The following is a 93,005-nucleotide window of genomic DNA, read 5'->3' as shown; positions in this document are numbered from 1 at the left end:
GAGTCTGAAGATTCAACCAAAGTCATAGGTATAATTTGTCCGGGAAATTAGGGTGGTCTCCGAATTAGTCATGAGAAGCATTCTAGAACAAGTATTGAAATTTATCGCATCGATAGAGCCGATTTCTCTGCTAATCTAGTACGTAATCCAAATCATAAATTTTATATAGCAAAACGTTACCGGCCAAGACGCCGTCAGTTTATGGGTTAGAGAAAAGTTCTCCTTTTGAAGCTCATTCCAGAATTGTTTATCGGTATTCTAAAGAAGAGATCATGAACACTCGGTGTCTTCGTCTCAAAAACCGATACAACCAGTTCACAAACAAATTATAATATAATAAAAGAATCATAAGAAAAACACCCGACATTCGGTGAGCGAACACCGAGACTATGTCTTCATCTTGACAGAATTCAGATCAGTGTGCCGCTCCTTCAGCAGAATATGTCACCTAACCAAACATGGTCTTGAGATCGTCACTGACAATTAGACTAGCTTCAGTCATCTCCAGAATCTCGTCTACACTTACTTCATTTGACTTCTCTCGCAGAAGAAGACCACGTCTTGTAGGCTGAATTACTGCTAGTTCTGTGACTACTAAATCGACTGGCCTGTTAGAAGTAACAGGAAGAGTGCACTCTTTGACAATCTTCGGCAGTCCCTTAGATGTATGTGTCATTGCAACTATAACTCGCTTAGCTCCGGTTACCAGATCCATTGCACCACCCATTCCGGGAACCATCTTCCCGGGAACCATCCAGTTGGCAAGAATTCCGCGTTCATCGACCTGCAGCCCTCCAAGTACCGTAATGTCAAGATGCCCTCCTCTAATAATCGAAAAAGACATCGCGCTGTCAAAGGTAGCTGAACCCGGTAAAGCCGTTATATACTGGCCTCCCGCATTTGTTAGATCTCTGTTCGCCATACCAGCTTCCGGAACGGGCCCCATTCCTATTATTCCGTTCTCTGACTGAAAATAGACTCTAATACCCTCCGGAATGAAGTTCGAAACTAGAGTTGGAATACCAATTCCTAGGTTTACTAGATCCCCATCACGCAGCTCCATTCCAATCCTTCTCGCGATTATCTCTCTTGCATCTATCATTGAGCTGCCCCCCCGACTACAATATAGTCAACCAGAACTCCCGGAATATGTATTTCATCAGGCGTTAGCGCACCAACAGGTACTATCTCTTCCACTTCTGCGATTACTGTGTCACACGCTAGAACAATTAGCGGGTTGAAGTTTCTTGCGGTTAAAGAAAAGACGAGATTGCCATAGTAATCGGCCTTCTTTGCCTTCACTAGTGCGTAATCAGCTCTAAGCGGCAACTCAAGAAGATACTCCCGTCCCTCTACAGCAACCACTCTCTTCCCTTCTTGAATGACAGTACCAACGCCTGTTGGAGTTAGAATTCCTCCAAGCCCTACTCCTCCTACTCTTATTCTCTCAGCCAGAGTCCCTTGAGGAATCAGTTCCACTTTAAGCTCACCCTCCATCATTTGACGTTGTGTTTCTGGATTAGTGCCGATATGAGATACAATCACTTTACATGCGCACTTGTTCACAATAAGCTTACCTATACCCTTATCGGGAAAAGCGGTGTCATTTGCAATCACCGTCAACCCTCTGATCTTCTTGGTAATGATCTCATTAATAAGATTGTCGGGGGACCCGCATCCCAAGAATCCTCCTACCATCACGGAAGAATCTTCACTAACAGTTGAAACTGCCTCACTGATATCCACAATCCTCAAGGGAACTCCTCCTTTAAAGCATAGTCTGGTCGGTAGCAAAAAGGACGCCAAGCATAAGACAATCTTACCAAAAGCGCCTCAAAAGAGCAAAGTGATTCTCTCGCTCCGGAAACTCCTGTGTGCTAGTAATCTTGATTGTTATTTGCACTGGCTGATTGTGATGCAAAGGAATACTAGCAATGAGCGTTAGCCGGACCTTGCCTGAATGGAATCTGCTTTCATCTCCCATTTTCCAGAATAGAATCTGACGAACTTAAGCGTAGTTCTTAGGACCATGTCTGCCATCATCCCTATCCAGGCTCCGAAGAGACCCATACCAAAGTACCTGACAAGCACATAACCAAGTGGAAGCCTGATTAACCACATTGCCACTAGCGACGATTTCATCGGGAACGAAGTGTCTCCCATACCTCTAAGCGCTCCGGTTACGGCATAATCAGTTCCCATTACAACCTGGAACAAACCGATGATTCTCACAGGAAGTCTTCCCTCTTCGATGAGCGATGTTTCATTCGTGAAGATTGATATGAAAAGATCAGGGAATAGAGTTATAGCTATTCCAATTATCGAGGAAATCGTGAGTGCAATGAACCAACCTTGCCTGACTACCCCTATTGACAGCCTTCGTTGCCTACTTCCGTTATAGATACCTACTAGTGCAGTTATCGCTACTCCCATCCCCCATGCCGGCATGAAAGAGAGAGACTCTACTTGAATTCCTATTCTGTGAGCTGCGTAGGCCTGTGGACCGGCTATGAAAAGAATGTTAGCGAAGACCAGAACCCCCAGCGAGAAACCGAAGTTCTCTATTGAAGCAGGGAGTCCTAGAACAAATACCTCCCTTAGCATCCACTTGGAAAGCCTCTGTGGTCTCTTGGTCATAGATATTCCCCGGTTTCTGAATAGAAGTACAATTATGATTACCGAACCTACAACCCTTGATAATACAGTCGCGAGTGCTGCTCCAAAAGCACCCATCTCAGGAAAACCGAACTTCCCGAAGATCATTGAGTAATCTAGAAAGACATTCAACCCATTTGCAATCGCAGCTGCTATCAAAGGAGACCTGGTATCACCTGCACCTCTTAGTGTAGCACCGAGAACAACCATTATGCTCATTGCCGGAAAACCGAGCATTATAGTTTGAAGATACTTTGCACCGTTCATCTGCATAAATGCGTCGCTTGAAGGGAACAGAAGCGAGAGCAGATTCCCGGAGAATAGAGAACCGACTGAGAGAATCAAACCGACAACTATGCTTAGATAAATAGCATGCCAGGCGATAAGATTCACTCTGTGCTGATTTCTGGCACCATAGCTGTTTGAGATTAGAACCATCGAACCAGTGGATATCGCGACCAATACTGCTTGAAAAATAAACACTACTTGGTTAGCTGTACCCACCGCAGTCATAACTCTCCAGTCGTAGTGACCGAGAAATGCTGTATCCGAAATTCCGAGCAGCATCTGAAGTACATTTTCGCCAATTGCGGGAAGAGCCATTACTAGAAGCGATCTTCTTATTTCTTTAGCTTCGCCGGCATCAAGATACGACTTAAGAAGACTATAAGCCATTTTCGCCTCCACAGTAAGGAATCCGTACTATGAAGTTTAGCACGTACCTCCTTGGTTTGGAAGTGCATTAAGGAATAGAATATCAAACACAATCTTATGAATCTAGCACAAAATAATTACTGGCATGAATCAATAATTGAGAATATAGTTGAATGTTTAGAGATGTGGATTAAAGTGGTACGTTGCATCCCTCTTTTTTCAGTTTATATCTTACTCGATGGCTCATGATAGAATAATGATCGAGGATATTCTTGTGGAGGACTTTTCTAAGCAAAGGAGTCAAACGTGAGACCATTAGAGCTTGAAGGCTTTCTGAATTCTGTTCTTGAACCGGAGAAGTTCGATGACTATTGCCACAATGGTATTCAAATCGAAGGAGATAGAGATATAAAGAAACTCGTTACAGGGGTCTCCTTCAGCAACGCCTTCGTAGAAAAGGCCCTAAACTCAAGTGCTGATGCAATACTAGTACACCATGGAATCTTCGGAAAGACCTTCTTCAGACTCACAGGCCACCTGAAAAGAAGAGTCGAAAGCGTATTGTTAAATGGTGTCACGCTTCTTGGTTACCACCTGCCATTGGACGCAAATATACCATATGGAAACAACTACGCGATTGCTCAGAAGCTAGGTCTTGAGAGCCTCGAGAAATTTGACGTAGGCTTAATAGGCAGAACTCCTATAGAAACTACTGTGTCCGAGTTCACATTCTCTCTTTCTCAGCTTTTTCCTAATCAGAAGATATTCCTTCACAAGAACTCTGAAATCGTTCAGAAAGTATGTGTAATATCTGGTGGCTCCTCGTCAATGCTGGACAAACTTGAGGGCATCGCTGACACGTTTATATCAGGCGAAGTACGAGAACCTACCAGGGAACTCTCTAGAGAGATGGGTATCAATTACTTCTGCGTGGGCCATTATGCCAGCGAGCGGTTTGGTGTAATGAACCTCGGGCAACTAATAAAAGAAAGATTCTCGCTTGATGTAGAATTCATCGAGTACTATAACGAGGTCTAGTATTCCCTAATAAGCTCCGACCTAAGAATCCCCATGACGATTTCATCGTGGAATGCTCCGTCTCTGAAAATCTCCTGCCTCAACGTTCCCTCTATCTGAAAGCCGCACTTCGTATATGACTTGATTGCACGTTTGTTGAACGAATATACGTTGAGTTTCGCCTTGTTTATATTCATTTGGTCAAACACAAATGCCAGAAGCACTCTCATTGCATCGGTTCCATAACCTGCATTCCAGAACTGCTTCCCCAAAAAGATACCGACGGCTGCCACGCTGTTCTTCCAGTCGACCTCGTTTATTCCGCAGCCTCCTAAGTACTCATCGTCCTCAATCCTTGCAATGGCGAAGTTGTAGATATCCTTGAATGCGCTCTGAGAATCGTACCACTTCTCTTCCTCCTCAAGTCTTAGCGGAAACGGAATCCCCGGCACGAGCATCCTTTTCACTTCGTAGTCATTGATATACTTGTGAGCAGTCTCAACATCAGATTTTCTATACTCTCTAAGATACACCAAACGACCCATTAACACAGATACCACCCCCGTTAAAATAGTATACCAAAAGAGGTGCCACCCAGGGCACCTCTTGTTCTATGAAAGTTCTGAAATCTATTCTTCGGGAGCTTTAGTTGCCACGAATATCCCGTTCAGGATAAGGCCGACAAGCGCGGCCAGACCTATCCCCTCGAACCTGACAGGCCCAATTCCTATGGCAGCACCACCGATACCCACCACAAGCATTACTGAGATGATAATCAGGTTCTTGCCGTCTACCTTCACTCGGTTCTCTATCAGTGTCTTCATCCCTACAGCAGCAATCATTCCAAAGAGCAAGATCTCAATGCCACCCATCACGGCTGTAGGAATCGACTGAATGACCGCTCCCACTTTTGGTACAAACGAAAGTATAATCGCAAATACAGCGGCGATCCTCATTACCGTGGGGTTAAAGACCTTTGTGATCGCCAAAACGCCTGTGTTTTCACTGTAAGTTGTGTTTGCTGGGCCTCCAAAAAACCCAGCTACAGCTGTCGCGATTCCGTCTCCGGCCAGAGTTCTGTGTATACCGGGGTCATCATAGAATTTCTTTCCAACTATTGAAGACACTGCAAATATATCCCCGAAGTGCTCGATCGTTGGGGCAAGGGCCACAGGGACGAGAACGGTCAAAGAGTATACCGAAAACTTAGGAAGTACAAAGGAAGGTATTCCTATCCAGCTAGCCTGGTTAACCGCATCGAAAGAGACGTTGCCGGTAATTGCAGCAACGATATAGCCTACGATTATACCGCACATAACTGGAATGAGTCTTGTAAAACCCTTAACATATAGTCTTACAATTACTGCCGTTCCCAAAGATACTATCGCTATCCACCAATTTGAACTTGCCATGCTTATTGCTGTGGGTGCTAGGTTCAAACCGATCACAGCGATTATTGTTCCGGCAACAGCTGGTGGGAAGATCTTCTCGAATTTGCTAATCCCGAGAACCTTAATCAGGATAGCAATTGCAACTTGAACAAACCCTGCGATCATGATTCCGCCCGTTGCGTAGGCTATCATGTCGGGTGTGATAGCGAACCCTGCGGAAATCGCCTCTGGTACAGATCCGAAAGCTTCAGGGGCGTTAGCATGATAGAGTATCACGGCATTGATTGGGGCAATGTAAGCGAAGCTCGATCCAAGGAAGACTGGCACTTTCCATTTTGTTAGTAGATGAAAAAGGAGTGTACCAATGCCTGCAGTAAACAACGCAACATTCACTGGAACGCCGGTCAGATATGGAACAAGTACCGTTGCCCCAAACATCGTGAATGCATGCTGCAGTCCCAGTACCAGAAGACCTCCTTTACCCAAATTCTTGCTCCTGTCTTCCTGTTCTTTTACCTCCTGGTAAGCCGACTTCTCATTGCTCACAAGATCCCTCCTCCGTTTTAAAGTAGTGTCGCAATCAAAGAAAAGACCTCACGAATTCGCGTGAGGTTTTTTTCTTTGATCTTATATCATCTGCAATCTTGATTATTACCATCTCGATTGCACAAAGCGCATAAGAGATAAACACCGTGATACATAAGCGGTGACAATGACTCTTGTATCGGCTAGTGAACAGAGCTTCTACTTGTTCAAACAATGCTTCCGACATAAAAGTCACTCTCCAAGAAAAATCTTCCAAGGGTTATTCTATCATATGGATGGCCGATATTGACCACGGCGATATGCATCACAAATAATCTACTTGAAAAGGGTAACGTTGCATCAAAAATGAAACTACTCGAAAGGTAAGGATGAAGGGGATAATCTTCGCGAATGCCAAGTTGAAAGAGGTAGGGGCGAAGATGAAGAGAATAGACATGACTGGATTGATTGAGAAATACTCAGAGAAGTACAGGAAGGCTGGAAAGAAGGAGAAGAGTAGAATCCTTGACGAATTTATTGAATTAACTGAGTACAACCGGAGCTATGCATCACTAAAACTTAGGAGAGGTTATTCTAAGAAGAACAAGAGAAGCAAATTCACAAGGAGTCGCGGAAGAAAGAAGAAATATGATTGACTACACAAAAAAAGATGAGCTTCGCAAGGTTCACGAAGCCCTAGATTTATATACTCAAGAATAATATAGCACATTCTCAGGAATTACTCGTTGATATACAGATAATGAAGTCTAAATCTAACTCAAAGGGAGGTGTTCTTAATCTCCTTCAATTCGATTTTGAATAGATTCTATTTTGATGCATTGCGACGGGTCAATCAAATACTTTCTCTTGATGTCCTTCACAAAGATACTTAACTGCGGAAACCACATTCAGTCACCCATTATAGAGACCACTCTTAGAGATCCTTGGCACTTTCGCCGTTTGGGAGCCCATTCCCTTAACAGTCTCTATAATGAACCGTAAAGCTTCACTAGATCATGGAGATGCCTTCGCTCTTCCTCAATTATCTCTTTGAGCTCCTTACTGTTGGGTATAAAGGAAGCGAGATCTGAATAGAATATAATGCTGTCCTTTTCCACTTCCATTGCACCACTGATAGCTTTGCTCATATTCTGAGGGACCTCTGACGATTCAATTCGAGGGAAAATGGATATCTCGGCGTAAGACTTCAAATAACCCACATTGTCGTCCCAATCCTGGGCTGTTGGTTCGTTTTCCACATTCTTCAGAATATCTCTGAATATTTCTGCATGCTCCCTTTCCTGCACCGAAAGTCTTGAGAAAAGATCTCTTACTTCCCCAGAAGTTCTCTCACTAAGCTTCTGATAGTATGAATAACCTGCACTTTCGATCTTGAGGGCTATACCCAACATATCACTTACTGTAAGCATCTAATACCTCCTCATTTAGCTAACCAGCAACTATCTCGTAGTCTTCCAACAAAAAAGGAAGAGATCAACGACCTCCCCCCGACTTATGAGATTACAGAACCCTCATTACTTTTCTTCGTCTTTCTCCGAAATAATCTTCATGGTGATCCCCGTGCGCATCTCTTCGCCAATCTGAATCTCCACAAATCCAGGGACCATGAACACCTTAGTGCCCTGTTCTCTGAGGAATCTAGAAGCGATGGCTACTGCCTTCACAGCTTGATTCACAGCACCAGCGCCAATGGCCTGAAGTTCTACTTGCTCGTTCTTTGAGATGACCCCGGCTATGGCACCTGCAACCTTGTTAGGATTAGATTTAGAACTGACCTTCAGGATTTCCATTGAGATTTCCTCCTTTTGCAGGTAATTTCGCTGTAATTCTACCACAGAGGCCGCTGAATTAGCAAAAGTTTTAACATACTGTTCGCAAAAAGAAGAAAGAATCGACAAAGACGTTCATTCTACAGATCCATTATTTCCGACTTAACCCTTGATATAGCATCAAGGACTTCTTGCGGAGTGATAAGCTCTCCATCAACTTTGCTTAAGTGCTCAATCTTTGCACCGCGCTTGTTCAATCTAGACACTTCATAAAGAATTTGTCCAAGGTTCATCTCTGCAACAATGACGGCACTTACTCTCTTTAGAAGCTGCCTCAGTCTTGTACTCGGGAATGGCCAAATAGTCACTGGTTTAAAGAGACCTACATTGATCTTATCCTCCCTAGCCATCTTAACAGCATTTATTGCACTTCTGGCAACTGAACCGTAAGCGAGTAGAAGTATCTCTGCATCCTCAGTCATGTATTCGTCGTACATAACTATCTCATCGCTATGCAATCTTATCTTATTGTCTAACCTCCTCAGGAGTCGGGAAGAATCGGATGGCGAACCTATAGGAAAACCAGACTCGTCGTGCACTAGACCGGAAACATGAAACCTTGACTTCCCCATCTTAACTAGTGGAGTTGCCATCATCTGGTCATCGCCTTCGAAGGGGTGGAATATATCATCGTCAGCCATTTCCATTTCACCGACCCTCTGTACTTCCATGATTTCAGAATCGTGTGGCAAATATACACTCTCACGCATATGACCTAGGATTTCGTCCATCAAGAAAATCACAGGTGTTCTGTATAACTCAGCATAGTTGAAAGCCGTAATTATATATTTGTATACTTCTTCAACATTTGAAGGATATATTGCGATGATCTGGTGGTCGCCGTGAGTGCCCCATCTCGCCTGCATTATATCTCCTTGTGCCGTCTTCGTCGGCATGCCGGTAGACGGGCCACCCCGCTGAACGTTGACTATGACTGTAGGTGTCTCAGTCATGGCTGCATACCCAATCGCTTCTTGCATTAGGGAGAAGCCCGGACCACTCGTTGCAGTCATTGATTTCTCGCCGGCAAGTGACGCCCCTATTATCGCAGCGGCGCTTGCTATCTCATCCTCCATCTGAATGAACGTTCCTCCAATCTTCGGAAGCTCCCTAGCCATAGTCTCCGCAATTTCGGTCGCGGGCGTAATAGGATAACCTGCAAAGAATTTGCACCCAGCTTTTATAGCCCCAAGCGCACATGCTTCATCTCCTTGAAGCAGAACGAACTCACGCATCCTCTTTCACCGCCTCCAATTCTTTAACATCAATCGCAAAATCCGGACAGGCGTTTTCGCACATTATACAACCAATGCAGGTTTTTTGGTCAATGATCTGCGGCCTGCCAAGCTCTCCCTTTGTGATTGTCTTGGTGGGACATATCCAATAACAAATCCCACATCGCTTGCACAGAGTATGATTGATATTCACCTGATATTGCTTCTTCACAGCCATGACATCCTCCCGCACCAAATCATATTATTGAAAGGAATACACCCGCAGCAACCGCCGATCCGATGACTCCTGCGATATTCGGACCCATAGCGTGCATCAGGACGAAGTTCGTCGGATCCTCCTCCGAAGCAACCTTCTGAGCTACTCTTGCAGCAGTTGGAACTGCCGAGACCCCGGCGGCACCGATTAAAGGATTTACCTTGCTCTTAGAGAACAGATTCATAAGCTTCGCGAAGAGAATCCCCGAAGCAGTTGCAACAACGAAGGCTGCACAGCCCAGCCCCAAAATCATTATACTATCCAGTGTTAGAAATATCTTGCCATCAGCCTTTGCTCCTACTGAAACACAAAGCAAAATGATCACAGTATCGGAGATATATTTGCCCGAAGCTTCAACCAGTCTCTTTGTTCTTCCGTTTTCCCTAAGAAGATTACCGAGCATCAACATTCCTACCAGAGGGAGCGCCTGAGGAACAATAAGAGAGATCCCAATAGTCGCGACTACCGGGAAGACAATTCTCTCTAGCTTCGAAACCTTTCTAAGCTCCTTTCCCATTGTTATTGCCCGTTCTTTACGAGTAGTAAATAGTCTCATTATCGGTGGCTGAAGAACTGGTATAAGAGCTATATAAGAGTAGGAAGCGATCGCGATTATTGGAAGAAACTGCGATTCCATAATGCTTGCAACATAGATTGAGGTTGGTCCGTCGGCACCACCAATTATCGCTATGGATGCCGCATCCGAAAGGGAAAAACCCAGAAAATTAGCTGCAAGAAAAGTTAGAAAAATCCCTATCTGTGCAGCAGCCCCCAAAAAGAGAGTCTTAGGGTTTGCCAGCACGAAAGAGAAATCGGTAACAGCGCCAATGCCAAGAAATATCAAAGGCGGATAGATCCCCAGCATCAATCCCTGCTGCAAAATCCACATGATCCCGGTACCGGGAGTGAAGACACCGGTTACTTCCGGAGGGATGTTTGCAATAACCATGCCAAAGGCAATTGGAACAAGAAGAAGTGGTTCGGCATCCTTTGCAACCGCCAGATAGATTAGAATTCCCGCAATTACAAACATAACCCAGTTTTCCCAGCTTACCGTAGCGAATCCTGTCTGTGATAGATATCCCGAGATTAACGCCGCCATGATAGGCAAACCTCCAAAATTGTAAAGGCCGTGCCCTCAGGCACGGCCTGAATAATCCCTAACGATTCTTTACTGCTGCCTGAGCTGCTGCAAGTCGAGCAACTGGAACTCTGTAAGGTGAACAGCTAACATAGTTAAGACCTACAATATGACAGAATTCAATAGATGAAGGCTCTCCACCGTGTTCACCGCATATTCCGACCTTCAAATCCGGCCTAACTGAGCGCCCTCTCTCCGTTCCCATCTTCACAAGCTGACCTACTCCAACTCTGTCGAGCTTCTGAAATGGATCGTTCTCCAGAATCCCCTTTTCCATGTAATGTCCAACGTATTTGCCGTAATCGTCTCTACTGAATCCGTATGTCATCTGAGTTAGATCATTGGTTCCGAAGCTAAAGAACTCTGCTTCCTTGGCAATTTCGTCTGCAGTCAATGCCGCTCTCGGAACCTCAATCATTGTACCCACTTTGTATTCAAGATTCAGCCCTGACTTGGAAATGATCTCATCAGCAGCATTCACAATGATCGATTTCACGTACTTAAGCTCTTCCAGCTCAACGATCAGAGGAATCATTATCTCGGGAATCACTGATTTTCCTTCTTCAACCAACCTCAATGCAGCTCCAATTATTGCTTTGGTCTGCATTTCAGCAATCTCGGGATAAACTACAGCCAACCTGCATCCCCTGAATCCCATCATCGGATTGAACTCATGAAGATCTTCGATTGTCTCCTTTAGTTCCTGATATGTCATACCCATCTCTTCGGCTAACTCTTTTATATCCTCTTCTTCTTTTGGAAGGAATTCGTGAAGTGGTGGATCAAGAAGTCTGATCGTAACGGGGAGTCCTTCCATGGCCATGAAAATACCGTAGAAATCATCTTCCTGCATAGGGAGAAGCTTTGCAAGGGACTTCTCTCTCTGCTCTTTGGTATTTGATGTAATCATCTGTCTCACAGCAAAAATCCTATCCTCCTGGAAGAACATGTGTTCCGTCCTTGTGAGTCCAATTCCTTCAGCTCCGAATTCCCTGGCTACCTGTGAATCCTTGGGAGTATCTGCATTAGTTCTAATTCCGAGCTTCCTGATCTCATCGGCCCATCCAAGAAGCTTTGCTAGCGGACCTTCCAAACCCTGAGGCTTAATTGAATCCAGCTTTCCCATGAAAACCTCTCCAGTGGTCCCATCAATGCTTATCCATTCGCCTTCTCTTATAGTCTTCCCGTTAACTTTCATTACTCTGGTTTTCTGATCTACTTCAACGGCTTCACAGCCCACAATGCAGGTCTTTCCCATTCCTCTGGCTACAACCGCAGCATGTGAAGTCTTTCCACCAGTCGAGGTGAGGATTCCTTGAGCAGCAGCCATTCCGGCTATGTCTTCCGGAGAAGTCTCTGGCCTCACAAGGATCACAGTCTTACCCTCTTCTCTCACAAGTCTTTCAGCAGTATCGGGATCGAATGCAACTATACCTGCTGCCGCTCCGGGCGATGCCGCGATACCTTTGGCTAGAACTTCTGCGCTCTCCATAGTCTCCTTCGTGAAATACGGGTGGAGGAGCGTCTCGATATGCTCAGGTGTAACTCTCATGATCGCTTCTTCCTTTGAAATCCTTTTCTCTTCAGCCAGATCAACTGCGATCTTCACGCTCGCATATGGTGTCCGTTTCCCATTTCTGGTCTGAAGCAGATAAAGAGTTCCGTGCTCAACGGTGAACTCGATATCTTGCATGTCTCTATAGTGGTTCTCCAGTTTAGTAAATATTTCCAGGAGCTGGTCATAAACTTCAGGATTAATTTCTTGAAGCTTTGTAAGCGAGAATGGAGTTCTTGTTCCTGCAACTACATCTTCTCCCTGTGCATTTGGAAGATACTCGCCATAGAACTGCTTCTCACCGGTATTTGGGTCCCTCGTAAATGCGACTCCGGTTCCACTGTCCTCTCCGGTGTTCCCGAAAACCATAGCAACGATGTTAACCGCAGTTCCAAGGAGTTCTCCCTCTTTCACGCCATTGAGGGCCCGGTACTTTATTGCTCTCTCGTTCATCCAACTTCCAAATACTGCATCAATCGCCATCCATAGCTGCTTCCATGGATCCTGAGGGAACTCTTTGCCGGCCCTCTTGTAGACCTCAAGATACCTCTCTACAACGTCTTTCATGTTTTCTGCATCCAAGTCTGTATCAAGCTTAACTCTCTTTTCCCTTTTCACAGAAGCCAGCGCATTTTCGAACTCGGAGTGCTCTATCTTCAGCACAACATCGCCAAACATCTGAAGGAATCTCCTGTAAGCGTCATAACAGAACCGGGGATTGCCGGATTCCTTGATCATGCCGTTAACCGTTTCGTCGTTAAGACCAAGATTGAGGATAGTATCCATCATGCCGGGCATTGAAATCGCTGCGCCAGACCTTACAGAGACAAGTAAAGGTCTCTCTGCAGATCCGAATCCTTTTCCTGTTTCCTCCTCCAGTAGCTTTACGGCTTCCTGGACATCCTTTTCCAAAGTAACCGGATATGTCTTCCCGTGATCGTAGTAATACTTGCATACCTCGGTAGAAATAGTGAAACCCGGGGGAACAGGTATCCCTATCTTAACCATCTCAGATAGATTGGCTCCTTTTCCGCCGAGAAGGTTTTTCATTTTCGCGTCGCCTTCGGCTTTCAACTTTCCAAAATAGTACACATACTTCTCTGACACTTTGTTTCCTCCCTTCCTGAAAGCATATTCGAATGATTATATCATAGCCAGTGAATCGGGGTGTTTAGCTACCTTTCTAATGTTGAAGGTCTCTTTCCACTGCGACTTATGTTCAGAAAAGTTGAGAATAATAGTGACTTCAATTCTGAGGATGTTGGAAAAACAGCAGAGCCGCCATGAGGCGGCCCCAAAACTTAACATTAGCTAACTTAATCTATTAAGCCTAATCCCTTTAGGAACCCTTCGGCAACCTCATCAGGCTCGTAACCTCCTGCATCCACCAGGTAATTCAGCCTGATCATTATCGGTTCTGTAAGATACACAGATATCGGCCTTAAGATCTCCTCAATCTCAGGATGGCTTTCAAGAACTTCCTTACGTACGGTTACGGCAAGATTATATGACGGGAAGAAATTCTTAGTGTCTTCAAGTACAAGCAAGTTGTACTTTTCCAACTTTCCGTCAGTAGAGAAGACCATGGCGATGTCGATCTGCTTTTTATCAAGTGCCTCATAAGTCAGCCCGATCTCCATTGTCTTAACCTGCCTCTTCTCGACAGAAAACTCGTAAGTCTCACTCATAGGCCAGAACCCATCATCTCTTTCAAGAAATTCGTACACGATTCCAAAGAGAAGATCAGGGTCATCGTGAGTTAGTTCAGCGAGATCTTCAAGAGTCTGCAGTCCATGCTCAGCAGCGAAATCTCTTCTCACAGCTAACGCATATGTATTATTGAAATCAGCCATGTCAAGCCATACGATTCCATTTTCGAGATCTTCCGCCTTCACGGCTTCGTACAGAGCCAAAGGATCTCTAATCATCTTTTCATGCCCTAGATATGTCGGCCAGGCTGTTCCAGTGTAGTCAGCATAAAGATCGATCTGCCCGGTTTCGAGTGCGCTTCTTGCAACGAACGAACTCATTCCAAAACTCTCAGTCACCCTGAACCCAGCATCTCTAAGAAGCTGTGATATCATGCTACTGACGATGTACTGTTCTGTGAAGTTCTTTGCTCCAACATTCAGTCTTGTCTGACCAAACGATAGAGTTGTCACGACAACAACCAATAGTGCTACTAGTAGTAGTCTTTTCAATTTAGACACCTCCGTGTTCATCATGTTCTGAGGCCTTTCGAAGTCAGTGCTTTTTCCGAAAAGCCAAGGATTATATCAACAGCCACAGCCAGTAAGGTTACTGGTATGGCTCCGGCAATTATCATTGGGCCTCTTGTCATGCGAAGTCCCGTGAAGATGATCTCCCCAAGGCCACCTGCGCCAATTGACGCGGCAATAGCAGCAGTACCGATATTTATCGTTGCAGAACTTCTAATCCCTGAGAGCATCGTTGGAACTGTCACCGGCATTTCCACCTTCCACAATATCTGCCTGTTAGTCATTCCCATTCCTTTAGCTGCCTCTTTCATCTTCATTGAGACATTCATTAGGCCAGATGCCGTATTGAAGACTACCGGCACCAGACTGTAAAGAAAAAGAGCAACCACAGCAGGTGCAGCTCCAATTCCCATAAAAAGGAAGACAAGAGCTATTACTGCTATACTGGGAACGGCCTGAGTTGCTCCAGTGATAGAAAGAACAATTCTCCCGATCCTTCTATTCCCTGGTCTGGTAACGAAAATCGCAATTGCGACACCAGCTACTACTGCCATACTCCAAGAAGTAAGGAAGATAAAAATATGTTCGATAAACCTGTCCATAATGTAATCAGAGTTCTCGACCATATATTCGAAGACTTCCATAGCCTCACTCCTCGTCAGATGATTCATAAGAGCCTACAAGGTTTACAAGATCCCTGAACCTTAGGATCCCAAGTAGTCTCTCTTTATCGTCTACGACCGGCAATGAGGAAAGCCCGGTATTCATGATCAATGACATTGCCTCCATTAAATTCGAAAGAGGTTGTATAGTCTCAATTGATCTTAAGTACTTCTTCAGCGGCTCTTGATCAGATGCCTTGTTTAGCTGCCGCAACATAACGTAGCCCTGGAGCCTCTTGTTTTTGTCTACAACATATGCGAATTTCTTTCCCTCATTGTTTAGAAAATCCTTTGCCTTTTTCACCTTGCTGTCACCTGCATCTTCGATCCACTTTCCACCGGGAACGTAAGTCTCCCTTACCCGTACAAGTTCAAGACCCTTCAGTGCTCTATCCGCTCCAAGAAGATCCTCAACAAACTCGTTAGCGGGTTCCTGAACCACCTTCATGGTATCGGCATACTGCACGAGTCTTCCATTATCCAGAATTGCAATCTTGTCTCCTAGTTTGATTGCCTCTCTGATGTCGTGAGTTACGAAGATAATTGTCTTCTCAATCTTCGATTGGATCTCGAGGAAACCATCCTGAAGCTTCTCTCTGTTGATTGGATCAATAGCACCAAAGGGCTCATCCATCAGAACAATCTTTGGATCCGATGCGAGACCTCTTGCTACTCCTACTCTCTGACGTTGCCCGCCTGAAAGCTGCGCCGGATATTTCTCTGCAAAATCTGAAGGCTCGAGATTAACTAGATCAAGTAATTCGTAGACGTGCTTCTTTGTCCTTGATTCATCCCACTTCATAAGCCTCGGAGCTACTGCAATATTATCGAATACGGTCATGTGAGGAAAGAGCCCAATCTCCTGAATCACATAGCCGATACTTCTTCTCAATCTAATGGGATCAATTTCGTCAAGAGAAGTTCCGTCGATAATAATATCTCCGCTAGTCTTCTCAATTAATCTGTTAATCATTTTGAGAGTTGTTGTCTTTCCGCAACCAGAAGGACCGATAAGTATCGTTAGTTTCTTGTCTTCAAATGAAATGTTCAGATTGTCCACGGCTCTGAACCCAACTTCATATTCTTTAACTACGTGCCTAAATTCTATCGACATCAGTCTCCTCCTCACTTGTCCCGTTCAATCTTCAGACCTTTAGGAGTAATGGCCTCTTCCAGGGCAAGTAGACCGTAGTTCATTCCTATTCCCAAGGCTGAAACAATTATCGCTCCAAGAAGAACCATGTTGAAATTCGATCTTCCAAGTCCGGAGAAGATAAAATATCCCAGACCTCTCGCTCCTACGAGATAGGCGATAGTCGCTACACTTACACCCATTACCGCAGCATTTCTCACGCCAGCCATGATGATCGGAATAGTAAGTGGAAGTCTTACTCTCAAAAGTATTTGGCTATTAGTCATCCCCATTCCTTTGGCCGCCTCTATCATTCGAGGATCAACTGAATTCACAGCTACTACTGTATTCCTTATAACAGGCAGGAAAGAATAGATCACAAGGGCAATAACCGCCGGTGTGACACCAATACCTGCTTTCAGCGGAGCAAGCAAAACGACCATATAGCCGAAGAGAGCTAGACTGGGAATCGTCATTAGGATACCCGCTCCATAGAGAGCTATCGACGAGACCTTCTTATTTCGTGAGACGATTATCCCAATGGGTACTCCAATTCCAATTGCAATAGGTACCGCTATCGCGATGATCTTTATGTGATTCAGCAGCTCTATCAAAACGAGGTCGTAGTTTCTTCCCAGATACTCAAAAAAACCCATATGCTTCTCCTTCCAGAAGTTCCGACAAAGAGCCGGAGAAAACTTTGTGGTCAAGACCTTCCCCCAAGAAACCGCTATTCACTTTCAGCATCAAGATTATCTTAATGATCCGAATAAAATGGATAATGCTAGTTTGGACAGGATCTTAACCAGAATAATTTAATCAATAGACTAGCATTGCATACCTACTATATCACATCTAGCGAGTGCATTTCAAAGAATATGGCATGAATAAATGAAGAGTAACTAAATTTGTGAGGTTTATTTTAAGAGAATTATGCGCTAGAAGTAACTGTTATCTAAGTTAATTATCGCTTAATACTGATTCTCTTTATAAAGGTCATTTGACTTACGATAATCACCGCCATAAGGACTGTGGCCATGATTCCCATACTCTTGAGACTCGTCCACACTTGAAGAAAATATCCCCCTAGAAGCGGACCAACACCAAAGATCACACCAACCATCGACTCGTGAAATCCTCCCTGCTTTCCTTGATCATCGTCCTGTGAATTGAGGCCATAGAAAATCGCAAACGTATAGGGAACAGCATATGTGGCACCAGAAAACAGAGTCGACAGAAAGAACGTGAGTGCCGTTTCGGGCATAAAAAAGGTTGTAATTGCTGCGACAAATACTGCCGTCATAATAAATAGAGATACTCGTGGACTACCAACCCAGAAGCGAAAGAAACTCATGAATATGAATGACAGAAAGACCCCAATGTTAGCACCTACAGTTAGGAAGCCAACACTCTCCAGCGGGATCCCCGTTGAAGATATTAGCTTGGGAAATAGAGCCATTCCACTTGTATAGATAACACCGGCAAGCAGAAAAGTGATCCTATAGACCCTTCTGTAGTCTCGTATATTGGGCAAGTCGATTTTACCAAAGGACTCTTTCAGTCTAGAATCATAAGGACCGGGAAGCAACTCACCGTACCTCTTCATATGGTATCTTATGTGAATAGCGCCGAATAGACTGAGAAGTATGCCGTAAGCGAAGACCGCTATTGGATATCTTTGAATAAGGAAAGGGCCGAGCGCCATTCCTAACATGTTTCCGGCACTCCAGGAAAGAACGAAACGAATAACGGTTGCAGCGGGATCGACTCCTTCTGCTCTTTCTGACTTTGAAAGCAATCCCTCAACTGATGGAAAGAAAAAGCCGAAGAATATGTTCATTCCTATCGCAGATACGACCAAATCAATCGGATGTGCCCAGAAGAACCCGAATACGAGTGAGATCGCCATAATAATCATTCCAGAAGAGAGATTCCTCTTGAAGCCAGTCTTGTCACCCATCCTTCCAAACACCAGAGCAGAGAAAACATAGAAGAAGCAGCCCAGGAAATTTATCAGACCTATCGCTAGGTACGACAAACCCCACTCTGCGGCCTTTGTATTTATCGATGAAGTAAGCAAGTAGAGTAGTATCGAAAAGGAGAATGCATAGAAGTTGAATGCGTGGAAAAAGCTCTTCATCACTTTACCGCCTCTCTTAAAGGTTTAATAAGGAAGATCTAACAGAGTATTGGACTGTAAGTATTCTACCCTATCAGATATCACGCGTCACGGTTGCGAAGTCAGCACTCTCTAGCATCTACGGAACTCTTGCCCTCTTTGAGCATCGAAACCATTTTTCTCCTTGTTTTCCTGGACATAATCCAATTGAAAAAGGAGGCCGAAGGCCTCCTTTTTCGATAGTGCATTTATCTACTGTTCAGCCACTTTTCGCAGGATTTCTTGTTCAGCCCACGCAAGACCTTCTTCGACAGTCCTCTTCTGGTTTATCACATCTCCTACCATAGTTCCAAGAACAGTCCTTACATCGTCCCACAGTGCAACATTAGGATCAACCGAGCCAAACGGGATCTGGCTGATTGGAACAAGTACAGTTGGGTTCTGTTCTTCATATGCCTTCCACTGGGGAGTTGTCAGAGCGATCTCCGTTACTGGCATGTATCCTGTTTTTACGGACCAATATGCCTGGATTTCCGGGCTAACGAGATACTTCATGAACTTCCAAGCAGCTGCTTTTTGCTCCGGTGTGATGCCGGTGAACATAACAACGTCCGTTCCAGCGAACGGTGGTGCCTGAACCTTCCACATAGGAACTGGAGCCCATGCCCAGCCATGCTTTCCTCTGGAACCGGAGTCAACATAAGAAGCGGATGCGATCGTCTCAACGAACATAGCTATTTGGCCATCTCCAAACGGGGCGTCCAGGTATCCGCCCTGAAAAAGCGCAACCTTGTAGGTGTGAGCCATATCGTACATTAATTGAAGCGCCTCTTTAGCTTCAGGCGAGTTAATTATGACATCAACCGAACCGTCTGGCTTAATTTCAATTGCTTCCCCGCCATTGGCCCTCAAGAAAATCATGAAGTGATCGATCGTCGTTCTGAACCCGAAGCCATATTGGTCAATCTGTCCGTCGTTGTTCTTGTCTTCAGTAAGCATCATCGCGGCAAAGAGAAGATCATCCATGGTCTTTGGTACTTCCAATCCGTATTCTTCAAAGAGATCTGTGTTATAGTACAGCACATATGTACTCTTGTTGAAGGGAAGCCCGTAGACAGTATCTCCCCATGTGACCATTCTCTTAAACGGGTCCCAGATTGCGGTCCATTCCTCATCGGTTAATCCAACTTCTGGATCGGAAATTAGCGAATTCAACTCCTGAACAGCACCTCGTGGTATTAACCTCGCGGTCCAATTACCGTATGCCTGTGAAAGAGCGGGGAGGGTTCTACTTTCTGCGCTTACTAGCAGCTTCTGCTGCAAAGCACTGTAATTTCCCACGTAGATCGCTTTCACCTCAATGTCGGGGTTGGCTTCGTTGAAAGAATCTACAATTTCGTTGACCGTCGTTCCCTGAGCACCACCCATCGCATGCCAAAACTCAATCTCAGTCGCAGCAAGGGCGAACACCGAAAAAGACGCAATTATCAGAGCTAGAATAAGTTTCTTGCGCATTTCCCTACCTCCTTATAAGAAATGTCTAAGTAAACCAATTATACCACTATGCCCCATTCAAAAAGAACCTCCATAGTTGTTCTGAAAGTCTCTTCAATGGAGCCAGACGTTGAAACAACAACATTTGCTAACTCTTTATTGCGATCGAGATATGATTGCGAAGAAAGTATTGATTTGGCTTGAGATTCACTTATTCCTCTATTCACAAGTCTTTTAACAGCTTCTTCATCTGCGCACTCAAACCAGATAATCTTGTCACAATAGCTAGATAGCCCGATTTCATGAATCAGCGCACCATCAATTAAAAGGAGATCGGAATCGCTTCTCTCAACAATTTCCAGTGCCTTCTTCTTAATAATCGGGTGTACTATCTGATTGAGTCTGTCCAGCAAGCTTCCATCTCGGAATACAATCCTAGAAAGCTTCTTTCTGTCTACTTCGTCACAGGTAAGAATCCTTTTTCCAAATGAGCAAACTATCTCTTGTTTCGCTTCGATCAAAGAACTGTGACCAATTTCGTCAAGGGAGATCCGTTCGATACCAAGTTTTTCAAGACGCTCAGCTATCGTGGATTTGCCACTTCCGGCTTTGCCAGCAAGCCCTATAACGGTCAAAGAAGCTTCTCTCCTGATTCGATAACACTCATCACCACTCTTGACATATCACTGTCTGCACTCTCGAGCTTCTTTCTCTCGTCGGGACTGATAACGATAATATCAGCCTCAATCTCTTCCATCTCTCCGATTTTCTGCAAGAGATTCTCAGGTTCCATTGAAACTATAACAAAAGTGGGTATTGCCTCTCCGGCAGCATAATACGCTTCCTCTACCGAAAAATCGTCGAGAACTTTCATAAGCTCTGATTTCATAACTCGAACCTCCAGGAGGTCTTCTCCTCATATCTATCCCTTACTTCTTCGTATCCCTTTCTTCCCATGAAAGCGTAAGTCAGTTTCTTCCCAAGCTCAACTCCCGGCTGATCATATGGATTCACTCTGAGAAGAAAACCCATAATTGCCGTCTGTATCTCATATGAGACGATAAATTCGCCAACATGTACCTCGTCAATCTGCGGGAATGTGACCGAGATATTTGGGACGCCGTTTGCCGCAAGAGCGATCGCCGTTCCCTTGAGTTCCGCATTAAGCAATTCTCCTACTTCTACTCCATTCAGATAGGACAAAGCCTCGATATCGGAATGAATGAATGGTATTGTAAGCTGATTACCGAAGTCCTCTACCTTGATTAGAGTAACTATCTTATCCCTTGGTCCTTCACTGTAAAGCTGTACTTGAGAATGTTGATCAATTGCCCCCAGAGACTTCACGGGAGTCTGCCCACAGTGGACAATCCTTCCTGAGACATCGAACTTCTTTCCTAGAGATTCGGCCCACAATTGTCTGTACCAATCAGCAAGTGTATAGAGCCTGTTTGAGTACGGCATCATCACCGATATATTGTGTCCCTTCTTCAGGTAGGCGTAGTGAATCAGCGCACTTACGGCAGCGGGATTCGATTTCACATCCTCTCTTAAATACCTCTCTTTTCCGAATCTAGCGCCCTCGTATAAGAGATCGATATCTATTCCTTCTGCAGCGGCCGAAAGCAAACCAACTGGAGTCAAAACACTGAAGCGACCTCCAACATCCTCTGGAATCGTCAAGGTTCTAATTCCCTCACTGTCGGCAATTTGTCTCAAGACTCCGTTTTCCTTGTCCGTCGTGAATATGAAGTGGTCTTTCACAGGAAGATCGAGCTTCTCAAGCAGGCCCCTGACGACCAGATAGTTTGCCATACTCTCCGCAGTTGTTCCAGACTTGGAGATAACATTGAAAACGGTTTTTCCTAAATCCAGTTCTCCGAGAATCGCCGTGATCATATCGGGATCTACATTATCAAGCAAGAATACCCTGGCCTTTCCAGCTCGCTTGTCTCTTTCATAGAGATTCCAGTTGATGGGTTTTAGTGCAAAATGCAAAGCCTGGTTTCCCAACGCAGAGCCTCCAATCCCTATGACAACGAAATTGTCGAACTTCTCAATCCATGATCTCAATGCCTTTACTTCATCAATGATCTCATCATCTTCAAGTATTCTGAGAAAACCAGGAAGGGGGCGGAAGATCTTCTCGAAATTCGCCGATAACGTCTTCCCAATCTCGGTCATCTCATCAAAGGCCAGGCCGCTTTCAAGTGTTTCCCTGAACGCAAACGAGAAGTCATATTTGAGCATTTCAAACCTCCGTCAATAAGTGATTATTGTCTCTACATCGTACCCAGACAGTTTCTTTCTGGGCTCCAGGAATCCTAACTCCGCAAGGCAAAGAATTCCGACGACTTCTCCTCCACTGTCTTCAATGATGCGGGCGATAGCTTCCATAGTCCCCCCCGTGGCAAGAATATCGTCGACGATTAGCACCTTATCTCCATCACTAATCGCATCCACATGCATCTGAAGGGTTTCTCTGCCGTACTCCAATTCGTACTCGATTTCCCTGGTTTTGTAAGGAAGCTTTCCGGGTTTCCTGACTGGAACCAGTGCCTTCGCCATTTCAAAAGCAAGAGGAGCGGCAAAAATAAAACCCCTTGCTTCGGGTGCAACCATTATATTGAAATCGAACTTTCTTGCTTTTTCTGACAACTGCAGAATGCACTCTCTAAAAGCAAGGGGATCCTTTAACAATGGAGTGACATCCTTGAAAACTACGCCTTCCTTTGGAAAGTCTGGAACGTCACGCACAAAGGCTTCTAGATCCATCTAATCTCCTCCTTATAGAGCTCCTTTGACATGGGTTATTTTAACACAGGAATCAGCCCATTTCTCTAGGTGCATGTTATAATGCATGTGTGAAATAAATAACATTCTTTCCTCAAAGGAGGTGCAAGATTTGTCTCTCGTAAATTGCCCGGATTGTCAGAAGCTCTACGATGAACTTGATGAGTATATTGCTTCAGTAAAAGGCAACACGGGCGTTCTCATCAATGTACTTCACAAGGCGCAGGAAGTCTTCGGTTATCTATCTGAAGAATTACAGCAACACGTATCCGAAAAGTTGGATATTCCGTTGAGTCAGGTATATGGAGTTGTAACTTTCTATAATTTCTTCAACATGAAGCCAAAAGGAAAGAACCAGATAAAGGTCTGTCTAGGAACTGCCTGCTATGTTAAGGGCGCAGATAAGATACTTGAGAGGCTCCACGATGAGCTGAAAGTCGAGATGAATGAACCGACCTCCGACGGACTCTTTTCAATTCATGCCGTAAGATGTCTCGGCGCCTGTAGCATGGCTCCGGTAGTTCTGGTCGGTGAAGACGACTATTATGGAAGAGTCACCCCTGATGAAGTATCAAAGATTCTAGACAAATATAGGAGGGCCGAGTGATGGCAAAGATTAAGAGCCTTGAAGAGCTCATGAAAATCAAAGAGAACGCGATGAAGGGTCTTAAGATGCGTGACTCAGGCAAGAGAGGCAAAGTGATAGTTGCTATGGGTACCTGTGGAATTGCAGCAGGCGCAAAGGATACACTTAGGGCCATCGTAGATTCACTCGATGAGAAGGGGGTCGACGATGTTTCTGTCGTGCAGTCCGGTTGCTTCGGCCTTTGCGATGTCGAACCGACTATTGAGGTTCACTTGGAAGGAGCTGAGCCGATAATCTACGGGCATGTTACCCCTGCTCAGGCAAAGAGAATCGTTGAGCAACACATTGTCGGTGGTAAAGTTGTCGGAGATCTCATAGTGAAAAGAGGAGAACTTTAACGAAGAGGTGATTAAGGGTGCCCGTTGTTGAAAACACGGTACTTATTTGTGCCGGAGGGGCTTGCATTTCTGCAGGCGAGAAGAGCGTTAAGAGTGTATTTGAAGAAACCCTGAAGAAGTATTCATTAGATGGTGTAGTTAGGGTTGTGGAGACTGGATGCATGGGTGCTTGTGACCTAGGGCCGATCCTCGTAATCTATCCTGAAGGGGTGTTTTATCAGAAGATTACGGCAGAGAGTGCAGCCCGAATAGTCGAAGAACATATTCTAAAGGGAAGAGTAGTCGAAGAGCTTTTATATAAAGGCGACTCTGGAGAAATGAAGGAAAAGCCTCAGGAAGAGCTTCCTTTCTTCACTGAACAGGTAAAGATCGCAACAAGAAATCTGGGTGTAATTGATCCTCTTTCAATAGATGAGTATATTGCAAGGGACGGTTACTTTGCACTACATAAAGTTCTTTTTGAGATAGGTCCCGATGATGTTGTTGAAATACTGAAGAAGAGTGAATTGAAGGGACGAGGAGGAGCAGGCTTCCCCACTTGGATGAAGTGGGACCTGACTAAGAAGGCAAAGGGAGAAACAAAATACATCATATGTAACGCAGATGAAGGCGATCCTGGTGCATTCATGGACAGAGCCGTTCTTGAAGGTGACCCCCATACAATTGTTGAAGCTATGACCATCGCTGCCAGGGTTGTTGGGGCCCAGAAGGGTTTTGTTTATGTTAGAGCCGAATATCCACTTGCAATTGAAAGGTTGACCCACGCCATGAAGACAGCAAGGGAATACGGATTCTTGGGCGAAAGCATCCTCGGAACTGACTTCTCATTCGATCTAGAAATCAGAATCGGTGCTGGTGCGTTCGTCTGTGGAGAAGAGACGGCTCTTATAAACTCAATAGAAGGCAGAAGAGGTATACCGAGAGTCAAGCCTCCCTTCCCTGCCAGCAAAGGATTGTGGGAAAAACCAACCCTTTTGAACAATGTCGAGACATATGCAAACATCCCCCCGATAATCATAAATGGCGGCGAATGGTTTAGCCAGTATGGTGTTGAGGGATCAAGAGGGACCAAAGTCTTCGCTCTGGCCGGAAATGTGAAGAACACAGGACTGGTGGAAGTACCGATGGGAATTACTTTAAGGAAATTGATCTATGAGATTGGCGGAGGTGTTCCCGGAGGAAAGAAGCTTAAGGCGATCCAGACAGGTGGTCCTAGTGGAGGATGCATTCCATTAGAATTGATAGATACGCCAATAACATATGACAATATGAAGAAACTCGGCACGATTATTGGATCGGGCGGGATGATAGTTATGGACGAGGACAGCTGCATGGTAGATGTTGCTAAGTACTTCCTCGAGTTCACCGTTGAGGAGTCTTGCGGTCAGTGCACACCTTGTCGGGACGGAACGAGAAGGATGCTTGAAATTCTCGAAAAGATAACAGAAGGAGAAGGATCCATGAACGATCTACAGCTGTTAAAAGATCTTGGCGAGAATATCATGGCGACTTCACTTTGTGGGCTTGGCCAAACCGCTCCACAACCTGTGATTTCAACGATGCGGTATTTCTGGGACGAATACGAGGCTCATGTCAATCAAGGAAAATGTCCTGCAAAGAAGTGCAAGACTTTGATGAGGGTTGTAATCGACAAAGAGAAATGTGTAGGTTGTACAGCCTGTGCGAGAGTCTGTCCGGTTGACGCAATAAGCGGTTCGGTACGGAAACCTCACGAAATAGATCCGGAAATCTGTACGCGATGCGGAAGTTGTCTCGCAGTTTGTAGATTCGGTGCAATTAGCAAGGTATCACCATAAAAGGTTTACAAGAACCCCCTTGAGCGGGGGTTCTTTTGCTACTTCGAAGAGGGTTGAAGGGAGGAACTTGTATGTCTGTTGAGAACGTTCATGAGATAGTATCGAGAATCTACGAAGACGTAAGCAGCCAGAGTCTTGAAAGAGGCGATGTGCTTATTAACACTCTTCATGCGATTCAGGATCACTACGGCAATTTTATACCAATAGAGGCAGCCGAAGCACTGAAAGAAGTGACAGGAACACCTCTTTCAAGGATTTATGAAGTACTGACTTTCTACACAATGTTTGCTACTCATAAGAGAGGGAAACATGTAATAAGAGTTTGCAAGAGCCTTCCATGCCATGTTACAGGCGGTCAGGCAGTGATTGACTCTTTAAAATATAGACTGGAAATAGATTTCGGCGAGACTACAGAAGACGGCCTTTTTACCCTTGAGGAAACGAGTTGCCTGGGACTATGCGGAGTCTCCCCTGTAATGATGATAAATGATGAAGCTTATGGCAATCTCACTCCTGAAAGAGTCTCGGAAATCATAGATGAAATAGTGTCAAGAGAAGGGAGCGAGTCATTGTGAACAAACCGATAACCGTCCTCGTATCGATTGATTCGAACAGTTTGCTACTAGGTGCAAGACACTTCAAGAACTACCTAAGCACCCTGACCGAGAACTACAATCTCACTTCTTTGGTAGAGGTGCTTGAAACAGGCTCTTTTGGAGATTATGGAAGAGGGGTTCTCTTCTTGATCCTGCCTGACAATGTTATGTACTCTATCAAGACTGAAGCTGACATAGAAAAGATGGTTACCGAGCACCTTCTGAAGGGTCGAAGAGTCAGAGAATTGATTGTTACAGACTTCGAAGGTAGCGGACATGTGCACGCTGGCAAGGCATCTGAAGAAGAACGTATTGTCCTCAGAAACGCAGGTTCGATCGATCCAAAGAATCTCGAAGAATATATTGCTCGTGATGGCTATCAAGGTCTTGCCAAAGCCCTACGAATGACTCCAGAAGCCGTTATTGAAGAACTAAAGAAGAGCAACCTAAGAGGAAGAGGTGGAGCCGGTTTTCCTACAGGACTTAAGTGGGAATTCACCCAGAAGGTTCATTCAGAGGAGAAATTCGTGATCTGCAATGCAGATGAAGGTGAGCCAGGAACGTTCAAAGACAGACTGATAATGGAAGGCGATCCACATTCCGTAATAGAGGGCATGACAATTGCAGGTTATGCAGTGGGCGCCAGCAAGGGTTACATATACATCAGAGGAGAATATTTCGAATCCGTTGCAAGCCTTAGAGATGCAATCAGTAAAGTCTATGAGTATGGCCTTCTCGGTCAATCAATACTCGGAACTGAATTCTCATTTGATCTATCTGTGAGACTGGGAGCAGGCGCCTATGTCTGTGGAGAAGAGACTGCTTTGATAGAGTCTATCGAAGGTAAATCCGGAAGGCCAAGACTTAAACCGCCTTATCCGCCGGTAAGCGGACTATATGATAAGCCGACAGTTGTTAATAATGTGGAGACATTTGCGTGTGTTCCTCCGATAGTCGACAAAGGAGCAAGCTGGTTCAAATCTATTGGGACCCAGTCATCACCTGGAACAAAGGTCTTCTCTCTGTGTGGTAATTTGGTGAAAAGAGGAATAGTTGAAGTCCCCATGGGCACTACTGTTCGAGATCTTGTTCACAAGTTCGGTGGAGGAATACCGAACGGAAGAGCTTTGAAAATGGTACAGACCGGCGGTGCTGCAGGCACTTTTATCAGATCCGAAGAGATGGATGCAGAACTTGATTTCGACTCGTTCAAAAAGTATGGTGCATCTCTAGGTTCGGGTGTTATTCTTGCAATTGATGAGACCCACTGTGCAGTAGATACAGCAAAGAATCTCATGGAGTTCTTCGCCCATGAATCTTGCGGAAAGTGCTCGCCATGCAGAGAAGGAACTCATGTAATTGTCCATATTCTGAATGAGTTCTCGAAAGGAAGAGGAACCACAGAGATGCTCAGTCAGCTATATGACATATCTGAAACTATGGAAGACTCTTCTTTCTGTGGTCTAGGACAATCGGTACCTGTACCCTTGAGATCTATCCTGGATAGATTCAAGGAGGAATTCCTTGCCCACGTAGATGCTCCGCAGTGTCCTGTTGGTGTCTGCAAGTTCGAAAAACCAAAGAAGAGGTAAATACGTTGAAATCTTTGGCCGGGGCGACCCGGCCTTTTCTCTGTTATAATTGCCGAGAGGTGGACTATGGACAAAGGTAAGAAGACTGATCTAATTGTGCTAATGATTCTGCTTGCCTCGATAATCACTATTGCACTAATACTCACTTCTCTAGGCGAAAAGAACAAGCTTGAGAAAGTTGCAGCTCTGTCTGTCCTCTACAATGCAGGCCTGGGCGCTGATTACAAGACTTTTCTCAATAGCCCCACCTACTTGTATGATGATCGAGTACTTGATGCCTACAGCTACTTCACCGACAAGAACCCTTCAAATGAACTAATGTTAAACAGTTCGATTAGAATGCATAATCTGCCTGAAGAGAGGATTTTCGAATATAACTCCGCCCTTACAAAGCTTACACAGGCCAGAACGAAAAAGGAGTATCCTGATCTAGAAAGAAAAGTTGCTTCGTTGATTGAATCCAGCAAATTGCTTTCCGATAGATCGGATCTCTTTAGAAGACGCCTTTCAGAGGAGATCTACGATTCGCTTGTCGAGTTCGGCGGTACGAAGGTAGAGATTATTATCGGTGGAAGAGTTCGTACTCTAGATCTCTCCAAGCTCGATCCGGCGGTGGTACTGTCTATTATGACAGTTGAGTCATCATTGAATCCATTTGCTTTGATGGAAGAGAGAAGCATCGACGAATCCTTTTCATCATACGTCTATTCGAGAGGACTCATGCAAATCTACGAGATGACTCTCTGGACTCTGAATTCATGGTTAAGGCAATCTCAAATAAACATCAAGCCTGAAGAACTCTGGTCTGTAAGAAACAATATCTTTCTTGGAATGGTATACCTCGCGTATGCCAATGAGCTGCTAGAGGAGAGAAGATGAGAGACTGGAAGAAGGATGCAATTGTATATCAGGTGCTCCCCGATAGATTCAATTTGGGCAATGGAAAGACTGTCTTTCAGAAGAAAGAGGAAGGGTACTATTCGCTCCCCAAACAAAAGGTCAAAAGTTGGGAAGAAAGACCTCTCGCTTCAATTGACGGAAGTCACCAGTATGATTTTTGGGGAGGAGACTTGATCGGCATAGTCGAAAAACTTGATTACATCAAGGAGCTTGGAGCAAACACCGTTTACTTGAATCCGGTATTCTGGGCTCACACAAATCATAAGTACGACACAATTGATTACTTCGCTATCGACCCCGATCTTGGCACTGAAGAAGACTTTGTTGCCCTAATTGAGAGTGCCCACGCAATGGGAATTAGAGTTGTACTTGACGGAGTGTTTAATCATGCTGGCATTGCTGGAAGGTGGTTCAATGGGCTGGAGATCTTCGATGAACCAGGGGCTTTTCAAGGCAACGAAAGACTGATGGAGTACTTCATAAGGGGAGAGAAGGGATTCAGGGGTTGGATGAATTCCGGTAATCTTGTCGAACTGAACCTGGAGAACCCCGATCTTGCGGAAATCATTTTCAAGGGAGAGGAATCAGTGTTGCGTCATTGGCTCAACATGGGAATCGATGGCTGGAGGCTAGACGTTGCATATGATCTGGGTCCTGAAATTCTGAAGGAAATAGTCGAAAGAACAAGATTTGCTAGACCTGATTCGTGCGTGATTGGTGAGATATGGAATTACCCAGGGAGCTGGCCGGAGCGATCGGGTCTTGATGGGCTTATGAACTACTACTTCAGGTTGATAATATGGGAAGCTTTGAACGGTTTTGTTTCAGGGAAAGATGCAGTTAACATTATTAATGATGCAGTTAGAGATGCAGGCCTGGAATTCCTGTCGAAGTCCTGGACTGTCCTTTCTTCACACGATGTACCGAGACTGAAGAACGAGCTTGGATCCATAGACAGAATCAAAGCAGCGTTGATTCTCCAGTATTGCCTTCCGGGCGTCCCTTTGATCTACTATGGGGAAGAGTTAGGTATGGAAGGAGGCAACGATCCGGAGAATAGGGCACCGATGAAGTGGGAGCACACGAGCCAGGAGATTGAGACCTTGAACTTATACAAGACTCTGAACACCATTCGTTCAAGCAAACCATCTCTCCGGTCGGGCGACTTCAAACCCCTAGTCAGCTCTGATCATTCTCTAATCTCATTCAAGAGAACAACTGGAATTGTTGATGATCTTTTAGTCTGCATCGTAAATCCTACAGAAAAGAATGTAAGGTCAAGAGTATTTCTGCAAGAGGGCTTTCTCATGAATGGAACGGAGATGAAGGACACTATTGCAGGAAAGGCCTTTAGTGCATCCTTTGGGACGATAAGTATTGACCTTCACCCATACGAGGCTCTAATACTTGAACCTGTGATCTCTAGATCCAACTCAGATTACTCCCCATATAAGAGAGTATGAGAAGAACAAAAGAAAGATCCTTCGGTCTCGTAATTCTTGCAGCGACAGCTATGATCTGGGGAGGATCATATATATTTACGAAGGTGGCCGTTGAATCACTGCCACCAATGCTACTAGCGTATATAAGATTCTCCATAGCGGTCGGTATACTCTTTCCGTTGTCTACACGGAAAAGAGGTTCGTTTAGGACCGTCGATCACAAGAATGCTGCTTTGGCTGGATTATTCGGAATCACGTTCTATTTCCTGTTTGAAAACTACGGACTGACTTTGACGAACGCTTCTGATGCTTCTCTCATCGTCTCCACCGCACCGATTCTGACAATAATTCTCTACGATGTTGTTACGAAGCGATTCGATTTCTTGGAGTATTTTGGGGGTTTAGTAGCTTTTGCCGGACTCTTTGTAATCATCTTCTCAGGGAGATTCTCCGAAGGCTCTAGTACAGTTGGAAATCTCCTCTCCTTTGGCGCTGCAGTTTCATGGGCTGCCTACACCTTTTTCTACGAGAAGATACACAACAGCTCAATATGGACTACTCTGGAAATAATGCTTTGGGGTCTTCTCTTTTCATCACCTCTCGTGGTAACTGAGGTGTTCATTCTAAACAAGCCCGTTGAGTTTTCTCAAGGTGCAGTAAGAGGGATTCTCTTTCTTAGTGTATTCGCCTCCGCTCTTGGGTACATAATGTGGAACAAAGGCATAAATCTTTGGGGCGGGAAGGCAGCAACTCTCTGGGTCTACACCATTCCTGTGTTCACAATCATTGCAGATATACTCTTTCTAAAGAACTCCCCTTCTCTTATGTTCTTCTCGGGATCAGCACTCATTGGTATTGGAATGCTTGTAGTTATTTCAAGGGAGTCTAGTCATTTGACTTCTACAAACGGAAAAGATTAACCGATTACAGTCTCAACCGATTTAAGCTCTACTGGAATAACTCTTGAGAGACCATCTGTCATCGTAACTCCGTGAAGAACGTTGGCAACTTCCATAACAAGCTTGTTGTGGGTGACAACAAGAAACTGAGTATCGGTAGCATGCTTTCTCAACAGCACCCTGAACCTCTCCGCATTGAAGTCATCAAGAGGAGCATCTACCTCGTCTAAAACGTAGAAGGGGCTGGGCTTTATACTCAATAAGGAGAACACTAGTGCAATACCGACAAGTGCTTTCTCTCCTCCAGAGAGAAGTTGCAGCTTCTGAACTTTCCTTCCAGGCCTCCTTACAGTTATTTCCAAACCGGTCTCAAGAAGATCTTCACCCGGGATGATTTTGATTTCTCCTTCCCCACCGTCAAAAATCTCCTGAATGTAATGGCTGAAGTTACTGTTCACGTTGTTGAACGTCTCCATGAAAATGTTCTTGGCCTTCGCATCAGTTTTATCAATCAGCTCTATCAACTTCACCTTGGCTTCTTCCAGATCTCGCTTCTGCTCATCGAGTTCCTGATACTCTTTGTCCACAACTCCATACTCGTCTATTGCCTCAAGATCAACACTGCCAAGAAACTTCAGCTTGTTTTCGTAATCATCAAGCTCCACTTTTACATCTTTAAGGTTCTCTTCTGACAGGATCTGAATCTCGCTCGCATCTTCTTCAAACTCTTCTCTTACCCTTGAGAGCTTCATTTCACTTTCTTGAATATGCATTTCGATTTGATGAGATTGCTCACGAAGCTTCTCTCTTTCATCCTTCAACCTGTTAATCTCTTCTTCAACCTCCTGAAGGGCTGATAGTCTTTGCTCCTTTCCCTCTCTTTGATATCTAATGCTAGAGAAGAGATTCTCTGTTTCCTTCTTGACCGATGAAAGCTCCCGTTCCTGATCGGCTACTTGCTTTCTTAGGCGTTCTGTCTCCGACTCAAGCTCAGTTACCTCCCTAGACAGGAGCTCAATACTTTCCTGATCGTTCTTCTTCTTCTGAATTAGAGATGCGTGTTCCTTCGTATACTGTTCATGTTTCTCATATAGAGTTGAAAGCCTTAATCTAGTGTCTACTATTGTCTCTTGGAGCTGTTCAAGAGCCTTTTTCTGTTTCTTCAACTCTTCGGATTCGGCCTCGACTTTCCTTTCCAAATCCAATCGTTCTTCTCTCAGAGAAGTCTGCTCTCCAACAAGAATCTCCTTCTTTCTCGAATTCTCCTCCAACCTTCTTGTATACTCATTTTCGAGCTTAGTTAGTTCCGATATCTCCTCTTCAACTTCCTGTGCAGATTTAAGGAGCTCACTAATCATTCTGTTTATCGCGGCCCCTTTGGAGGCAAGTTCGTTCAGCTCTTCCTGCAATGTCTTAAGGTAGCCGCGAACTTCAATAGTTTCATCTTTCAGTCTACCTATCTGCTTACCACCGAGCTGGATCTCTTTCTCGAGTTTCGTTTCTCTCTCTAGAAGCTCTTGAATTCTTCGTTTTCTCGAAAGCAAATCGGTTCTCGTCTCTTCCCCAATGAAGCCACCAGTAATCGAACCGCCAGCACTCAACAATTGACCGTCAACAGAGACTATTCTTCCCGAGAAGCCTGCTTCCTTCCTCATCTCGATTGCATCATCCAAACTTCTGGCGACAACTGAATTCGCAAAGAGATACACCGGGAGCTTCTCGAAGCCAAAGGGAATATCAACCAATCTGGCTGCGTAGTTTATGAATCCAGGATGCGACTCCACTCTGGTGAAGTTCCTGAAGTTCCCTTCAATCATATCCATAGGAAGCAGTGTGACACGGCCGATCTTATATGTCTTGAGAAACTCGATGACTCTCTTTGCGGTTATGGAATCATCAACCACGATATCTTGCATTCTATAACCGAGAAGAATAGTTATCGCAGTTTCGTATGATTCTGGTACCTGGATAAGATTCGCAACCACATCTCTCAGGCCTGCAAAACTATCCTTTCTCGAGAATACCTCTCTCACAGCCTTGGAAAAACCCTGATACTCTTCCTGTTGTCTTTCAAGTAGGGATCTTTCCATTTGAGAACGCCTTAACTCATTTTCATCTTTAGAGAGTTTCTCTCTTGCTTTCTCAAGCTCCGTATCTAGTTCATTCAGGCGTTCTCTTGACGCACCAATATCTCTCTCAACTTTGCGCTGCTTCTCGGTGCTTTCCTTACCTTGTTTGGCGAGTGATTCAGTCTCATCTTTGAGAGTCTCAAACCTCGCGCTCTTAGCTTCAAGCTGACTCTCGATTAACCTTAGCCTCTTGCCCGTATCCTCACGGTTGTTATCGAGTCTCTCAAGCTCATTCTCTATCTTGGAAAGCCTTTTCGAGATTGACTCAAAACTCTCCTGGTGTTTCAGCCATTCTCGTTCACGCGCACTGTAATTCTTCACCAGCGAGTCTCTCTCCTCTTCGGAAGAGGAAAGGGCGGCTTCTTCATCAGAGATCTGCTGCTCAAGACTATCAATAATCAGTTTGATCTCATCCTTTCTCTTATCGAGATCATCGATTTCCGATCTGAAATTATCTATCCTAGTGGAGACTTCAATTAGTCGGTTCTCTTTCTCACTCAATCTTCGAGTGTACATTTCTTTAAGCTCGAGCAAGTCATTCTGACGTTTTTTATATTCTTCAAGAAGTTTCGTAAAACCCTCAATCTCCTTGTCGACCTCAGAAAACTCCGCCCTCAGGGCCGACCAGTTCGATTCACCTTCAATTAGCTTTTTCTGAAGATCCTTCAGTTCATCTCGTGCTTTGTCAAATCTTTCTCTCAGACTAGTAAGCTTCTCTTCTTCCAGTCTTGCGATATTGCCAAAGTAAAGGTTCTTGAGTTCCTTTTGTTTCGCAGAATACTCAACAAACTTTTCTGCCCTCTTCGCTTTCAGATATAGCGACTTCCTTTGCTTGCCAAGCTCAAAGATAATGTCTTCAAGCCTGCTCAGATTCTCTTCGGTTGCCGCCAGTTTCCCGAGTGCTTCCTTTTTCCTCTCCTTGTAAACAGCCGTGCCTGCGGCCTCTTCAATGAGAGCCCTTAACTCGTAAGGTGAGGCTGTCACGACCTTATCAACCTGTCCCTGACCAACAATCGAGTAGATATCCATCCCTACTCCTGTCCCCTGGAACAACTCTCTGATATCTCTCAGCCTAGACTGCTTGTCGTTAACTTTATACATCGACTGCCCGTCCCTGGAAATCTCTCTTGCTATTGAGAAGGTCCCTTCCTCCGACTCGAACACCAGTCTTACTTCAGCAGAGTTTGATGGCGGAAACCTCTCCGAACCGTTGAAGATCACATCCTCTCTACTGTCAGCACGGATGTTCTTCATCGACTGTTCTCCGAACATCCATCTTATTGCATCCACAACGTTCGACTTGCCGCTTCCATTCGGACCGACCACAGCTGTAATTCCCGATGATACATCAAATTTCGTCGGCATGGCAAAGCTCTTGAACCCCTTGATATAAACTGAATCAAGCTTGAGCATAGACTCCCCCCAGAATCCTTTCCCCGATAGACTTCATGTAGAAAGGCAAATCGACATCCTCTCCATTCTCGACAAAGGAGATTGAAATCCCCTCTCTAAATGCTCTTGCGAGAATTCCCTTCTTATGGCCTGTGAACCATTTGCTGTTCGATCTATCAAGGCAAAGAGAGCGACGATTATTCTGCACGCAGAACTCTCTTAAGATCTCAAACATCAGCCTATCTCTGACAAGTTCCCCAAGAGCAGGGTGAAAAGGACCTGCAACTACATTTGCCACCTGTCTTCCGTAAAGACAGATCCCTACTCTACTAACTTTCACTTCAGACAGCAAAAGCAAAAGGTACATCTTCCATAGAATCTCAAGTGACTCTTCAATTCCTTTCGGCGTGAATGCTCCAAGATGATACTCTTCTTCGAGAATCGATCCTTTCAGTACAACGACTGGATGAAGCCTCACACAAGATGCACCGACTCTGATTGCTTCCTTTGTCGAGAACATGTCCTTCGCCTCGCAATCTCCAGATAATCCTGTCATCAAATGGATCCCGTAATCAATTCCATTCTTTCTCAATAATCGAGCGGCTTCGTAAATCTCGTTTGCGCCATGATCTCTGTGACACCCTCTCAGAACATCGTCGTCGAATGACTGAACTCCTAATTCCACAAAGGTTATTGGGTAAGATCTCATACGATTAATCGTCTCTTCAGTAAGCAGTCCCGGCGACGTGGAGAATCTTATACCTCCAATGATTCCTTTCTTGAATAATCTGTCTGCAATTTCAAGGTACATTTGCTGACGGCCTTCACCTGAAAAGGTGCCGCCATAGAAAGCCAGTTCTGCCTTATGGGGATCCCTGAAAAACGAAAGGTATCTCTCGACAGTTTCATGGACCTCGGCTTCATCGGGAAGTCTACTTACTCCCGTAGCCGAATGTTCATTACAGAAAGTACACCGCGTTCTGCAACCCTCATGTGGAACGAAAATCGGAATGATATTCATGCTAATATTATAAACCGATCGAGCGCTATTTAACAAAGATACTTCAACAAATCTTAAACAGCGTGCTTTTCGTGTTACTTTTCAGGTGGTACAATCAAACAATCAGGAGGAATGATTATGGTTCATAATGAGTCTTTATATGGGAATAGAGTAGTCGATAATAATTCCTGGCCGGGATCGGTCAGTTAATCTTTGCTTTTGTAGCTTTTAGAAGATTAAAAGGCCGATGGATAACCATCGGCCTTCTTTTTTTATAAGGGGTGAGAGAATGGAAAGCACAGGGAGACTAAGCACAAGGATACTGGAACACCTGAGCGACCCACTAGTAAAATCGGCAGTTAGAGTTAAGTCCGCACTGCTGGGAGAAGCAAACAACTTCCTTCGGGGAAAAGGCTTTGTGGAACTTCTTCCCACCGTTGTATCTCCGATAACCGATCCACTGAACCATGAAGTTCATAACGCGAAGTTTCATTATTACGATCAGGAGTATCGTCTAACGCAGTCTATGATTTTCCACAAGCAGTTGGCATGCAAGTCATTTGACAGGATTTTCATAGTATCTCCTAACGTGAGACTAGAGACTTCTGAGAAGGCGCTGTCGGGAAAACATCTTTTCGAATTCAGTCAGATCGATCTGGAAATCAAGAACGCGTCCAGAGATGACGTGATGTTACTTGTTGAAGATCTGCTGGCCAGCGTAATTACAACAATTAAAGAGAGCTGTAGAAGGGAACTGGAGTATCTGTCTTCAGACCCTTTAGTACCCTCCCGACCATTCGCAAAAGTGAAGTTCATGGATGCTTACGAACAGTATGGAAAAGACTTCGAAACCGTTCTGTCCTCCAGCTTCACTGAACCCTTCTGGTTGATAGACTTCCCAATTTGGGAGAGGGAGTTCTACGACCTCCTGTCTGATGATGGAAAGACACTCAAAGACATGGACTTGATTCTTCCAAAAGGATTCGGAGAGACCTTGTCTGGTGGAGAGAGAGAGTGGGAACACCCAAGGATTATTAACAGAATGGAATTCAAAGGTACTGACCCCGAAGAACTTGCCTGGTACATGGAGATAGCAGAAATGAGAGAACTCATTCCAACAGCGGGTTGTGGAATTGGAGTCGAAAGACTTGCCAGATATGTATGCTCTCTTGACAACGTCCTGAAAACCAGGCTATTCCCGAAAGTTCCAGGGCAGAGCTGGATATAACGAAAACTCCCCCTTACGGGGGAGTTCTGGCTCCAGCGGAGGGACTCGAACCCCCAACCGTCCGGTTAACAGCCGGATGCTCTGCCATTGAGCCACGCTGGAACACATTGATTATTGTAACTCGAATCTAAAGTTATTTCAAGTAGCCAAAGCTACTGATTGGAGGTTTCGATTCTTCCGACTGGTCGAGTAGCGACAAGTGAAGTTCCCTCACCGTCGATGTCATCTATCAAAACGTCCCCTATCTTCACCGGCGCCTCAACGGCTATTCTTCTGATTAAGCTCATCTTTTCGAGTATTAGGGCTCTGTCAATTGGGCCTGTGGTCTTCGCTGAAGCAAGAGGGAGTTCTCCGTTCAAAACTCTCACGCTGGTCGTAAGTATTCGTTTCGGCATTACGAGTTCATTGAGTGCGTATTCCTGACCTCTTGGGCATTTGTTACCAGTTACTTCGTATTTCTCATCCTTCTTTCTTACAGATATCTTGCAACCTACGGGGCAGATCACACAGGTAATATGTCGTTTCATGTTAACACCTCTACAGTCAGTTGTCCTGCATCCAGGAGAGGAGCCAGCTTATCCTTGTTTATGACCACTTGGATCATCTCACTTGGAACTCCGTAAGAAAAACCCTTTTCGTAGTTCAACTCCTTTAGTACTACTCTTCCCTCATCCATGGGCTTCCTCAGTCTTATGTACAATCTCAAGTGTTCTTCCATATCGACAATGCTTGGAACCAGTACTCCCACGTTTTCTCCTCTTATGACCGGAACTCGGTCACCTGACGTGTTCTCGCCAAGTGAGAAAAGAGCAGCATGTCGGCCAGCTATCCAACCCTCAGCTGCCACATAATCAACCAGGTCAAACACAGCCACATTGTTTCCTGCAGCGAAGACACCTTCTATGCTACTTTCACCGGTATTGGAAACGATGAAACCTCGATTAACAGGATCTATCATCAAATCATTATCGAAATCCTCAACCTGTGGCAACAATCCTGCCGATAGAATCAGCGTGTCTGTCTTCAATTTCTTCGAGGTGCCAGGAACAGGCGTGAATTTCTCATCGACTCTTGAGATCTCAACTTCCTCAAGCCTTCCGTTGCCATAAATGCCAGTAACCGTTGTCGACAGAAGAAGCGGGATACCATAGTCCTCTAGACACTGAACAATGTTTCGCGTAAGCCCACCTGGATACGGCATTCGCTCAACTACTGCCACAACCTCGACACCCTCAAGGGTTAGTCTTCTGGCCATTATCAACCCAATATCCCCCGAACCAAGTACAACTGCACGTCTTGACGGCAGATAGTTCTCCAGATTGACAAATCTCTGTGCCAGTCCAGCTGGCAGAACCCCAGAAGGTCTATCTCCTTGTATCAGCAATGACCCAAATGGTCTCTCTCTTGCACCGGTCGAAATCACGAGAGCCCTTGACTCTATTTTGAAGGCACCTTGTGGTGACAACACCAAAGCTTCCTTCCTCCGGACATCAATTTCCCGAACATATGATTCACCTATCACATCTACCCTTTCCTGACTCATCTCACTCTGTAGTCGAGCTGCAAACTCCGGACCAGTAAGTTCTTCATGATAAAACTGAAGTCCAAAACCATTGTGAATGCACTGATTCAAGACGCCGCCAACTACTGCCTCTCTTTCGAGCAGGGTTACTTTGACACCCTGTTTCGCTGCGCTGAAGGCACCGGCCATTCCTGCGGCTCCCCCGCCAATTACAAGTACGTCTGTGATGAGTCTCTTCATTGTCTCACCTTCTCGCTTACTATCCAGCTTCTTTCATTGTTCTGTCTAATCTCCGACAGGTCTTTTTTCAGCTCTCTGGCCAGAATTCTGGCAATACTTGAACTGCAAAATCCGCCTTGACATCTACCAAAACCAGCTCTTGTTCTAAACTTAATTCCATCCACAGTCCTCGCTCCATCTCTTATTGCCTGAATCACCTCTGTCTCAGATACCTCGTTGCACTGGCATACAATCCTTCCATAGGCGGGATCCTTGTCAATGAGTTGTGATGCTCGCTCAAACGAAAGCTCTTTTATTCTCTCTCTCTCTTTGATGCTAGAAACGAAATCATCTCTTTCGACCAGGCGAATTCCTGTTTCGGGGACTATTCTAGTCACAACATATTCTGCAATCGCCGGTGCTGCAGTTAATCCGGGAGACCTGATGGCTCCAACCGTGATGAAGTTCTCTAGTTCTTCTGCCTTTCTTATGTAGAAATCCTTCTGATCTGTCTCCGGTCTTAGTCCGGCAAAGGACTTGACATACCAGCCTGGATTGTCTATTCCGGGAATCAGATACTCCCCGGAATTTCTAACAGAGACCAGCCCCTCATAAGTAGTACTTACATCTTCAGGAGTAAATCCCGGCAACTCGACAGAAGTGGGACCAAGTAGAACACCTCCATCAACCGTTGGAACAACGAGTCTTCCTTTCCCTTCGGCAGTTGGGAGTGGAAAGATAATCCTTTTTACAAGCGAACTTGCTTTCTTATCCAAAAGAATGTACTCTCCCTTTCTCAATTTAACGGAAGGCACATCAACTCCGAAGCTTGATGCAACTCTCTCGAAGAATACCCCCGCAGCGTTTATCACTAAATCAGCCCTTAGCTTTCTTCCCGATCTTAGAAGAACCTTCTCAATCCTCCCATTTCTCATAGTACCGCCCACTACCTCATCGCTTGTGATTATTTTGCCTCCGTTTTCAGAGACGTTTATCGATGAAGAGATAGCTACCATCCATGGCTCGGTAATACCGGCACTGCTGCAAAGAAGTGCAAAGTTGAACTCATCAGAAATGTATGGTTCTAGACTCTTCAGTTCACTCTTCTCAACAATTCTGAGTCCTTCCACACCATTTCTGATGCCGTTTTCAAGGAGCTCCTCAAGTCTTGGCAGTTCGTCTCTGCCTCTGGCGACCACAAGTGACCCTGTCCTCTTAACAGGAAACTTTAGCTCTTCAGAAAGCCTGGTAAACATCGAATTCCCGGCGGCACAAAGTTTCGCTCTTAGAGTATCTGGCGGATCATCGTAACCACCATGCAAAATCGCCGAATTCGCCTTGGTAACGCCTTGACCTATATCCTCGGACTTCTCAACCAGAACGACTTCAATTTTGTATCTTGTGAGTTCTCGGGCAATTAGCGAACCGACAACTCCACCACCAATAACCACCGCCTGCATTCCGGCACCTCCAATAAGAAAACCACGCCATCAACTTATGGCGTGGTTTTCTCATAAACTCTACCACGTTTACTCGAATTATATCACAAATGTTTTTTCAGATTACGGATACCTGAAAAGCAAAGAGCACATAAGCGATCTACAGAACATGGTGTATCATCGATTAAGGGAGGTTTACTATGCTTAAGGGAATCATTGCAGCTTTATGGGATAGAAAAGAGAGGCCGGAAGCCGTTATACCGGAGACGGTTTTTTTTCTCAATGGAGGTTTGTTTGAAGTTCAAGAGAGAATAGACCAGTTCAAATCTGCTGGCAAAAGGGTATTTGTTGATATCGATTTCGTGTCTGGACTTTCTGGAGATGAAGACAGCGTTATCTACCTTAAGAAGAGCGGGGTAGATGGGATAATCACGGCTAAACTAAGGATTTTTAAGCAAGCCGTTAACGTTGGTTTGAATCAGAGCTTGTTGAGGTTCTTCGTTCTTGACTCGAGGGCCGTTGACAAAGGAATACAGCAAATCGTATCTAATGGTATAAGAAATATTGAGATACTCCCTGGAATTGTTGCGGCGAAAATCGCCCCAAAGATCAGAGCACACGCACCCGACATAACGATTGTCGCCGCTGGACTCATAGATACCGCTGAAGAGATTGAGACTCTCAAAAAACACGTGGATGCCGTTTCCACAAGTTCCACGACCCTATGGTCCTACAGATGGTAATTATCTGCTGATTCTTGGATCAAGCGCATCCCTAAGACCATCTCCGAGAATATTCAGGCTCAGTACGATTATGGCGATCATAAGACCGGGAAAGAGGACGATCCATGGTGCGCTAAGTAGATAAGATGTGCCTTGACCTACCATACCTCCCAAAGTAGGTTCTGGTGGAGGTAAACCAAGACCAAGAAACCCAAGAGATGCTTCTGTAAGAAGGGCAGTTGATACGTTTGTTGTGAAAGTGACTATGAGTATAGAGGAGATGTTTGGAAGGATGTCGGTCAACATTATTGAAATACCCTTCTTTCCCAACGCCTTTGATGCCTTTACATACAGACTGTCCTTCAGAGACAAAGTGGCTCCCCTAACAGTCCTTGCAAAAATCGGGACGTAGACCAACCCTATTGCGAATATCAGATTGGCCATGCTTGAACCAAATAGTGCAATAATGAAGAGAGCCAGTATTAACGAAGGGAAGGCAAAAAAACTGTCCATGATCCTCATGATTATCAGATCAGTCCAGCCGCCTATGTAGCCGGAAAGGAGTCCCAACAAGGTCCCTATAATAGCAGATAGTGCTATTGCGCTGGACGCAATGATCACACTCTTCTGAACTCCATATATTGATCTTGAGAACACGTCTCTTCCAAACTGGTCTCCACCAAACAGATGACTCCAGGTGGGTTTGCTCATGAAAGAATCCATATTCATCTTATACGGATCGTACGGAGCAAACAAACCAGGAAGCAGAGTCACCATGATTATAACTATGATAATCGCCATACTCACTATGTAAATTGGATTATTGATAAGTCTTCTGAATACATTAAGCAATCTCTCTCACCTACCGAAGTTCAACACGAGGATCGATGAGTGTGTATATTATGTCTACCGCTATGTTCAACATAACTATCAGAATACCTATAAAAAGAACAATTCCCTGAACAACTGGGTAGTCTCTTTCATTCACTACATTGAGAAGAAGTCTTCCCATTCCCGGAAGCGCAAACATATTCTCAATAACGATTGTCCCGCCAAGAAGATATCCAAGCTGAATGCCGGAAAGCGTTACCACAGGAACCAGAGCGTTTCTCAGTGAATGCTTAAAAATAACATTTCGCACACTTACCCCCTTTGCTCTTGCCGTCCTAACATAATCCTGATTCAGCACGTCCAGCATCGAGGTTCTCGTAATCCTTAAGATCTGGGCAGCAACCATCAAACCCAATGTGAGCGAAGGAAGAAACATCACTTGAAGATTGGAAATTAGATCTACTCCCGGTCTTACATAGCCAAAGAGATTGAAGCCGTGAAAGGTACCTGAGAAGAGAACTATGAAGATCGCCCCCACCCAAAAGGATGGGGACGAAAGACCGATGAGGCCGATTATCCTTACGAAATTGTCAATGAAACCATTTCTTTTGATTGCAGATATGATTCCCATTGGAATACCAAACAACATAGCGAATCCAAGAGAGAATAATGACAGTTCAAGAGTAACGGGAAATCTCTCTCTTATTAGTTCGGTTACGGTTCTTCCCGTTCTAAGTGAAGTTCCTAGATTGAAAGAAAGGAGGTTTCTCACCCATATTCCATACTGAACGACTAAAGGCTTATCTAGACCATATTCAGTATAGAGCTGCTCTATTTGGCTTTCACTAAGATAGTTCTGAGTTCCTAGCATCATGTCCACCACATCGCCGGGAACTATGTGGATTGCAATGAAAACCAAAAATGTTACTAAGAGAACAGTGGGGATTGCCGAAAGCAACCTCCTGACAATGTATCCGAACTCCATTCTCTACCTGCTTATTACTCTTTGCGAGTTTCTCTCAAGAAAACAAGACTCTCGTTAGCCAGAGATCTGAACCCTTGAACAGCGTTATTCGAAGCGAATATCGTGTTTGCCGAATACAGGAACAGAATCGGTGAGTCTTCCACAAGCTTTTTCTGGAGCTCTCCATAGATCTTCTGTCTTGCAACAATATCCGACTCGCTTCTTCCTCTGTCAAGGAGTTCATCGACCTCGGGATTGCTGTAAAGGAATACATTGGTTGATCCACCGGTTCTGAAGGTCCTGTTGAACTGAATATCCGGATCAATAGAACCACTGTTCATGGAAATGAAAGAATCGAAATCGCTTTCTCTCCATTTGCTAATGAAGATACCCCATTCCACAATGTTTATCTTTGCTGTGACGCCAACTTCCGCAAGCTGAGCTTGAATAACTTGGGCAACCTTGTCGAAGTTATATCTCTGGGCAGCAACTATCTCAAACTCAAAACCATTTGGATAGCCTGCCTCCGTTAGCAGCTGTTTCGCCTTTGCTGGGTTGTAAGTGTACTCCTCAAACTCATTTGGCTGGAGCGCCCAAAAATCAAGTTCCGGGTTTAGAGGACCTGTTATAGTTGCTTCGTCGAATGCAACCGCCTTGACGATCATCTCTCTGTTTACTGCATAATTCAGAGCATTCCTAACCTCTGGCTTACTTAGAGGACCTCTGGTTGTGTTGAACCCCAACAAGTAATAGCTTAGAACAGGTGTTCTATATATCTTGAATCTATCTGAGGGCAGTTGTCTCAAACTAAGCGGCTCGCTAATCTTTGCCAGATCGACATCTCCGTTTCTTAGCGCGGAGACCCGTGTTACCTCCTCAGGCATGATCATCATCTTTATTTCGCTTAGATAAGGAAGTCCCTCCACAAAGTACTCGGTGTTCTTTCTCAGCGTTATGTAGTTACCTGCTACAAATTCGGCCATAAAGAACGGGCCTGTTCCATTCGTCACGAGCTGAAGATTTGCTCCTGACTCTACAAAACTCTTCGAAAGTATTGCGCTATTGACACCTGCAAAGTTAGGTAAGAGAGAAGAGGCCATTGGAATCTTTAACTTGAACTCGACTTTGTTGCCTTCTATGGCCTTTATAGATTCGACTTCACCATAGTAAGTGGCTGCGGGAGCTTTCACTTCCGGGTCTCTAATCCTTTCAAATGTGAACAAAACATCTTCAACAGTTAGGGATTCTCCGTTGTGGAATTTGACTCCTTCTCTGATCTCGAACACGATGGTATAAGGATCGACAACTTCGAAGTCTACAGCAAGGTTAGGTATTAGGTTCATGTTCTCATCGTACTTCAGGAGACCGTCATAGACGTTTTCAAGAACTCTGTGCGAAGCAAAAGCAGTCACAAGAGTCGGATCGAATCCTACAGGTTCGGTTTCGATAGCCATCACCAATACGCCGCTTACTGCGAACAGCGCTACAGACAATACAGTTATTAGAAGCAATGCCAGATACTTTCTCACACTAACACCTCCCAAGTTTAGATGCTATTGATTTCTACTTTCCAACAAAATAGGATCATTTGGTCTTTCTACGTCGTATATTAACATCCTGTTTCCCGATTTCACTATCATAAGCCTCCCCGAGACTGAGATTTCATCGACCTGCGTAAGCTCCAGATCTCTTAGCACAACTGGTGATGCCGGAGTGCTTATGTCAACAATCGCTACTCCTTTGTCGGTTGAAGCGTAGAGAATATCGTCTGAGACTTCGATCTTCAAGACAATGTAGTACCTTCCAACGGTGCTCTTCAGCGATCTCAAAGTATCTATAAGTTTCAGTCCACCGTTTATGCCCGCTTCCCCGGAAAAGACAATGCCGTTCTTCTCGGCAACGGCTCTAGAATAACCTTCGAGAGAAAGATCGAAGCTTGAAGTGCGATCGACGTATCCCGTCCCTTCTCTCTGAAGAATCTTTATTCCTGAGAGAGCATCGGCCAAATAGATTCTTGAAAGGTCCTCAGTAACGAACAAATCTACCGGCGTTGTCCAATCTCTGTAAACAACATCCATCCCTTCGGGAATTCCGCTGCTATTAAGGGAGACTCTGACAACGACTCCAGCGCTCTTATTGTCTAGAATCCAAAGGTAACCTCCCTCAAGCACTATTTTGACCGGAGAGGTATTTGTTGCGATCGTTCCAATAACCTGTGCCTCACCCGAACTATAATCAATGGTTGTTAGTCTTCCCGTCCCTTCTATCACGTAGACAAGATTCCCTTTAACCACAACAGGCACTTCACCATCATAGTTATAACGAACCTCCATGATATCGAGGCCCGAAGTATCCAAAGAAACTATATTCAATGCCTCTCCGAAGTAGATCGCTGTTACACTTCTTTGATCATGAAGTTCCGGTTCTCCAGAAGACTGCGTTCTGAACTGAACTGTTGAAGTTGATGCAAGCAGACTCCCGTCCCTCCACAGTTCAACTTTCCAGTAATACGTACTGTCTTCCTTCAGTCGGTCCTGATACTGAAATGAGTTACCCGCTGTCGTAGCTACTAGAGACATCTGATCTTGATACTCGCCCAGATAAATTCTGAACTCTCCCGCCTGCGCTCCCGTAACCTTCCATGAGAAGACAGGTCTGATATCGGCAACTGAATCTGCAGCTGGAGCTTCTACCTGCAGATCGACTTGACTCGTTACCACATAAAGGGTCCTCGTCTCTGAGGTAACTGTGTTTTCGCCGTCCGTTGCCACAACGTACCATCTATAGATTCGATTCATGATTAGACCGGATATTCTGATTTGATTTGTCTGCATTGACTCTCTATAAAGCTCAAGATCAGATCCCGAACCAAAATACACCGAATACCTGAGCTGATCTCCGTCAGGATCATAGCCTGACCATGTCAAATCAACATAGGTTTCACCGATCGCCCTTCCATCGACGGGACTGATTAAAGACAGTTCTGGAGGTCTGTTTTCAACTGAGAATCGGAAAGTCTCGCTTCTTATTGTGGCTCCACTATTGTCTGTCAACTGAACGAACCATTCATATGTTCGTCCCGGAAGAAGCCTTCCTGTTTGATAACTGTCGCTCGAAACCGTGTAACGTGAAAGGCTACCCAGTTCTCCAAAATAGACTTCCTTCTGCCTTATCATTTCTGTATCACCGTCTAAAACCCATTTCAATGTTACTCCCGAAGCCGACACTTTTTCTCCGTTCCTCGGCGCTTCAAGCAACACTCCAAACGGCTGTCCGGAAATGAAACTGACCGGCTCGCCTGCATACTCGACGTTGTCTCTCAAGACAGATACAGCCCAGAAGTACTGTCTACCGTCCTCAAAAGATAGTTCGGGTCTGTATTTGTTGTCCTGAACAACTCTTCTGACAATGGGGTTATGATCTGAATCATAAAGTCGGAAGACGTATCCCGAACTCTGTTGTGAATATGACCAAGAGAACTCTCTGTCGTTCTCGAATACTCCACCGGAAGGATAAATGTAGTCTAGTCCCGAAACACGGCTTTTTATAGGTATTTCGAGAATCCCTTTTTCACCTCCGGGATCCTCTGCCACGATTGTCAACAAGTAATCCCTTCCGGAAATGAGATTGGTTATGACATATCTCTCAAGGTTATTTCCGATAGCTACCGGGCGCCCCAACGACTCTTCGGCAAGGTCGACATATACTCCCACCTCAAGGTCTTCTCCTTCAGGATCGTCCAGCTCCCATTCAACAACAAGAGGCGTCGTTGCCCCCTCCAGGAACATGCGAGAAGGTTGAAGAAGCTTAATGACTGGCTTCTGGTTGCCTGTAACAAACGATGAGTACCTGCTCTTGGAGCTCTTCCCACCATCATCAATAATCTCCACGGCCCACTCATATCTTCGCCCAGGTTCAAGCTCACCGATAGTGAAAGAACTCTCTGAGGCAGAATACACTTTCTCAACGAATTCGGTTCCGCGCAAGTAGATCTTTGTTGAAACGATTACCCCGTCCGGGTCGTTACCTTCCCATCTCAGGGTCAGATCCCTTGTAGAGACTTCCGAAGCACCGTCCATTGGGAATATGAGGCGCGGAACCTCGGGTGGGAGGTTTTCGGTCTCAAAAGACCAGATTTCTCCTGCAATCTCGGAACCGTCCTTGATCAAATCTACCCGCCAGAAGTACCTGGTGTTGCTCAATATATCCTGAGTAAGCTCAATATCCGGTCTATCGAGGACGCGTTCGATGACTGTGTTGTTCATCTCGATGTCATTTGCAAGAACAAACCTGTAAGAAAGGCCCTCTCTCTCTCCATCGATTTCCCAAATGAAACGGGTGTGCGAACGGGGTACTTCTTCTTCTCCAGGTCTGGGCGATACCGGTAGAACTACTGCCAGCGACTTATCTCCCGTTCTGAAGACCGCTTCTTCGCTTCTGACAAATGCGCCCCTAGAGTCAGTCGCAACAACATACCAACTGTACTCTTCGTTTTCTCCAAGATCTCGTACTACACGTTCTTGAGAATCTATAGGTCCAATTACTCTAGAATCATCTAGCGACTTCAGATGAAGCTCATAGCTTATCGAGTCGCCATCTTGATCCTCGCCGACCCACCTGAAAGAGACAGCCGATGGCTCTACCCCTTCCCGAGAAACCGGGTTAACAACGGCTACACTAGGAGCTCGGTTTCCCGGTACTATTTGCATCTCTTTGCTTGCCTCGCCACCATGATTGTCACTGGCTTTTATGACTAAACTGTAACTAGTCCCCTCGTCCAGAGCTGAAAGAAAAACGGATGTCATTCTGCCCGAAGCAATCCTGACAGGTTCTTCATCTTCAGCCCCGAAGAAGACCTCGGTTGTAACACTATCCCCATCGGGATCCACTACGCTCCAAGTTACCGGTATTGAGGACTGCCCGGGAGGCGCAAAGGGATACTTCATATCAATTACAGGAGCTCTGTTTGAAGTCCGGAAGATCCACTCTTCGCTCTTCTTCTCCTTACCTGATGCGTCCCTCACTACAACATACCAGCTGTAAGTTGTGTGTCCTTTAAGAGAAGGAATAACTATATCCGTTGAATTCGTGGTTCCGATGAGGGAATGCCTCGACTGACCTTCCGCAAGATAGACATCGAAATAAAGTGGTTCGGGATAGTACTCGAGAGGAAGTGAGGTCTTCCATGAGAGGCTCCTCCTTCCAGCATCGAAATCGCTAGCTCCGCTTCTTGGGTTTTCCGGCGTAACTGCAGGAAGATCTGCCCTCATCTGTGTTGTGAAACTCTCAGTATAAGAAGTAGATTCACCTCCATACGAGTCCTTCGCAACGACTTTCCAGTAATACTTCGTCGAGTAATCAAGTCTCTTTAGTAACGAAACGTCAACCATCGTTTCGTGCGTTCCTCTAATGAGAAGGTCCTTCTCATCTAATCTTGGCTCTCTGCCAAAATACACGTCGTATACTAACTCATCTCCATCAGGATCATTGGAACTCCAGTTAAGTGTAAGATCTTTTAGGGGGACATTTCCCAGGTTTCTGCTGGGTGGAATTAGCTCTGGTCTTCTAGGATAAGTATTCATGAGTACGAACGTCCAGATTTCACTTTCTGCAGATTTTCCGCCTTCTGTGTAAACCCTTACTTTCCACCAATACTGAGAATGAGGGTCAACCTCAAACTCATGAGAGAAGGAAAATATCCCCTCAGTAGGGGAGGTCAGATCACCCTGAAGGTCAAGTGCCAATCTGGTCAAACTATTTCTGTCCTTGCCAGCGAAGACTTCTGCTAAGAGGCCATGCCTTGGACGTTCATATACAGCTTCCCATCTTAATTCTACCTTTTCAGCATATTGGATTCTCTCTGCATTTTTCGGAATTGGCGAGACATTCGAGATAAGTATTTTCGGTTCTGGAACGGGCCAGAGGAAAAATGCTGCAACTACGGCAGCTACAATTACCAGGAGCAAAGTAATGATAATCGGCACTATCGTGGAACCTCTGTAATAGTGCAACGTGAATCCCTCCTCAGACTCTTAGTCCAATCTCGTGCGAAATAGAATTGTCGGCATTCCGCTCTATTGTATCCTCGGATAACCGCAGGCCACTAAGTTTCTTGATATGGTTCGACTGAACAAGAAACTCGTTAGAAATCATCTCTATAGTGATGTACCCCAGCTCAACTCTTCTTGCAAAACCGTTTTTAGGATTATCATCAATCATCTCTACGACGGGCTTCCATGTCCCGGCATTAGCGTAGAATTTCTCTTCTCCGTTGCTCGAAATCATCCGCAATACGTGGCGGTGATTATGACCCATCACAACACCTTTCAGTTCACCTGGAACGATAGGCGGGGCTTTGTCACCATACATCAGAAAGAACTCACTGTTCATGGCCTTTTGAAAGCCTTTCTTTCCCTCCGCACCAAGCAGTCTTCTCCCTTGCCTATATAGATTGTCAGTCTTCTTCAACTTTCTGACTGCCATCACGATTCTCACCATCAGACTTCCGAGTTTCATACCGCCGTGCCTGTTCACAAACAACCCCTCAACGACCTTCAAAACCGGCCAGTTAGCATCTATCCAACGTTGTGCATCATGGCTCTTCAAAAGAATAAGAAATTGCCTTGACCACTCCGCCTGTAAGTCCGAGTCGACCTCATACACTCTCCTTAAGTATTCAAGCCACTGAAATACATCGAGAGTAGGGTGCACATTCTGATAATCCCTTACCACCTGCTCGGGAAGCTCGGTTCTCATGAGACATTTGTCAAAGTTCTCCATCATGAACCGGGCCATATAGTCACCAAAAGGCTGCATAAGATTGCCGTTCTTCCTATCTCTGAAGAATCTGTTCACAATGTCGTACTGATTGCCGTGAATGGCCAAAGTCTTGAACTCTCTGTCAAGATAATAAGGCAGGATTTCAACCTTCTCTTCGTCTCCCAGTAACTCCTTCAACTTGTGACGGAGTCTCTCACTGAAAAGCAAAAGGGAATCATGGTTTCCAACAACGTATTTCACTCTTCCACTCTCGGCGAACTCTCTGAATGCTCTGAACACTTCCTGATGTTTGCTCTCAATAGCATCGACAATCGATACATCGATCTCTTTCAGCAATCTGTCAAAAGGCAACATCCGTCTGCTTCTAATAAACTCTGACATCAGCAACTCAAGACCATCACCAACAATTACGATCTCGCCGAAACCTTTGTCCTTGGAGCTGAGTATCAGCTCGATGAGATCCGAATCGAACTTGAAGTCATCCTTTAACGTTCCGTCACCTATGTGAAGATCACTCAGATATAGTTTTTTCACCATGGACCTCCTAATTTACATGATACCGCAAATCCTCTTTCAAGATTCAATATTTCGCGAAATTGCTGGTTCCAATATCGTTGTAAAGATGAGACAATATAACGATGGACAGGCTATGGTATTTGCTGGATCTTTCTCTAGCTTTGCCGCTCTTATTGAACGGTTTTGATGCGTTTATCGCAGCTCTTGGTGTATGTGTCTTTATTAGCTTTTCTATGCGCGGTTACGAGGGAATCACTTTTTCCGATCCAGATAAGCAGAAGGCTTCTTCCCTTGGATCCGTTGTTTTGTCTTGCTTATTCGGGGCTTTGTTGATTCGTTTATCACCATGGATAGCCCTACCTACTCTGACACTTACCGCTCTGAGATACTTCTTTCTATACAGGCTTTCTCACGAGAGCTTCAATGAAGAGAAGTTGATGCTTATTGAAAGAGAACCAATAGAAACCAAGAAAACCTACGACAGAATCAAGAGAGTACTTGACATAGTCCTCGGAGTCGCGATGCTCGTCCTGTTCGGCCCTGTCATCGGAGTAATTGTGCTGACCTCAGTTATCTCTAGCGGAAGACCTGTATTTATTTGCCAGAAGAGGATCGGAAAGGACTGCAGGGAATTCGAAATGTATAAGTTTAGAACTTTTGAAACAAAGGCGGGTAAAGATAGGATTACTCGCCTAGGCAGATTCTTGAGACCTCTAAGATTGGATGAACTTCCTCAGATAATCAACATCATAAAGGGAGACATGAGCTTAGTCGGGCCAAGGCCAGAGCTCCCATCATTTCACAGCCTCGGAATGGAGAACATACCCGATTACCCACTAAGACTCTTAGTCAAACCCGGACTCACAGGTTGGGCGCAGATCAATTACAAGTACACAACAACACTTGAAGAGTACAAAGTAAAAACTGCTTACGACCTCTATTATGTCAAGAACAGGTCGTTGATGCTAGACTTCAGGTGTCTCTTGAAAACACCCTTTGCAGTGTTTCTGGCTCTGCTGAGAAGCGATGGCTGAATAGAAACGAGGGGCACCTGGCCCCTCGGATTACCTTCTTCATCATAGCTACCCTTTGGCGATTTCCTCAAGCTCCTTCTTTCTCTCAATTACGCTCTTGCTGTTGTTCTTGTAATGAGTATGGAGTAGTTCGTGTGAGAGGTGTCCTAGGGGCTTCTCCAAATACTCTTCGTAAAGCTTTAGAATTCCCGGATTTTCATGAGATTTCCTGATTTTGGAAGACTTGTCAATACTATATATTGCTTCCATTCTCTTTTCCAAATAACCAGGAACACTCGATTTCGGTTGACCGCCGCCACCTATACAGCCACCTGGACATGCCATTATCTCGACAAAATGGTAGAAGGCTTCACCTGAACGTATCTTGTCCATCAACTTGACAACATTGCTTCCACCATGAGCAATCGCAACTTTTACTTTAGTGCCCTTCATTTCTATTTCAGCTTCCTTCACACCTTCGAATCCGCGAGCAAAGTCGAAGTCAAGTCTGGGCAACTCTTCCCCGGTGTATACCTCGTACGCGGTTCTCAAAGCCGCTTCCATGACGCCTCCAGTTGCTCCGAAGATAGCTGCAGCTCCTGTTGAGATCCCAAGAGGATTGTCGTATTCTTCCTCTTCAAGCGACTCGAAGGGTATCTTATGCATTTTGATAAGTTTCCCGAGCTCCCTGGTTACCAGAACTGCATCCGTCGATTGGGCACCTCTTACTTGAAGTGTATCTCTCCCCTTCTCATCTTTCTTAGCAGTACAAGGCATGATGGAGACCAGGTAAATGTCTTCCGGCCTTTTACCAATCTTCTCCGCGAAGAAAGTCTTGACAAGAGCACTCATCATTTCTTGAGGAGACTTGGCAGTTGAAAGGTTCTCGGTGTACTCCGGGTATAGTTTCTCCATCATGTTAACCCATCCAGGGCAACAAGAGGTGAACATCGGGAACTTTCCACCTTCCTTAACTCTTTCGAGTAGTTCAGAGCCTTCCTCCAGAATTGTCAGGTCAGCAGAGAAATTCGTATCGAACACATAGTCGAACCCTAGCTTTCTGAGTGCAGCAACCATCTTGCCGGTGCTAACGGTTCCGGGAAGTTCTCCAAACTCTTCAGCCAACGCAACGCGCACTGAAGGAGCCGTCTGCGCAATGAGAACTTTATCATGTCTCTTCAGTTCGGCAACAACATCTCTGAACTCCATCCTTTCGGTAATAGCTCCAACCGGGCATACCGCTGAACACTGACCACAATTTATACAGTCAGTAGCTGCAATAGGGGCTCCGAGAGCGGGTAAAGGCAGAACATGATATCCCCTATTTACAGGTGATAGAATTGATAGGCCCTGGAGTTCATCACATGCTCTAACGCATCTTCCACAATCAATACACTTGTTCATGTCTCTGAACAGCGATGGACTGGAAGTGTCATAAGAAACATTTCTGAGGGTCTTCGGGAACATGTCTTTAACATCGTATTGATATATCAGATCCTGAAACTCGCATCTACCATTCACATCACAGGTCATACAGTCATTGGGGTGATTTGAAAGCAGAAGACCAAGGTTGAATCTTACGGCCTTGTTCACTCTTTCAGAATTCGTCTTAATCTTCATTCCATCAGCGACCTGAGTTGCGCATGCGGGCGAGAGACTACGAGCTCCCTCAACCTCGACGACACAGACCCTGCATGATCCAACAACAGAGAGGGCAGGGTGATAACAGAGCGTTGGAATATCCATTCCAACTTCACGGCAAGCCTCAAGAATACTCTGATCCTCTTTCACGGAATAGTCCTTGCCGTTAATGGTAATTGTCACGGGCACCGAACAGCACCTCCATTCGAAATCTTCAGTTATTGAGAGAGAAGAAACTAGATTGTGATTTTTCTATCAAATAGATTCTAGCATATTGATCGCCCCTTATGCCAGGTATTAGGTTAAAATTTACCCACAGGGAAACAAATGAAAGGCAACATGGTTAGACGTGTTAAACAGTATGCGAGTCTCCGACTAACGATTGGGAGGAGTTCTCACTAAAGGTATTCAGAACCCATTCCATTTGGGCATGGAACAGGAATAAGACTATAATAGACTTGATTACTATTATGGTCTCTATGGAGGTTATGCGGTATGAGAAAATGGTTCTTCTGGGCGTTGTTGATGGTCGTGGTAGCAGTCGTATTTGCCATCAGATTGCTTCCTGATGTGCTTAACAAACCCCCTGTGATGAGCATTCCAGACATGATAATCAACGAGGGTGATATTCTTTCTATAGATCTACACGATTACTCAAGCGACGAAAAGATGGCGTCTCTCACCTACAGAAAGTTAGCGGGCCCTGGAGAAATCAGGGACACATTCTATACATTCTCGCCGAGTTATCAGCAGTCTGGAAAACACACAGTTACGATTTCGGTTGCTGACCAGAAAGAGCAAACTGCCGAATCCACATTTGTCATTACCGTTAGGGAAGTGAATCGTCCACCAGTGCTATCAGTGCCGGATCAGGTAATTGCGCACAACGAAACCGTTTCCATAGATCTTGATGAGTTCGCAGAAGATCCAGATTTGGATCCTCTTACGTACAGAATCTCTTCTGGCAACGGTCAGATAATTGGCAGCAGTTACACATACAAACCGGACTTTGCAACAAGAACAGAGGAAAGTATAACCATAACAGTTCTTGACGGTCGCGGAGGAAATGATGATTCAACATTCTTGATATTGAATAAGGCGTTCATTACAACTCCATCAACACCATCAGCTGACTCCACAACAATCGAGTCAGCAACAGCAGTCACCATTACTCCCGAAGGAACAGACGCTTCTTCGCGATTAGTAACAGCTGAAACAAGAAATCTTCCACCGGTGTCGAGCATCCCTGATCAGACTCTGGACCAGGGCAATACACTCGTTCTGGATCTCCGAACCTTCATAAGGGATCCGGAAAATGATCCAGTTTCGATAAGAATTAGTTCGGGCCCTGGTGAGGTAGAGAGATCACTCTATTCATACACAAGTACCGAGAATGACTCAGGCATAAAGACCGTTGTTCTACAGATTTCGGACGGTTTAAATACTGTTGAAGATAGCTTTCAAATCAGTATCGCCACTAAAAACAGAGTACCGGTAGCTTCGAACATTCCCGAGAGAACGATTGAAGTTAATGAACAACTTACGCTTAACCTCGGCAATTACTTCTCAGATCCTGACGGAGACATACTTTCATACCAGCTTGTCAGCGGTTCCGGAAGAATCGCCGGTAGTCAGTATACTTTTCAATCATCTGATCCAGGAAGATACTCAGCAACTATCAGAGCCTCCGATGGAAAGGGCGGATCGGTAGACAGAACAGTGACATTCAATGTAAGTCAAACAAATAACCCGCCTGTGATCTCAATTCTTCCGAGGAGGATTTCTGAGGGAGAAAGGCTGACGATTAACCTTTCAGATCACGCTTCCGATCCAGATAATGACCCGCTTAACTACTCACTAGTTTCAGGTCCGGGAACAATTCAGGGAAGAACTTACACTTTTGACGCAGACTATGGCAGCGCGGGAAGCTACGAAGCGGTTGTTTCAGTGAGCGATGGAAAGGGCGGATCGGCAAGAGCAACGGTAAGAATTGATGTCAGAGAGAGCAATAGACCCCCTGTTTTGAACATACCAGGGTTCACGATAGCAGAAGGTTCTAGACTTGTTGTTGATCTGAATGAATACTCATCTGATCCGGACAATGACAATCTATCATTTGAGATCGTTCAGGGAATGGGAACGATTGAAGGAAGCAGGCTGATAATTGAACCTGGGTACGAGGATTACGGCTTCTACACATTCGTCGTAAGTGCATCAGACGGTAAGGGAGGTACGGCAAATGCTTCTTTTGACGTGCTCGTTACAGATACGAACAGGCCGCCCGAATTCAATATTCCAGATCAAACCACAATAATCTCAAGAACTCTTCGGCTTGACTTGAGACAGTTCAGCAGCGACCCCGACGGAGACTATCTTAGATACGAACTAATCTATGGACCTGGAGTGTTGACCGGTAGCATCTACTCATTCATTCCTGAAACACTTGGATCAAGCACAGTTATGCTTAGAGCTAGTGATCTCAAAGGCGGGGAGGCTACAGCTGCTTTTACAATAACCGTAAGATAATATACTCACTGTTTGCCATCTTAGGTTGCCTTTCGGGTTCAAGGGATATTAATACCAACTAGACTTGATTATGAGCTATTATCTTGTTGGCGCTCTCTATTCCTTTCGCTTAGTACTGAAGTATGCTATAATAAGTTTGGTAGCGGGGGAGAAGATGAATACAGGAGGTTTGTTACATGATTGAAAAAGAATTGAAGAGAACTCCATCAGGAGATCAGAAGGGACTCGAACTCGAGACAGATAGAACCCTTAATCTAGTTGAGGTATCATTCGAGGACAGAAGAAAATAATCATTTGTTCTTGTCACTAGAAAACAGGTTTTGATGCTATTCATAACGAAGGCTGCGTATGCAGCCTTTTTCGCTAGATGATGCAACTGGAAATCCAACTAACGCCTTCTGAAGGGCTAACGTTACCCTTTATGCTCAGATCTACTTATTGTATAATGATTCAGAAAGGTTATCATTTTGACTTAAGGGGGCAAATCATGGAAATATCGAAACGCGGAATTCTTATGCCATCTTCTCCTATAAGAAAACTAGTGCCTTTTGCACAGAAAGCGAAGGAGAAAGGTGTGAAAGTCTATCATCTCAATATCGGTCAGCCTGACATTGAAACTCCAAGAGTGTTTTATGATTACATGAATAAGCTATCAGATTCTGTAGTCTCATACTCGCCTTCAGATGGAATAAGAGAGCTAAAGCAAGCTTTTTCAGACTATTTCCAGTCATGGGAAATAGACGTTTCGGCCGATGAGCTTCTTGTCACTTCGGGTGGCAGCGAGGCGATTCTTTTCGCCCTTGCTGCTGTCGCTGATCCTGGCGATGAGATTATGTTGATCGAGCCATTCTACGCAAATTACAAAGGCTTTGCCAACATGCTGGGACTCAATGTGAGGTCCGCTACGTCGAAAATATCAAACGGATATCGGCTGCCCGCTGACGAAGAACTATCAAAGGCCTTGACAAAAAGGACGAGGGCGATTCTATTCTCAAATCCTTCTAATCCCACGGGAGTAGTTTATACAGAGCGTGAGTTAAGGAGACTTATCGACTTCGCAAGAAGAAATGATCTATATATTATCTGCGACGAGGTGTATCGAGAAATCGTTTTTGATGAAATAAAGCCTTCTTCAATAATGACGCTTGATTCAGGACAGGACATAATTATCGTTGATAGTATTTCTAAGAGATTCAGCAGCTGTGGCGCAAGAATTGGTTGTGTGGCAACAAAAAACAGTGAGCTTTACAGAACAATGATGAAGTTTGCTCAGGCAAGATTATCTCCTCCAACCATTGCTCAGCTTGGAACAATTGGCCTTCTAACGCTTGGTAAAGAATACACTGATTCGGTGAGAAGAGAGTATGAACTCAGAAGAAATGTGGTCTTTAAAGAACTGAGCAAAATCGATGGAATAGAGATGCAAAAACCCTCTGGTGCTTTCTATATCTCGGTCAAGCTTCCTGTTGAAGACGCTGAAGAATTCGTCAAATGGATGCTTACAGACTTTTCCTATGATGGAAGCACTGTAATGGTGGCGCCGCTGGAGGGATTCTATTCGAGTGAAGGCATTGGACGAAAAGAAGTTAGGATTGCTTATGTTCTTTCTTCAGAAAAGATGAAGATCGCCATTGAAGTATTGGCTTTAGGTCTAAAGGAATATAATCGCTTGTTCGTTTCTGTCTAGTAGACTTTCCAAAAATCGAGCTCTATCGACTATTTCAGAACAAAGGAAGGAGTCCATGGCAGTTATGGATTCCTTTTCTCATTTTAGCGTTGCGGTAAGCATTTTGTCCTTGCTTATTACGAGAATTTTTTACAGGAAAGATGCCATAGATCTAATCTATGAGTATGAAGCATTTCAGACAAAGCAAGCTGGCACGAGCTCTTTTCAACCCTACTAGTTGATGCTACAGCGAGTGAGCAACTTCCCTCCGGTTTAGTGTGTCTGATATCATAGTTACGAAATGATGGGGGGAGGTGGATCATGAAAGTGAAAAACGCGTTATATGCTCAATCCGGGGGCGTTACATCCGTAATCAACGCATCAGCTTATGGGACGATTGTTGCGGCGCTTGAGAGTGAAGGAATCGACAGGATATTTGCCGGAATAAATGGTATCAAAGGAATCCTCAACGAAGAGCTTCTTGACTTGACGGAAGAAACACGGAGTGAGATAGACAGGATTCCCTACACTCCTGGCGCGGTATTCGGCTCTTGCAGAACGAAAATCGACAGCGATGAGGACTTCGATAGATTGTTCAGAGTCTTCGACGCTCATTCCATCCGTTACTTCTTCTATAACGGGGGCAATGATTCAATGGATACCGCCAACAAGATCGATAACAAAGCAAAAGAACTCGGCATTCCATTGCAAGTGATAGGAATACCCAAGACTGTTGATAATGATCTCATGGAAACCGATCACTGTCCTGGATATGGTTCCGCTGCAAGATTCACTGCGATTTCGATAATGGAGGCGACGAGAGATAAGAGATCAATGTACAGCGATTCCACAAAGGTTTTCATTATGGAGTCTATGGGGCGTCATTCAGGCTGGCTTGCTGCTTCAGGTTCACTTGCAAGTAGTGACCGATTCCACGGTCCTCAGATCATACTTTTCCCGGAAGTACCCTTCAACGAAGATGCCTTCATTGCAAAAGTAGATGATGTAATCGTAAGAGAGGGCTATTGTTCGATCGTTGCGTCAGAGGCTCTTAAGAGGCCTGATGGATCATACATATCTACTGCCGGATACTACGATTCCTTCGGAAATGTGCAGCTCGGGAAGATAGGGCAATACCTCGAAAAGACAATTCGCGATTCCTTGAAGTGCAAAGTGCATGTCGCTATCCCGGATTATCTTCAGAGGTCTTCAAGACACATTGCAAGCCTTATAGATTGGCAAGAAGCAGTTGAGGTAGGAGCACTAGCAGTCAGGGAAGCACTAGAAGGGGTAAGCGGAGTGATGGTCTCAATTCGCCGATTAAGTAATAGGCCCTATCTGAAGAAATACTGCACAGTTGATCTGGAGAGGATCGCCAACGGAACGAAAGACCTTCCTAAAGAATTCATCTCGGAAGACGGATTTCACGTTACTGAGGAGTTCAGATCCTATGCACTACCGCTCATACAGGGTGAAGCTCCAAATCTCTATCTACATGGTCTGCCCATATACGAGAATCTTGAAAGAAGAAAGGTGGAGAAGCTCCTCTGATATGAAGCTCCCCGTTCCGCATATGGCCGGGACGGGGGCCTTCTCAATTCGTAAGATCTCGGAAAAGTTGAAGATATTGATGTAGATGTCTCGTACTTAGGAAGTCTTTCTTCACTATTTCATATCCCTTGTTCCCCATTTCCTTTGCAAGACCGGGATCATCAAGTATTCTTCCAGTGTACTCAATGGTATCTTCAACGCTTTCAACGAGATAGCCGTTAATTCCGTGGTGAACCTGAAGAGGAATGCCTCCAACGTTTCCCCCAACTACGGGAGTCTTCTTCCACATTGCCTCGCTCACAGTCAAAGCAAAACCCTCGCGAAGTGATTTCTGAAGAACGACTTTGCTTACTCTTTGAGCTGCGTTCACCTCGATATCACTGATATTCTGGAAGTTCGAGAGAACCTTGATGTCGTAATCCATTCCACTGTATCTTAGAAGGTCTTCATAGATCTTCCAGCCCTCAGGATCATCTGAAGCCATCGACCCTATTAGCAGAAGCTGAAGCTCTCTAAACCTCTCCTTCAGCTTTCTATACGCATCTACAACTCCCAACGGATCCTTCCACGGATCGAACCTTGATACTTGAGTTATAACGGGTTTTCCACTCTCGATTCCGAGTTTTCTTAGTGCCTGTTGCATCTCTTCCTTCGACAGTTCCCTGTTCTTGTTGCTTAGAGGATCAATTGAAGGTGGAATTTCGTAGATCTTGTCGATTGAAATCCCGTCTTTAGCATAGTCTTTGAGTGTGAATACAGCTGCATTATAGTAAGACAGGAAGCCGTTTAGATAATCCCAGAAGACCCGATTGGGTGAGGAAGTATCTATGTGACATCTCCATACAAGCCTGCAACTTCCGAAGTCTGCAAAGGCAGGAAGACCTACCGGTTGAGGGTCATGTATCACCGCAATATCGTATTCACCTGGTTTTATGAAACTCGCGTTGTCTTTTGAAACGTTTTCAAAAAGGTCCCTATCTTCATCTGATAGTCGATCCTCCTTACCCTGAAGTGCGTTGTGCATCCTTTTTGTAAGGTCGAAAAACCGAGAAGGAGCGTCAATTACTTTCCAATCGACATTGAGGCCACAGTCTTTCATTAAAGGAATCAGAGTGTGTAGTATTTCCGCCACGCCTCCTCCAAAAGATGTTGCGTTGACATGCAAAACTCTCAGACCCCTGAGTTCGCTCGAAAGCTTAAGAATACTCTCCAATAGATCACTTTCTATAAAAGGCTCATAGTCCTTCAGACTCTTTCTCTGTACTTGCGTAGTCTTCACGTCCACACCTTCTTTCTGCTTTGGCAAAAGGTTAGCTGGTCCCGATTGGGACCAGCTAACCAAGTTAGACAGTTACTAGAAGCCCCAAACTACTTCAAAACCTGTTAGATCTTCCAGATCAAGAGCGAGTTCTTCAAGAGCGTTCTGAGCATCTGCTGTACCCAAGAGGATGTTATGAACCGCCTTGAAGAAGAGAGTAGACACTTCATTATATCGTGGCGCGGTCGCCGTTGAAGGTCTAGCAACGGCATTTATAAACACATCATACAATGAACCAAAAAACGGATTGGCTTTTAGCACTTCGTAATCCGCATAAAGAGCCCCAATTGTGGGGTTAAAGGAGCCTTCTACTGCCCTCATCTTCTGAACTTCATATCCAGCCATGAAGAGCGCCACATCGGCTGCAATTTCCGGATTTCTGCTGTACTTGCTAACCGAGAGCTGCCAACCGCCAAGCGTTGCCGCTCCGCTACCGCTCTTTCCTGCAGGTAGAGGAGAGACGTCAAACTTTCCTGCTACGGCGCTGTCCTCGCCTCTGCTTAGTGAATAAGCGTATGGCCAGTTTCTCATGAAAGCAGCGTTCCCTGTCTGCCATACCGCTCTTGCATCCTCTTCGGCAAATGTCAAGACACCACTTGGAGAAATCGTGCCTACCCAGCCGGCGGCCTTTTCAAGTATCTCAACGGCGTTTGCATTGGCAATTGTTATCTTCTTGTCGGCGCTGATAATCGTACCTGCATCGTTTGAAGCAAGCCATTCAAGAGCGTCACATGTTAAGCCCTCATAGGCGTTTCCCTGCCAAACAAATCCCCAAAAGTCGGGATTTGTTTTCCTCTCGCCTTCCTGTATTATTCTTGCTGTCTCTTCCAGTTCGTCCCAGGTCTTCGGCACAGCAAGCCCATACTTTTCAAGAAGGTCGGTCCTGTAGTAGAGAAGTCCGGCATCCGTGAACCATGGAATGGCAACCAGTTTTCCATCTACTGTGTTATTCTCAACTATTGCCGGAAAGTGCATCGATACAACCTTGTCGGCGTTGTACTCGTAAAGATCTACGAAGTGTTCTGCGAGGTCGCCGGGCCAGATTACGTCCACCTGATAAACGTCAATCTCGGGACTTCTTGCTTCGAGGAACTGGAGATAGAGACCTAGTCTGTCCTGTACCATATCTGGAGTGTCGAGAACTCTTACCGTGACATCCGGATGGATCTCCATATACATCTCAGCAGCCTTCCTTGTTAGCTCGAGTTCCTGACCGACAGCTCCTGCGGCTACCGTAATCACAGTTTGGGAAATGGCCATTAACGCGAATGATACTACCATGAGAGTTAAAAGTACCTTTTTCATAATACCCCTCCTTCAAAAGAGTTTTTTTGAGTTTCATCAATCCTCAAATCTCATTTAGTTACTTTGACTCTTCAAATCACCTCCCGTTAGCATTGAAACGAAACATTCATATAATTTCAGCATCGCTATCCCTTTACCGCCCCGGCAGTCAATCCTTGCACAATTCGTCTTTGGAAGATGAAAACAAGAACTACAACCGGTACTGTAACCACTACTGCGCCAGCCATGATCTCGCCAAAGGGAACCTGTCTCGAGACACTCCCTGTGAACAACGAAATCGCGACGGGAATTGTCCTTGCTTGAGGCGCAATAGTTGTGAATGTAAGAGCAAATATGTACTCGTTCCAAGCAGCTATAAATGCCAGTAATCCTGCTGTTACTAGGGCCGGCGCTGTCAAAGGCAGCAAGATCATATAGAAAGTTTGGAATGGAGTTGCACCGTCGACCCATGCCGACTGCATAATCTCCGTAGGAAGCTCTTTGAAAAAAGCTGTAAGAACCCATGTTGTAAAAGGCAAAGTAAAAATCATATAAGAGAGGATCAAACTCAATCTAGCACCTAGATTCAGCGTTGTGATTACCGCGTATAACCCAGAGAGTACAGTGATTTGAGGAAACATGGTTAGCGAAAGGATTAGATAGAGTGTTATCTTCTTCCCTTTGAACCTAAGTTTTCCCATTGCGTAGGCCGCAAAAGACCCAACTCCTAGAGCAAGAACTGTAGTTAGTCCTGCAACTATGGTGCTGTTCCACAAAGCTCTAACGAAGGTCCCGTCATTGAACACAGCAACATAATTCTGAAGTGTCGGCGAGAACTTTCCATTTCCGTCCACAGGAACAAAAGTAGCGGGGGTCATCTGTAGTTGAGCCTCAGACTTCAGCGAGGAGTTAACTGCCCAGTAGAACGGAAATAGCATGTAAAAGAATATGAACAGTACGAGTACCCAGAAAGCTACTCTCCCTATGAACCAGAGCAATCTATTCTTCTTCATTCTTCATCAACTCCCATAAGCCTCATGTAAATCACAGCGAAGATACCGATTAGGAAGAATATTATTACGCCTATTGCCGAAGCTAGTCCCATATTCCTGTTCCCGATCAGCTGATAATAATTGTATGAGGCCATAGAGTACATCCGGTTGCCCATCAAGACCTGAAATACGTCAAACACTCTTAGGGCGTCAAGCGTTCTGAAGATGAGCGCTACAGCTAACGTAGGCTTTAAAAGCGGCATTGTGATAGAGAGAAACTGTCTAATTCTACTTGCTCCATCAACCCTTCCAGCTTCATAGAGTTCTCTCGGGATAAGCTGCAATCCCGCAAGAATCAGAAGCGCCATGAACGGCGTTGTTTTCCAAACATCTACAGCTATGAGAGTGGGCATTTGCAGACCTGACATACTGAGGAACGAAAGATCTCCATCGCCCAAGCCCAGTCTACTAATGACCATGTTGAAAAGACCAGCTCTCGTTGGTTGAAGCATCCACTCCCATATCCTTGCTGAGACAACGGTAATAACGGCCCAGGGAACAAGCATTGTAGCTCTCATAATTCCTTTCCCCTTGAAGTTGCTGTTCACTACAAGTGCAACTCCAAGACCAAGAATAGTCTCTAGAAAGACCGAAATAACAGTGAAGACCAGCGTATTCCAGATCGCCTTCATGAACTCAGGATCTCTCGCACCTACTACATAACGCCGTCCGAAAAAAGAAAACTGAAACCACTCTCTGTACCTGATCGGACTTCTGGGCAAGACTCTAATCGCTCTTTCATATACTGGTCTACCCGTTGACTCGTCAATCAATGTTTCTCCGGTTGAATCATCTAACACTGCAGGTAGTTCCCGTATTGTAAGCCCGAGCAGACTCTTATAGTTTTCTAGCCCTATGAACTCAGGCGCCTCGTCCTTTCCCGAGGCGAAGACCTTGTCGGTGAGACTCGTGTAGAAAACCTGAAACAGGGGATAAAAAGCAACGGCCGCTAGGATCAGCAGAGCTGGAATAAGCAATTTGTAAGCGGTTCTCTGTTCCTTCTGAGCAAGTGATAGCTTATCTTTCCTGGCCATAAATCCTCCTCACTATTAGAGATAAATCAGGCCGTCCTCCTGCGTTTTAGCTTGGGCAGGAATCTAACCGGCTGAACATACTGTCCTGGTGCTTCTATCTTTTGGATTATCAGCTCCGCTGTTTTCTTCCCCATTTCTTCCATTGGCTGCTCGATTGTAGTCAAACCAGCTCTTTGAGTCCAACTCTGATTATCATATCCCACAAGGAAAAAATCCTTTCCAGGAATCTTCTTCATAGCAGCAGCAGTCTGAAGAACCTCAAGGGCAAAATTGTCGGCCAATGCGAAAATGCCGGGTTTAGTGTTTTCAGAAAGGATCCGTGCAATCTTTTCGTGAGCCGTTTCGAAGAAGAACGATGTGTAGACGAGCCTCTCTGGGTCAAAATCATATCCCTTGTCCCGGAGAATGTCGATAAAGCCCTCAATTCTCTTTTCGAAATTCTCAGTTGCTAGAATAGTGTTTTCTTCCTCAAAAGAGATCACAAAGAAATCTGATGAGCCACACTCAATGAGCAGCTCGGCAGCCATCCTTCCGCCCATGACATTATCCAGATAAACACAGTCGTACTCCTCGGATTGAGCCTCAAAAAAGACTATGTTTGTTCCGAAGTCAATACCGTTCTTAAGCAAGAATTCTGTGTTCATTGTACAAACTACAGCCCCATCTGAGTCATGAAGCAAAGCAAGATCTCTCCTAAGTCTGCTCAGTCTCCTTTCCGAAAACACAGGATAAATTACCATCTCGTAGTTTTTCATGTCGAGATAGTCATCAAACGACTTCATAACTCTCCAATGGAACTCAGTCCTGACTTCCGGCATCAGGAAGAGAATTCTTCTTGTCTTGCCTCCCGCCAGTGTTCTTGCCGTTTGATTCGGTTGATAACCTAATTTCTCAATCGCTCTAACAACCTTAATCCTGGTTGCCTCTTTAACAGAACCGCCATTTAGTACACGCGAAACGGTACCGGTTCCAACTCCGGAAAGAGCTGCAACATCCTTAATAGTTGGCTTCTTCAAAGAGATCGCTCCTATAATCAATAGGAATTTGGAATCGCTTCCATTATAACAATTCAATTAAGTCAGTCAAAACGTGAATATCCTTTATTTGAGTGAATGAAGAATAAATATCGAAGAAAAAGGCAAATTAGCTGTTGTATCCTGCAGATAAATCCTGAGATCTTTCCGTTGCTCACTGTTGCTTCTTGTTGGGCAATCGATTTACTTGATACGCTTCTTCCAACGATTTCAGTGCATTAGTTAAGATTACTGGATCTTATTATTCCTACGCAATCAAGGCCCCTATCCCAATAATTCCTTTCCCTCCGTGGACCAGGATTCCAGAGGATAACTCTCCTGCAAGCAAATTCTCAGAAAGCGAAGAGATTTTCGTTCTGACCCAATCAACCAGGGAGACCGTATTGCTGTCATCTCCAGAATGATACAGAGCAACACAAAGGACTTTCTTTCCTTTGACTGTGTCTAGCAGACGATCTACCATCTTTTCAACGGCCTTTTTCATCCCCCTGGCTTTGCCGGAGAGGGTGAAAACACCACTACTGTCGATTGTTCCTATAGGTTTCACATTGAGTATTTCTCCTACAGAACCCTCAAGCCTTCCTATTCTCCCGCTCTGTTTGAGATACTTCAATGTCGGCAAAGTGAAGAAGACTATGTTCTTGATTCCTGCGCAACTTCTAAGGTCTGATGCGATTACTCTCAAAGAGTCTCCACGTTCTTTCATCTTTATTGCCTTGTAGACAAGCATGGCTATTCCGCCCGAAAGTGACAAAGAATCTACCGATTCTATGACAACCGACTTGCGCTCGCTAGCAAACTGTTCACCTATCGTCTTGAATAAATTATGAGTTCCGCTAAGCCCACCGGAAAGATTGACAACAAGAAGTTCATCGTAACCTCTTGCATACATTGTCTCGAAGGCCTTCATCACGTCACCAGGGCTAGGGAGTGACGTTCTGGCAAAGTTGTCGTCAAGAAAGTCCGCAATTTCGGCCTTGCTTATTTCTACGCCCTCGCGAAAGGACTTTTCTCCCAGAACAACCATCACAGGAACGATGTACACATCTTCTCTTTCAGCCAGCTCCAAAGGAAGATCGACGATTGAGTCACAAATAATTCCTATCATTAATACGCTTCCTCCTCACCAACAACCACGTTTCTTTGCAAACCAAGACTTATTCTGCCATCTGAAGAGAATATCCTGGATTCAACAACATCCCCGGGGTTCAAATATCTCCCGCTCTTCTGCTGATCTCTAACAAAGATCTCCCATCTTTTGGACTCAGAAAGCTGACCAATGAACCACGAACGAAACCCCTTTTTTGTACTGAGTGCGGTCCCTTTCGGAGTACCCGTGAGAATAACGTCTCCAGGGTAAAGATCTGAAAACCGACTCAGCTCCGAAATCGTCTCTGCAGGGCTATAAATCATGCTAGATGTCGAAGCACTCTGCCTGACGGAACCATTTACACTCAGTTCGAGATTGAGATTCGCGACACATTCCGTCTCCTCTTCATCAAACATCGCCATGAACGGACCTATAGGGCAGAAAGTACGATAGCTTTTACCCTTAAAGAACTGAGACTGAGGTAACTGGACATCCCTCGCTGAAACATCATTCGCCATAACGATTCCACCTACGTAAGTAGTGAGTTGCGATGAGTCAACATCGATACTTCGGCTTATTTGAGCTCTGATGACAAGGCCCAGCTCCACTTCATAATCTAGAAGCCGTACCCCAAGTGGCCTAACAATTGGTGAACAAGGATCTGATATTGAAGCAGAGGATTTGTTGAAGAACATGTTGTACTTCTTGTCTTTCTGCCTTGTTCCCGTATCCAGAAGATGATCCAGATAGTTCTTTCCCTGGCAAATAACCCTGCATGGTTTTGTTATAGGAGATAGAACCTCAATCTCGGAGAGAACGATCTTTTCTTCGGAAGCAAGGTCCTTGAGTTGCTTGAGATCCTCAGATACCGAGCTAAGAAAGTCACCCGTCGTTGAACATTCCACATCCAGAGGACGGACAAAACCCTCTTCAACAACTCCCCAGAATTCTTGTCTCTTGCTACTTCTAAATCTTCCAACATGGACTATCACAAGCCCGCCTCCCTCATTTATTATAACCTGAGGCTTCGATCAATGTCTCCGTTTTTCCATTGGCTTCCCATTAATAACAGTCTGCACGGATTTACAGCGAGCAGCTCACAAAGTTAGCCCATAGGTAACCGTTGGCTTTGAGCGGGTATGGCTGTGCTAGAATTGTTCTGAGGTGATTGAATGAGTACTTTCGAGCTCCAGCGTGCGGTCCTTCTTCACTGTGACGAAGCGGCAACAGAGGTCCTTCGAAAATCATTCAAGGACACCACGGTAATCGACTGCCGTGGGTTGGAGAACTTAACTCTGAAGGAAATTCTGAATTCGGAATGTCCAAAGAAGGAGGCTCCCTTGACTTCCGGCGAGGTTCTATGTTATGTGATTTTTAGTGGGTTTGAGAACAGTTATATTGGTCAGATCATTAAACAAATCCGTCGGTATCTTGGGAGAGACTTGGTATTCGCAACCACCACTGAATCGAATATGAACTGGAAGATGAGTGATTTACTTTCTGAATTGGCGGAGGAACACAACTACTTTGTGAAAGCGAGGCGGGAAAAACTTGATGGATAACTTGTTCCATAAACTTGAGGATCTCTCAAAAGTTGAATTAGTAAATCTTCTGAATTCGATTTTTTCGGACTATGTTCTCAGAATGCACTGGACTCTGGAGAGTTTCGAGAGAGATGTGAGAGAGAACAACATATCGCTTTCGGAATCCTTCGTTATGGAAGTAAAGGGAGAGTATGCGGGAGTTGTGCTGTTGAGTTTCAGGGGCAAAAGAGCAAAAATCGACCTGATGGGAGTCTTGTCTTCTTTCAGAAGAGAAGGAATTGGCTTCCGAATGGTCGATGAGGCACTTAAAATCGCAAAGTGGAATGGTTGTGAGCAAATTGTTCTGGAGGTCCCGGAAAAGGATTCTGCAGCAATCGCCTTTTATGAAAAGTATGGCTTCAGGCACAAACGTAATCTGATCACTTTCTTCATCAAAAGACCCGGCACAAAGGGATTCTCACTCAAGAAATCCGATTCAAGCAGAATTATAGAGTGCGCTCTTTCTGCAATTAGCAACTTCAAGAGAAATCCCGAGTGGGAAAGAGAGCCTTCTAGCTTCACTCATCTAGAGCAGTACAACTTTGACTTCGTTGAGAATTCCGAGGGAAAGGAAAGAGGCTACTGCATCTGGCAGGAAAAGGATTCTCTCTTCTATGTGAGAGACGCTGGCCCAGTAAAGAGTTCCTCATATAGGGAAATAATAGGAGGGCTTTGCGGAATCGCTAAGGACAAAGGGCTCACTCCTCTCTTTCCTACCGTTCCGGATGACGATCCGCTATTTCTGGAAGCAACAGAACTCGATCCTGAGGTTTTGCTAAAGCAGAGCGAGATGATTTACAAGATTCATTGAACATCATGAAATTAGTGACTGCCTCATATACCCGAGAATATACTCCACCATCTTGAATCCGTCTTGAGGAGATTTGTGTATCAGGTGTTGAACAAGCCGGCTTCTGTCCAAGAGCACATACTCGGAATTTCTCCGAACAACAACTGTCGTGTCCCACTTACTCTTCGCCAGCAACTGAACTTCGCCGATAGAATTTGGAGATTTAAGCGAGAATAGAACAGAGTTTTCATTCTCTCTTCTTTTCGAGAGAATCATCTCTCCTTTGAGAAGAAAGATAGCACTGCCGGCTCTTTTCCCCTCCTCAACAACAATCTTGTCCGAATCGGTCTTTCTGATTTTCCGTGAGTCCCTTCTCAAATTCCTGAAGAGGTTTGAACTGTAATCGGGTCCCTTATAGAGGAACTTGAATCCCGATTCTAGAAGTCCCATGCGACAAGCAAAGAACCTAGCTATTCCAGCTATCTCGTCTGCCTCTCCTTCAACAATCTCCAGAATCGATGTCAATGCCAGATCTAAAGAGTTATTTAGAAAACAGCTTAATGAATAGTAGAGTTTCACCGGTCTTGACAAAGGTGAGTTCTGATACTGTTCCAGATAACTCTTCAGAACTTCCTGAGCAGATGGGTATTCCCTCCTCTCTATCAGCTTTATGCCCTTTCTGTAAAGAGACTTTTCGCCGAACAATAGTGGAGGGTATTCCTTCAACCAGTGCTGCTTCATGGATACCAAAATCGAAACCAAACCGTCAAGATCAAGACCCTTCGATTCGGAACATGATCTCAAATCTTCTTCGACATTCTGAAGGAACTTCTCGAGTCTCTCCGGCCTGGCAACCAGATATTCTCTGAGCTCATCCCTATCGCCAACAAGAATTGAAGAATCCCCTATGGAAAGAAGATCTCCGCTGTACTTTTCACCAACTATAGACATTGGGTCTGCTAGATCTCCTTCCATATAGACCTTGTCATCCGAATTGAATCCCTTAAGAATAAGGCCACCTGACGAGACAATATAATACAAGTCTGCCTTCTCACCACGACCTGCAAGTTTCGTATCTCCCTCTAGAACAATTTCCCTTATAATCCTTCATCGCCTTTCAGTCTTCCCAAAGTTTCAGTTCCTTAAGTCCGTTCTTAACTATCTTACTTGTATCCCTTGCAATAACGAGTTCTTCGTTCGTAGGAATCACAAAAACCTTGACTCTAGAGTCTGCAGTTGAAATCATTACTTCCTTTCCCCTGGCTCTGTTGTTTTCTTCGTCAAGAGATATCCCAAGGTGGCCAAGATACTTATTTATGATATTGGCTCTCAGATATGCGCTGTTTTCTCCGACTCCAGCTGTGAAGACTATTGCATCGACTCCGTTCATAGCGGCTGCATAAGCACCAATGTACTTAGCCAATCTGTGCTCATATACGTCATGAGCTCGTTTACACAGAGGTTCATTATCAATTGCGCGCATCTCAATGTCTCTCATATCACTGAACTGCCTGTCTGTGAGTCCGTACATACCGCTTTCCTTGTTTAGCAGATTGTTGACTTCGCCAGGTGAGAGCCCTTCTTGTTCTTGCAAGAAAGGCACTATTGCAGGATCAATATCTCCAGAGCGAGTTCCCATAACCAATCCCTCAAGAGGCGTGAACCCCATTGAAGTATCGAAAGATCTGCCATTCTTAACGGCTGTGATCGAAGCGCCATTGCCTATGTGAGCAGTTATTATCTTTAGCTCCTTGAGTGGTTTCCCTAGAATGGATGCAACCCTTTCCGAAACGTATCTGTGGCTTGTGCCATGGAAGCCGTATCTTCTTATTTTATACTTCCTATACAGACCATAAGGTATTGCGTAAAGGTAAGAGGATTCGGGCATTGATTGATGGAATGCCGTATCAAAGACGCCCACTTGAGGAACCGATGGAAGGATCTTCTTTGCAGCAACGATCCCTTCTATGTTCGCCGGATTATGAAGAGGTGCAAGGAAGTTGTTGGATTCTATTTCCTTTATCACTTCATCGTCAATGAGCACTGAAGAAGCAAATCTTTCACCACCGTGGACTACACGATGACCTACCGCTTCAATCTCGTTAATGTCTTTCACAACTCCAGTCTTCTCAGCCTGCAAAACTTCTATTATAAGTTCTAGGCCTTCAGTGTGGTCGGCAATGTCGTTCTCGAACTCAAACTTCTGGTCGCTCTTCTTGTGAGTCAGTTTGGATCCAGGAATTCCTATTCTTTCGAGTAGACCTTTTGCCAGAACATTTTCACTTGCGGCATCGAGAAGCTGGTACTTGATTGAGGACGAGCCGCAATTGATTACAAGAATCTTCATTTGACACCCCCGTTTATGCTTTATTAGAACATCCTAGAAGTCTCAACCTTTCCCTTATCACATTCTTGACCAGTTCTTTCGGTGTCTTGAAGTATTTCCTCGGATCAAACTCCCCAGGATTCTTTGCAAGAAACTCTCTCAACGAAGCGATGAAAGCCATTCTCAAATCTGTATCTGTGTTAACTTTGTTTATTCCGAATTTCACTGATTCAGCAAGAATCTCGCCAGGAACTCCCTTTGCCCCTTTGAAGTCAGCTCCATACTCCTCGGCCAGGTCCTTGACCTCCTTGGGAACGCTCGAAGCTCCATGTAGAACAAGAGGAATACCGGTAAGCTTCTTAACCATCTTCAGTCTCTCAAAGTCAAGTCTCGCTTCTCCTTTGAACTTAAAGGCCCCATGGCTAGTTCCTATAGCAGGAGCAAGAAAGTCCACCCCAGTCTCTTTAACAAACTGCTCTGCCTCCTTGGGATCGACAAGAGCCGCTTCATGGGACTCAACCACAACATTGTCCTCTATCCCAACCAATCTGCCGAGTTCCGCTTCAACCGATACTCCAAGACTGTGGGCAATTTCCACCATTTTCTTCGTCTCTATAACGTTCTTCTCAAAGGGAAATTCGGAAGCATCAATCATTATAGAAGAATAGCCTGCCTGAATGGCGGCCATGAGTATTTTGAAGTTCTTTCCATGATCGACATGTAGTGAAACTGGAATATCGACGGTCTCCGCATAACTCCTTACCATCGAAACAAAAAGCCTTGCTCCCAGCATAACATTGCCGTTTCCTGCATACTTGATTGCACCTTCAGAGGTTTCGATTATCACTGGAGAGCGCTCTTCAACTCCAGCATCGATAATCGCTTGAAGGAATTCTAGATTGTTGATATTTAGTGCTGGTACCGCGTAGGATTCTTTGTTAGCCCTATCAAGTATCAGTTTTGTGTTAACGTAAGGCATTTTTCTCCCTCCAATCTCGTCTCTAGATCAACATTTCATCAAGATTATACCAGCTCAAAACGGCTAAGTTCTATTCCATCGCCCGTTTTCCTCATAAACGTAACCTTCGAGTTGAAGGTTCGTTAACTCAACTATCAAATCTTTGCTAGGTAGTTTCGTTTTGAGAAGAAGCTCTCCAAACGTTAGGGAACCGGTTCCGAGAACTTCTAGAACCTCTGAATCTACACTCCCTTCGTGTAACTCTCCAATGTCAATCTCAGGGAATTCTTCAATTACGTCACCGAATTCCGCAACGAGCTTTGCACCATTCTTTATGAGCCAGTTTGTTCCCTCAGAGTTCTTTCGGTTGATATCCCCGGGAACAGCGTAGACATCTCTTCCATTTTCAAGCGCGAGCCTAGCGGTGATCAAGGAGCCACTTCGTATAGTCGCCTGTACCACTAAGACCGCCCTAGCTAGACCGGCAATTATTCTATTCCTTCTTGGGAAATTCTGTTTCAAGGGGGGCGTTCCAGGCAGATACTCCGAAATTACGCAACCTTTTTCCATGACCGATCTGATAAGAGAGCTGTTTGACGCAGGGTAATAGACGTCGATTCCCGTTCCCAAAACACCTACAGTCGTTCCAGATCCGTCAAGAGCACCAATGTGAGCTTCGGCATCTATTCCGACAGCAAGACCGCTGACTATCGTGATTCCTCTTTCGGAAAGCAACCTTGAGTACTCTCTGGCAACTGAAGTTCCGTACTTGTCGGCCTTCCTTGATCCGACAACCGCTAAGACGCTTTTTGAATCGAGCAATGAGACTTTTCCCCGAAAGAAAAGCACTGAAGGCGGTTCGAAGATGTGCTTCAGAGAATCGGGATACTCCTCATCCCTGTGAGTTATGAAGTTGCCGTATGTTGAAAGAGTTCTAATAACACTGGAGAAATTCCTTGCGAAATTCTTCAGTTTGTTTCTATTCAATTCTATTGGCGAACGAAAAAGCAGAGAGCTATCGAATCCAGAACTCTCTATCTTCTCCATTTCAGAAGGGTTGAAGTCGCCCGAAAGCGCAATTGCAGCATATTCTAGTCTATCCATCACAAAATGAAAGCACTGAGATCCTCGTCGGCCGCGATTTCGCCGATTCTTTCATCAACATACTTCAAATCAATAAGAACTTCATCACTAACGTCCGGAGCCTTAAACGATACCTCTTCTAGAACCTTCTCAACAACCGTGTATAATCTTCTAGCTCCTATGTTCTCTATACTTTCATTAAGATTGTGGGATACCCTGGCTATCTCATTGAGGCCATCTTCGGTGAACTTTACTTCTACACCTTCAGTTTCCAGCAAAGCAACGTATTGTTTCGTTATTGCATTCTTAGGCTCAACCAGGATTCTTAAGAAATCCCCCTGGGTCAACGCGTCAAGCTCAACTCTTATAGGAAACCTTCCCTGAAATTCAGGTATCAAATCAGAGGGTTTTGCCGCATGAAAAGCTCCTGCCGCAATGAAAAGTATGTAATCGGTTCTTATCTGGCCATGTTTGGTTGTGACAGTTGTTCCCTCAATGATCGGCAGTAAATCCCTCTGAACACCCTCGCGAGAGACATCTGGTCCATGGGAACCGCTTCGGAAAGTTATCTTGTCTATCTCATCAATGAATACAATTCCTCTATTTTGAACTCTTTCAATCGCTTCTGCTATGACCTTATCCATATCAAGAAGTTTTTCAGCTTCAACCGGTAAGAGTGCCCTTCGAGCATCGACAATTCTCATTCTCCTCTTTTTCGTCTTCTTCGGCACCATACCTCCCAGAACACCCGACATATCGATTCCCATGTCTTCCATACCGGGAATCATTATCATCGGTTGACTGTGATCCTCTATCTCAACCTCAATATCGAGATCTTCAAGATCTCCGCTTCTCAATCTCTCTCTATAGTCTTCCCTGCGGTCCTTTATTCTTTCAAGTTCCTCCTGACTGGGTTTAGACTGCTGTTGTCCCTGAAATAACTCAAGAATGTTCCTCGGTCCACTTCCTTTCGTCTGAGGACCGGGAACCAGGGCTTCAAGGATTCTCTCCTCAACCTGGAAGATCGCCTTCCCCTCAACCTCGCTGATCTTCTCCTGCTTGACCATATTGACCCCGACTTCAACGAGCTCCCTTATTATCGACTCAACATTCTTTCCAACATAACCAACTTCCGTGAACCTAGTTGCTTCGACCTTAGTAAACGGAGAACCAGTCAACTCCGCCAGTCTTCTTGCTATTTCAGTCTTGCCAACCCCCGTAGGGCCCATCATAAGTATGTTCTTTGGTATTACGTCTTTTCGCATCTCTTCAGGAAGTTTCTGTCTACGGATCCTATTTCTCATGGCTACTGCGACAGCTCTCTTAGCCTTGTCTTGACCTACTATATACTTATCGAGTTCTTCGACTATTCTCTTTGGAGTCAACTCATCCAATTCTTCTCTCTTCATTACTTATCTCCTCCAAGTGTTTCCAGAGTGAAATTCGTGTTGGTGTAGATGCATATCTCACTGGCTATAGTCATTGACCTCCTTGCTATCTCTTCTGCATCGAGATCGCTATTCCTCATCAGAGCTCTTGCAGCAGCAAGTGCGTAAGAACCGCCAGAACCAATTGCCAGCACTTCTTCGTCGGGCTCTATCACTTCGCCATTTCCAGATACGAGAAGAATGCTCTCTTTGTCAGCAACGAGTAGAAGAGCCTGAAGGTTCTTAAGAATCTTGTTTGTTCTCCACTCCTTAGCAAGATTCACGGCTGCTCTCTTAAGATTTGAGTTGACTTCCTTGAGCTTTTCCTCGAATTTCTCGAAGAGAGTCATTGCGTCGGCTACAGAACCCGCGAAACCCGCTAATACCGCTCCATCGCCAAGCTTCCTTACTTTTCTGGCTGTGCCTTTCATCACTGTATCTCCGATCGTGATCTGACCATCTCCTACCATAACAGTATTTCCGTTTCTTCTCAGAACCAGTATCGTTGTACCGTGCATCGTCTTCATGATTACCTCCTGTTCCTCTTCTCAGCAGACTCAATCACTCCCCGAACAATGTCCTCGAAAGACATACCCGCAGCCCTGGCAGACATAGGAAGATCGCTCAGGTCAGTCATTCCAGGTATAGTATTTACCTCGAGAAAGAAGAAAATCTCATCCCTCAGTATTCCATCAATTCTGGCAAGATCCTTGCATCCGAGAAGATCGTAGATTGCAGCAGACTTTTCGATAATCGTTTCATACACGTCATTATTCATTGGAGCCGGGACCACAAAATCCGTCAACCCTGCCGTGTATTTAGCTTCATAATCATAAAAACGTCTCTTCGGTCTTATCTCTAGAATCGGAAGAACCATATGGTCATCTTCCGAATCAATGATAGATATGGTGATTTCTCTTCCTTCTACGTATTCTTCAAGGAGAAGAAAATCGTAAGTGCCAAGAAGTTCCCTTGTTCTTTCCTTCAATACCGCAAGGTCGTCACAGATGAATACGCCGATGCTCGATCCTTCTCTTACCGGCTTCACCACACAGGGAAATGTCTCCCACCCCTCAAGATCGACCTCGCCGCCAATTCTTCTCCATACGGGCAGATCGACGATATCCCTGACAAGCCTGTATGTAATCTCCTTGTCGAAGCAAATTGAACTGGTCCTGGAATCAGAGCCGGTGTAGGGCATTTCTGCCAGCTCTAGCATACCCTGAAGCGTCCCATCTTCACCGAACTTACCATGTAGAGCCAAAAACATGAGGTCTACCTTTAAAGTAAGAAGAGCAGGAATCGTCTCCCTTCTGAGATCAAAGGGCACTACTTCCACACCGAGCTTCTCAAGAGAAGTTACTACGTTCATTCCGCTCTTAATCGAAACGTTTCTCTCATTAGAAAGCCCGCCGTAAACAACGGCAACCCTTCGCTGCATCAAGCTTCTCCCACCTCGAATTCCTTCTTGCAGTTTTCACAGTACTTGACTCTCTTTCCGCCTCGCTTCACCTTGAGGAAGAGATTGGAGCCACAGATCTCGCACTTCTCTTCTGTAGGTTCGTTCCAGAACATTTCCCCACAACTGGAACACTTGTAGTAGTTTTTCCCCTTCTTGCTTCTAAGCTTTTCAACAACCCCGCCGCATTTCGGGCAATGTGCATCAATCCTGACGTTCCTTGTGTACTTGCATTTCGGATAGGCAGAACAGGCAATGAATTCTCCGTATCTTCCTTTTCTCTTAACCAAATTGGATCCGCATTCGGGACAGCTTTCATCTATCTCAACTTCTAATTTCTGATTCGGGGCAACATCTTTCAGAAGAACTTTTCCATCGATAACACAGGTGAAGGACGTCATGTCCACAGACTCGTTTTTGTCGCAAGACTGACACTTAAGATATCCGCCGTACCTTCCGAATACAACCTTGAAGGCTCCGCCGCAAGAACACTCCCTATCGGTCTCGAATTCGATTCTTAGCTCTCCCTTCTTGATCTTCTTGTCAATCTGATCAAGATCTATTCTAAAACCTTCATAGAAATCGTGAACAACATCTCGCCACTTTTTTGATCCGTTTTCAACACCATCGAGTTCTTCTTCCATGTTTGCTGTGAAATTCGTGTTAACAACATCCGGAAAATACTCGTTTAAGAACTCATTAACAATAGAGCCCAGCAATGTCGGTCTTAGTTCTCTAGATTGTCTCAGCACATATTTCCTGTCGAGAAGTGTGGAAATTATCGTTGCATATGTTGACGGACGCCCTATACCTCTCTTCTCAAGTTCTTTAACCAGGGAGGCCTCACTGAATCTGGAAGGCGGTTTGGTTGTATCCTCTTCCCATTCTAGTTTGGAAGGCTTGACTAATTCTCCCTTTTTGTAGTCGTGGCCAATTTCGCTCTTTGAGGATCTTGAGATAATCCTTTCAAACCCGTCGAATAGTTTTCTTTCTCCGGTCAAACTCAGAATGTACTTGCCGCTTTCGTCAGCCAATTCAACATCTGTCACCGCATACTCTGCACTCGCCATCTGAGAAGCAATGAATCTATTCCATATTAGGACATAGAGACGGAGATTATCTCCTGACAGTAGCTTCTTGGCCATCTCCGGATCATTTTCGGGATATGTTGGTCTGATCGCTTCATGAGCATCCTGAATTTTCTTACCTTTACCGCCTGATCTAACGGGACCGACGTATTCGCTTCCGAAGCTGTTGCTGATTATCTCTACTGCCTTATCTCTTGCCTGACTCGAAATCCTTGTGGAGTCTGTTCTCATGTATGTGATGAAGGCTATCTGGCCCTGATCCGTCTCAATTCCTTCATACAGCTGTTGAGCAACTTTCATGGTCTTGCTGGCGCTCCATCCTAGCTCCCCATTCGCGCTTTGTTGAAGAGTTGAAGTAATAAAAGGCATCGGAGCGCTTCTCTTGGAAGTTCGTTTCTTAACATCCTTAACACGGAGAACGCTTTTCGAGAGCTCTTCAATGATCTCATCTCTCTTTTCTTCAGTAGTCACGGATTTGTTGTTAAACTTCTTTCCTTCAATTTGCGAAAGAGCGAACCGATCCTCGGCAGTCTTAGCAAAAATCTTGAAAAATCTGTGCGGAACAAAGACTGCGATCTTCTTCTCAAGCTCAACCATTAACTTCAGAGCCACCGACTGAACTCTGCCGGCGCTCAAACCCTTAGTCATAGTTCTCCATAGAAGCGGGCTTATCTTGTAGCCCACAATTCTGTCCAGAACCCTTCTAGCTACTTGAGCTTCAACCTTTGACATGTCGATATTTCTTGGACTAAGAATTGCGCTCTTTATTGCAGATTCAGTAATCTCGTTGAAGACTATCCTGTTCTTTTCATCTCTGGGAAGGCCAAGAAGCTCTGAAATATGCCACGCAATAGCCTCTCCTTCACGGTCAAGGTCAGAAGCCAGAAAGACTTTCTTGCCTTTTGACTTCTTTTTGAGTTCCTGTACAACTTTTTCCTTCCCTTTCAGGACTTCATATGTGGGTTCGAAATTCTCAGGATTCAATCCGAGATTAGATTCGGGGAGATCCCTAACATGTCCCTTTGAAGCTGCAACTTCGTAGTTTTTTCCCAAGTATCTACCAATCGTCTTCGCCTTTGCGGGCGACTCAACTATAACAAGCTTGTCAGGCAAGATATCACTCCCAATTCCTCAGTCACCTGATCTTCTGTTCTTCATGAAGACCCTTCTATTCAGAAAACGATCATAGTTGCTCCAAGAAGCCGTTGACCCGTTGAATTCTCTCTCTTCAATCTCACGAAACTGGGCAACTTTGGAATCGAGGTCGTCGGCCATGTGAAGAACAATCGCTTCAGTTGTCTTTGGAATAACAGGGGAACCCCACTCCATCTCTCCGTGATGAGATAGAAGAAGATGTTTGATCTCGGTTTGAAGATAGCGCGGGAAGCCCTGTATCTTCGCTATTGCTCTGCCTACCATCTCAATTCCCATAGCGATATGACCAACAAGCTCACCGTCGTTAGTTCGATCGATTCCGGCAGGCGTTACCGCGTATTCATAAACTTTGCCTATATCATGCAGCAATGCACCTGCTATCAGAAGATCCCCGTCTATAGAATCACTGTACTTCGTTGCGAAGAAAACGCAAAGCTCTGCAACAGACATTGTATGCTCCAGAAGACCACCCTTGTAAGCATGGTGTACCTTTGCCGCTGCAGGGGAGATAATGAACTTCTCAATGAACTTCTTATCGTTTTCGAAGATATCTCTCAGCAAGGCCTTGATATGCTCTTCACTCATATTGTTTATAAGACCCAAAAGTTCATCATACATCTGCGGGATATCTTTGGTTGTTACAGCCATGAATCTTTCGGGATCATACTGTCCGATTTCTAGAACTTGAATACCTTCCGAATCAAGATTCAGCTGCTGCCTATCTTCATATACAACTACCCGCCCCGAGATTCTTACAACGGTTCCCTGTTCCAGAGTGTCATCGTTGTGCTCTGCGTTGAACCAATCGATAGCTCTTATCGCGCCTGTCTTGTCAGAAAGAGTGAGAAGAAGGAATTTCTTCCCATCTCGAGCCTCCTGAATTCTCTTAGAATGAACCTTAAATATTGAAAGGACAGAACTTCCCGGGCGCAGGTCTGAAACAAACGGAAGACCGTCCTTATTAGTTTTATCCTGGTCGTCATTTATCTGACTAAGAATCTCATTTCCTATTATGTCGCGGAGTTTCATAATCTTCTCCTTTCCAATAGATCCTGGGAACTCTAGAAGTGATAGAGCAAACCACTTCGTAATTTATGGTACCGCACAGTTCTGCAATTTCCTCCGCAGTTATCGTCTCTTCTTTCTGTGAACCGATTATAACTACTTCGTCTCCCACCGACAGCTTACTATCGACATGTGATACGTCAACCACAAATTGATCCATGCAAACCCTACCCAGGACTCTACATCTCCTGCCCGCAATAATAACACAACCTCTGTTAGAGAGCAGTCTATTAAAGCCGTCTGCATAGCCAACAGGAATAGTGGCAACAAGCATCTCTCGTCCGGCAACAAAGGTTCTTCCATAACTAACCGAATCACCGGCTCGAATCTTCTTTAGGAAGGAAATGCAGGTTTTCCACTCGATTATCGGCTTGAGATTGTAGTCAATAACGCTCGATGGCTGAAGACCATATGTTGCAATACCCACTCTAACATAATCGTAGTCTTTGTTATCAAGAAAGATGGTACCGGCACTATTCGAAATGTGAACCACGAAGTCCCTGCCCCTGCTCTTACCAATGCCCTGGAGGAACTTTCTGAACTCCTCACTCTGCTCGGAAACGAAATCGCTATCCTTTTCATCGGCGGTAGCAAAGTGTGTGTAAGCACCCGTTATCTTAATTCCATTAGCGACCGCCGACTCATATAACTTGATCGATTCTTCCCATTTCATCCCAAGCCGTCTCATCCCTGTATCTACTGCAATCTCAAAATCAGGAAGGGTTTCGTTGAGGCCAGAAATGCTATCAAGCTGACCGGAGGAAAAGAGCGACAATGTAAGACCGTACTCCTTTGCAGCAAGTATCTCTTCATTATCCACATAGTTCAGGACAAGAATCGGAAGAGATATTCCGCTCTCTCGAAGCTTTATCCCCTCTTCAAGAAAAGCAACTGCAAGCCTTTCAACGCCAGCTTCCTCGGCTACTTTGGACAGCTGTTCAGCGCCATGGCCGTACGCATCTGCTTTCACAACTGCCATCAGTCTCGCTGGATATGCTTTCCCAGCTAAATAAAGAAGATTCTGTCTATAGGCAGACAGATTTACTAAGGCGTAGGTCTTTCTACTATTCATGGAATACCTTTTTGGCAAAACACGCTCGGTATGCTATAACTAAATTGCTCTTGTGACTTTCCCAGCTTTAAGGCACTTCACACAAACATTAATTCTCTTTACCTCACCATCAACTACGGCACGGACTTTGTGAACATTCGGCTTCCACCAGCGCTTGGCCTTTTTATTTGAGTGAGAGACCATATTTCCGGTTCTTGGTGCCTTACCACAAACTTCACAAACTTTGGACATTTGATTTGTCCTCCTCTCGATTCGCAATACAATTCATTATAGTAAAGAAAGATCAGCTTTTCAACTCGCTTGGGAGGTTTCACTTCTTGAAATGTCGTTGACTTTCATGTTTGTCACAAGCATAATCTTAGTTATGAAGAAGATAATACCTGCGATTCTGTCAATCACATACGTGATTGCAACAGTCTACTTTTATTTGAGACCGGGAGTACAAACTTTTGTAGTTGGAAGCGACAAGTTCCTTCATTTCGTAGGATTCTTCTCCGGAGGTGTTCTTCTGATTCTGATTTCAAGAATCGGAGCCAGCCGTCTGAACAGGCTTGCCCTTGGGTTCTTCTTGGTGATTGGACCTTTAGTCCTCGAATCTCTTCAAATCATATCTCCTTACAGACAGTTCGACACTCTGGATATCTTGTTCAACTACCTTGGCTGGATTGTTCCTGCAACCGTTTTTTCGATTGTTGAACGCTGCATGGTTCTACTGAAAAACAGAGATTCTCATTGATAAAACCACTTGATCAGCAACGTCCAACTTTCAACGCAGACCTTCAAATTATTCTTCTAATAAGCTAAGATGATATACTTCTTTTTGATCGTGAGGGGAGGTGTAATTCTTGAAAGAGAGAAACTCAGTGAAGTTGCTATCAATCTTTCTGATATCGTTTATGATAAGCCTTTCGCCCATGGTCGTTATGGCAGAGCCATCTATTATGGTTAATACTCATTATGTTTCTCCGGATGCTACACCTTCCGGGTTTCCAGCCCTCATAGTAGGGACTGTGAACAACTTTGATCTCCTTATTTTGAAAGAAGGTCTTCTTGAAAGAGTAGTTTTGGAAGGAATCGAGATTCCGAAGTATGACTGGTCAAGACTTCATAGCAGAGCGCTTCTTAGTCTTCTAAGAAGTACAATAGGGTCTTGGGCAAGGATCCAGAAGATATCTTCTGAAGAACCTTCTTCTGCTTACGTATGGATCTCGATCGAAGATGAAGTCTATCTACTTCAATCAATAATCGTATCAAGCGGTCTTGCTATTTCCGTTGCAGATGGAGAAATCGAACTGAGTTATGCCGAGGAATACGCTTCCAAGGAGAAACTGGGTATCTGGGCAGATGAAGCAAACTCTCTGGAATCACGAATAGAAGAAGATTATGGGCAAGAAGATCAGCCGCCTGTCCAAGACTCGTCAGTCCAGAATGCAAAACTCGTGATTTCAGAAATCAAGATCTTCGATAACGGCGAGTATGCCCTTATAGTCCTAGCCGCTGAAGAGAGAGGAAGTTCAGAAGGTTATTCAATCTCGATAGTCTCAAAGTCAGATAGAAGTGTTGATGAGGATGTCTTCTTCTTCGCTTCAGGAAAAGAGGCTGAAGTCCACGAGCAAATAACAATACTTGTAACACTTGACAGATCACGAACCGTTTCTTATGAGTATGATTTTCTCTGGGAAAGCTTCCTTGATCCTAGAGGAGGCTACCTGAGGGTAAGGGCTCCAAGTGGTAGCGAAACCCTTTTCGAATATGAATACGATAGAAGAATTAGTGGCTTCATTGTAACCCCACTTAACTGAGGGAGGCTTTATAATGAAAAGAGTGTTGTTCTTCTTGGTAATTATCTTCGGAACAACGATTTTTGCTTTTACAGGAGAAAGCATGGGGAAAAGTTCAGCTGATTACAGCGCAGAAACTGTAATTATAATCCACTATCATAGGTACGATAACAACTACGACGGTTGGAATCTCTGGGTATGGCCCGATAAACCAAAGAGCATGGATGGAAAGTCATATTCTTTCGACAAAATCGACGATTTCGGAGTCACTTCGATAGTAAGGCTTCCCGACAAACATTCGAGACTCGGATTCATTGTTAGACTTCGCGAGTGGGAAAAAAAGGACATAGCCGTTGATAGATTTGTAGATATTCCTGAATCCGGTGTAGTAGAGATTTGGGTAGTTGAGGGTGAAGAAGAATTCTTGTTCGATCCGGAAAAGATAGATCTTACACCAAAAGTTAAGATCGCTTTCCTGGATTCATTGACTGAGATTCTGGCCTCTCTATCCGCCCCGGTTGACACTAAAACGGCAGCTCCAAAAGTTACCTTGAACGGCTCTGTTCTCAAAATCGAGAGGTTTGAGAAGGCTGATCCGACAGACATATCAACCACAAACTACGTGAAGATTGTGCTTTCCGAACCGATTGCCGCTGAAAACGTGAACAAACAACTCTCTCTAGAGATCGAAGGGTTTCTGTCAAGCGAAGTGATCATTAGAAAGGCGCTGGATGATCCACAGTTTTACTACGACAAAGAACTTGGATCAATCTACTCGGAGAGTAAAACAGTATTCAGAGTTTGGTCTCCCGTATCTTCTTCGGCTACAGTCATACTCTTTGAAGACCTCTATTCCGAAGTCTACACAGAGGTCCCCATGAGCAAAATCGAGGCAGGTGTGTGGGAAGCGACGGTTGAGGGTGATCAGCATTTAAAAGCCTACAAGTACCGGTTTTTCTCTTACGGTAAGGAAAGAGAGACTGTAGACATCTACTCTAGAGCAGTAACTAGAAACAGCGAGAGATCAGTCGTAATCGATCATAACAAGGCAGTGTTCGATGGCTGGACAGGCCATAAAATCCCGCCTTTTGCGAAGCCGGAGGACGCGGTTATTTACGAGATCCATGTTGGCGATATGACATCAGACTCAAATACCGACATAGAGAGTAAAGGAAAGTACCTGGGACTAACCGAAAGAGGAAAGACTGGGCCTGATGGGGTCACCGCCGGACTGGATCATATAATTGAACTTGGCGTAACTCACGTTCATATTATGCCATTCAATGACATTCACTATATCGATGAGGGCGTTGACGGACAATACGGCTGGGGGTATGATCCATATCTATACATGGTTCCGGAAGGACACTATAGCACAGATCCCTATGACCCACTAAGCAGGATTGCTGAGTCGAAAATGATGATCAAAGCCTTCCACGATAATGGAATCAGGGTGATTCTTGATACAGTATATAACCATACTGCAACAACAGGTTCTTCCTCACCATTTGACCAGACTGTTCCCTATTACTTCTACAGAACGGACAGAACAGGCGACTATCTTAATGGAACTGGGGTTGGAAACGAAATAGCTACCGAAAGGCCGATGATGAGGAAGCATATTCTCGATACAGTAAAGATGTGGGTCCAAGATTACCGAATCGACGGTTTTAGGTTTGATCTGATGGGTTTGATAGACCGCGACACTGTTCTTGCAATAGACAGAGAACTACATGCTATTGATGAATCGATTCTCCTATACGGTGAACCTTGGGGAGGCTGGGGAGCAACGATCACCTTTGGCAAGGGAGATCAGAGGGGTACCGGAGTAGCGGTCTTCAATGATAATCTTCGCGATGCGATAAGAGGTAGCGTTTTCGATCCAAAGGTAAAGGGTTTTGCACTTGGAAGCCGCGCAAAAGAACGAAGGATAATGCGTGGAATTGTAGGTAGTATTGATTACAGCAACGATATTAAGGACTTTGCTGATGACCCGGCAGAGACAATAAACTATGTTTCGGCTCATGACAATCAGACACTCTGGGACAAGAACAGTGCAGCGATGCCCGATGCCCCAAAAGAGCTCCTGATTAGTGCTCAGAAGCTTTCAAACGCCATTGTTATTCTTTCGCAGGGGATTCCGTTCCTACATGGAGGAGTTGATTTTGCGCGCACGAAATACGGAAACGAGAACAGTTACAACGCTGGGGTAGAGCTGAACAAGATGGACTATTCCAGAAAAGCGGAATTCATTGACCTGTTCGAGTACTACAAGGCTCTGATACACCTGAGGAACAATCATCCCGCATTCAGGATGGGCTCAGCCGAAGAAATAAGCAAAAATCTCAAATTCCTAGACGCTCCTAGGAACATAGTCGCTTTCACTATAGATGGCAGAGCGGTAGGCGATTCTTGGGATGAAATTCTCGTAATCTTCAACGGTAATCTTGAACCAAGCGAGATAAACTTACCAGATGAAAGCTGGAATCTTGTTGCTGACAAAGACAGAGTCTCAGAAGATGCGTTTGAAAGGCTGTCCGGAAAGGTAATACTTGCACCGGTATCCACTTATATCCTTCACAAGTGATTTCGGAGGTGTGTTATGTACAGCTGCAAGATAATCAGAATACTTGAGTCAGGCTTCTTTGAGGAAATCTCTCGGTCAATAGAAATCTCAAAGAGAATTCTTGAAGACCATGATTTCACGTATACCGGCTCCACTGATGTCGCTCCAGTAATGAGCGACCTGAAAGAAGCGATATATGCAGACTCCTGTTCAAACGATGTTGTTCTGGTTCTTGGAGGAACTGGTCTATACAGAGAAGACATTGGTCCTGAGGTTGTCTTATCTCTTGTAGACAAGAGAGCAACAGGAATCGAGACTGCCATGTTGAGAAACGCAATTGTTGCCGATCCATCTCTGTGTCTTTACAGGGTGGGAGCAGGAACGATAAAAGACTCAATAGTACTTTCTGTACCAGGATATCATGAGACAGTTCATTACTATCTGGAGGCTGTTCTGGATTACCTGAAACCTTTTTTTGATGGACTGAGGGCGCCGGAGAAGATTCTTGGCAATGATGTCAATGTAAATTTGTGATACGGTGAGCAATCACGAGAAAATCGCTTCTTATTGTCATTTCGGATTTTTGATATAGATCTTTACTAAGTCTTGAGTGTAAGGGAGTACTGAATTCATATGATGTTTTCAAAAGTTAGTGGAAAATACGTTTCTGTTGAGGGTGTAATCGGGGTTGGTAAAACTACCCTGGTCAAATTGCTATCTCAGAAGTACACGATGCCCACTGTACTGGAAGTAGTCGAGGAAAATCCTTTTCTCACGAACTTCTACGAAGACATGGACAGGTGGGCCTTTCAAACTCAACTCTTCTTCTTGATAAGCCGATTTGATCAACAGTCACTACTGAAAAAGGCGGCTTCTCAAGGCCAAGGAGTAATCTCCGACTATGCATTTGTGAAGGATCACTTGTTCGCTTCGCTAACTCTGAAAGGCGAACAGCTAAGACTCTATGAGAAGATCTTCAATGCTCTTAAAGAGCAGGTCCTCCATCCCGACCTCATAGTCTATCTCTTTGCTGAGGTAGACATTTTGATGAACAGAATCGCTTTGAGGGACAGACCCTTCGAGAGAAGAATGGACAGAACTTACATAGCAATGCTTGGAGACGCGTATGAAGAATATATGAAAGACGTGAAGGAAAGCAAAGTGCTCAGGATAGATACGTCAAACATCGACTTTGTGAGGAACCATGATGACCTTAACACTATTTTCAACAGAATAGAGGCATGTTTATGATTATTGGAATTTGCGGAAACATTGGAGCAGGAAAATCATCTCTCACCTCGCTTCTTGAGGAGACTCTGGGATTCAGAGGGGTCTACGAAGCAGTGGATGAAAACCCGTTTCTGAAGGATTTTTACTCCAACATGGAGCGATGGGCCTTCCACTCGCAACTATTTTTTTTGATAAAGAGATTCGACTTCCTCAAGAGAGTCGTGACAGAGGGCGCAGTGATTCTTCAAGACAGAACTATATATGAGGACGTTGAGATATTTGCTCGCAATCTTCAGCTTATGGGTTATATCGATGAAAGGGACTGGCAATTATACATGGACACTTACCAGACACTTTCTGAACATCTGACGGCCCCAGACGGAATTGTCTATCTTAAGTGCTCGAAGAACGTGTTGTTGAAGAGAATAAGGAAGAGAGGGCGTGGTTTCGAGAGTGGTGTCAGCGAGGACTACATCGAAAGACTGAATGGTCTTTACAGCGAATGGATCAACAGCGTCACCTTCTGTCGTAAGTTAGTTATTGACGGAGATAGATATGATTTCATAGAGAGTCCTCAAGACAGAGAAGACGTTCTTCACCTGATTTCAAGGTTCACGGCTGAGCTTGTGGCAGGAGTGCAGTCTAGGTTGTTTTCCAGATAGCTTCAATTGAAGATACATCTATGTATTCTATTCCTGCAGCCGTGCAAACACCGTCCATGGTAATATCGTTCCCAATCATCACGCAGTTCTTTGCCTCGAGGTTATTTATCTCAAGAATCTCACGATAGTATCTAACATCGGGTTTCACATAATGAGAGTTTTCCATTGTAGTTACATAATCGATGAATCCGCTTTCTAATCCTACCCACTGTAATCTTTTGTTAATAGCCTTCTCGGGGAATATCGGATTTGTAGCGATAATAATCTCGCTTCCTGCCCTTTTCAGGTTTTTAAGTGACTTAACAACCCTTTCGCGCGGTACAATCAGTTCCTGAAGCCTATTGTACTCACTGTCATAGAAGTTGTTGAAGAACAGTTCATACCATTTCCTGTTCCTGTCAAACTGCCCCATAGAATCGGTGAACTTCTCCATGAAATGATCGTAGTTATTTACTAGTCCGTCTCTTTCACCGAAAAGACTCTTCAGCGATGTGTGCAGAGATGCCATGAATCTTTCGAAATCGACTCTACCCTCAGCAAAGTCTGCTATTAGCTGAAAATAACGTCTGGCAAAATCCTCGTCAGAAACAGAACTTAGCGTCCCATCAAGATCAAACAGATATGTTGTTAACCTTTTCAAATCTCCACTCCTATCGCAAGTTTCTTTTTCGCAAATGCCTGTAAGAAATCACAATTTCCGGCAGTCCCTATAGAAACATTTCACATTTTAAGATTATCATGATCGGACATATACTGCCAGACCTTCCACCTTGACAGTGAAGATCTCTTCACTTTCAGTTCAGACATTGACCCGGCAAGACCAGCAAGAATAGAGGATAATGAACAGAGCTCTTCGCTGAGCAAGCTGAAGTGAGTGACACAGTCAAGAGACGAGTAACTTCATTCATGCTCTCAGATAATGGCATCATCACTCTTTCTGAGCAATATAGGAGAAGAGTTCCTTCAACGTATGACTCAAATACACGTAACAAATGTTACCGAGTAAAGCTGTCACTTTTGGTAGAGTATTAATGAACAAACGGGAGGTGTCGATATGGGAAGGAAGATAACAGATAGCGTTACATGGGTCGGCAAGATCGATTGGGAACTTAAGAAGTTTCACGGAGAAGATTATTCGACTCACAGAGGGTCAAGTTACAACTCTTACCTAATATGGGACGAGAAGACAGCCCTGATAGATACAGTATGGGCACCCTTTGCAGAGGAATTTGTGGAGAACCTGAAGAAGGAGATTGATCTGTCCGAGATTGACTATGTCATTGCGAACCATGGGGAGATTGATCACAGCGGCGGTCTCGTTGCACTAATGAGAGAGATTCCAGACACGCCAATCTACTGCACGGCTAATGCGGTGAAGTCTCTTAAAGGGCAGTTCCATAAGGACTGGAATTTCGTGACAGTGAAGACGGGCGACACTCTCACTCTCGGCAAGAAGACCCTAACCTTTGTGGAAGCGCCTATGCTTCACTGGCCAGATTCAATGTTCGAGTACCTTGACGGAGATGCGATACTGTTTAGTAATGACGCATTTGGACAGCACTACGCCACAGAGCTTCTGTACAACGATCTTGTGGATCAAGCCGAGCTGTATCAAGAGGCAGTGAAGTATTATGCCAACATTCTAACTCCTTTCAGCAAGCTCGTAATCAGAAAGATAGAAGAAGTTCTTTCCTTCAATTTACCGGTGAACATGATATGCCCTAGCCATGGGATTATCTGGAGAGAAGATCCGACACAGATAGTCAAAAAGTATCTGCAGTGGGCAAACGACTACCAGGAAGATCAGGTGACTATCGTCTACGATACTATGTGGGAAGGCACGAAGATGATGGCTGAAGCCATTGCCGATGGTATAGGAAGAGTAAGCAAAAACACGGCTTTGAAACTCTACAACGCTGGTAAAACAGACAAAAACGACATTGTAACAGAGATATTCAAGTCGAAGGCTGTTCTCTTTGGCTCTCCGACAGTCAATAAGGGAATCCTCGCACCTCTTTCCGGCATGCTTCATGAAGTGAAGGGACTGGCTTTTAAGAACAAGAAGGCAGCGGTGTTCGGCACTTATGGATGGAGTGGAGAATCAGTAGAAGTCCTGGGAAAGATGGTGGAAGAAGCCGGATTTGAAGTAGTCCAGGCTGGCCTGAAGAAAATGTGGTCCCCCGACGACGCAAACTTGACCGACTGCAGAGAGTTCGGTTCTGAATTTGCTTCTAAGCTCTGATATACCCCTAAGCTTTGAGTAGTGTTCTCAATTTGTGAAACGTTTCGTCTTCCAGGAGGTAGTAAGATTTTTTCAGTGCCGCCTCCTGGTATGCTTCTAGAAATGCGACTGCGTCGCCAATTGTCTCCACAAGTCTTTTCTTGCCTACCTCTTTCTCTATTTCCATGGCCATTTTCATCCCCACCGGAACCAAACTACCGATACCGAACCAACTTCTCTCCATAATCATTCTAGCTTCATCGTCGAAATACTCTTCTGCACAAGACTAAGGAAGACTTCCTGAAGCAACTCGAGATGTTTCTCAAAACCTTCCATGACTTTCGATCTCGACAGTGTAACACGTCTCATCGCAGGTATCTTCGATGAATCACTAACAAGGTTCGCTATTTCTTCGTACTCCATACTCACAAATCTCTACACGAGCTGATCAAGAGGAGTCTCGTCAAACACAATCCTTTCGTCAGTGATAGAGTTTCTTCCGATGTGATGTGCCTCATGAGCCAAAACTTCCTCAATCGCATCGAAACCTATATCCAAGGCAAAAACAGGATCGAACTAGACTCCCCTATGATCGGCATTCGCATTGTAAGGCATCGGAATGAGATAGACGTTAAAACCCTCAAAAGACACTTGATCCGGAAGGTACATCTTCGCCTTTGAGATGGCTGAAGATCTTATCTTTGATTCGTTTTTCACAATTAGGTCCAGAAAGACCCTCAACTCGGGCCTTCTCTCCCTGATCTTGTCCAACTATGTTATGAGCTCTGTGCAATCCTTCGAAAGACCCGAAAGTGTCCTCCCTCCGGGAAATGGCAGCAAGCAAGCATTCCTTTGTCTCAGAAGCGTGCACATGAAACTGTGTAAACATGTTCGAAAGAGGTGAATCGAGAACCTTACTCGCTTTCTCCTTGCAAGAACCTCTACCGGAATCTACCAGATCAATGAGAGCGAAGATCTCCTCTGTATGAATCCAGCTCAATTGAATCCCCCCCGTGAAGTCGTCAATAGGCAAGAGATACTATACCATCAATCTTGGCGAGGCATAGAAGCTAGCGGGTCAGTCCCACACCTCTGTGTACCTGAAACAATGCACTAAGTGATCGTTCACCAACCCGGTTGCCTGCATAAGAGCATAGACGATTGTCGGCCCAACGAAAGTAAATCCGCGCTGTTTGAGTGAGCGAGATATCTCAGCGGACTTTTCAGTAAGAGGCGGAATCTCAGAAAGACTTTCCCATTTGTTGACTATAGGTCTATTTCCGACAAAACCCCAGATGTAAGTATCGAAAGCGCCAAATTCAGCTTCAATCTCTAAAAATCTCTTTGCGTTGTTTATTGCCGATTCAATCTTTCTCCTGTTCCTGATTATACCCGCGTTCTTGAACAACTCTTCGACTTCGCCACTTCCAAAATCAGCCACCACACGAGGAACGAATCCAGCAAAGGCTTCTCTATAGCTCTCTCGCTTTTTGAGCACAGTGTGCCAATTAAGACCAGCCTGGGCCCCTTCAAGAATTAAGAACTCAAACCACTTCTTGTCGTCATGAACTGGAACTCCCCATTCTCTATCATGATATTCAATATACAATTCGTCTACTTCTGACCATGGACAGCGTTCAATTTCCGACATAGTAATCACTCCGTCACCCAAATACTTTTTCCAAATGACTCGGCTGGGGCATCTGTTGAAGATTCACGCCAAGAAGAGAAGAGATCATTTTCATGTGATCATCTAGTTTTTGAAAGAACAGGTTCATCTATCTATACATATTCACCTTCTGAATCGAATATCTCCCCGACAACCGCTTTGGCCTGTTCGTAGGATTTCGTTCTAGGATCTCTCAACAGTATTTCGATTATAAGTTCGGGATTTCTTTCGTTGAATGCCTCAAGTGCCCACTCCATTCTCAGTATTCTTGGTTTCAGATACCATTGAACAACTCTCTCAGGCAAGGCAGGTTCAATCTCTTCTATATGGATTCCATCACTATCAACGATTGCCGGAACTTCAACGGCAACATCGTCATCAATCCCTTTAATCGCACCCTGATTAAGAGTGTTGACAATGAATCTCGCAGAGTTTCCGTTGACAATCGCATCAATAAAAGGTATATGCTGCTCACCGCTCATTGAATTCCTATCATATAGTTGGGCAGCTTCTCTTGTGAAATCGCCCGAAAGACCTTTCGATCCCTCGATTATAAGCTTCTCCAGACTCGCTCCGGGAAACTGTTCGATAGCTTTCGAAAGCGCTATGGTTGCGTTCGTGACTTCACCCAGCTGCTCCTTGTACCACTTCCACCCCAGTTCTGAGTCGGGACTGCCCCACGGACTTCCATACCACTTCTCCAGAGTATCTTGATCATAATGGTACTTCCAGCTGCTGTTTCGAACCGTGTCTCCAATAGGAACCAGACCATAGAATGAATACATGTCAATCGTCGCGGGAGACATCTGAACATTGAAAGGATTAGACGGCCTGAACTCACTCGCATCGAATTTCGAAGCGTATTTCTCGAATAATGGATACAAGTCCTCTCCTCTTCTTCTAAACCTATTGAGCCATATTCCGTGGTTGACACCGGCAACCTGCCAGTCTAATTCATCTTTGTGAACACCAAGGGTCTCTGCAACTTCCATAACATCGTAATGACCGTGACAGAATCCGATCATTCTGATCTTTGATTTTCTTCTTATGAGCGTGGTCCCTTCGAATACCGGGTTAGCCGCCTGAAGCATCCATGCTTCCGGCGCCAGTCTTTCCATGGTCTCGGCAATCTTCAAAAAGAACGAAAGCTGATTCCAATTTGTCAGTGTGTAGTAGTCTGAAACCATGTTGAATTCCTGTGTGTCTATCCCTCTATAGTAACCATGCTTCTCTCCGATTGTCCTGATTCTGTCCAGGAATCCGTGTCCACCTACTAGAGCCGTATTAATCACGAAGTCGCTTCCCGCGACCGCTTCTTCTAGCTCCGTTGTCTTCGAAAAGTTGAGATCAGTTTTCATCTCTGCAGCTAATTTCGAGGCTAGAACATGCACCGCTTCAAGTCTTCCCTCATCAATGTCCATTAGAGTTACCTTGCTTTTGTGAAGTCCCTTTGTCTTGCAAATATCGCTCACTAGCCTAAGCGAAAACACTGCGCTTCCTGCACCTATTATGCAGATATTCACTGCAGACAAACCAATCCCTCCCAGTCGTCGTTTAGATAAATGATACCACTAATTAACTGCTGCTCAGAAACTCAAGACCATGTAGACAACTTATGGACAGTTAAACAAACAAATGCGTCGCTCGGTCAAATTGCTGTAGATGTTCCAGAAAGACGTGTCTCATTCAGGACCTTTTAAAACCTTTTTCAAAGCAAATGCTTATTGCAATATTAACCGTAGTATAATATCTAGTGAGCTGTATTCGGTTTGAGGGACGAAGAAGACTATCAATCGGCTTTATGCCGAATAACAGGGGGTGTTTAGATGAAAAAGTGTTTGTTGGCAGTTCTTCTTTTGTCCGTAAGTCTGCTTTTTTCTTCGGGAAGTGTTGAGATCTTCAGCTGGTGGACCGGTGGAGGGGAAGAGGAAGGACTAGCCGCAATCTACGATGTCTTCAAAGCTAAGTATCCAGACGTAGAGATAATCAACGCAACGGTTGCCGGCGGAGCAGGGACGAATGCTAAGGCAGTCTTGAAGACCAGAATGCTCGGTGGTAATCCTCCCGATTCATTCCAGGTCCATGGGGGCATGGAATTGATCGACACGTACGTTGTTACGGGAATGATGGAACCTCTTACCGCCATTCTCGAAAGCTGGGGAATACTTGACAAGTTCCCTGAGGACATTATGACCATCTGTAGCTACGAAGGCGAGGTTTACTCGATTCCCGTTAACGTGCACAGAGGAAACGTGGTCTTCATAAACAATGAAATCCTCCACAAGGTTGGAATCGACGAAGTGCCTACCGATGTACCCGGCTTCCTTGAAGTATGTGCAAAGATTAAGGAAGCAGGGTATATACCCCTATCGCTAGGAGACAAGGACAAGTGGGAAGCTGGGCATCTCTTTGAGACGATCTTGCTTTCAACTCTCGGACCTGATGGTTATAATGGTTTGTGGAACGGCGCGACAAGCTTCAGTGACCCAGGGGTTGAAAGAGCAATAGTCGTGTTTGAAGAATTGATCAAGTATGTGAATGAAGATCATGCCGCTCTCACCTGGCAGGACGCAACAAGAATGGTCTTTGAAGGAAAGGTAGCGTTCAATGTAATGGGAGACTGGGCAGAAGGTTACCTGAAGACGCTTGGCTGGACACCGGGAGTAGAGTTCAGCTGGATGGCAGTTCCAGGAACAGAGGGCTCCTTCATGGTTGTTACGGATACTTTTGGACTGCCTATGAACGCACCAAATAGAGAGAATGCTCTCAAGTGGTTAGAAATTGTCGCTTCGGTAGAAGGGCAGGATGCCTTCAACCCGATAAAGGGTTCGATTCCGGCAAGACTCGATGCAGACAAGTCTCTCTATGATCCCTATCTAATCTGGTCGATGGAGGATTTCTCGACCAACGCTCTATGTCCCTCTATTGCCCATGGATCAGCCGCTCCGGAAGGGTTCGTAACGGAGTTGAACGATGCAGTGAACATCTTCATAACCACAAAGGACAGAGCGGCCTTGATGAGAGCAATAAGAAATGCCGCTGAAGACTATATTGATTAATCCTTGTTAGTAGGGGCCTGCAAGTAGCAGGCCCCTTATTTGGGGGTGTTCTAAATCAAGAGGAAGACAAGACGTGGAATTATCTCCTTCCTGATTCTTTCACCAACATTCGCAGCAATAGGAATCTTCGTCTATTTTTTCATCGGTCAGACGATCAGAACATCTGTTTCCAACTGGAACAGTTTCGCGAGACTCCTTAAAGGCGAATTTGAATTTGTCGGATTAAGAAATTACTTGAGACTCTTCGAAGATCCGAGGTTCCAGACGGATCTATGGAACACCCTGTATTTCACTCTTTTCTTCATATTGGGATGCTTGATTCTAGGGATAATTCTTGCTACACTCATCGATCGAAACCTCAAGGCATCCAGTATCTTCAGAAACATATATCTCTTCCCGATGGCGCTATCGTTTGTAGTAACCGGTGCCGTCTGGAGATGGATATTCGCTCCTGGAATACTTCCAAATAGCCCTCAGGGCATGAACCTTCTTCTCGATATTTTTGGGCTCGATCTCTTGCAGTGGAAGTGGTTCACAAGTACGGAGAGCTTCCTGAACTTCAATGTTGCGCTTATTCCTGTAATAGTTGCCGCTGTCTGGCAAATGTCAGGATATACTATGGCAATGTACCTTGCAGGGTTGCGCGGAATATCGCAAGATCTGATCGAGGCAGCTGAAGTGGACGGAGCGACGGGCTGGCAGATCTTCTGGAAAATCAAATTTCCTATTCTCAGGCCGATCACTTTGAGTGCGATGATCATTCTCGGTCACATATCGTTGAAGATATTTGATCTGGTCTATGCGATGACCGGAAGCGGGCCAAACAACGTAACCGATATGCCTGCGCTGTATATGTTTGAAACGACTTTCAGAGCAAACAAATACGCAACTGGATCGGCAATAGCTATCATTATGCTCTTGTTGGTAGCCGT

At 44.9% G+C, this 93,005-nt stretch carries 82 protein-coding genes, 1 tRNA gene and 1 pseudogene (1 of these 84 only partly in view); 27 read left to right on the top strand and 57 right to left on the bottom strand.

What is annotated here, in order from left to right; translation table 11 throughout:
* Positions 1 to 448: 448 nt before the first annotated feature.
* From RJ60_RS02155 to RJ60_RS02145, 3 genes are all read right to left on the bottom strand, one after another.
* The gene (locus RJ60_RS02155) at positions 449 to 1,102 is read right to left on the bottom strand and encodes a 3-oxoacid CoA-transferase subunit B (protein WP_099830598.1); all 654 of its coding nucleotides are present in this window, start codon (positions 1,100 to 1,102) and stop codon (positions 449 to 451) included.
* Positions 1,099 to 1,755, bottom strand: coding sequence for a CoA transferase subunit A (locus RJ60_RS02150; protein WP_099830597.1), 657 nt, complete (start codon positions 1,753 to 1,755; stop codon positions 1,099 to 1,101). Before RJ60_RS02150 ends, RJ60_RS02155 begins: the two co-directional genes overlap by 4 nt.
* A gap of 186 nt (positions 1,756 to 1,941) precedes the next feature.
* Positions 1,942 to 3,330 (bottom strand): MATE family efflux transporter, encoded by a 1,389-nt coding sequence (locus tag RJ60_RS02145; RefSeq protein WP_099830603.1) that lies wholly within the window; start codon positions 3,328 to 3,330, stop codon positions 1,942 to 1,944.
* Positions 3,331 to 3,615: 285 nt separating this feature from the next.
* Here RJ60_RS02145 and RJ60_RS02140 point away from each other — a divergent pair, with 285 nt between their 5' ends.
* Entirely contained in the window at positions 3,616 to 4,347 is a 732-nt protein-coding gene (locus tag RJ60_RS02140) for a Nif3-like dinuclear metal center hexameric protein (RefSeq protein ID WP_099830596.1), read from the top strand.
* Here the strand turns inward: RJ60_RS02140 and RJ60_RS02135 are convergent.
* Positions 4,344 to 4,877: a GNAT family N-acetyltransferase gene (locus tag RJ60_RS02135; RefSeq protein ID WP_099830595.1), complete on the bottom strand. Its 534-nt coding sequence runs from the start codon at positions 4,875 to 4,877 to the stop codon at positions 4,344 to 4,346. The two genes, RJ60_RS02140 and RJ60_RS02135, sit on opposite strands and share 4 nt — an antisense overlap.
* A 78-nt stretch (positions 4,878 to 4,955) precedes the next feature.
* A complete protein-coding gene (locus RJ60_RS02130; protein WP_099830594.1) occupies positions 4,956 to 6,263 on the bottom strand; it encodes a uracil-xanthine permease family protein in 1,308 nt (435 codons plus the stop codon).
* A gap of 368 nt (positions 6,264 to 6,631) precedes the next feature.
* Between RJ60_RS02130 and RJ60_RS02125 the strand changes: the two genes are divergently transcribed.
* A complete protein-coding gene (locus RJ60_RS02125) occupies positions 6,632 to 6,898 on the top strand; it encodes a hypothetical protein (RefSeq protein WP_099830593.1) in 267 nt (88 codons plus the stop codon).
* Between the two features lie 330 nt (positions 6,899 to 7,228).
* Here the strand turns inward: RJ60_RS02125 and RJ60_RS02120 are convergent, their stop codons facing one another.
* From RJ60_RS02120 to RJ60_RS02045, 16 genes are all read right to left on the bottom strand, one after another.
* On the bottom strand, positions 7,229 to 7,672 hold the full coding sequence (locus RJ60_RS02120; RefSeq protein ID WP_099830592.1) for a ferritin family protein: 444 nt from the start codon (positions 7,670 to 7,672) through the stop codon (positions 7,229 to 7,231).
* A 105-nt stretch (positions 7,673 to 7,777) separates the two neighbouring features.
* Positions 7,778 to 8,053 carry a stage V sporulation protein S gene (locus RJ60_RS02115; RefSeq protein ID WP_099830591.1) on the bottom strand — a complete coding sequence of 92 codons (276 nt, stop codon included), beginning with the start codon at positions 8,051 to 8,053 and terminating at the stop codon, positions 7,778 to 7,780.
* 119 nt (positions 8,054 to 8,172) lie between these two features.
* A complete protein-coding gene (locus tag RJ60_RS02110) occupies positions 8,173 to 9,327 on the bottom strand; it encodes a 2-oxoacid:acceptor oxidoreductase subunit alpha (protein ID WP_099830590.1) in 1,155 nt (384 codons plus the stop codon).
* A complete protein-coding gene (locus RJ60_RS02105; RefSeq protein WP_099830589.1) occupies positions 9,320 to 9,544 on the bottom strand; it encodes a ferredoxin family protein in 225 nt (74 codons plus the stop codon). The genes RJ60_RS02110 and RJ60_RS02105 overlap by 8 nt, the downstream gene beginning before the upstream one ends.
* A gap of 19 nt (positions 9,545 to 9,563) precedes the next feature.
* Positions 9,564 to 10,685 carry a sodium ion-translocating decarboxylase subunit beta gene (locus RJ60_RS02100; protein ID WP_099830588.1) on the bottom strand — a complete coding sequence of 374 codons (1,122 nt, stop codon included), beginning with the start codon at positions 10,683 to 10,685 and terminating at the stop codon, positions 9,564 to 9,566.
* Between the two features lie 58 nt (positions 10,686 to 10,743).
* The gene (gene ppdK / locus RJ60_RS02095; RefSeq protein WP_099830587.1) at positions 10,744 to 13,386 is read right to left on the bottom strand and encodes a pyruvate, phosphate dikinase; all 2,643 of its coding nucleotides are present in this window, start codon (positions 13,384 to 13,386) and stop codon (positions 10,744 to 10,746) included.
* A gap of 209 nt (positions 13,387 to 13,595) precedes the next feature.
* Entirely contained in the window at positions 13,596 to 14,489 is an 894-nt protein-coding gene (locus tag RJ60_RS02090; protein WP_243392404.1) for a glycine betaine ABC transporter substrate-binding protein, read from the bottom strand.
* A gap of 11 nt (positions 14,490 to 14,500) precedes the next feature.
* Positions 14,501 to 15,142: an ABC transporter permease gene (locus RJ60_RS02085; protein WP_099830585.1), complete on the bottom strand. Its 642-nt coding sequence runs from the start codon at positions 15,140 to 15,142 to the stop codon at positions 14,501 to 14,503.
* 4 nt (positions 15,143 to 15,146) lie between these two features.
* Positions 15,147 to 16,274, bottom strand: a complete 1,128-nt coding sequence (locus RJ60_RS02080) for a betaine/proline/choline family ABC transporter ATP-binding protein (protein ID WP_099830584.1) — start codon at positions 16,272 to 16,274, stop codon at positions 15,147 to 15,149.
* An 11-nt stretch (positions 16,275 to 16,285) separates the two neighbouring features.
* Positions 16,286 to 16,948, bottom strand: coding sequence for an ABC transporter permease (locus tag RJ60_RS02075; RefSeq protein WP_099830583.1), 663 nt, complete (start codon positions 16,946 to 16,948; stop codon positions 16,286 to 16,288).
* 308 nt (positions 16,949 to 17,256) lie between these two features.
* Complete coding sequence (locus RJ60_RS02070; RefSeq protein WP_099830602.1) at positions 17,257 to 18,432, bottom strand: MFS transporter; 1,176 nt, start codon at positions 18,430 to 18,432, stop codon at positions 17,257 to 17,259.
* Between the two features lie 231 nt (positions 18,433 to 18,663).
* Positions 18,664 to 19,926 carry an ABC transporter substrate-binding protein gene (locus tag RJ60_RS02065; protein WP_099830582.1) on the bottom strand — a complete coding sequence of 421 codons (1,263 nt, stop codon included), beginning with the start codon at positions 19,924 to 19,926 and terminating at the stop codon, positions 18,664 to 18,666.
* 38 nt (positions 19,927 to 19,964) lie between these two features.
* Entirely contained in the window at positions 19,965 to 20,540 is a 576-nt protein-coding gene (gene coaE, locus RJ60_RS02060) for a dephospho-CoA kinase (protein ID WP_099830581.1), read from the bottom strand.
* Entirely contained in the window at positions 20,537 to 20,794 is a 258-nt protein-coding gene (locus RJ60_RS02055) for a hypothetical protein (protein ID WP_099830580.1), read from the bottom strand. Before RJ60_RS02055 ends, coaE begins: the two co-directional genes overlap by 4 nt.
* On the bottom strand, positions 20,791 to 22,155 hold the full coding sequence (locus tag RJ60_RS02050) for a glucose-6-phosphate isomerase (RefSeq protein WP_099830579.1): 1,365 nt from the start codon (positions 22,153 to 22,155) through the stop codon (positions 20,791 to 20,793). Before RJ60_RS02050 ends, RJ60_RS02055 begins: the two co-directional genes overlap by 4 nt.
* A 12-nt stretch (positions 22,156 to 22,167) precedes the next feature.
* The gene (locus RJ60_RS02045; RefSeq protein ID WP_099830578.1) at positions 22,168 to 22,680 is read right to left on the bottom strand and encodes an adenine phosphoribosyltransferase; all 513 of its coding nucleotides are present in this window, start codon (positions 22,678 to 22,680) and stop codon (positions 22,168 to 22,170) included.
* 130 nt (positions 22,681 to 22,810) lie between these two features.
* On the opposite strand from RJ60_RS02045, the gene RJ60_RS02040 reads away from it, so the two are divergent.
* The 8 genes from RJ60_RS02040 to RJ60_RS02005 all read left to right on the top strand — a co-directional run bounded on the left by RJ60_RS02040 (position 22,811) and on the right by RJ60_RS02005 (position 30,949).
* Positions 22,811 to 23,305: an NAD(P)H-dependent oxidoreductase subunit E gene (locus RJ60_RS02040; protein WP_099830577.1), complete on the top strand. Its 495-nt coding sequence runs from the start codon at positions 22,811 to 22,813 to the stop codon at positions 23,303 to 23,305.
* The gene (locus RJ60_RS02035; protein WP_099830576.1) at positions 23,305 to 23,682 is read left to right on the top strand and encodes a ferredoxin; all 378 of its coding nucleotides are present in this window, start codon (positions 23,305 to 23,307) and stop codon (positions 23,680 to 23,682) included. Before RJ60_RS02040 ends, RJ60_RS02035 begins: the two co-directional genes overlap by 1 nt.
* Before the next feature lie 17 nt (positions 23,683 to 23,699).
* On the top strand, positions 23,700 to 25,499 hold the full coding sequence (locus tag RJ60_RS02030) for an NADH-quinone oxidoreductase subunit NuoF (protein ID WP_099830575.1): 1,800 nt from the start codon (positions 23,700 to 23,702) through the stop codon (positions 25,497 to 25,499).
* Positions 25,500 to 25,570: 71 nt separating this feature from the next.
* Complete coding sequence (locus tag RJ60_RS02025) at positions 25,571 to 26,074, top strand: NAD(P)H-dependent oxidoreductase subunit E (RefSeq protein WP_099830574.1); 504 nt, start codon at positions 25,571 to 25,573, stop codon at positions 26,072 to 26,074.
* Positions 26,071 to 27,687: an NADH-quinone oxidoreductase subunit NuoF gene (nuoF, locus tag RJ60_RS02020; protein ID WP_099830573.1), complete on the top strand. Its 1,617-nt coding sequence runs from the start codon at positions 26,071 to 26,073 to the stop codon at positions 27,685 to 27,687. Before RJ60_RS02025 ends, nuoF begins: the two co-directional genes overlap by 4 nt.
* A gap of 66 nt (positions 27,688 to 27,753) precedes the next feature.
* Entirely contained in the window at positions 27,754 to 28,566 is an 813-nt protein-coding gene (locus tag RJ60_RS02015) for a transglycosylase SLT domain-containing protein (RefSeq protein WP_099830572.1), read from the top strand.
* Entirely contained in the window at positions 28,563 to 30,050 is a 1,488-nt protein-coding gene (locus RJ60_RS02010; RefSeq protein ID WP_099830571.1) for a glycoside hydrolase family 13 protein, read from the top strand. Before RJ60_RS02015 ends, RJ60_RS02010 begins: the two co-directional genes overlap by 4 nt.
* On the top strand, positions 30,047 to 30,949 hold the full coding sequence (locus RJ60_RS02005; protein WP_099830570.1) for a DMT family transporter: 903 nt from the start codon (positions 30,047 to 30,049) through the stop codon (positions 30,947 to 30,949). The genes RJ60_RS02010 and RJ60_RS02005 overlap by 4 nt, the downstream gene beginning before the upstream one ends.
* On the opposite strand, the gene smc is transcribed toward RJ60_RS02005, so the two are convergent.
* Together smc and RJ60_RS01995 are read right to left on the bottom strand one after the other, a co-directional pair.
* Positions 30,946 to 34,470 carry a chromosome segregation protein SMC gene (gene smc / locus RJ60_RS02000; RefSeq protein ID WP_099830569.1) on the bottom strand — a complete coding sequence of 1,175 codons (3,525 nt, stop codon included), beginning with the start codon at positions 34,468 to 34,470 and terminating at the stop codon, positions 30,946 to 30,948. The two genes, RJ60_RS02005 and smc, sit on opposite strands and share 4 nt — an antisense overlap.
* Positions 34,457 to 35,506, bottom strand: coding sequence for an elongator complex protein 3 (locus RJ60_RS01995; RefSeq protein WP_243392403.1), 1,050 nt, complete (start codon positions 35,504 to 35,506; stop codon positions 34,457 to 34,459). The genes smc and RJ60_RS01995 overlap by 14 nt, the downstream gene beginning before the upstream one ends.
* Before the next feature lie 232 nt (positions 35,507 to 35,738).
* Here RJ60_RS01995 and RJ60_RS01990 point away from each other — a divergent pair, with 232 nt between their 5' ends.
* Positions 35,739 to 36,677 carry an asparagine synthetase A gene (locus RJ60_RS01990; protein WP_099830567.1) on the top strand — a complete coding sequence of 313 codons (939 nt, stop codon included), beginning with the start codon at positions 35,739 to 35,741 and terminating at the stop codon, positions 36,675 to 36,677.
* 27 nt (positions 36,678 to 36,704) lie between these two features.
* Here RJ60_RS01990 and RJ60_RS01985 read toward each other — a convergent pair.
* From RJ60_RS01985 to RJ60_RS01970, 4 genes are all read right to left on the bottom strand, one after another.
* Positions 36,705 to 36,779: transfer RNA gene (locus tag RJ60_RS01985), tRNA-Asn, on the bottom strand.
* A 50-nt stretch (positions 36,780 to 36,829) separates the two neighbouring features.
* Positions 36,830 to 37,204 (bottom strand): DUF1667 domain-containing protein, encoded by a 375-nt coding sequence (locus tag RJ60_RS01980; protein WP_099830566.1) that lies wholly within the window; start codon positions 37,202 to 37,204, stop codon positions 36,830 to 36,832.
* Complete coding sequence (locus RJ60_RS01975) at positions 37,201 to 38,439, bottom strand: NAD(P)/FAD-dependent oxidoreductase (RefSeq protein WP_099830565.1); 1,239 nt, start codon at positions 38,437 to 38,439, stop codon at positions 37,201 to 37,203. Before RJ60_RS01975 ends, RJ60_RS01980 begins: the two co-directional genes overlap by 4 nt.
* Positions 38,436 to 39,878 carry an NAD(P)/FAD-dependent oxidoreductase gene (locus RJ60_RS01970; RefSeq protein ID WP_099830564.1) on the bottom strand — a complete coding sequence of 481 codons (1,443 nt, stop codon included), beginning with the start codon at positions 39,876 to 39,878 and terminating at the stop codon, positions 38,436 to 38,438. Before RJ60_RS01970 ends, RJ60_RS01975 begins: the two co-directional genes overlap by 4 nt.
* A 179-nt stretch (positions 39,879 to 40,057) precedes the next feature.
* Here RJ60_RS01970 and RJ60_RS01965 point away from each other — a divergent pair, with 179 nt between their 5' ends.
* Positions 40,058 to 40,600 carry a glycerol-3-phosphate responsive antiterminator gene (locus RJ60_RS01965; protein ID WP_099830563.1) on the top strand — a complete coding sequence of 181 codons (543 nt, stop codon included), beginning with the start codon at positions 40,058 to 40,060 and terminating at the stop codon, positions 40,598 to 40,600.
* On the opposite strand, the gene RJ60_RS01960 is transcribed toward RJ60_RS01965, so the two are convergent.
* The 5 genes from RJ60_RS01960 to RJ60_RS01940 are packed head-to-tail and all read right to left on the bottom strand — an operon-like array spanning position 40,601 to position 49,691.
* Positions 40,601 to 41,431 (bottom strand): ABC transporter permease, encoded by an 831-nt coding sequence (locus RJ60_RS01960; RefSeq protein ID WP_099830562.1) that lies wholly within the window; start codon positions 41,429 to 41,431, stop codon positions 40,601 to 40,603. It lies immediately after the preceding gene.
* A 10-nt stretch (positions 41,432 to 41,441) separates the two neighbouring features.
* Positions 41,442 to 42,395, bottom strand: coding sequence for an ABC transporter permease (locus RJ60_RS01955; RefSeq protein ID WP_099830561.1), 954 nt, complete (start codon positions 42,393 to 42,395; stop codon positions 41,442 to 41,444).
* A gap of 14 nt (positions 42,396 to 42,409) precedes the next feature.
* Positions 42,410 to 43,903, bottom strand: a complete 1,494-nt coding sequence (locus RJ60_RS01950; RefSeq protein WP_099830560.1) for an ABC transporter substrate-binding protein — start codon at positions 43,901 to 43,903, stop codon at positions 42,410 to 42,412.
* 24 nt (positions 43,904 to 43,927) lie between these two features.
* Complete coding sequence (locus tag RJ60_RS01945) at positions 43,928 to 48,385, bottom strand: hypothetical protein (protein WP_099830559.1); 4,458 nt, start codon at positions 48,383 to 48,385, stop codon at positions 43,928 to 43,930.
* A gap of 13 nt (positions 48,386 to 48,398) precedes the next feature.
* Positions 48,399 to 49,691 carry a hypothetical protein gene (locus RJ60_RS01940; RefSeq protein WP_243392402.1) on the bottom strand — a complete coding sequence of 431 codons (1,293 nt, stop codon included), beginning with the start codon at positions 49,689 to 49,691 and terminating at the stop codon, positions 48,399 to 48,401.
* A gap of 101 nt (positions 49,692 to 49,792) precedes the next feature.
* Here RJ60_RS01940 and RJ60_RS01935 point away from each other — a divergent pair, with 101 nt between their 5' ends.
* The gene (locus RJ60_RS01935; protein ID WP_099830557.1) at positions 49,793 to 50,704 is read left to right on the top strand and encodes a sugar transferase; all 912 of its coding nucleotides are present in this window, start codon (positions 49,793 to 49,795) and stop codon (positions 50,702 to 50,704) included.
* 48 nt (positions 50,705 to 50,752) lie between these two features.
* On the opposite strand, the gene RJ60_RS01930 is transcribed toward RJ60_RS01935, so the two are convergent.
* Positions 50,753 to 52,513: an NADH-dependent [FeFe] hydrogenase, group A6 gene (locus RJ60_RS01930; protein ID WP_099830556.1), complete on the bottom strand. Its 1,761-nt coding sequence runs from the start codon at positions 52,511 to 52,513 to the stop codon at positions 50,753 to 50,755.
* 306 nt (positions 52,514 to 52,819) lie between these two features.
* On the opposite strand from RJ60_RS01930, the gene RJ60_RS01925 reads away from it, so the two are divergent.
* The 3 genes from RJ60_RS01925 (at position 52,820) to RJ60_RS01915 (ending at position 58,067) form a co-directional block, all read left to right on the top strand.
* Positions 52,820 to 54,850: an Ig-like domain-containing protein gene (locus RJ60_RS01925; protein ID WP_099830555.1), complete on the top strand. Its 2,031-nt coding sequence runs from the start codon at positions 52,820 to 52,822 to the stop codon at positions 54,848 to 54,850.
* A 487-nt stretch (positions 54,851 to 55,337) separates the two neighbouring features.
* Positions 55,338 to 56,537 carry a pyridoxal phosphate-dependent aminotransferase gene (locus RJ60_RS01920; protein WP_099830554.1) on the top strand — a complete coding sequence of 400 codons (1,200 nt, stop codon included), beginning with the start codon at positions 55,338 to 55,340 and terminating at the stop codon, positions 56,535 to 56,537.
* Between the two features lie 306 nt (positions 56,538 to 56,843).
* Positions 56,844 to 58,067, top strand: coding sequence for a 6-phosphofructokinase (locus tag RJ60_RS01915; RefSeq protein WP_099830601.1), 1,224 nt, complete (start codon positions 56,844 to 56,846; stop codon positions 58,065 to 58,067).
* A 43-nt stretch (positions 58,068 to 58,110) separates the two neighbouring features.
* On the opposite strand, the gene RJ60_RS01910 is transcribed toward RJ60_RS01915, so the two are convergent.
* The 7 genes from RJ60_RS01910 to RJ60_RS01880 all read right to left on the bottom strand — a co-directional run bounded on the left by RJ60_RS01910 (position 58,111) and on the right by RJ60_RS01880 (position 65,871).
* A complete protein-coding gene (locus RJ60_RS01910; protein ID WP_099830553.1) occupies positions 58,111 to 59,346 on the bottom strand; it encodes a glycosyltransferase in 1,236 nt (411 codons plus the stop codon).
* 75 nt (positions 59,347 to 59,421) lie between these two features.
* Entirely contained in the window at positions 59,422 to 60,690 is a 1,269-nt protein-coding gene (locus tag RJ60_RS01905) for an ABC transporter substrate-binding protein (protein ID WP_099830552.1), read from the bottom strand.
* A 125-nt stretch (positions 60,691 to 60,815) separates the two neighbouring features.
* Complete coding sequence (locus RJ60_RS01900; protein ID WP_099830551.1) at positions 60,816 to 61,682, bottom strand: carbohydrate ABC transporter permease; 867 nt, start codon at positions 61,680 to 61,682, stop codon at positions 60,816 to 60,818.
* On the bottom strand, positions 61,679 to 62,755 hold the full coding sequence (locus RJ60_RS01895; protein ID WP_099830550.1) for a carbohydrate ABC transporter permease: 1,077 nt from the start codon (positions 62,753 to 62,755) through the stop codon (positions 61,679 to 61,681). The genes RJ60_RS01900 and RJ60_RS01895 overlap by 4 nt, the downstream gene beginning before the upstream one ends.
* A gap of 26 nt (positions 62,756 to 62,781) precedes the next feature.
* On the bottom strand, positions 62,782 to 63,771 hold the full coding sequence (locus RJ60_RS01890; RefSeq protein WP_099830549.1) for a LacI family DNA-binding transcriptional regulator: 990 nt from the start codon (positions 63,769 to 63,771) through the stop codon (positions 62,782 to 62,784).
* A gap of 265 nt (positions 63,772 to 64,036) precedes the next feature.
* Complete coding sequence (locus RJ60_RS01885) at positions 64,037 to 64,897, bottom strand: DegV family protein (protein WP_099830548.1); 861 nt, start codon at positions 64,895 to 64,897, stop codon at positions 64,037 to 64,039.
* The gene (locus RJ60_RS01880) at positions 64,897 to 65,871 is read right to left on the bottom strand and encodes a fumarylacetoacetate hydrolase family protein (protein WP_165775397.1); all 975 of its coding nucleotides are present in this window, start codon (positions 65,869 to 65,871) and stop codon (positions 64,897 to 64,899) included. Before RJ60_RS01880 ends, RJ60_RS01885 begins: the two co-directional genes overlap by 1 nt.
* Before the next feature lie 180 nt (positions 65,872 to 66,051).
* On the opposite strand from RJ60_RS01880, the gene RJ60_RS01875 reads away from it, so the two are divergent.
* Together RJ60_RS01875 and RJ60_RS01870 are read left to right on the top strand one after the other, a co-directional pair.
* On the top strand, positions 66,052 to 66,441 hold the full coding sequence (locus tag RJ60_RS01875; protein ID WP_099830546.1) for a DUF3783 domain-containing protein: 390 nt from the start codon (positions 66,052 to 66,054) through the stop codon (positions 66,439 to 66,441).
* The gene (locus RJ60_RS01870; RefSeq protein WP_243392407.1) at positions 66,434 to 67,273 is read left to right on the top strand and encodes an N-acetyltransferase; all 840 of its coding nucleotides are present in this window, start codon (positions 66,434 to 66,436) and stop codon (positions 67,271 to 67,273) included. Before RJ60_RS01875 ends, RJ60_RS01870 begins: the two co-directional genes overlap by 8 nt.
* Before the next feature lie 3 nt (positions 67,274 to 67,276).
* On the opposite strand, the gene RJ60_RS01865 is transcribed toward RJ60_RS01870, so the two are convergent.
* From RJ60_RS01865 to rpmB, 11 genes are all read right to left on the bottom strand, one after another.
* Positions 67,277 to 68,293, bottom strand: coding sequence for a cyclic nucleotide-binding domain-containing protein (locus tag RJ60_RS01865; RefSeq protein ID WP_243392400.1), 1,017 nt, complete (start codon positions 68,291 to 68,293; stop codon positions 67,277 to 67,279).
* A 76-nt stretch (positions 68,294 to 68,369) separates the two neighbouring features.
* Positions 68,370 to 69,599, bottom strand: a complete 1,230-nt coding sequence (locus RJ60_RS01860) for an acetate kinase (protein ID WP_099830544.1) — start codon at positions 69,597 to 69,599, stop codon at positions 68,370 to 68,372.
* Between the two features lie 13 nt (positions 69,600 to 69,612).
* Positions 69,613 to 70,557: a class II fructose-1,6-bisphosphate aldolase gene (gene fba, locus RJ60_RS01855; RefSeq protein WP_099830543.1), complete on the bottom strand. Its 945-nt coding sequence runs from the start codon at positions 70,555 to 70,557 to the stop codon at positions 69,613 to 69,615.
* Between the two features lie 63 nt (positions 70,558 to 70,620).
* Positions 70,621 to 71,640 carry a DNA-processing protein DprA gene (gene dprA, locus RJ60_RS01850; RefSeq protein WP_099830542.1) on the bottom strand — a complete coding sequence of 340 codons (1,020 nt, stop codon included), beginning with the start codon at positions 71,638 to 71,640 and terminating at the stop codon, positions 70,621 to 70,623.
* A complete protein-coding gene (gene hslU, locus RJ60_RS01845; RefSeq protein ID WP_099830541.1) occupies positions 71,640 to 73,028 on the bottom strand; it encodes an ATP-dependent protease ATPase subunit HslU in 1,389 nt (462 codons plus the stop codon). Before hslU ends, dprA begins: the two co-directional genes overlap by 1 nt.
* Positions 73,028 to 73,573, bottom strand: coding sequence for an ATP-dependent protease subunit HslV (gene hslV / locus RJ60_RS01840; protein WP_099830540.1), 546 nt, complete (start codon positions 73,571 to 73,573; stop codon positions 73,028 to 73,030). Before hslV ends, hslU begins: the two co-directional genes overlap by 1 nt.
* A gap of 2 nt (positions 73,574 to 73,575) precedes the next feature.
* A complete protein-coding gene (locus tag RJ60_RS01835) occupies positions 73,576 to 74,487 on the bottom strand; it encodes a D-alanine--D-alanine ligase (protein ID WP_099830539.1) in 912 nt (303 codons plus the stop codon).
* Positions 74,487 to 76,706 carry a type I DNA topoisomerase gene (topA, locus tag RJ60_RS01830; protein WP_099830538.1) on the bottom strand — a complete coding sequence of 740 codons (2,220 nt, stop codon included), beginning with the start codon at positions 76,704 to 76,706 and terminating at the stop codon, positions 74,487 to 74,489. Before topA ends, RJ60_RS01835 begins: the two co-directional genes overlap by 1 nt.
* An 18-nt stretch (positions 76,707 to 76,724) precedes the next feature.
* Entirely contained in the window at positions 76,725 to 77,777 is a 1,053-nt protein-coding gene (locus RJ60_RS01825) for a 3'-5' exoribonuclease YhaM family protein (RefSeq protein ID WP_099830537.1), read from the bottom strand.
* Positions 77,749 to 78,885 (bottom strand): alanine racemase, encoded by a 1,137-nt coding sequence (alr, locus tag RJ60_RS01820; RefSeq protein ID WP_099830536.1) that lies wholly within the window; start codon positions 78,883 to 78,885, stop codon positions 77,749 to 77,751. Before alr ends, RJ60_RS01825 begins: the two co-directional genes overlap by 29 nt.
* Before the next feature lie 39 nt (positions 78,886 to 78,924).
* Positions 78,925 to 79,116 (bottom strand): 50S ribosomal protein L28, encoded by a 192-nt coding sequence (gene rpmB, locus RJ60_RS01815; protein ID WP_099830535.1) that lies wholly within the window; start codon positions 79,114 to 79,116, stop codon positions 78,925 to 78,927.
* Positions 79,117 to 79,207: 91 nt separating this feature from the next.
* Here rpmB and RJ60_RS01810 point away from each other — a divergent pair, with 91 nt between their 5' ends.
* The 6 genes from RJ60_RS01810 to RJ60_RS01785 all read left to right on the top strand — a co-directional run bounded on the left by RJ60_RS01810 (position 79,208) and on the right by RJ60_RS01785 (position 85,124).
* Positions 79,208 to 79,621, top strand: a complete 414-nt coding sequence (locus RJ60_RS01810) for an antibiotic resistance protein VanZ (protein ID WP_243392399.1) — start codon at positions 79,208 to 79,210, stop codon at positions 79,619 to 79,621.
* Between the two features lie 109 nt (positions 79,622 to 79,730).
* Positions 79,731 to 80,687: a hypothetical protein gene (locus RJ60_RS01805; protein WP_099830534.1), complete on the top strand. Its 957-nt coding sequence runs from the start codon at positions 79,731 to 79,733 to the stop codon at positions 80,685 to 80,687.
* Positions 80,688 to 80,769: 82 nt separating this feature from the next.
* Complete coding sequence (gene pulA / locus RJ60_RS01800) at positions 80,770 to 83,253, top strand: type I pullulanase (RefSeq protein WP_374704100.1); 2,484 nt, start codon at positions 80,770 to 80,772, stop codon at positions 83,251 to 83,253.
* A gap of 15 nt (positions 83,254 to 83,268) precedes the next feature.
* Positions 83,269 to 83,766, top strand: coding sequence for a molybdenum cofactor biosynthesis protein B (locus tag RJ60_RS01795; protein WP_099830532.1), 498 nt, complete (start codon positions 83,269 to 83,271; stop codon positions 83,764 to 83,766).
* Between the two features lie 99 nt (positions 83,767 to 83,865).
* Positions 83,866 to 84,483, top strand: a complete 618-nt coding sequence (locus tag RJ60_RS01790; RefSeq protein WP_099830531.1) for a deoxynucleoside kinase — start codon at positions 83,866 to 83,868, stop codon at positions 84,481 to 84,483.
* Positions 84,480 to 85,124 carry a deoxynucleoside kinase gene (locus RJ60_RS01785; RefSeq protein WP_099830530.1) on the top strand — a complete coding sequence of 215 codons (645 nt, stop codon included), beginning with the start codon at positions 84,480 to 84,482 and terminating at the stop codon, positions 85,122 to 85,124. Before RJ60_RS01790 ends, RJ60_RS01785 begins: the two co-directional genes overlap by 4 nt.
* Here RJ60_RS01785 and RJ60_RS01780 read toward each other — a convergent pair.
* Entirely contained in the window at positions 85,105 to 85,764 is a 660-nt protein-coding gene (locus tag RJ60_RS01780; protein ID WP_099830529.1) for an HAD family hydrolase, read from the bottom strand. The two genes, RJ60_RS01785 and RJ60_RS01780, sit on opposite strands and share 20 nt — an antisense overlap.
* Before the next feature lie 414 nt (positions 85,765 to 86,178).
* Between RJ60_RS01780 and RJ60_RS01775 the strand changes: the two genes are divergently transcribed.
* Positions 86,179 to 87,366 carry an anaerobic nitric oxide reductase flavorubredoxin gene (locus RJ60_RS01775; RefSeq protein ID WP_099830528.1) on the top strand — a complete coding sequence of 396 codons (1,188 nt, stop codon included), beginning with the start codon at positions 86,179 to 86,181 and terminating at the stop codon, positions 87,364 to 87,366.
* Positions 87,367 to 87,373: 7 nt separating this feature from the next.
* On the opposite strand, the gene RJ60_RS15950 is transcribed toward RJ60_RS01775, so the two are convergent.
* The 5 genes and pseudogenes from RJ60_RS15950 to aglA all read right to left on the bottom strand — a co-directional run bounded on the left by RJ60_RS15950 (position 87,374) and on the right by aglA (position 90,546).
* Positions 87,374 to 87,589 carry a DUF5700 domain-containing putative Zn-dependent protease gene (locus tag RJ60_RS15950; RefSeq protein ID WP_243392398.1) on the bottom strand — a complete coding sequence of 72 codons (216 nt, stop codon included), beginning with the start codon at positions 87,587 to 87,589 and terminating at the stop codon, positions 87,374 to 87,376.
* A gap of 2 nt (positions 87,590 to 87,591) precedes the next feature.
* Complete coding sequence (locus tag RJ60_RS15945) at positions 87,592 to 87,768, bottom strand: hypothetical protein (RefSeq protein WP_243392397.1); 177 nt, start codon at positions 87,766 to 87,768, stop codon at positions 87,592 to 87,594.
* Between the two features lie 12 nt (positions 87,769 to 87,780).
* A pseudogene (locus tag RJ60_RS16420) lies at positions 87,781 to 88,062 on the bottom strand (DUF5700 domain-containing putative Zn-dependent protease).
* 361 nt (positions 88,063 to 88,423) lie between these two features.
* Positions 88,424 to 88,987 carry a DNA-3-methyladenine glycosylase I gene (locus tag RJ60_RS01765; RefSeq protein ID WP_180977929.1) on the bottom strand — a complete coding sequence of 188 codons (564 nt, stop codon included), beginning with the start codon at positions 88,985 to 88,987 and terminating at the stop codon, positions 88,424 to 88,426.
* A 140-nt stretch (positions 88,988 to 89,127) separates the two neighbouring features.
* Positions 89,128 to 90,546, bottom strand: a complete 1,419-nt coding sequence (gene aglA, locus RJ60_RS01760; protein WP_099830526.1) for an alpha-glucosidase AglA — start codon at positions 90,544 to 90,546, stop codon at positions 89,128 to 89,130.
* A 294-nt stretch (positions 90,547 to 90,840) separates the two neighbouring features.
* Here aglA and RJ60_RS01755 point away from each other — a divergent pair, with 294 nt between their 5' ends.
* Both RJ60_RS01755 and RJ60_RS01750 read left to right on the top strand, forming a co-directional pair.
* The gene (locus RJ60_RS01755) at positions 90,841 to 92,073 is read left to right on the top strand and encodes an ABC transporter substrate-binding protein (protein WP_099830525.1); all 1,233 of its coding nucleotides are present in this window, start codon (positions 90,841 to 90,843) and stop codon (positions 92,071 to 92,073) included.
* Positions 92,074 to 92,127: 54 nt separating this feature from the next.
* Positions 92,128 to 93,005, top strand: partial view of a carbohydrate ABC transporter permease gene (locus tag RJ60_RS01750; RefSeq protein ID WP_099830524.1) — the 5' portion only. It continues 52 nt past the right edge of the window; 878 of the gene's 930 nt are visible here — the first part of the coding sequence; the start codon lies at positions 92,128 to 92,130; the stop codon falls past the right edge of the window.

It is taken from the genome of Mesotoga sp. B105.6.4 (assembly GCF_002896535.1).
Taxonomy (GTDB): Bacteria; Thermotogota; Thermotogae; order Petrotogales; family Kosmotogaceae; genus Mesotoga.
The sequence above is the reverse complement of the archived record's forward strand: the minus strand, read 5'-3'. Positions and strand labels throughout refer to the sequence as shown.

What these genes read in the sequence shown, in the direction of transcription:
- RJ60_RS02035 (WP_099830576.1), top strand. Translation starts at nt 23,305, where the DNA reads ATGGCAAAGATTAAGAGCCTTGAAGAGCTCATGAAAATCAAAGAGAAC.
- RJ60_RS15945 (WP_243392397.1), bottom strand. Translation starts at nt 87,768, where the DNA reads ATGGAGTACGAAGAAATAGCGAACCTTGTTAGTGATTCATCGAAGATA.
- pulA (WP_374704100.1), top strand. Translation starts at nt 80,770, where the DNA reads ATGGGGAAAAGTTCAGCTGATTACAGCGCAGAAACTGTAATTATAATC.
- RJ60_RS01795 (WP_099830532.1), top strand. Translation starts at nt 83,269, where the DNA reads ATGTACAGCTGCAAGATAATCAGAATACTTGAGTCAGGCTTCTTTGAG.
- RJ60_RS02045 (WP_099830578.1), bottom strand. Translation starts at nt 22,680, where the DNA reads ATGGATCTAGAAGCCTTTGTGCGTGACGTTCCAGACTTTCCAAAGGAA.
- RJ60_RS01955 (WP_099830561.1), bottom strand. Translation starts at nt 42,395, where the DNA reads ATGGAGTTCGGATACATTGTCAGGAGGTTGCTTTCGGCAATCCCCACT.
- RJ60_RS02105 (WP_099830589.1), bottom strand. Translation starts at nt 9,544, where the DNA reads ATGGCTGTGAAGAAGCAATATCAGGTGAATATCAATCATACTCTGTGC.
- RJ60_RS02005 (WP_099830570.1), top strand. Translation starts at nt 30,047, where the DNA reads ATGAGAAGAACAAAAGAAAGATCCTTCGGTCTCGTAATTCTTGCAGCG.
- RJ60_RS01885 (WP_099830548.1), bottom strand. Translation starts at nt 64,897, where the DNA reads ATGATAGGAATTATTTGTGACTCAATCGTCGATCTTCCTTTGGAGCTG.
- RJ60_RS02080 (WP_099830584.1), bottom strand. Translation starts at nt 16,274, where the DNA reads ATGTCGATAGAATTTAGGCACGTAGTTAAAGAATATGAAGTTGGGTTC.
- RJ60_RS02075 (WP_099830583.1), bottom strand. Translation starts at nt 16,948, where the DNA reads ATGGGTTTTTTTGAGTATCTGGGAAGAAACTACGACCTCGTTTTGATA.
- RJ60_RS02110 (WP_099830590.1), bottom strand. Translation starts at nt 9,327, where the DNA reads ATGCGTGAGTTCGTTCTGCTTCAAGGAGATGAAGCATGTGCGCTTGGG.
- RJ60_RS01990 (WP_099830567.1), top strand. Translation starts at nt 35,739, where the DNA reads ATGGAAAGCACAGGGAGACTAAGCACAAGGATACTGGAACACCTGAGC.
- hslU (WP_099830541.1), bottom strand. Translation starts at nt 73,028, where the DNA reads ATGAAGAGAGAAGAATTGGATGAGTTGACTCCAAAGAGAATAGTCGAA.
- RJ60_RS02015 (WP_099830572.1), top strand. Translation starts at nt 27,754, where the DNA reads ATGGACAAAGGTAAGAAGACTGATCTAATTGTGCTAATGATTCTGCTT.
- RJ60_RS02085 (WP_099830585.1), bottom strand. Translation starts at nt 15,142, where the DNA reads ATGGAAGTCTTCGAATATATGGTCGAGAACTCTGATTACATTATGGAC.
- RJ60_RS01970 (WP_099830564.1), bottom strand. Translation starts at nt 39,878, where the DNA reads ATGCAGGCGGTGGTTATTGGTGGTGGAGTTGTCGGTTCGCTAATTGCC.
- RJ60_RS02025 (WP_099830574.1), top strand. Translation starts at nt 25,571, where the DNA reads ATGTCTGTTGAGAACGTTCATGAGATAGTATCGAGAATCTACGAAGAC.
- RJ60_RS02010 (WP_099830571.1), top strand. Translation starts at nt 28,563, where the DNA reads ATGAGAGACTGGAAGAAGGATGCAATTGTATATCAGGTGCTCCCCGAT.
- RJ60_RS02065 (WP_099830582.1), bottom strand. Translation starts at nt 19,926, where the DNA reads ATGCGCAAGAAACTTATTCTAGCTCTGATAATTGCGTCTTTTTCGGTG.
- RJ60_RS01965 (WP_099830563.1), top strand. Translation starts at nt 40,058, where the DNA reads ATGCTTAAGGGAATCATTGCAGCTTTATGGGATAGAAAAGAGAGGCCG.
- hslV (WP_099830540.1), bottom strand. Translation starts at nt 73,573, where the DNA reads ATGAAGACGATGCACGGTACAACGATACTGGTTCTGAGAAGAAACGGA.
- RJ60_RS02120 (WP_099830592.1), bottom strand. Translation starts at nt 7,672, where the DNA reads ATGCTTACAGTAAGTGATATGTTGGGTATAGCCCTCAAGATCGAAAGT.
- RJ60_RS01775 (WP_099830528.1), top strand. Translation starts at nt 86,179, where the DNA reads ATGGGAAGGAAGATAACAGATAGCGTTACATGGGTCGGCAAGATCGAT.
- RJ60_RS02055 (WP_099830580.1), bottom strand. Translation starts at nt 20,794, where the DNA reads ATGAAATCAGAGCTTATGAAAGTTCTCGACGATTTTTCGGTAGAGGAA.
- RJ60_RS02145 (WP_099830603.1), bottom strand. Translation starts at nt 3,330, where the DNA reads ATGGCTTATAGTCTTCTTAAGTCGTATCTTGATGCCGGCGAAGCTAAA.
- RJ60_RS01905 (WP_099830552.1), bottom strand. Translation starts at nt 60,690, where the DNA reads ATGAAAAAGGTACTTTTAACTCTCATGGTAGTATCATTCGCGTTAATG.
- RJ60_RS02050 (WP_099830579.1), bottom strand. Translation starts at nt 22,155, where the DNA reads ATGCTCAAATATGACTTCTCGTTTGCGTTCAGGGAAACACTTGAAAGC.
- RJ60_RS01900 (WP_099830551.1), bottom strand. Translation starts at nt 61,682, where the DNA reads ATGAAGAAGAATAGATTGCTCTGGTTCATAGGGAGAGTAGCTTTCTGG.
- RJ60_RS02070 (WP_099830602.1), bottom strand. Translation starts at nt 18,432, where the DNA reads ATGAAGAGCTTTTTCCACGCATTCAACTTCTATGCATTCTCCTTTTCG.
- RJ60_RS01925 (WP_099830555.1), top strand. Translation starts at nt 52,820, where the DNA reads ATGAGAAAATGGTTCTTCTGGGCGTTGTTGATGGTCGTGGTAGCAGTC.
- RJ60_RS01785 (WP_099830530.1), top strand. Translation starts at nt 84,480, where the DNA reads ATGATTATTGGAATTTGCGGAAACATTGGAGCAGGAAAATCATCTCTC.
- RJ60_RS01860 (WP_099830544.1), bottom strand. Translation starts at nt 69,599, where the DNA reads ATGAAGATTCTTGTAATCAATTGCGGCTCGTCCTCAATCAAGTACCAG.
- RJ60_RS01875 (WP_099830546.1), top strand. Translation starts at nt 66,052, where the DNA reads ATGAGTACTTTCGAGCTCCAGCGTGCGGTCCTTCTTCACTGTGACGAA.
- smc (WP_099830569.1), bottom strand. Translation starts at nt 34,470, where the DNA reads ATGCTCAAGCTTGATTCAGTTTATATCAAGGGGTTCAAGAGCTTTGCC.
- RJ60_RS15950 (WP_243392398.1), bottom strand. Translation starts at nt 87,589, where the DNA reads ATGGAGAGAAGTTGGTTCGGTATCGGTAGTTTGGTTCCGGTGGGGATG.
- alr (WP_099830536.1), bottom strand. Translation starts at nt 78,885, where the DNA reads ATGAATAGTAGAAAGACCTACGCCTTAGTAAATCTGTCTGCCTATAGA.
- RJ60_RS01895 (WP_099830550.1), bottom strand. Translation starts at nt 62,755, where the DNA reads ATGGCCAGGAAAGATAAGCTATCACTTGCTCAGAAGGAACAGAGAACC.
- RJ60_RS01870 (WP_243392407.1), top strand. Translation starts at nt 66,434, where the DNA reads ATGGATAACTTGTTCCATAAACTTGAGGATCTCTCAAAAGTTGAATTA.
- RJ60_RS02125 (WP_099830593.1), top strand. Translation starts at nt 6,632, where the DNA reads ATGAAGGGGATAATCTTCGCGAATGCCAAGTTGAAAGAGGTAGGGGCG.
- RJ60_RS02115 (WP_099830591.1), bottom strand. Translation starts at nt 8,053, where the DNA reads ATGGAAATCCTGAAGGTCAGTTCTAAATCTAATCCTAACAAGGTTGCA.
- RJ60_RS01975 (WP_099830565.1), bottom strand. Translation starts at nt 38,439, where the DNA reads ATGAAGAGACTCATCACAGACGTACTTGTAATTGGCGGGGGAGCCGCA.
- fba (WP_099830543.1), bottom strand. Translation starts at nt 70,557, where the DNA reads ATGCCTTACGTTAACACAAAACTGATACTTGATAGGGCTAACAAAGAA.
- RJ60_RS01835 (WP_099830539.1), bottom strand. Translation starts at nt 74,487, where the DNA reads ATGCAGCGAAGGGTTGCCGTTGTTTACGGCGGGCTTTCTAATGAGAGA.
- RJ60_RS01980 (WP_099830566.1), bottom strand. Translation starts at nt 37,204, where the DNA reads ATGAAACGACATATTACCTGTGTGATCTGCCCCGTAGGTTGCAAGATA.
- RJ60_RS01790 (WP_099830531.1), top strand. Translation starts at nt 83,866, where the DNA reads ATGATGTTTTCAAAAGTTAGTGGAAAATACGTTTCTGTTGAGGGTGTA.
- dprA (WP_099830542.1), bottom strand. Translation starts at nt 71,640, where the DNA reads ATGGATAGACTAGAATATGCTGCAATTGCGCTTTCGGGCGACTTCAAC.
- RJ60_RS01935 (WP_099830557.1), top strand. Translation starts at nt 49,793, where the DNA reads ATGGACAGGCTATGGTATTTGCTGGATCTTTCTCTAGCTTTGCCGCTC.
- rpmB (WP_099830535.1), bottom strand. Translation starts at nt 79,116, where the DNA reads ATGTCCAAAGTTTGTGAAGTTTGTGGTAAGGCACCAAGAACCGGAAAT.
- RJ60_RS01940 (WP_243392402.1), bottom strand. Translation starts at nt 49,691, where the DNA reads ATGGTGAAAAAACTATATCTGAGTGATCTTCACATAGGTGACGGAACG.
- RJ60_RS02155 (WP_099830598.1), bottom strand. Translation starts at nt 1,102, where the DNA reads ATGATAGATGCAAGAGAGATAATCGCGAGAAGGATTGGAATGGAGCTG.
- RJ60_RS01755 (WP_099830525.1), top strand. Translation starts at nt 90,841, where the DNA reads ATGAAAAAGTGTTTGTTGGCAGTTCTTCTTTTGTCCGTAAGTCTGCTT.
- RJ60_RS02100 (WP_099830588.1), bottom strand. Translation starts at nt 10,685, where the DNA reads ATGGCGGCGTTAATCTCGGGATATCTATCACAGACAGGATTCGCTACG.
- RJ60_RS01825 (WP_099830537.1), bottom strand. Translation starts at nt 77,777, where the DNA reads ATGAAACTCCGCGACATAATAGGAAATGAGATTCTTAGTCAGATAAAT.
- RJ60_RS01920 (WP_099830554.1), top strand. Translation starts at nt 55,338, where the DNA reads ATGGAAATATCGAAACGCGGAATTCTTATGCCATCTTCTCCTATAAGA.
- RJ60_RS01810 (WP_243392399.1), top strand. Translation starts at nt 79,208, where the DNA reads ATGTCGTTGACTTTCATGTTTGTCACAAGCATAATCTTAGTTATGAAG.